Below are 114,261 nucleotides of genomic sequence, written 5' to 3' on the forward strand. Positions count from 1 at the left end.
ATCAACCAGCTGCTGGACCTGGGCGCGGTGGACCGCCCCCTGAACGTGGTGATCAACTGCCGCCCCGACCGCGTCGAGCGCAACGGCCAGATGGGCGCGATCGTCCCCGAACTGCGCCCGGACAAGGTGTTCGTGATCGGGCACCCCGCGAAGAGCGCCATCGACGCGATCCCGGCCGAGTGGCGCGACCGCGCGGTCGACCTGGGCGGTGACCAGCGCGACGGCGAGGAGTTCATGCACGAGCTGCTGGGCCACCTCGGCGCCGACTCCTCGCTGGTGGCCATCGGCAACATCCACGGGCAGGGCGAGATCCTGCTGGAGCACCTCGCGGAGCTGCCGCCGGACGAGTCGGAGCCGGAGCCGGAGCCCGCCGGGAAGCCGCGGGAGGAGCCCGCCCCGGCCTTCGCGCGGCCGCTCGACCCGTACGCGGACGCCCCGTACGGCCACGACCCGTACGCGGGGCCGGGTCCCGGCCACCCGCAGCAGCCGCCGTACGGCCAGGTCCCGTACCAGCAGCCCCCGTACGCACCCCCGCACCAGCAGCCCCCGTACGGCGGGCCGCCGCCGCCCGGCCCCTGGTCCGGGGACCCGTACGCGCAGCCCCCGCGCCCCGTGGACCCGTACGGCATCGGCGCCGCGACCCCCGTCCCGGCCTGGCCGCAGCCGCAGACGGAGCCGCAGCCGCAGACCCCGCAGCAGTACCCCCCGTACGCCCCAGGAGAAGCCCGTTGATCCCCGCCGTCCTCACCCCTGAGATCGCCGCGATCGGCATCGCGCTGGGGCTCCTCTTCTCCCTGCTCTGCTACCTGACGACCAACCTCTCCCCGGGCGGCATGATCACCCCCGGCTGGCTGGCGCTGACCCTGATCGAGGACCTCCAGCGCGCGGCCCTGGTGGTGGGCATCACCGTCCTGACGTACGTCCTGACCCTGCTCACGCAGAAGTTCGTCATCCTCTACGGCAAGCGCCTGTTCGCCGCCGTCGTGCTCATCGGCGTCCTGCTCCAGGCCACCGTGGTGATCGTGCTCCAGATGGAGTTCCCGCTGCTCTACGCGAACCAGACCCTCGGCTTCATCGTCCCGGGCCTGGTCGCCTACCAGCTGGTCCGCCAGCCCAAGGGGGCCACCCTGCTGGCCACCGGCAGCGCGACGCTCATGACGTACGTGGTCCTGACGGCCGGGATCCTCCTCGGCGTCATGCCCAAGGGCTGACCCGCGCCCCCTTCCCCCCTCCCTCCGCCCCTCGACCGTCCGGAGCCCCCCATGACCGCCAAGCCGAAGAGCCGCCGCTCACGTCCCGTGCTGCACGCGGCCACCGTGCTCGCGCTGCTGGCCGGCAGCGCCTACTTCACCTACGCGCTGCGGACGCAGGAGCAGGCGCAGTCGCCCGCCGTCCACGTCGTGCTCGACAGCAAGGCGGCGAGCGGCATCGCGGCGGGCGAGACCGGCGCGCAGAAGTGGGAACGCGTCAAGAGCCCCGACCGGTCGGTGCTGCGCGACGGCGCCGGGCAGGTCCTGGCCACCTTCACGGACGGCGCCCGCACGGCCACCCTCACCGGCCCGAGCCGCACCTTCACGGAGCCCGCGAACACCACCTCGCGGGTGGTCACCGAGAACTGGGTGCGGCTGATGCCCGAGCCGTGGAAGCAGGGCGCGGAGACCCAGCCGTGGTTCAAGGAGTGGTTCAAGAAGTACTTCGGGAGCCAGGAGGACGACCTCTTCGCCTTCGCGTTCCAGTACGGGGACCAGGCCCCCGTGAAGAAGGACGCGCAGGGCACCGCGTACGCGGGCGACGCCTCCTTCGGGCCGCTCAACCCGGCGGGCTCGGCCGGCAACGACCTGCGCCTGGAGCAGTCGGACTTCTACGACTACCTCGGCAAGCCGTACGCCTTCCGCAACGGCGTCACCAAGCAGCCGCAGGCCCCCCGCTACCGGGCGATGGACTGTTCCGGCTTCGTCCGCACGGTCTTCGGCTACCGGGCCCGCTACCCCCTGCTGTCCGACGACGTCGCCGGGGCGGGCCTGCCGCGCACCGCGAACGGCATGGCCCGCTCGGCTCAGGGCAAGGACGTCATCCCGCTGGGGGGCGTCGGCCCGCAGGACCGGCCCGCGTCGATCGATGTGCTCCAGCCCGGCGACGTGCTGTTCTTCAAGCTCGACGCCCGCACCAAGGACCGCCTCGACCACACGGGCATCTACCTGGGCACCGACACCGACGGGCACCAGATCTTCATCTCCAGCCGCGAGGAGGCCGACGGCCCCACCATCGGCGACAAGGGCGGCGCCTCCCGCCTGGACGGCAACGGCTACTACGCGACCACCCTGCGCAGCGCGAAGCGGCTCTGAGGAACTACGGGGCCGTCGGAGCCGGGGGCCAGGGGGCCGCGCCGCCGACCGGCTGGACCAGCCAGCCGAAGTCGCCCAGGCCGCCCCGGGCGGTGAGTTCCGCCGCCTCGCCCGCCGCCGACAGGGCCCGGACGTAGCCCGCCGGGTCGGTGGAGGCCAGGGCCAGCGGGGGACGGCCGCCCGAGACGCCGAGGGCGGTCAGGGCCTCGCGCTGGGTGAGCAGGCGGGCGCCGGGCCCCGCGCAGGCGTCGAGGGCCACGTGCGCGGTGACGTCGCAGCCGCCGTCCGGGACGGGGGCGGTCTCGCGGCCCGCGCGGAAGCCGGTGAGGGTGCCGTACGGGGGGCGGGCCGCGCGGGTGTGGGCGTAGTCCACGGCCACCGCAAGGCCCCGTTCCAGGGTGGCGACGGCCGCCGCCCAGGCCGCATCGCGCGGCCGTCCGATCTCGGCCCGGCCGCCGGCACCCGCTTCGCCCGCCTCCCCTTCGCCCGCGCCCGCCGCACCGGGCCACCAGCGCTCCAGCCAGGCCCGGTCCGCCGCGTCGAGGGGGCCGCCGGGGCTCTCCGTACCGTCGGGCGCGACCAGGACGTAGCGGCCGTCCTCGGCGATGTCGAGCGGGACGTTGTCCAGCCACTCGTTCGCGAACAGCAGCCCCGTCGTCCCTTCGGGGGCCTCGGCGGCCCACCGGATCCGCGGGTCCAGCCCCTCGGGACGGGCCGCCCGCTCGACCGCGTACGGCCGCACCCGCGCCGCCGTCTCCGGGGGCAGGGCGGCGAGCACCCCGGTCAGCAGTTCGCCGCGCCCGGCCCCGACGTCGACCAGGTCGAGCCGCTCGGGCCGGCCCAGTTCCGCGTCGACGATCCGCAGCAGCCGGGCCACGGCGCCCGCGTAGAGCGGCGAGGCGTGCACGGAGGTCCGGAAGTGCCCGGCGGGCCCCGGGCCGCCGGGACGGACGTAGAAGCCGTCGGGTCCGTAGAGCGCCGCCTCCATCGCGGCGCGCCACCGGACCGGACCCCTGACTTCACCCTGAGCGCTCATCCCACGAAGGTTAAGCTCACCCTCCACCTTGGGGAGTACACCCCCGTCACAGGGATCGCACCTGTGGTTGACTCCAGCACCTATCCCCGTTCCCTACTCTGGGTTACGTGCAGCGCCTCTACGACTTCATCCGCAGACACCCGACGGGCGTCGACAGCTTCTGGGCTGTCCTCCTCTTCGGGGTCTCCATGCTGAACGTCCTGGAGGAGCCCGCCCTCGACACCCGGCTGAAGCTGGCCGCCGTCCCCGTGGTGGTCGCGCTGAGCACGGCCGTGGCCCTGCGGCGCAGGTGGACGCGGGCGATGCTCTGGCTCACCCTCGGGGCGGGCGTCTACCAGCTGGCCCTGGGCATCACCGCCGGCTCCTACGACCTGGCGATGTTCATCGTCCTCTTCACGGTCGCCGCGAGCGACGTCCCGCGCTGGGTCTCGCGCACCGCGCTGGGCTGGGGGCTGGCCGCCTCCCCGCTGTACTTCCTGCGCAACGGCGTGGACAAGGGCCTCAACCTCACCAACAGCCTCCTGTTCACCATCGGGGTGGCCGTCCCCTTCGCCCTCGCCTGGGTGCTGGGCGACTCGCTGCGCACCCGCCGCGCCTACTACGCGCAGCTCGTCGAACGGAACCAGCGGCTGGAGAAGGAGCGCGAGGCGCAGGCCAAGGTGGCGGTGGCCGCCGAGCGCGCCCGGATCGCCCGCGAGCTGCACGACGTCGTCGCGCACAACGTGTCGGTGATGGTGGTCCAGGCCGACGGCGCCGCGTACGTCATGGACGTGGCCCCGGATCAGGCCAAGGAGGCCCTCCAGACCATCTCCGGCACCGGCCGGCAGGCCCTGGCCGAGATGCGCCGGCTGCTGGGCGTGCTGCGCACCGGTGAGCCGCAGGAGTCCGAGGACTACGTGCCGCAGCCGGACGTGGAGCAGATCGAGGTCCTCGTCGAGCAGGTACGGGCGGCCGGGCTGACGGTGGACTTCGAGGTGGAGGGCGCCCCGCGCAAGCTGCCCAGCGGGGTGGAACTGACCGCGTACCGGATCGTGCAGGAGGCGCTGACGAACACGCGCAAGCACGGGGGTCCGGACGCGAAGGCCAGTGTGCGGCTGGTCTACTTCGACGACGGGCTCGGCCTGCTCGTCGAGGACGACGGGCGGGGCGCGGCGCACGAACTGTACGAGGACGGCGGCGCGGACGGCGCCGGGCACGGTCTGATCGGGATGCGGGAGCGCATCGGTATGGTCGGAGGAACCCTGGACGCGGGCCCGCGCCCCGGCGGGGGCTTCCGGATCAGCGCACTGCTCCCGCTCAAGAAGAGTTGAGGTATTCACCCATGTCCATCCGAGTGATGCTGGTCGACGACCAGGTGCTGCTGCGCACCGGCTTCAGGATGGTGCTCGCCGCCCAGCCGGACATGGAGGTCGTCGCGGAGGCCGGGGACGGCCTGGAGGCGCTGGAGGTGCTGCGGGCCACGAAGGTGGACGTGGTGCTGATGGACGTGCGCATGCCGCGGCTGGACGGGGTCGAGGCGACGCGGCGGATCTGTGAGCCGGAGGAGCACCCGAAGGTCATCATCCTGACCACCTTCGACCTGGACGAGTACGCGTTCTCCGGGCTGAAGGCGGGTGCGAGCGGCTTCATGCTGAAGGACGTGCCGCCGGCGGAGCTGCTGGCCGCGATCCGCTCCGTGCACAGCGGGGACGCGGTGGTGGCCCCGTCGACGACGCGCCGGCTGCTGGACCGGTTCGCGCCGATGCTGCCGAGTACGACGGCGGAGCCGGAGAACAAGGAGATCGAGCGGCTGACGGACCGCGAGCGGGAGGTCATGCTCCTGGTGGCGCAGGGCCTGTCGAACGGCGAGATCGCCGGCCGGCTGGTCCTCTCGGAGGCCACGGTGAAGACCCACGTGGGCCGCATCCTGACGAAGCTGAGCCTGCGCGACCGCGTCCAGGTCGTCGTTCTGGCCTACGAGACGGGCCTGGTCCGGGCCGGGGGCGGCTCGGCGGCGTAGCCGCGACCGCCGCCCCCGGCGGGGCGGGGCGGACTAGAAGCGCTGGACGAACTCACAGGTGTTCGGGACGACGGAGTCGAGGGTGGCCGCGTCGGCCATCAGGATGTCGAAGTCGGCCGGGTTCTCGCCGCAGTTGATCCGGTCGAATCCGCCGTTGCGGCTGAGGATCGTGTCGTTGCCGCCGCGCCCGTCGAAGGTGAGGGTGGTGGCGCCGGGCGCGGCGTTCCAGCCGTCGGAGTCGGTGAGCCGGTCGGGGCCGCTGCCGCCGACGAGGATGTCGTCGCCCTCGCCGCCGACGATGTCGCTGGCGATCGAGGTGTTGTTGGTGGCCACGTCGTCACGGTCGCCCAGCGAGGCCTGGATGCGGGTCACGCTGGCCGCAGCGCCGCAGCGGACGGTGTTGGGGTTGGCGAACTGCACACAGCCGGGCCCGGGGGTCAGCGGGTTCCCCGAGTCGTTGACCTCCAGGAACCCCCCGCTCATGCTGACCCGGAAGGTGACGTTGTTGGACTCTCCGGGCAGCGCGGCGAAGTTGATCTGGGAGCCGCTGCGGATCACGAACGCCGGGTCGGCGGCCGCAGGGCCGGCGAACGCCAGCGTCAGCGTGAGGGCGGCCACGGAGGGGAGCGCGACGCGTGCCGTGCGGAGGATGTTCATGGGTGCAGTCCTTCGGTTGCCGTAGGCGGACCGGATCGAGGGTCCGTCGATCCTGAGCGCTACCCAGAGCAACCGTCAGTTTCATATCATCTACCCGGAGTTACCCCGACTGCCGCAGCACAAGCCTCCGTCCGGCCGCTGCCCCGACCGGGCCGTCTCAGGTCATCCAGCGGTCCGGGCGGGCCGTCGCGCGGGAGGTGCGGGAGCGGGTGGCCTGGGCTTCGAGGAGGGCGGCGGCTTCGGCGGTGGCGCGCAGGTGGGCCGTGACGGTGCCGTTCGCGCCGGTGTCCACGTGGACGTCGGCCACGCCGCGGGCCCGCTGCCAGGGGCCCTGCGAGCGGCGCACGCTCTGCACCTTCGCGTGCGGGACGTAGTCGGTACGCCGGCACAGGCGCCCGCGCCGGGCCGCGAAGAGCTCTTCCGAGACGGCCAGCCCGTACCCCTTCCACCACACCGGCACCACCCACCGCGAGCCGGCGCGCGGGGACGGGGTGAACTCCAGGGCGCCCAGATCGGCGCCCGGCAGCACGCGGGCGATGACCGCGTGGGCGGCGGCCCGCGTGGCGACGGGGACCAGCACCTCGTTCTTGGAGCCCGCCACGGCCAGCTCCACCCGGACCCAGCCGAGCCGCCGCCACAGCAGCGGCTCCACGATCCGTACGCTCTGCACGCGCCCCGGCGGGACCGTCTCGTGGGCCCGGTCCAGCAGCCCGTGGTCCAGGCGCAGCCCGTCGGGGGACTCGGCGACGGTCCAGTCGTACTCGGTGAGGAAGCGGCCGAGGCTGCCCGACCAGACGGCGCCCAGCAGCGGGACCAGGGTGGCCACCGCCGCCCAGAGGTTGTCGCTGAGCCACCACACGGCGAGCGGGGCCGTGAGCCCGACGGCGAGGGCCGCCCACACGCCGAGGCTCAGCAGCAGGGACACCGCGAGGTGGCGCACCGGCACCCGCAGCAGTTCGCGTGCGGGGGCCTGGCCGACGGTGGCGGCGTGTGCGGGGGCGAAGCCGGCGGCGCGGGCCAGCAGCTCGGCGCGCAGGGCGGTGGCGTCGGCCTCGGCGAGGAAGGACAGCTCGTCCTTCGCCTCGGTGCCGATGACGTCGAGCCGCAGCTTCGCGACCCCGGCGATCCGGGCCAGCATCGGGCGGGTGACGTCCACGGCCTGGATCCGGTCGAGCCGGATGTGGGCGGTGCGGCGGAAGAGGAGGCCGGTGCGGATGCGCAGCTCGGTGTCGGTGACGGCGTAGTGGGTGAACCACCAGCTGAGGAAGCCGTACGTGCCGAAGACGAGGACCAGGGCGGTCAGCGCGAGCAGCCGCAGCTGCACGGAGAGGGCGCCGGCCCACTCCTCGACGCGTTCGCCCTGCTGGGCGGCGATGCCGACGGTGGCGGCGATCGGCACCCACGCGCGGCGCAGCGGGGTCAGGACGTGCAGCCTCCGCTCGACGGCTCCCGGAGCCCCGGCGGAGACGGGCTCCAGCCCGGACGGCGCGACCGGCCCGCCGGACGGCTCGGGGTACGGCTCCCCGTAGGCCCCGACCGCCTCCCCGTCCGGCTGCGGAATCGCCTGCGGTACCGGCTCCCGCGCCGGCTCCCCCACCCGCTCCCCCGGCCCGCTCACAGCCCCGCCGACCTTGCTTCGCCCAGCTCCGTCAGCCGGTCCCGCAGCCGCTCGGCCTCCGCCGGCACCAGCCCCGGGATCTTGGCGTCCGTCGCGGCGGCGGCCGTGTGCAGCTGTACGGAGGCCAGCCCGAAGCGCCGCTCCAGCGGCCCGGAGGTGACCTCGACCAGCTGCATCCGCCCGTACGGGACCACGGTCTCCTGCCGCCACAGGACGCCCCGGCTGATCAGCAGGTCGTCGGCCCGTTCGGCGTACCGCCAGGACCGCCAGTTCCGCCCGAGCATGACCCACCCCCAGGCCAGGACCCCGAGCCACGGCGCCCCGAGGGCCGCCCAGGCGGGGCCGCCGAGGACGCCGAGCAGTACCGCCGTCGCCGTGGCGAGCAGCAGCGTCCAGATCACCAGCAGCAGCCGCCGGAGCGTGAGCAGCCCGCCCGGCAGCCCCACCCATGCGGGCCGGCCCGTCTCACCCGTCGTCCCGATTTCCATACGCCCACCCTAGGACTGCGACAATGCCGCCATGACGGAGACCACGGTCGGCATCGGCGGCGCGGCGGAGAGCACCGACATGGTGCTCAACATCGGACCGCAGCACCCTTCCACGCACGGCGTGCTGCGCCTGCGGCTCGTCCTGGACGGCGAGCGGATCGTCAGCGCCGAGCCGGTGGTCGGCTACATGCACCGCGGCGCCGAGAAGCTCTTCGAGGCCCGCGACTACCGCCAGATCGTGATGCTCGCGAACCGCCACGACTGGCTGTCCGCGTTCTCCAACGAGCTGGGCGTGGTCATGGCCGTCGAGCGGATGCTCGGCATGGAGGTCCCCGAGCGCGCGGTGTGGATGCGGACCCTCCTCGCGGAGCTGAACCGGGTCCTGAACCACCTGATGTTCCTCGGCTCCTACCCCCTGGAGCTGGGCGGCATCACCCCGATCTTCCACGCGTTCCGCGAGCGCGAGGAGCTCCAGGCCGTCATGGAGGAGATCTCCGGCGGCCGCATGCACTACATGTTCAACCGGGTCGGCGGCCTCAAGGAGGACCTCCCGGCCGGCTGGCTGGGCCGGGCCCGCGAGGCCATCGCCGACGTCCGGACCCGGATGGACGTCTACGACAAGCTCGTCCGCGGCAACGAGATCTTCCGCGGCCGCACGCGCGGCGTCGGCGTCCTGTCCCGGGAGGCGGTGCACGCGTACGGGGTCTCCGGCCCCATCGCCCGCGCCTCCGGCGTCGACTTCGACCTGCGGCGCGACGAGCCGTACCTGGCGTACGGCGAGCTCCAGGACGTCCTGAAGGTGGTCACCCGCACCGAGGGCGACTGCCTGGCCCGCTTCGAGGTGCTCCTCGACCAGACGCACAACGCCCTCGACCTGGCGGTGGCCTGCCTGGACCGGATGGCGGAGCTGGCGCCGGGGCCGGTCAACCAGCGCCTGCCGAAGGTGCTGAAGGCCCCGGAGGGCAGCACGTACGCCTGGACGGAGAACCCGCTCGGCATCAACGGCTACTACCTGGTCTCGAAGGGCGAGAAGACCCCGTACCGGCTGAAGCTGCGCAGCGCCTCCTACAACAACATCCAGGCCCTCGCCGTCCTGCTGCCGGGGCAGCTGGTCGCGGACATGGTGTCGATCCTGGGCTCGCTGTTCTTCGTCGTCGGCGACATCGACAAGTGACCGGCGGCCGGTCCGGCCCGACCTGACAGTCGCCCGATATCCCGGTGAGGGCGGGCCCGGGCCGACCTAGGGTGCCCCCATGACCACGGGCACGCACACCGACACCATCGCCGCCTACCTGCGCCGGCTCGGCATCGCCGACCCCGGTGCACCCTCCGTCGAGGGGCTGTTCGCGCTCCAGAGGGCGCACCTGGAGCGGATCTCCTACGACAACGTCGACGTCCAGCTGGGCCGGCCGCCGGCCATCGACCCCGAGCTGTCGGCCCGCCGCTTCGCCGCCGGGCGCGGGGGCTACTGCTTCCACCTCAACGGCGGTTTCGCGCTGCTGCTGGAGACCCTGGGGTACGAGGTCACGCGCCACGTCGGCGGTGTGTGCGCCGAAGCCGACTCGCGCGAGGTCGGCGGCGGGCACCTCGTGCTGACCGTCCGCGTCGGGGGCACCGCCTACTGGGTGGAGGCCGGGCTCGGGGACGGCCCGTACGAGCCGCTGCCGCTGCGCGAGGGCGCGTACGAGCAGAGCGGCTTCGGGTACGCGATGGAGCGGCTGGAGCCGCTGGAGGGCGAGGGCCCGGGCTGGAGCTTCCTCACCCCCGCCGGCCACATGCCCCGGGTGAACTTCCGCGACGCCCCCGCGACCACGGCCGACTTCGAGGCGATGCACACCTGGCTGTCGACCTCCGAGGACTCTCCCTTCGTACGGACCTTCGCGCTGCTGCGGCGGGACGCGGAGGGCGCGGACATCCTGCGCGGCCGCGTCCTGAGCCGCGTCGAGCCCGCGAAGGGCACGACGGAACGGGTACTGGACGGGCCCGAGGAGCTGTTCGAGGTCATCGGGACCCTCTTCGGCCGGGCCCTCGACGACCTGACCCCGGCGGACCGGGCGGCGCTGTGGGCCCGGGTGAACCGGGCGCACACGGCGTGGCTCGCCACCCACCGCCGCTGACACCGCCGCTGACACCGCCGCCGATACCGCCGCCGACACCGCCGGGCCTGGGCCGGGCCCACGAGGGCGGCGGCGTCGATGTCGGTGCGGCAGGGCAGACTTGGGGCATGTCCCACTCCCCCCGACGGGCCTGCCCGACCTGCGGCCGCGACTGCGCCGTGACGGCCGGCCGGATCGCCCGCCACGACCCCCCGGCCGGGCGCGGGCGCGGCGACCTGGTGTCCTGCCCCGGCTCCCGGGCGCGGGTGATGCTCGGCGCCTCCGCCCCGACGCTGGACGGCTTCGCCCTCGCCCCGCATCCGGGCCAGCTGCCGCTGTTCTGAGCCCGGCGGACCGGCGCCGACGGGTTTCCTACCCGCCCGCCCCTGAGCGGCGCACGGGGGCTGGCCCCCGGTAACGCGCGGGGGCGTTCCCCGTGTTGGGGGCGGGGGTGGCGTCCGTAGCGTTCGGGGCATGACGACGACGAGCCCCTCCTTCCGCAGCCGCACCCGCACCCGCCGGCCGTGGCTGCGCCGCAGCGCGGCCGCCGTGGCCCTGGCCGCCGTACTCGGCGGGGCCGCCGCCCCCATGGCCCTGGCCGCGCCCTCCGCCGCGGCGGCCCCCGCCACCGCCCGGGGCACGCTGATCTCCGTCACCCCGCTCGACACCCTCGACCGCGCCCAGGTCGTCGCCGCCCTCGCCGGACTCGGCATCGACGGCGCCACCGTCCGGTACGGCGTCGGAGCGCACCGGCTCACCTACGCCACCATCGACCCCCAGGGCCGCCCCACCACCGCCACCGGGCTCCTGGTCCTGCCGCGCGGGGGCCCGCACCGCCTGGACCTGGTCTCCGACACCCACGGCACCGTCGCCACCCGCACGGACGCCCCGTCCGGCGACGCCGGCTCCAACCGGCTCACCCCGTACCTGCACGCCTCGGCCGGCCGCGCCGTCGCCGCCCCCGACTACCTGGGCCTGGGCGGCGGCCCCGGCCCGCACCCCTACATGGACACCGCCTCCGCGGTCACCGCCTCCGTCGACATGCTGAAGGCGGCCCGCAGCGCGGCCGAGCGGCTGGGCCGCCCCGTGACCCGGGACGTGTACGCCACCGGCTTCTCCCAGGGCGGGCAGGTGGCGATGGCCCTGGGCCGCGAGCTGTCCCGGGGCCGCGACGGCCTGCGGCTGCGCGCGCTGGCCCCGATGGCCGGCCCGTACGATCTGAGCGGCTCGCAGAACCCCGGCATCAGCGACGGCAGCGTCGCGCCGCGCTCCGCCGTCTACTACCTCACCTACTTCCTGACCGCGCAGAACCGCCTCCACCCCCTGTACGGGGACCCGGCCGAGGTGTTCCGGGCACCTTATGCACAGGCTGTGGAAGGCCTGTTCGACGGGAGCCACTCCTTCGAGGAGATCATCACCGCGCTGCCCGAGGACACCGGGCAGCTGCTGACCCCGCGGTGGGCGGAGCTGGTGCGCCACCCGCAGGGCGCCTACCTCGACGCCCTCAAGGCCAACGACGGGGTCTGCGACTGGAAGCCGCCCGTCCCGGTACGCCTCTACGCTGGCTCGGGGGACACCGACGTGCCGATCGCCAACTCCCGCGCCTGCGCGGCGGCCCTGGCCCGGCACGGGGTCCGCGCGAAGCTCGTCGACCAGGGCCCGGACGCCGACCACACCGCCAGCGCGGTCCGCTCGGCCCCCCAGGCCGTCCGCTGGTTCGACTCCCTGCGCTAGGCCTTCGCCGGCGTCCCGGCCTCCAGCAGCCCGAGCAGCCGGGTGGTGCCGTCCGCCCCGAAGCCCGCCTCCACGCCGCGCCGGTACAGGTCGGCGTGGGCGGCGAGGATCGAGGTGTCCACGCCGGAGTCGGCCGCCGTGTGCAGGACGTGTTCGAGGCTCGCCGCGCACATGGCGAGCCGGGCGGCCGAGCCGTCGTGGTCGCCGGCGTCGACGGCCGGGGTGGTGAACTCGTAGAACCCGCGCATGCTGTCGGCCGTGTACCCGGCGTACGGCAGGACGTCGGCCGCCGTCAGGCCGTTGGCCCGGGCCACGGCGAGGGCCTGGTACCAGCCGGTGTAGGCGGTCCAGAACATGATCATGTTGAGCTGGTAGTAGAGCTGCGCGTAGCCCGGGTCGGCGCCCCGGTAGTCGGTGGCGGCGAGCACGTCGAGCGCGGCGCGGTGCTCCTCGTACGTCTCGCCCGGGCCGCTGACGAAGATGCTGGCCCCCTCCTGGCCGATGCCGGCCGGCGGGACGTTGACCCCGCCGGTGAGGTAGCCGGCGGCCCCGCGCTCCTCGGCCCAGCGGGCGGCGGCGCGGGCCTTGTCCGGGACGTCCGAGGAGAGGTTGGCGAGGACCCGGCCGGCGAGCGGGACCCCGTCGAGCGCGGTGCGCATGGCGTCCGCGTCGATGAGGCTCAGCACGGTCAGCGGGCTCGCGGCGACGGCCTCGGCGGCGCTGGCGGCCCGCCGCGCGCCGCGCGCCACCAGCGCGTCGTCCTTGCCCGGGCTGCGGTTCCAGACGGTGACCCGGTAGCCGGCGTCGAGGTAGGCGGCGGCCATGGCCTGGCCCATGGGCCCGAGTCCGACGATCGAGATCTGGTTCATGACGGAGTTCTCCTCAGGAGCTGTGCACGGAAGCGCTCTAGAACGAACGCTCTATCCAGTGATCGGGACGACCGTAGCACGCTCTAGAACGAACGCTCTATCCAGAAGAGCGGGTAGACTCCCGCCATGGCAGCGACGACGAAGACGAAGACGGCGGCTCCGGCGACGGAACCGGGGACGCGCGACCGTCTGGTCCGCACCGCCTCCCACCTCATGCAGCACGGCGGCTACGAGAGCACCCCGGTCAAACAGCTGGTCCGCGAGGCGGAGGCCACCCTCGGCTCGCTCTACCACTTCTTCCCGGGCGGCAAGCAGGAGCTCGCGGTCGCCGCGATCCGCTTCGGCGACGGCGAGTTCGCCCAGCTGCTCCGCGACGGGCTCGCCGGCCACGAGGACCCGGCGCGGGCGGTCGAGGCCGTGGCCGAGCTGCTCGCCGACGCCCTCGCGGCGTCGGACTGGCGCGACGGCTGCCCCGTGACGGCCACCGCGCTGGAATCCGTGGGCCGCCTCCCGGAGCTCCAGGAGGCCTGCGCCCAGTCCTTCGGGCACTGGCAGGAGCTCGTCGCGCAGAGGCTGCTGGCCTCGGGCATCGCGGAACCGGAGGCCCGCGACCTGGCGGTGACGATCGTCGCCACCCTGGAGGGCGCCGAGATGACCTCCCAGGTCACCGCCAGCCGCACCCCGCTCCTGCTGGCCGGCCGCCACCTGGCCCGCCTGGTGGCCTCGTACCTGCCCTGAACGCCCGGAGGAGCAGTCCGACTAGTGATCTGGTTTTGAGGTCTGGGCTCGCCCCATGAGGCGTGTTCTGTTTCAGATCTTGGGTTCTGCCTGACGGGGCCCGGATCGGTCCGGTGTCCTGGTGGGATGGGCGATAACAGGCTCCCGCCAGTGGTGCTGTCGGAGGCTGAACGACTGACGCTGGAGAGCTGGGCCAAGCGGCGTTCAACGGCGCAGGGCCTGGCCCAGCGCGCGCGGATCGTGTTGGCGTGCGCGCGTGGGTGGAACAACACGATGGTCGCTGCGCGGCTGGACACAGAGCGCAAGACGGTGGCCAGATGGCGGACCCGGTTCCTGCGGGACCGGCTGGAGGGCCTGGCGGACGAACCGCGGCCCGGGGTGCCGAGGAGCATCACCGACGCCCAGGTGGAAGAGGTGGTGGTCCGCACTCTTGAGGAGACCCCTGCGGGTGGGACGCACTGGTCGAAGCGGGAGCTGGCCAAGGTCGTGGGGATCTCGCCTGCGAGTGTGCTGAGGATCTGGCATGCGTTCGGTCTGCAGCCATGGCGGACCGAGACGTTCAAGATCTCACCGGACCCGTTCCTGATCGACAAGGTCCGTGACGTGGTGGGCCTCTACCTGGCCCCGCCGGCGAACGCCGTCGTGTTCGCGGTGGATGAGAAACCGCAGATCCAGGCCCTGGAGCGGACCGCGCCGGTGCTGCCGATGCTGCCCGGGGTGCCCGAGCGGCGGAGTTTCGACTACGTCCGCCACGGCACCGTCGACCTGTTCGCCGCGTTGAACACCGCGACGGGCAAGGTGATCACAAAACTGTCCGCGCAGCACCGGGCCGTGGACTTCCGGGACTTCCTCGACGAGATCGACCGCCAGACCGGCAAGGGCCTGGCGGTCCACGTGATCTGCGACAACCTCTCCGCTCACAAAGCACCCGTGGTGCACAAGTGGCTCCTGGCACATCCCCGCTTCCAGCTCCACTTCACCCCCACGTACTCGTCATGGATCAATCAGGTCGAGCGGTGGTTCGCCGAGCTGGAACGACGCTGCCTCGAACGCGGAGTGTTCTGCTCCCTCGACGACCTCAAGGCCGCCCTCGAGAATTGGATCAAGGTCTGGAACGATGAGGCCCGGCCCTTCAAGTGGACCAAGACCGCCGACCAGATCCTCGACCGCATCTGCCGCTACTGCGACAGGATCTCCAAACCAGATCACTAGGAGATGGCGGTCCGCAGCCGGGCCACGTCGATGGGCTCGGTCTCGTCGTGGGCCGTCAGGTCGATGACCTGGCCGAGCGCCCGCTGCTCCGGGGTGACCGGCTTGAACTCCGGGTCCGTCTCCGTCCCGGCGGACTCCGCCTTGTGCACGGCGAGGGCCTCCGCACCGACCACGTCGGCGAGGTCCTCGTTCTGCACGGACTCGATCACGGCGCGGGCCTGCGCGGCCGTCTTCGTACCGAAGAAGTCGAAGCCGCCCTCGACCCGCGAGGCGGACCGGCGCTGGGCCGCGTACGGGGCCACCGCGGCGGCCATCCGGCGCGCGGGGACCTGCGCCGACGCCGGGGCGGCGGCCGGGCGGGCGTGCGCGTCGGCGGCGGGAGCGGCCTGCGAAGCGGCAGCCGGGGCAGCCGTCTTCGGGACGGCCGCAGCCTCGGCCTGGGCCTGCGCCTTGCGCACGAGGGCGGCCATCGCCGCGTTGGCCCGGGCGTAGCCGACCGCCGTGGGCGCGCCGCTGCCGGTGCGCTCCTCGGAGACCGCCGGAAGCTCCTTCGGCCCGGCCGGCGCCGGCGCCGCCGCGGCCTCGATGGCCAGCAGGCGCCGCTTCTCCAGGGCGCTAGCGCGCTCGGTCTCGGCGGTCGCGTACCGGCGCAGCAGCGCGGCGTGTTCGCCGCGCAGGCCCGCGATCTCGACGCGCTTGGCACGCAGCTTCGCGTCGAGCTTGGCGCGCAGGACGCGCGCCTCCTCCAGATCGGATTCGAGCTCGGCTATCCGCTCTTCCGTCTTCCACTCGTCCTTGACGCGCTCGCGCGCGAGCTCCGCGACCCGGCGGCCGGCGGCCCGGTCCCAGGCCCGCATGAGGACGGCGCCGCCCACGCCCGCGGCGGCCGAGAGGGCCACGAGCAGGCGCAGGGCGAGGGGTTCCGCGAGCAGCCAGGCCGCACCGGCACTGGCCACGCCGACCCCGGCGACGACCGTCGGGGTGAGAAGTCGGTGCAGGGGTTCGGGATTGCGGTGACGTCCACGGGGCATGGCCTGAAATTTACAGGGCGTGGGGGGCCGGTGGGGTACCCGCCCGGCAATCTCTTCCCCGGCAGTTACCCCACCATTCGCCATCAATCCGGTAACTGCTACTTCGTCAGCAGGCCCTTGGAGTCCAGATAGGCCTTCGCGACGTCCGCGGGCTTCGCGCGCTCCGCGTCCACCTTCCGGTTGAGCTCGACGAGGTCGGCGGTCGTGAGCACCTTGGTGAGGTCGCCGAGGACGAGCGCGACGTCCGCGGAGCCCGCGTCCTTGGCGTTGACGACCGGCAGGAGGTTGTCGGCGTTCTGGAGCTTCTTGTCGTCCTCCAGCAGGACGAGGCCGAAGCTGTCGAGGGTGGCGTCGGTGGTGGTGGTCAGCACCAGCTGGTCGACGCCGTCCTTGACGGCCTGCTTGGCCTGCGGGGTGCCGACGCCCTTCGGGTCGATCCCGGAAACCTGGATTCCGTACGTCTTCTCCAACCCGGGGGCGCAGAAGGGACGGACGGAGCATTCGTCACCGGCGGCGACCTTCACCTTCAGGCCGGACTTCCCGAGATCGGAAAGGGTCTTGAGATTGTTCTTCTGGGCGAATTCCCTGCTCACGGCGAAGGCGTTCTGGTCGACGGCCTCGCCCGCCGGCAGGGCCTTGATGCCGAGCGGGACGGCGAGCTTCTCCAGGGCCGCCACCGTGGCCGCCACGTCGCTGGAGGCGACCGGCTTGTCCTTGGGCGCGTCCTTGCCGTTGACCTTGGCGTTGAGGAACTCGGCGAGGGTGGCCGCGTACTCCGGGACCACGTCGATCTCGCCCTTCTCCAGGGACGGTTCGTACAGCTCGCGGTTGCTGACCGTGGTGATGGAGGTGCCGTAGCCCGCGTGCGCCAGCAGCTGCGCGTACAGCTCGGCCAGGACGTTGGACTCGGTGAAGCCGGCCGCGCCGATCACCAGCTTGCCCTTGCCTCCCCCGGCGGCGGAGGCCGCGGGGGCGGAGGAGCCGCCGTCCTTGGCCTTCTCCAGGCTGTCACCGCCGCACGCGGCCAGCGACACGGTCAGGGCCAGGGCGCCCACGGACGCGCCGAGGACGCGCGCGGTCTTGCTCATGGAAGTACTCCGTTTCGAGGCGGGGAAAGAGGCAGGTGAAGACAGGGGTCAGCGCGCCGCCGGGCGGCGCAGCAGCAGCCGGTCCGCCGCCACCAGCACGCCCTCCACCAGCAGCGCCAGCAGCGCCACCAGCACGGCCCCCGCGACGACCTGCGGGGTGTTGTACGTGTTGAAGCCGGCCGTGATGATCCGGCCCAGGCCGCCCTGGCCGACCATCGCCGCGATCGTGGCGGTGGCGATCACCTGCACGGCGCCCGAGCGCAGCCCGGTCATCACCAGGCCGCGGGCGAGCGGGAGTTCCACGCGCAGGAACAGCTGCCGGCCGGACATGCCCATGCCGCGGGCGGCCTCGACCACCGAGCGGTCGACCTCGCGCATGCCCACGTAGGCGTTGGTCAGCAGCGGCGGCAGGGCGAACAGCACGAGCGCGGCGATCGTCGGCAGGTAGCCGGCGCTGCGCAGCGGGGAGACCATGAACAGGGCCAGCACCGCGAAGACCGGGACGGCCCGTCCGGCGTTGGAGATGTTGACGGCGAGGGCGCCGCCCTTGCCGAGGTGGCCGAGCCACAGTCCGACGGGCAGGGCCACCGCGCAGGCGATGGCCAGGGCGACGCCGCTGACGTAGACGTGCTCGCCGAGGCGGTGCCAGACACCGCTCTCCCCCGACCAGTTGGCTCCGTCGGCCAGCCAGTCCCAGGCCTGTCCCATCACACCCACGCCCTCAGGCCTCCTTGACCTTGGCCGGCGCCTTGGCCTTGGCCTTGGCCCTGACCTTGGCCTGCCGGCCCCCGCCACCGGCTCCGGCGCGCGTCCACGGCGTCAGCAGCCGCTGCACACCGAGCAGCAGCAGGTCGGCGGCCAGCGCGAGCAGCACGCACAGCACGGAGGCGGTGAGCACCTGGGCCTTGAAGGAGCTGTTCACGGCGGGGGCGATCAGGTTGCCGAGGCCGCCCTTGCCGACGATGGAGCCGACGGTGGTCAGCGCCACGGTCGAGACGGTCGCGATCCGCACCCCGGCGAGCAGCGCGGGCAGCGCCAGCGGCAGTTCGACCTGCCACAGCAGCCGGGTGGGGCCGTAGCCCATCCCGCGCGCGGCCTCCCGTACGTCCTCGGGGACGGCCTCCAGGCCGGCCAGTACGTTGCGGACCAGGATGGTCAGCGAGTACAGCACCAGACCGGTCACCACCAGCGCCGCCGACAGCCCGAAGAAGGGCAGCAGCAGCGAGAACATGGCGAGCGAGGGGACCGTGTAGAGCAGGGTGGTCAGGCCGAGCACGGGGGCCGCCCAGCGGCGGCCGCGGCGGGCCAGCAGCGCGAGCGGGACGGCGACGGCCACGCCGATGAGCACCGAGACGGCGGTGATCCAGAGGTGTTCGACGGTGGCGTCGGTGAGCTCCTGGGAGCGGGAACTGACGTAGTCCCAGCAGATCCAGTCGTTCGCCACGAGGCAGTTCTGCCCCGCCATGCCCCTCACCCCCCCCCGTCACTCACGTCACCCACCGTTCGTAGGAACGACCATAACCCGCGCTTCCGACAATGGCCGGAATCGTTCGCGAAAGCGCAACACTCCTCTGACAAATCCTTCGCCCGTTCGACCACCCGGCTGGGAGAGGATGGACCGGTGATCCGATTCGAGCATGTGACCAAGCGCTACCCCGACGGGACGACGGCCGTCGAGGACCTGTCCTTCGAGGTGGCGGAGGGCGAGCTGGTCACGCTGGTGGGCCCGTCCGGCTGCGGCAAGACGACCACCATGAAGATGGTCAACCGGCTGATCGAGCCCACCTCCGGCCGGATCCTGCTCGGCGGCGAGGACATCTCGGCCGCCGACCCGGTCGAACTGCGCCGCCGGATCGGCTATGTCATCCAGCAGGTCGGGCTGTTCCCGCACAAGACGGTGCTGGAGAACACGGCGACCGTGCCGCAGCTGATCGGCACGCCCAAGGCCAAGGCCCGCGCCCGGGCGGCCGAGCTCCTCGAACTCGTCGGCCTGGACCCGGCCGTCTACGGCGGCCGGTACCCGGAGCAGCTGTCGGGGGGTCAGCGCCAGCGCGTCGGCGTGGCCCGCGCGCTCGCCGCGGACCCGCCGGTGCTGCTGATGGACGAGCCGTTCGGCGCGGTGGACCCGGTGGTGCGCGAGCGGCTCCAGAACGAGTTCCTCGCCCTCCAGCGCACCGTCCGCAAGACCATCCTGCTGGTCACGCACGACCTGGAGGAGGCCGTCCGGCTCGGCGACCGCATCGCCGTGTACGGAGCGGGCACCATCGAGCAGTTCGCCAGCCCGGCCGCGGTCCTCGGCGCCCCCGCCACCGCGTACGTGGCCTCCTTCGTCGGCGCCGACCGGGGCCTGAAGCGGCTCGCGGTCACCCCCGTCGGCGCGGCCGACCTGACGGCGGTGGACGGCGCCGCGGCCCCGGCGGCCTCGGTGGCCCTGGGGGCGACGCTGCGCGAGGCCCTGTCGGCGCTGCTCCAGGAGGACTCGGGGCGGATCGGGGTCACGGACCCGGACACCGGCGCGCTGGTCGGCGTCCTCACCCCGGAGGGCGTCCACCGGGCCCTGCGCCGGGCCGAGCTCCAGGAGGCGTAGCCCCCGGCGGGCCGCGGAGTCGGCCCTGGACCCGGATCGGGGCCCGGAAACCGGGCCCCGGGAACGGCGAAAGGGCCCGACCGGAGTCGGGCCCTTCCTCGTCTTTCCCCCCGCGCTTCCGCGGCACCCGCACCGGCCTCAGGCCTGGATGCGGCCGCTCATCCACACCAGCATCGGCGGGATCTCACGGCGCCAGGTGTTGAAGTTGTGGCCACCGCTGTCGAGGATGATCGAGGAGACCCGGTCCGGGCCCTTGACCAGCTTGATGAACTTCTTGGTGTCGCCGAGGTTCGGCTCGCCCTTCTCGCTGCTGGTCACGAGGAAGGAGGTCCCGGCCGGCTTCTTGCCCTGCATGCTCTGCAGGATGTCCGCGCGCTTCTTCAGCTTGTCGTCACCGTGGAACAGGTCACCGGTGGTCGCGTCGTTCGCCGCGTCGTAGTACGCGGACAGGCCGGCGGCCGCGCCGAACACCTGCGGGTAGTGCGCGGCGATCTTCAGGGCGCAGTAGCCGCCCGTGGAGTTCCCGATGAAGCCCATGTTCTGCGGCTTCTTGCCGACCCGGAAGGTCGTCTGGATGGCCTGCGGCAGGTCCTGGGCGAAGAAGGTCTCGGTCTGCGGGCCACCGGGTATGTCCACGCACTCGGTGTCGCGCGGCGGCGCGATCGTCGGGCGCAGCATGACCAGGATCATCGGCTTCATCTTGCCCTGCTTGGCCAGGCTGAAGGCCTTCATGGGGTAGTCGAGCCCTTTGATCAGGTTCTCGGCCGTACCCGGGTAGCCCGTCAGCACGATGGACGCGGGGAAGTTCTGGTCCTTGTGCTGGGGCTGGAAGTACTCCGGCGGGAGCCACACGTAGCCGGGGCTCGTTATCTTCGACTTCGGGCCGGTTATGGCAACCTTCAGGATCTGACCACCGACCTGGGGCCTGGCACCACCGGGCACGTCAAGCTTCTGCTTGTCGATGACCTTGATGTCCTTGCTGCTCATCGAGTGGTCGACGACCTTGCCGATGGACGTCTCCTGACCGAAGAGGTCGGCCCAGGAGCCGTAGAAGAGGAACGACTTGTTGGCCGCCAGACCGACCGCGGAGAACAGCGCCAGCTGGGTCGCGAGCAGGAGCCCGATCCGCCCGACGACCGCGCGCCAGCCGCCGCCCGAGAGCTTCGGCCAGAACCACACCGTCGCTCCGAACAGCAGGACACCGGCGACGATGGCCAGGACCAGGACCGTATTACTGGTGAGACCCATGAGTAGTCAGTCGACTTTCTGATGGCAGGACAGGATTTTTCGACGGAAGAGTGAACCCGCTCCTCCTTGATGTCGTCCTAATGGACGCACCACACCCCGGAGGCTGTCGCGGCCTTCGGCCACATGATCTCTCGCGGAGCAACGGGAAGCGATGTCTAGCAGGATAGATGGCGATAAGTCCGGACAGGTTCCGAAGCGGGTCAGCCGAATCGTCCGCGGCCCACGACCGGAGTCCGTACCCGGCCTGGTAGGTACGGCCGTCATGATCGTCGGCCTTCTGGATGTCGCGGCGGGTGTCTTCCCGCGCTTCCGTCACAGCAGGATCCACGCGGTGACCGAGGTGCTGCCCGGTTCCCTGGGGCCCTTCGCCGCCGCCATGTCCATCAGCGCCGGCGTGCTGCTCCTGCTGCTCGCGCACGGCCTCAAGCGCCGCAAGCGCCGGGCCTGGCGGTCCGCGGTGATCCTGCTGCCGGCGGGGGCCGTCGCGCAGTTCGCGTACCGGCACTCGGTCATCGGCGTGGTCATCGCCGCGGTGCTCCTCGGGCTGCTGGTGCGCCACCAGAGCGAGTTCAAGGCCCTTCCGGACCCGCGCAGCCGCTGGAAGGCGCTCGCGAACTTCGTCCTGATGAGCGCCGGCTCCATCGGCCTCGGCCTGATCATCGTCAACGTCCACCCGGGCAAGGTCGTCGGCCGCCCGAGCCTGTACGAGCAGATCACGCACGTCGTCTACGGGCTCTTCGGCTTCGAGGGCCCCGTCGACTACGTCGGCCGGGTGTCCTGGACCGTCGGCTACTCCCTCGGCGCCCTCGGCATGCTGACCGCCGTCACCACCATCTACCTGGCCTTCCGCCCCGAGCACCCGGCGGCCCAGCTCACCGCCGACGACGAGGCGAAGCTGCGCGAGCTGCTCGCCAAGCACGGCGGCCGCGACTCCCTCGGCCACTTCGCGCTCCGCCGCGACAAGGCCGTGGTCTTCTCCCCCAGCGGCAAGGCCGCCGTCACCTACCGCGTCGTCTCCGGCGTGATGCTCGCCTCCGGCGACCCCGTCGGTGACGTCGAGGCCTGGCCCGGCGCCATCGAGCGGTTCATGGAAGAGGCCAAGGCCCACTCCTGGACCCCCGCCGTCATGGGCTGCAGCGAGACCGGCGGCGAGGTCTGGACCCGCGAGACGGGCCTGGACGCCCTGGAACTCGGCGACGAGGCGATCGTCGACGTCAAAGACTTCTCCCTCGCGGGCCGGCCGATGCGCAACGTCCGGCAGATGGTGAAGCGCATCGAGCGCAACGGCTACACCACCAAGGTCCGCCGGGTCAGCGAACTCACCGAAGCCGAACTGGAGCAGGTGCGCGGCGCCGCCGACGCCTGGCGCGGCACCGACACCGAGCGCGGCTTCTCCATGGCGCTGGGCCGCGTCGGCGACCCGGGCGACGGCGACTGCTTCATCGCCACCGCGCACCGCGTGGAGGAGGGCGACACCAGCCCCTTCGGCGACCTGAAGGCCGTCCTGCACTTCGTTCCGTGGGGCAAGGACGGCATGTCGCTGGAGCTGATGCGCCGCGACCGCGCCGCCGACCCCGGCATGAACGAGCTGCTCATCGTCGCCTCCCTGGAGGCCGCGCCCGCGCTGAGGATCGAGAAGGTCTCCCTGAACTTCGCGATGTTCCGCTCGGCGCTCGCCCGCGGCGAGAAGATCGGCGCCGGCCCGGTCCTGCGCATGTGGCGCGGACTGCTCGTCTTCCTCTCCCGCTGGTTCCAGATCGAGTCCCTGTACAAGTTCAACGCGAAGTTCCGCCCCCGCTGGGAGCCCCGCTTCGTGGTGTTCCGGCAGACCCGCGACCTGCCCCGCATCGGCTTCGCCGCCATGCAGGCCGAGGGCTTCGTCACCCTCGCGCTGCCCCGGCTGTTCGCCAGCCGCCGCCGCCCCAAGCCGGTCCGTACCTGCGCCCACAACGAGGTCACCGCCACGGTGCCCGCCCAGACCGAACGCGAGTGCCAGGTCGCCTGACCCCGCCCGCAGCTCCGCCGCAGGCGCCGCCCCCGCCCCGGATCCCGGGCCGGGGGCGGCGTCGTAGGCCCCCCTGCGGCCGCGAACCGCCCGGCCGGGCCCGGACCTCTACCCTTGGACCCATGAACAACAACGGCGCGGCCCCCTCCAGAGGCCAGGTGACGGGTCTGCCCGACTGGGACCGCTGCGGGGTCATGGGCGTCGTCAACGTCACCCCGGACTCCTTCTCCGACGGCGGCCGCTGGTTCGACACCACCGCCGCCGTCAAACGCGGCCTCGACCTCGTCGTCCAGGGCGCCGACCTCGTCGACGTCGGCGGCGAGTCCACCCGCCCCGGCGCCTCCCGTGTCGACGAGGAGGAGGAGCTGCGCCGCGTCGTGCCCGTCGTGCGCGGCCTGGCCTCCGAAGGCGTCGTCGTCTCCGTCGACACCATGCGCGCCTCCGTCGCCGCGCAGGCGGTCGCCGCCGGCGCGGCCCTGGTCAACGACGTCAGCGGCGGCCTCGCCGACCCCGGCATGATCCCGGCCGTCGCCGCCGCCGAGGTGCCCTTCGTCGTCATGCACTGGCGCGGGTTCAGCGACGGCATGAACAGCCTCGCCGTCTACGAGGACGTCCTCGGCGAGGTCACCCGCGAACTGCGCGCCCGCATCGACGCCGTCGTCTCCGGCGGCATCGCCCCCGAGCGGATCGTCGTCGACCCGGGCCTGGGCTTCGCGAAGAACGCAGAACACGACCTGGCCCTCGTCGCGCACCTGCGCGACCTGCGCGCCCTCGGCTTCCCGCTGCTGGTCGCCGCCTCGCGGAAGCGTTTCCTCGGCCGGGTCCTCGCCGGCACCGCCGACACCGCACCGCCGCCGGCCCGCGAACGGGACGCCGCCACCGCCGCCGTCTCGGCCATCGCCGCCCACCAGGGCGCCTGGGCCGTACGGGTGCACGAAGTACGCGCGACCGCCGACGCGGTTCGGGTGGCCCGCGCCGTGGAAGGGGCACTGTGACCCACCGTTCGAACAGGGAAGGGGCACGGTGAGCCGTACCGACATCGAAGCCGTCGAAGAGGTCAACGCGGCCTTCTACGAGGCCATGGAGCAGGGGGACTTCGACGCACTGTCGGCGCTCTGGCTCGAGGACGAGATCTCCTGCGTGCACCCGGGCTGGCCGGTGCTCTCCGGGCGGGGCGAGGTGCTGCGCTCGTACGCGCTGATCATGTCCCACACCGAGTACATCCAGTTCTTCCTCACCGACACCAAGGTGGCCCTCATAGGCGACACCGCCCTGGTCACGTGCACCGAGAACATCCTCAGCGGAGGGCCCGCCGAGGACGGCGGCGAGCTCGGCCCGCTGGTGGGCCAGCTGGTCGTCGCCACGAATGTGTTCCGACGCACACCGGAGGGCTGGCGGCTCTGGTCCCACCACGGTTCTCCGGTCCTGACGGACTCCGAAGACGAGGAGGAACCGGACACCGACTGACCCCAAGGGCGGGGCCGAAGGTTTGGCGCAGGTAAATTCGAAGGTGGACGACGCCGACCGCACTCGGCGTAGGCCCATGGCCCCGGGGAGCCCCGGGACCGGAAGTACCTACGAAAGCAGGAGTGATTCGCGTGGATCGTGTCGCGCTGCGCGGCCTCAAGGCTCGCGGGCACCACGGCGTCTTCCCCCGGGAGCGCGAAGAGGGCCAGACCTTCATCGTCGACCTCGTACTGCACATCGACACCCGCCCCGCGGCGGCCGACGACGACCTGGCCAAGACCGTGCACTACGGGGTCGTCGCCGAGGAGGTCGTCGACGTCGTCCAGGGCGAGCCCGTCGACCTGATCGAGACCCTCGCCGAGCGGATCGCCCAGCAGTGCCTCAAGCACGAGGCGGTCGCCCAGGTGGAGGTCGTCGTCCACAAGCCGGACGCGCCGATCACCGTCCCCTTCGACGACGTGACCATCACGATCACCCGGAGCCGCGCATGAACAACGGACTGAACGCCCAGAGCGACCCCACCGTCCAGCCGGTGCCCGCCTCCGTCGTCGAGACGGTGGACGCGGCCGACGTCACCCTCTCCAACCCCAAATGGGCCGTGATCGCGCTCGGCGCGAACCTCGGCAACCGCCTGGACACCCTCCAGGGCGCCATCGACGCCCTCGGCGACACCCCGGGCCTGCGGGTCAAGGCCGTCTCCCCCGTCTACGAGACCGAGCCGTGGGGCGTCGAGCCCGGCTCGCAGCCCGCGTACTTCAACGCGGTCGTCGCGGTGAAGACCACCCTGCCGCCGTCCTCGCTCCTGGAGCGCGGTCAGGCCATCGAGGAGGCCTTCGACCGCGTCCGCGAGGAACGCTGGGGCCCGCGCACCATCGACGTGGACATCGTGTCCTACGCCGACGTGGTCTCCGACGACCCCGTCCTGACCCTCCCCCACCCGAGGGCCCACCTGCGGGCCTTCGTCCTGGCCCCGTGGCACGACATCGACCCGGAGGCCCAGCTCCCCGGCCACGGCCCGGTCGCCGCCCTCCTGGCCGGGATCGGCCGTACCGGCATCACGCCGCGCCCCGACCTGGAACTCCGCCTGCCGGAGTAGTCGTTAGTAACCTGTTCACTGCGCGTCACCGAGAGTGGGGAACAGGCAAGTGAAGCAACTGAGGCCGGCGGTTCTGGCGGGCATCTTCGCCGTCGCCGGGGTGCTGTCCTGGGCGGGCGCCCGGCTGTGGAACGCGTACGGCACGCTGCCGGGCGTACCGCTGGCCGCGCCCATCGTGCTGGCGGTCATCGCGGTGGTCCTCCTCGCGACCGCCCTGTCGATGCGCGCGCGCCTCAAGGCCCAGCGCGAGCGGCGGCCCGGGGCGAAGGGCGTGGAGCCGCTGATGGCGGCCCGCGCGGTGGTCTTCGGCCAGGCCAGCGCCCTGGTCGCGGCCCTGGTCGCGGGCATGTACGGCGGCGTCGGCATCTTCCTGCTGACCGACGCCCTCGACGTCCCCGCCCGCCGGGACCAGGCCTGGTACGCGGGCGCCTCGGTCCTCGCGGGCGCCGCGGTCGTCGCCGCCGCCCTCTTCCTGGAACACGTCCTGAAACTCCCGGAGGACGAAGACCCCACCAAGGCCCCGTCCCCGGCCTAGGCCTCCCACGGTGCGCGGACCAGATGCCCGTTCACCAGGAAGCCTGGGTGCGGGGTGAGCCCGAAGCCTTACAACGTGGACGGTTTGGCACCGGGCGCCCGTGCCGCGACGGCGCGTACCTCGACCCATGCCGACTCGTCGAGTTCGACGGGGTGCTCCTCCGCCTGGAACGTGCCGCGCCTCGGCCAGCTGTCGGCGACCACGAGCCGCGATGCCAAGCCGTTCGTGCGGGGTGTGAACCGGGCACCGATGATCTCGGCGAGCTCCGCCAGAAACGGGACGTTCGAGCTGGTGAGCAGCCTCGCCGGCCATCGCCTGATCCTGTACCCGTCGCCGTCCTCGTACCCGTCCAGGAATCCGCCGAAGGTCTCCTCGTCCCGGAGTACGACCCGGGGAAACCGCTGGCGCATGTGGTGGGCATCGCCGCCGACGTATTGCCGCATGAGGTCGGCGAGGTACGAGGAGACGACTCGGACCCGGAAACCGGGTACGTCCCGCCCCAGGTACCCGGACGGCCTTGTCACGGCTTCCAGCCGCGCGTGAAGGCCGGTGGCACCGGTCAAGGCCCCGGCGTACTTCGCGGCGAAGGACTCGTCGTTGACCACCAGGGACACATGGTTCTTGCCCACTGTCCCGTCCGAACACGTCGCCCCGACCAGGTAGCCGAGCTGGTATCCCGGCTGGACCGAAAGCCGTTCTCGGCACAGCTTGCGCGCGTGGGACCACGCCACCACGGTGCCGACGGCGTCACGGGCGTGGGTCCATCCGTCAGGCGTCCACAGAAGCTGATCCGGTGCCACGGCGAAGGTCGCGTGGTCCGTGGTCACGTCGACGAGGGCGCGCGTCTTGGCCACTCGTACTTCTGTGACCTCGGTCTGTTCGGTTCGTCCGCCCCGCAGTGTCCATAAGCGATGCCCTGGCCGGACATCGCACGCCCGGAGCCGCCCGCCTACTGCGTTGACCGTCTGCCTGCTCGGTAGACCCCAAAGCATCGGTCCCCCTCTGTGAAGTAACGGAGGGGGACCGTAGCGAACGGCACTGACAGTCCGGCTAGCGCGCCATGATCAGGCTCATCGCCTCGGCGCGAGTGGCCGTGGCGCGGAGCTGGCCGCGCACCGCGGACGTGGTGGTCTTGGCGCCCGGCTTGCGTATACCTCGGACCGACATGCACATGTGTTCGGCCTCGATCACCACGATGGCGCCTCGCGCATCCAGGATCTCCATCAGGGAGTCGGCTATCTGCGTAGTGAGACGTTCCTGCACCTGCGGTCGGCGTGCGTAGACGTCCACGAGGCGGGCCAGCTTCGACAGGCCGGTGATCTTGCCGCTCTCCGCAGGGATGTACCCGACGTGAGCGACGCCGTGGAACGGCAGGAGATGGTGTTCGCACAGGCTGACGATTTCGATGTCCTTCACGAGGACCAGCTCATCGTGTCCCAGGTCGAACACCGTCGTCAGGACGTCCTCCGGCTTCTGCCACAGGCCGGCCAGGATCTCCCTGTACGCCCGCGCCACCCGGCCCGGGGTCTCCAGGAGGCCTTCGCGGTCCGGGTCCTCGCCGACCGCGATCAGCAGTTCTCGGACGGCCGCCTCGGCGCGCTTCTCGTCGAACTCGCCGATCGTGCCCTCGCCACCGGTCAGGGTCACTGGGTCGGTCATTTCTTCCTCGTTCCTGTCCGCACACGCGCTGCATAAAAAGTGCCGCGCCCCCCAGGCTAGAACCTGGGGGGCGCGGCATCCATTCCGGGGCTGATCAGGCCTCCGGGCGCTCCTCCGGGGAGGGCTCCGGGGCTTTCTCCACCGACACGGCGGGCGCGGCGGCCGAGGCCGCCGAGGCGCCGTTGGCGGCGTTCGTCAGCTGGAGCTCCTTGGGAGAGAGCACCGGCGGACGGGTGGAAGGGGTGCGGCGGGAGGAGCCGGTCCACGCGGGACGGGCCGGACGCTTGACGATCGTGGAGAAGATCTCGGCGATCTGCTCCTTGTTCAGCGTCTCCTTCTCCAGCAGCGCGAGGACCAGGTTGTCCAGGACGTCCCGGTTCTCGACCAGGATCTCCCAGGCCTCGTTGTGCGCGGTCTCGATGAGCTTCTTGACCTCTTCGTCGACCAGCGCCGCGACCTCTTCCGAGTAGTCCCGCGGGTGCGACATCTCGCGCCCGAGGAACGGCTCGGTGTTGTCGCCGCCGAACTTGATCGCACCCAGGCGCTCGGTCATGCCGTACTGGGTGACCATCGCGCGGGCCGTCGCCGTGGCCTTCTCGATGTCGTTCGCAGCGCCTGTCGTCGGGTCGTGGAAGACCAGCTCCTCGGCCGCGCGCCCGCCCAGCATGTACGCCAGCTGGTCGAGCATCTCGTTGCGCGTGGTCGAGTACTTGTCCTCGTCGGGCAGGACCATGGTGTAACCCAGGGCCCGGCCGCGGGACAGGATCGTGATCTTGTGGACCGGGTCGGAGTTCGGGGAGGCCGCCGCGACCAGGGCGTGTCCGCCCTCGTGGTACGCGGTGATCTTCTTTTCCTTGTCCGACATGATCCGGGTCCGCTTCTGCGGGCCCGCCACGACGCGGTCGATCGCCTCGTCCAGTGCGTGGTTGTCGATCAGCTTCTTGTCCGAGCGGGCGGTCAGCAAGGCCGCCTCGTTCAGGACGTTGGAGAGATCGGCACCGGTGAAGCCGGGCGTGCGCCGGGCAACCGCGCCCAGGTCGACGTCCGGAGCGACCGGCTTGCCCTTCTGGTGGACCTTGAGGATCTCCAGACGGCCCTGCATGTCCGGCCGGTCGACCGCGATCTGCCGGTCGAAACGGCCCGGGCGCAGCAGTGCCGGGTCGAGGATGTCGGGCCGGTTCGTGGCGGCGATCAGGATGACTCCGCCCTTCACGTCGAAGCCGTCCATCTCGACCAGCAGCTGGTTGAGGGTCTGCTCGCGCTCGTCGTGTCCGCCGCCGAGGCCCGCGCCGCGGTGCCGGCCGACGGCGTCGATCTCGTCGACGAAGACGATCGCCGGGGCGTTGGCCTTGGCCTGCTCGAACAGGTCACGGACACGCGAGGCACCGACGCCGACGAACATCTCGACGAAGTCGGAACCGGAGATCGAGTAGAAGGGGACACCGGCCTCGCCCGCGACGGCACGCGCGAGCAGGGTCTTTCCGGTGCCGGGCGGGCCGTAGAGCAGCACGCCCTTGGGGATCTTGGCGCCGACGGCCTGGAACTTCGCCGGCTCCTGGAGGAACTCCTTGATCTCGTGGAGTTCCTCGACGGCCTCGTCCGAACCCGCGACGTCGGCGAACGTCGTCTTCGGGGTGTCCTTGGTGATGAGCTTCGCCTTGGACTTCCCGAAGTTCATGACCCGGGAGCCGCCGCCCTGCATCTGGTTCATCAGGAACAGGAAGACGACGACGATCAGGACGAAGGGCAGGAGCGAGAGCAGCACGCTCAGGAACGGGCTGGTCTTGTCCGGAGTGACGGAGTATCCGTCCGGGATCTGACCGGCTTCGTACTTGGTCTGGAGGTTCTGGGCGAGCTGAACGCCCTGATCCCCGATGTAGTTGGCCTGGAACTTGGTGCCGTCGTTGTTGCCGAGCTTCTGGTCCTTCTTGAGCTCGATCTTGATCATCTGGCTGTCACCGGTGGTCAGCTTGGCGCTGTCCACCTGGCCACTGTTGATCGCCTTGATGACCTCGCTGGTCTCCACCGACTTGTAGCCGCCGCCGGAGCCGACGACGTTCATCAACACGACCACGGCGAGGACGGCCAGCACGATCCACATGACCGGCCCACGGAAGTATCGCTTCACGTCCATCCATACGGGGCGCCAGGCACCCCGTCCCTCCTGCCCGTAGGTAAATGCTGCTCTGAGTAAAGACTGTTCTTCGGAATGTACCCCTGTATTGTCACCCGCGGCCTCGTGGGACGGCTGACAGACCCGCCTTCGCATGCTCCAACGGCGGGAATCGCCCCCAGGTTCCCCCAGGGGCGAGATCTACGGGGCGGACGACCCGGGTGGGTCCTCAGCCGCCGTAGACGTGCGGGGCGAGCGTGCCGACGAACGGCAGGTTGCGGTACTTCTCCGCGTAGTCGAGGCCGTAGCCGACGACGAACTCGTTCGGGATGTCGAAGCCGACCCACTCGACGTCGATCGCGACCTTTGCGGCCTCGGGCTTGCGCAGCAGCGTGACGACCTTGAGGGAGGCCGGCTGGCGGGAGCCCAGGTTCGACAGCAGCCACGACAGGGTCAGGCCCGAGTCGATGATGTCCTCGACGATCAGGACGTGCTTGTCCTTGATGTCGGTGTCGAGGTCCTTGAGGATCCGGACCACGCCCGAGGACTGGGTTCCGGCGCCGTAGGAGGACACCGCCATCCAGTCCATGGTGAGCGGGGTGGACAAGGCGCGCGCCAGGTCCGCCATCACCATCACGGCGCCCTTGAGCACACCGACGATGAGCAGGTCCTTGCCCGCGTACTCCGCGTCGATCTTCGCGGCCAGCTCGGCCAGCTTCGCGTCGATCTCTTCCTTGGTGATGAGCACCGACTGGAGGTCGCTGCCCATGTCCTTCTCGTCCACCCGCATCACTTTCGTTGTCGGCCGGGGCTCCGGGGGGTGACCCCGGAGGACTCAGCCGTGTTTCAGCACCAATCAGCCCTGCCGGATGACAAGTCTGCCACCCTGCCGCTGGGCCTCGACGCGGCCGGGCAGGTTGATGGCGCCCTGACCGCGCCATCCGGTGATGAGGCGGTCGACTTCTTCGATGTGCCGGGCGAAGAGCGAGCCGGCGGGGGAACCGGCCGCGACGACGGCCCTGCGCAGCACGCGGCGGCGGACGGCCGGGGGCAGGGCGTACAGCTTGGCGCACTCCAGGCGCCCGTCGGCGTCCCGTACGCCGGCCTCCGCGTCGGCGGCCCAGGCGTCCAGGGCGTCGGCGTCGTCCCGGGAGAGCTGGGCGGTGCGGGCGAGGGCCTCGACGACTCCCTTGCCGAGCGCCTTCTCCAGGGCGGGCAGTCCTTCGTGGCGCAGCCGGGAGCGGGTGTAGGCGGGGTCGATGTTGTGCGGGTCGTCCCAGACGGGGAGGGACTGGACCATGCAGGCCTTGCGGGCGGTCTGCCGGTCGATCTGGAGGAAGGGGCGGCGGTAGCGCTTGGTGCGGCCGGGACCGCCCGAGACCTCGGCCATGCCGGAGAGGGAGCGGATGCCGGAGCCGCGGGCGAGGCCGAGCAGGACGGTTTCCGCCTGGTCGTCCCGGGTGTGGCCGAGCAGGACGGCGGCGGCGCCGAGCCGGTCGGCGGCCTCGTCGAGGGCCGAGTAGCGGGCGTCGCGTGCGGCGGCCTCGGGTCCGCCGTCGCGGCCGACGCGCACGGCGACGGACTCCACCGGGTCGAGGCGGAGCGCGGTCATGCGGGAGACGACCTCCGCGGCGCGCAGGTCGGAGCCGGCCTGGAGGCCGTGGTCGACGGTGATGCCGCCGGCCCGGACGCCGAGCTTGGGGGCCTCGAAGGCGAGGGCGGAGGCGAGGGCCATGGAGTCGGCGCCGCCGGAGCAGGCGACGAGGACGAGTGGCGGGGTGCCGGCGGAGGTGCGACGGTCGGCGGGGAGGTCGGTGAGGTCGGTGAGGACGTCGTGGAGTACGCGGCGGACCGCCAGGCGTATCGCCGCGACCGCAGGATGGGGACCCATGTCCGGTGCCCTTCGTGGAGTTCGGATGCTCGGAGGCTGGGGGTGCTGCTGGGGTGCTGCTCGGGGGGTGCTGCTCGGCTCGGTGGTGTCCGGGGTGCTGTTCGGTGCTGTTCGACGGCGCCCCGGTGTCCGCTGCCCGGTGTCCGTGGGATCCCCGCGGAGGATCCCGGAAGATCCGGGTTGTCACTCAGAGTGCGTCGATGGTGACAGAACCGAGCCGTTCCCCGAGCATCGCACGCCCTTCCACGGCCCACGGTCCCTCGGACGGGTGATGCTGCTTCCCCCAGTGAGACATGTTTACGCCCCCTGCGTCACCTTTCTTCGCTCCCCGCGCTCCCCCTGCCGTGCACCCGTGCCACCCAGTCCGCGGGCCTGGCGATCTCCGTCTTGGTCGGCAGTGTGTTCGGCGAGGTCCAGACGCGGTTGAAGCCGTCCATGCCGACCTGGCCGACGACGGCGCGCACGAACCGCTCGCCGTCCCGGTACTGGCGCAGCTTCGCGTCGAGGCCCAGCACCTTGCGCAGCGCGGCGTCGAGCCGGCCGGCGCCGCTGGCCCTGCGCTGCTGGAACTTCTCGCGGATCTCGGCGACGGAGGGCACCACCTCGGGGCCGACCCCGTCCATGACGAAGTCGGCGTGGCCCTCCAGCAGGGACATGACGGCGGTGAGCCGGCCGAGCACCTCCCGCTGTTCTGGGGTCTGGACGAGTTCGACCAGGGAGCGGCCCTCGTCGCCGCGCTCGCCCTCGGGGCGGGCTCCGGCGAAGGACTGGAGGGCCTCTCGCAGGCGCTCCAGGACGGCTCCGGGCTCCATGTCGGTGGCGCCCAGGAACGTCTGGATTTCGCCCTCCAGGTGGGCGCGCAGCCACGGGACGGCCGTGAACTGGGTACGGTGCGTCTCCTCGTGGAGGCAGACCCACAGCCGGAAGTCGTGCGGGCTGACCTCCAGCTCGCGTTCCACGTGCACGATGTTGGGTGCGACGAGCAGCAGCCGGCCGCCGGTGGCGGCGTTGCCGGGCAGGTCGAGGGCGGCGGGGGCGAAGGTCTCGTACTGGCCGAGGACGCGGGAGGCCAGGAAGCTCAGCAGCATGCCCAGCTCGACGCCGGTGACCTTGCCGCCGACGGCGCCGAGCACGGCTCCGCCGGGGGCGCCGGCGCGGCGGTCCTGCATCTTGCCGAGCAACGGGCCCAGCAGTTCGCGGAAGCCCGCGACGTTGGCCTTGACCCAGCCGGCGCGGTCGACGACGAGGACGGGGGTCTCGGGGAGGGTGACGCCTTCGGGCATCATCCGGGTGAACGCGCGCACGTGCTCCTCGGAGGTCCTCGCGTGCCGGCGGAGCTCCGCCACCACGGCCCGGGCCTCGTCGCGGCTGACTTCCGGACCCGACCGCACCAGCCGGGTCGCGGTCGCCACCGCGAGGTTCCAGTCGACCATCTCGGCACCACCGATGCTCGTCATGCGTCAACCGTACGTGGACCCGCGCCGCGGCGGGATCCCCCCGTACGGGTCCTACGAGGTGGTGGCCACGGCGGCGGCCAGCTTGTCGAGGCCCTTCTCGGCGGCCGGGCCGTCCGGTGCGCCGGCGGTGAGGAAGGCGAAGGCGAGCAGCCGGCCGGCGGGGTCGACGACGGTCCCGGAGAGGGAGTTCACGCCGCTGAGGGTGCCGGTCTTGGCCCGCAGCAGGCCGGCGGCCGGGGAGGTGCCGGCGTTGCGGGCGCGCAGGGTGCCGGTGAATCCGGCGACGGGCAGGCCGGTGAGGACGGGCCGCAGCTCGGGCCGCGCGGGGTCGGCGGCCTTGGTGAGGAGCCCGGTGAGCAGGCGGGTGCTGACCTTGTCGGCTCGGTTGAGTCCGCTGCCGTCGGCGAAGCGGGAGCCGGTGACGTCGACGCCGAGGGAGGCCAGCTTCTCGGAGACGGCCTTCTCGGCGCCCTCGAATCCGGCGGGCTGCCCGGCGGCCAGGGCGGTCTGGCGGGCGAGGGCCTCGGCGATGTCGTTGTCGCTGTTGGTGAGCATCCGCTCGACGAGCCCGGCGAGGGGGGTGGAGAGGGTGGTGGCCAGGGGCTGGGCCCCGGCGGGGGCCTTGCCGCGGGCGGGTTCGCCGGTGACCTTGATGCCGCGGTCGCGCAGCAGGCCGGCGAAGGCGCGGGCGGTGTCCTTGGAGGGGTCGTCGGTGCGCTGGACGGGGCCGGAGACGGAGTCGTCGGGGCGGCCCTCGTCGGCGGTGAGGGCGGTGACGGGGGCGATGTTGTCGTTGCGGCCGATGGGGTGACGGACGGCTCCGGTGTAGAGGGAGTCGTCGTAGGCGAGGGTGACGGTGTCGGTGCCGGCGCCCTTGAGGGCCTGGGCGGTGTCGGCGGCGAGGGCGACGAGGCTGCCGCCGGATCCGGCGGGGCTCTTCTTCTTGGCGGTGAGGGAGGGGTCGCCGCCGCCGACGAGCACGATCTCGCCGGGGCCGGCCCCGGGGGCCACGGTGGTGCGGATGCGGTGTTCGGGGCCGAGGGCGGCGAGGGCCGCGGCGGCGGTGGCGATCTTGACGGTGGAGGCGGGGGTCATGGCTTCGCCCGGCCCGGACTCGTAGAGCACCTGGCCGGTCGCGGTGTCGACGACGGAGGCGCTGCGCACGGCCCCGAGGGCGGGGTCGGCGAGCAGCGGGCCGAGCACCCCGGCCAGTCCCGGTCCGGCGGCGGGCGGTTTCTGCCCCTGCGCGGAGCGGGGGGCGAGGGCGGCGAGGACCCCGGGGGCGCTGGGCGCGGCCTGTGGGAGGCCGCCGGCGGCGTGATCTCCGCCACCCGGACGGCCCCAGGAGGCGGCCTTGTCCCGCTCGGCCTTACGCTGGCCGGAGTCCCAAGGTCCCGCGGCGGCCACCGCCGCAGCCGAGAGGGCGAGGCCGGCCACGGCCGACCCCGCGATGAGCTGCCACGTCTTGACCAATGGCACCTCGGACCAGCCCCTTTCGCGATCACACATATGCGTGAGGGACACTTAACCACTGCGTCTTGCCGCGAGCATGGCACCCCACCCGGCAGGGCTGGGCCGGACGCGCACGCAGTTGAATCAATTGCCGTCTCGAAGCAGTCAAGCCCCGGCGCGAGGCCGGAGCTGATCATGGAGGAGCAGGACGTGGAGTTCGACGTCACCATCGAGATCCCCAAGGGTTCGCGGAACAAGTACGAGGTGGACCACGAGACCGGCCGGATCCGCCTGGACCGTCGTCTCTTCACCTCGACCAGCTACCCGGCCGACTACGGCTTCGTCGAGAACACCCTCGGCGAGGACGGCGACCCGCTGGACGCGCTGGTCATCCTGGACGAGCCGACCTTCCCGGGCTGCCTGATCAAGTGCCGCGCGATCGGCATGTTCAACATGACGGACGAGGCGGGCGGCGACGCCAAGCTGCTGTGCGTGCCGGCCTCGGACCCGCGCGTGGAGCACCTGCGCGACATCCACCACGTGTCGGAGTTCGACCGCCTGGAGATCCAGCACTTCTTCGAGGTCTACAAGGACCTGGAGCCGGGCAAGTCCGTCGAGGGCGCCAACTGGGTGGGCCGCACCGAGGCCGAGGCCGAGATCGAGGCCTCGTACAAGCGCCTCGAGGCCCAGGGCGGCCACCACTGAGCTCCGCTCGGTGAACAGGTGGGCGGCGTTTGCGCCGGCCGGCTGACATGACTGTGGGCGGTACCCCCTCGGGGGTACCGCCCACAGTCGTACGCGGACGCCCTCCGCCTTCGCCGGGGAGGAAACGATTCCGCATACTGGTACCGCAGGTGATCACGGACTGGAGGGCGCGTGGCCGAGGCCGACGGGGCAGAGGACAGGAAGCCCAAGTCCGACGAGGCGCACAGCGCCTTCGCTCCCGTGCCCGGGATGGAGCCGGAGGCCCTGGAGGACGACCAGCCGACCTCGGAGTTCGCCGTCCCCGACGGCATGGTCGCGCAGAACGCCGAGCCCTCCGAGGGCCCGGCCTCCGCCTTCGCCGCCCCCGCCACCTACAGCGCCCACCACTCCCCGCCCGCCTACACCCCCGGCGGCTCCTTCCCCGTCTCGCTGATGAAGGAGTCCCCCTGGCAGGACCGGATGCGCACGATGCTGCGCATGCCGGTGGACGTCCGCCCGGTCGCCGAGCCGGTGCAGCGGCCGAGCGAGGAGGCGGGCCCCGCCGTGGGCCGCGTCCTCGACCTCACCCTGCGCATCGGCGAGCTGCTGCTCGCGGGCGGCGAGGGCGCCGAGGACGTGGAGGCCGCGATGTTCGCGGTGGCCCGCTCGTACGGGCTGGACCGCTGCGAGCCCACGGTCACCTTCACGATGCTGTCCATCACCCACCAGCCCTCGCTGGTGGACCACCCGGTCTCGGCGAACCGCACCGTGCGCCGCCGCGGCACCGACTACACCCGGCTGGCGGCCGTCTTCCGGCTGGTGGACGACATCAGCGCCCACGAGGTCGAGGTCACCCTGGAGGAGGCCTACCGCCGCCTCGCCGAGATCCGCCGCAACCGCCACCCCTACCCGACCTGGGTGCTGACGGCGGCCGCCGGGCTGCTGGCGGGGGCCGCCTCCACGCTGGTCGGCGGCGGGGTCACCGTCTTCTTCTGCGCCGCCCTCGGCGCCGTCCTCGGCGACCGGCTGGCCTGGTACTGCGCCGGCCGCGGACTGCCGGAGTTCTACCAGTTCGTGGTCGCGGCGATGCCCCCGGCCGCGATCGGGGTGGCCCTGAAGATCGCCGAGATCGACGTCCGCGCCTCCGCCGTGATCACCGGCGGGCTCTTCGCCCTGCTGCCCGGGCGGGCCCTGGTGGCGGGCGTGCAGGACGGCCTGACCGGCTACTACGTCACCGCGTCCGCCCGCCTGCTGGAGGTGATGTACCTGTTCATCGGGATCATCATCGGCGTGCTCGTGGTGATCTACCTGGGCCTCCAGTTCGGCGCCCAGCCGAACCCGGACGAGGTGCTCCAGATCCCCAGCCGGCCGGTGATCCAGATCCTCGCCTCGATGGTCCTGGTGTTCACCTTCGCGATCCTGCTCCAGCAGGAACGCTCCACGGTGTGGATCGTGACGCTCAACGGCGCCGTCGCCTGGGTCACCTTCGGCGCGCTGCGGGCCGCCGAGCTGCCCCCGGTGCCCTCCACGGCCATCGCCGCCGGGCTGGTCGGCCTGTTCGGACAGCTCTTCTCCCGCTACCGGTTCGCCTCCGCCCTGCCGTACGTGACGGCGGCCATCGGGCCTCTGCTGCCGGGCTCGGCGACGTACTTCGGGCTGCTGTCGATCGCCGAGAACCGCCTCGACGCGGGGCTGGCCTCGCTCACCAACGCCGCCGCCATCGCCCTCGCCATCGCGATCGGGGTGAACCTGGGGTCCGAGGCCTCCCGGCTCTTCATGCGCATCCCCGGGGCGCAGAGCGCGGCCAAGCGCCGCGCGGCCAAGCGCACCCGCGGCTTCTGACCCCGCCGCAACCCGCCGCCGCCCGCCACCGCCCCGCCCGCCCCCGGGTACGCGAACGCCCCGGGGACGCGGGGTCTCCGGGGCGTACGAGGGTCCGTACGGGCCGTCTAGCGCTTGGCGTGCCGCCCGCGCGGTCCGGGAGCCTGCGGGTCCTCCGGAGCGCCGTACGGGGCCGTGGGGGCTTCCGCGGCGGCCTTCGCCTTGGTCTTGCGGGCCTTGAGCACCTCGAAGATCACCGGGATGACCGAGATCAGCACGATGCCGATGAAGATCGTCTCGACGTTGTCCTTGATGATGTCGAACTGGCCCAGCTGGTAGCCGAGGCAGGTGACGCCCGCGCCCCAGGCGATGCCGCCGATGACGTTGAAGGTCAGGAAGGTGCGGTACTTCATCGCGCCGGCGCCCGCGACCATCGGCGCGAAGGTGCGGATGATCGGCACGAACCGGGCGAGCACGATCGCCTTGGGGCCGTGCTTCTCCATGAAGTCGTGCGCGGCGTCCAGGTTCTCCTTCTTGAACACCTTGCTGTTCGGCCGGTTGAAGAGCTTCGGCCCGAAGTACTTGCCGATCAGGTATCCGACCTGGTCACCGATGATCGCGGCGGCCACGATCAGGGTGCAGACCAGCCACAGCGGCTGGCTGATGTTGCCGCTCGCGACGAACAGGCCCGCCGTGAAGAGCAGGGAGTCGCCGGGCAGGAACGCGAAGAGGCCCGACTCCGCGAAGACGATGACCAGGATGCCGATCAGGCCGAATTCGCCGATCAGATACTCCGGGGACAGCCACTCAGGGCCGAGCGCAAGCGTGTACACGAGTTCCGGGCTCTCCTGGATCGGGGGGGTGTCGGCTGTGGGGGGCGACAGGCAAGTGTTCTCAATTATCAACGCACACGACCCCCACCGGGTTCCAGGGCCCGGAGGGGGTCGCACGGTGAAGCCCGCGGATACGCGCGGCTATGGGACGGTCACACCTTGCGCACCGCGTTGGCCGTGATCGCGTCCCGCAGGTGCTCGGCGAGACCCGGCCGCATCCCGTCGTAGAAGGCCTTGAAGCGCTCGTCCGCGACGTACATGTCACCCAGGCAGGTGTGCATCTCGTACGGGCAGTCGTAGAACCAGGTGCTGATGTGCAGCCGGTGCTCCTCGGCCATGTCCATGGCGGCCTCGCCCTCGGCGGGCTCACCGGCCTCCATCAGCGCGGCGTACCGGGCGCCCCAGTCGGCGGCCTGGTCCTGCATCCGCTTCCAGTCGTCCTTGGTGTACGAGGCCGCCCGGCGCTGCGACTCGGCGTAGGAGTCGGTGTGCCCCCAGCGCTGCTCGGCCTCCTCGGCGTACTGCCCGGGGTCCTTGTCCCCGAAGACCTCGAACCTCTCCTCCGGCGTGAGGTTGATCCCCATCTTCTTCGCCTCCATGGCGTGCTCCACGGCCTTGGCCATCTGCTGGAGCCGGGCGATCCGTTCGGTCAGGAGGGCGTGCTGCCGGCGCAGGTGCTCCCTCGGGTCCGATTCCGGATCGTCCAGCAGGACCGAGACCTCGTCGAGCGGGAAGCCGAGCTCCCGGTAGAACAGGATGCGCTGCAGCCGGTCGAGGTCGGCGTCGTCGTACCGCCGGTGTCCCGCGTGGCTGCGCCCGCTCGGGGAGAGCAGGCCGATCTCGTCGTAGTGGTGCAGGGTGCGCACCGTCACTCCGGCGAAACCGGCGACCTGGCCCACGGAGTAGCCCATCGCTTCCGCTCCTCTGGTCGGTTACGACCCCCACTGTGGATCCTCACGCCACGTGAGGTGCAACCCCGCCGGGGAGGACCGATCAGCCCATGGCCTTCGTGCCGTCCAGGGTCTCGCGGATGATGTCCGCGTGGCCCGCGTGGCGGGCGAACTCGCGCACCAGGTGCAGGAGCATCCAGCGCACCGAGACCTGGGCGTCCTTCGGGAACCAGGGCGCCGGCGGCAGCGGGAAGGTGTCGTCCAGGCTGGGCAGGGTGGTGACGAAGGCCTCCGTCTGCGCCCTGACGTCGTCCCAGAAGGCGAGGGCGGACTTGAGGGTCTCGTCCCCGGACAGCCGGAAGCCCTCGTGCCAGTCCTGCGGGGCGCGGCCGTGCTCGTTCTCGCGCTGCTGGGCCAGCCGGAGCCAGTTGAGCTCCACCTCGGCCGTGTGCTTGACGAGCCCGGACAGGGACAGCGCGCTGACGGTGGGGCTGCTCGCGGCCTGTTCCTCGGTGACGCCTTCCGCGGCGGTGCGGATCGCAGCGCGCTGGTCCTCGACGAAGAGCAGGAGCGTCCCGCGCTCGTCGCCCTCGATCTCCTGGGTGGGGTGTGCCATGACCGACCGCCTTCTGCGTGGTGTGGTGTGCCGCTGTCCTGCTGACAAGAACCACGCTACGGAGCCTTGCGGTCAGCTTCTGTCCGCAACTCCGGCCCGTGTCCAGAAGCGGGGGTCAGAACGGGAACTGGGTGCGGCCGTGCTGGACCGAGATCCACTTCTGGGTGGTGAAGGCCTCGACCGTGGCCTCGCCGTTGAGGCGGCCCAGCCCGGAGTCCTTCTCCCCGCCGAAGGCCGCGAGCGGCTCGTCGCCGATGGTGGAGTCGTTGACGTGGATCATGCCGGTCTCGATGCGCTGGGCGAAGCGCACGCCGCGCTCCACGTCCCGGGTGTGCACGGCGCCGCTCAGCCCGTACGGGGTGGCGTTGGTCAGGCGCACGGCCTCGTCCTCGCCGTCGAAGACCACCAGCAGCGCCACGGGGCCGAAGATCTCCTGGCCCAGCAGCGGGGAGTCCTCGGGGAGTCCGGCCAGGACGGTCGGCTCGACCAGGTTGCCGCGCGTAGATCCCCGTACGAGGGCCCGGGCGCCGGATTCGACGGCGCGGTCCACGAGGGAGGTCAGGGCGTCGGCCTGGAAGGAGTTGATGAGCGGGCCGATGTGGGTGTCGGCCTCGTGGGGGTCGCCGGTCTTCAGGGCGCGCACCCGGGCGGTGAACTTCTCCGTGAACTCCTCGGCCAGGGAGGCGTCGACGAGGATCCGGTTGGCGGCCATGCAGACCTGGCCCTGGAAGACGAAGCGGCTGAAGACGGCCGCGTCCACCGCGTAGTCGACGTCGGCGTCGTCGAGGACGACGAGGGCGCTGTTGCCGCTCAGCTCCAGGACGGTCCGCTTGAAGTGGCGGGCGGCGACGGATCCGACGTGCCGGCCGGTGCGGTCGGAACCGGCGAAGGAGATCACCTTCGGGACGGGGTGGGTGAGGATCGCGTCGCCTATCTCGGCGATGTCCGTGATCAGCACGTTGAGCAGGCCGGCCGGGAGCCCGGCGTCCTCGAAGAGCTTGGCGATGATCCCGCCGCCCGCCACCGGGGCGTTCTGGTTCGGCTTGATCACGACGGCATTGCCCAGCGCCAGCGCCGGGGCGACCGACTTCAGGGTCACCAGGAAGGGGAAGTTGAAGGGGCTGATCACGGCGACGACCCCGACGGGCAGGCGCTGGACGCGGTTCTCCTTGCCCTCGACCGTCGAGGGCAGGATGCGGCCCTCGGGGCGGACGGCCAGCTGCATCGCCTCGCGCAGGAACTCCATCGCGAGGTGGACCTCGTACTCGGCCTTGGGACGGGTCCCGCCGAGCTCGTCGATCATCGCCTCGACGATCTCCTTCTGGCGCTCCTCCGTCAGCCGCAGGGCCCGCTCCAGGACGGCGCGTCTCGCGTACGGGCCGGTGGCGGCCCACTCCCGCTGTGCCCGCTCGGCGGCGCGGTAGGCCCGGTCCACCTGTTCCACGGTGGCGACGGTGATGGCCGCGAGCTTCTCGCCGTTGTACGGGTTGACGTCGATGATGTCCCACGAACCGGTGCCGGCCAGCCATTCGCCGTCGATGTACTGGTGAGCCAGGTCGGTGAATATGGACATGCCATCCCTTACTGCGAGCGCGCACCCTTGCGCTGCACCGGAGACCGATCGGTCGTCGTCATGCACTGATCAGACGTCATACTACGTGCGAATCAAGACAGTTGGAGCAGTCCACGCAGGAGATCGCGCGTCTTGTCGGGATCCGGGCAGTCGGCCTGGAGCCGCTGCATCGCCCTTCCGTACTGCGCCACTTCCTCGTCCTTGTCCAGGTAGAGGGCACTGGTGAGCTGTTCCAGATAGACGATGTCCTGGAGGTCGGACTCGGGGAAGCGCAGCAGGGTGAAGGCTCCGCTCTCGCCCGCGTGGCCGCCGAAGGAGAAGGGCATCACCTGGAGCTGCACGTTGGGCCGCTGGCTGATCTCGATCAGGTGTTCCAACTGCCCCCGCATCACGTCGCGGTCGCCGTACGGGCGGCGTAGGGCGGCTTCGTCGAGGACGGCGTGGAAGACCGGCGCGTTCTCGGAGACGAGGACCTTCTGGCGCTCCAGGCGCAGCGCGACGCGGCGGTCGATCTCGGCGGTGGAGGCGCCGGGCATGCCGCGGCTGACGACGGCGTGGGCGTAGGCCTCGGTCTGGAGCAGGCCGTGGACGAACTGCACCTCGTAGATGCGGATGAGGGAGGCGGCGCCCTCCAGGCCGACGTAGGTCTGGAACCAGCCGGGCAGCACGTCGCCGTAGCTGTGCCACCAGCCCGTCGCGTTGGCCTCGCGGACCAGCCCCAGGAGGGACTCGCGCTCGGCCGCGTCCATGACCCCGTAGAGCGTGAGGAGGTCCTCGACGTCTCTGGCCTTGAAGCTCACCCTTCCCAACTCCAAGCGGCTGATCTTCGATTCGGATGCGCGGATCGAGTAGCCGGCCGCCTCACGGGTGATGCCGCGGGATTCTCGGAGTCGCCTGAGCTGTGAGCCCAGGAGGATGCGGCGCACCACAGAACCGCTGGCTTCTGCGGTCACTTGTCCTGCCCTCCCCATCGCGATGGTGTGCGCGTGGTGTGCGCGTGCCTCGGTGGGGCCCCCGTACCCCGGTGCCGCAGTCTGCCACCAAAACGCATCGGCCCGTACTCGTTCTGTAACGGAATCCTGCGTCCCGGAAAAGAAGTCCGTAAGTATGCGTAGGAAGAAATGAGCAAGAACCGTCACGGGAGTGGACAGGTCCGGCGCGTGCACGTGCATCTGCCCTTGCATCCGGCTTCGCCATTCGGAACGATGGTGCCGCGCACCTGCGTGCTCTTCGCGCCGGCGCCGGACCCACCCCGCAGTTCTCTTTGGACGATGCCGCCGCTTCGTCCGCGAATCCCGGGAGTGCCTCGCATGGGGACGAATGGATCGACCATGCTCGAGCCGTTACGGCAGGGGCTGCCCCCGGTCGACCCCACGGCTGTCTCCGGGTCCGCCTCCTGCGCTCTGCCGGCCCGTTTCGAGGCCGTGCGGGGCGCGCGGTCGTTCACCAGGTCGACCCTCTCGCAGTGGGGCCTGGACGACCGTTTCGACGACGTCTCGCTGGTCGTCTCCGAACTCGTCACCAACGCGCTTCGCCATGCCCTGCCCGACGACGCCCGCTCTTCCGCGGGCGAGCCGGAGGCGGCCGTACGGCTGCACCTGATGCGGTGGAGCACGCGGCTGGTGTGCGCGGTGCGGGACCCGAGCGAGGACCGGCCGGGCGGATCGTTCGCACCGGAGCGGACCGACGAGAACTGCGACCTGGAGTCGGGGCGCGGGCTCTTCCTCGTGGACGCCTACAGCGACAACTGGGGCTGGCACCCGCTCGCGGGGCGGCTGACCGGCAAGGTCGTGTGGGCCCTGTTCATGCTCGCGGACTGACCTTCCGCCGGGCGCGCGGACAGACAGGTACGAACAAGACAACTGGCCGGGGTTGATCGTTTCGATCAGTCCCGGCCAGTGCACGTGCATGGCCTGTTTCGGTGCGCTGTTCCGTCAGCCGATCAGATGATCGAACTCGCCGTCCTTGACGCCCAGCAGCAGCGCCTCTATCTCGGCCGGCGTGTACACGAGCGCCGGTCCGTCAGGGAAGCGCGAGTTGCGCATCGCGACGTCGCCGCCCGGCAGTTTGGCGAACTCCACGCAGGATCCCTGCGAGTTGCTGTGTCTGCTCTTCTGCCAGGTCAGCCCATACAAGGAAGCGAGTTCTGCAGCTGCCATCCCGTTGTACGCGTGGTCCACAGGAAGCCCCCGATAGTGCAGATGTCAACTGCACCGGATCATAGCTGTGTTCATAAGCGCATGCATGGGCAGATGCACGTGCACGCGCGGTGCTCGGTTCATCACTGTTCATCACCGTCAGGGCCGAAGTGCCTCGGACACCTCGTCGAGCGAGTCCAGCAGCTGCTGCGACGCACCGCGCAGCACCCCCGGTTCCACGGTGTCCGGGCCGGTCACCAGGGCGCGCAGCCCCTCCCACCGCGGAACCCGGCGCTCGCGCACCTCCTCGGCCCCCGTCTCGGTCGCCGTCCGCAGGGCCCGCGCCAGTTCCGCCGCGCCCGGCACCGGGGCGTGCGTCCGGTCCGGGAGGTGGGCCTCCAGGAGCATGGCGCCCCGGCCGAACGCCGCGAGGGCCTCCGCCGCCCCGTCGGCCGCCGCCCGGGACAGGCCCCGGTGGCGCACCGGCTCCCCCTCCGCCCGGGCCAGGGCCTCCTGCCAGGCGGCCCGGGCGTCCCGGGTCGCGAGGAGGGCCTCCCGGACGTCCGCGCGGCGGGCCCCGGCCGGGTCGGCGTACTGCCCGAGCACGGCGGCCGCGTACCGCCCGACGGCCGCCGTCCAGTCGGCGAGGCGGGTGCGCAGCCGCGGGGTCTCCCAGGCCGGGTAGAGGGCGTACGCCACCATCGCCAGGAGCCCGCCGAGCAGGGTGAGGGCAATCCGGTCGGGCACGGTCTGGTCCCAGCGGACGCCGCCCATGCCGAGCAGGAAGACCACGTACGCGGAGACGAAGGCCTGCGCGACGGCGTACCCGGTGCGCATCAGTACGTACATCAGCCCGGCGCTGACCACGGCGAGCAGCCCCGACAGGTACATCCCGGGCTGCGCCAGCTGCACGATCGCGGTGGCGGCCCCGACGCCGGCCAGGGTGCCGGCGAAGCGGGCCACGGCGCGGGACCAGGTCTGGGTGAAGTCGGGCCGCATCACCATCACCGAGGCCATCGGCGCCCAGTAGGCGTGCCCGAGCGGCAGCGCGTGCCCGATGAGGTAGCCCGCGCAGGCCACCACCGTCACCCGCAGGGCGTGCCGCAGAATCGGCGAGCCGGGCCGCAGCTCGGCCCGTACGGCCTTCATCACGAGCGGCACCAGGGCCGGCACGGTGGGCCGCAGCATCGACTCGGCCGGGTCGGCGGTGCGCCCGGAGCCCGGCTCGGCGGTCTCCAGTACGTCGTCCAGCAGGGCGGCGAGCCGCCGCGCGGCCCGCAGCGGCGGGCCCTGGAGCACCTCCGGCAGGTCGGGGGCCTTCAGCACGGCCAGGGCCGGCGCGGGCAGGCGTACGGGGTCACCGTGGCGGATGGCGTGCGCGGCGGCGTCCAGCACCGTCCCGGCGGCGGCCAGCAGTCCCCGTACCCGCTCCCGCGCGGGCCCCTCGGCCGGGGCGCCGACGGCCGGGTCGGCGAGCGAGGCCAGCACGGGCCGGAGCCGCTCGGCGAGCCCGCGCGCCCCGTGCAGCTCGGCGGGCCGGCGCCGGGCCTGGCGGACGGTGACGGCGGCGGCGTCGCGGGCCTTCATCAGGGGCGCCGGGTCGAAGGAGGAGACGGGGTCGTGGCGCAGGCGGCGGGCGTAGTCGGCCTCGGCGGCGAGCGCGTCGGCGAGGGCGTCGCGCTGGGCGCCCCAGCGGCGGACCGGGAAGAGCACGATCAGCAGGGCCTGGACCACGCCGCCGGCGGCGATCATCGCGGCGTGCCCGGCGGCCTGCGCGACGGAGGTCGGCAGGGTGACGGTGACCAGCATGATCGCGACGTTGCCGGAGGCGATGATCCCGGCCGTGGGACCGGCGGCCCACAGCAGCCCCGCCACGAAGGTCCACACGGCGAGCAGCAGCAGGAAGAGCCAGGTGTCCGAGGAGCCGACCAGGTAGCCGACGAAGGTGGAGACGGCCAGGGTCAGGCCGGAGACGAGGGCGAGGACGGGGCGCGGACGCCAGCTCTTCTGGAGGGTGGCGACGGCAGCCATGAAGGCGCCGAAGGCGGAGCTGACGGCCGCCCCGGGCCCGAACAGGGCGAGCCCGGCGCCGATGACGATCGCGAGCCCCGCCGCCGCCCGCAGCGCGATGAGGGGCTCCAGCGGGGTCCGCTCGACCGTCACGCCCGAGCGTGCGGTGTGCTTCAGCGCCCGGAGCCAGCCCATGGCACCGAGGTTAACCGTTTGGTCCTGTTCTTCAGGGTTCTTCAGGGGTTCTTCAGATTTGTCAGGGACCGGGCAGGGGCGCTTCCATGGGCGGGACCGTCATCCGAAAGGTGGAACGCCCATGCTCCGCAACGCGCTGGGCCGTCTCTTTCGGATCTTGCCGGTTAAGCCCGCGTCGTCCGGTGCCATGGGGTCTCCCCAGGCCCGCAGGGCCGAGGGGAAGCCTCGGCGCGCTGCCGGGGCTCCCGTGTACTGGACGTACTTGGGTGCTCCGGCAGTGCGGCGAGGGGCGGTGCCGGGCGGCGCGGGTCAGGCAAGATCCGAAAGAGACGGCCTAACGGGGCAGCGGAGGCCGCTTCCCGGACCCTACGTGGGCGGCGTCGGCGGCCGCCGTGCCGTCCTCCCAGCCCGCGTGGTCGGTGGCGCCGCGCAGCCGGGTGGTCGTGGTCCGGGGGAACATCTCGTCGGCCCGGGACGTCACGGCGACGTCCCGCGCCACCAGGGCCGGCAGGTTGTCCGGGGCGTCGGCCACGGCGTGCTCGGCGGTCTCGGCGAGGCGGCGGCCGAGACGGCTGGCGTAGGCGAGCAGGAAGGACTGCCGGAAGGTCTTGGTCCGCTTGCGTCCGCCGGCCCGCTGCGCGGCCTCCGCCCGCGTCATCGCCGCCGTGCCCTGCACGAGCAGCGAGGTGTACAGCAGCTCCACCGCCTCCAGGTCGCTCTCGAAGCCGACCACCGTGGAGAACTCGAAGCCGCTGTTCCACACCGCCCGGCAGCGGTTGGCGGTGGCCACCGCGTCCAGCAGCACCGCCTTGGCCTCCTCGTACGGGGGCTCCACCCCGATCCGGCAGGCCCCGGGCACCTGCGCCGGGCCCCCGCCGCGCACCGCCAGCAGCGCCTCGTCCACCGTGTGCCGGGCCATCAGCTCCTGCGCCTTCGCGCTGAGCGCCTCCGCCTCCTCCGGGTACGTCGTCGCCTCCGCCTTCGCCAGCAGGGCGCGGATCCGGCCCAGCATGCGGGGCTCGATGTGTGCGTGCGCGTGCTCGAGCTCCGGGGCGCCGGGCAGCGGGCCGACGGGCTCGATGGAGGGCAGCCGGATCAGCAGGCGGCACACCTCCAGCACGGCGGTGGCCAGCGTGAACCGGTCCGCCTTGGCGCGCTGCGCGAGCTGCTCGGCGTACGCCTCGTCCCCGGTCCACCACACCTCGGCCTCGGTCCACCGCTCGGGGAGCCGTGCGTAGCGGCGGGCCTCGGCGGCGATCAGGTCGGCGGTGATCCCGAGGTGCAGCTCCTCCAGGTCCCGGCGGACCAGGCGCAGCACGTCGGCGGGCTGCCAGCCCCGCTCCCAGGCCTGGCGCACGTACGCCTCCCCGCGCGCCAGCAGCTCCCGCCCGACCCCGGCCCACCGGGCGGGCTCGGCGGCGAGCACCGAGGCGCCGGTGTCGAGCCCGGCGTCGTCCTGGGCGTAGAGGGCGGCCCCGAAGGCCCGGTCGACGATCTCGGCAAACTCACTCACCCCTTCAGCTTGACATGCCCCCGCCCCACCTTTTCGACGCGTGCCCCGCACCGCCCGGCCCTGGCGGGCCTCCCGGGCTTCGTCCCGCTGCGCCGGCCAAAATCCAGCCCCGCCGGCGTTTGAGGCGCGGGGGTCCGGGGGCTGGCCCCCGGCAACGCACCCGCACCTGACGGGGGCTCCCCGCAGTGGGACTTTCGGGGGCGGTCGGCCAGGGGTGCGGGTGCTGTCAGACCCCGGTGGGACACTCGCACCTGTGAGCGAGACAGCCGACGGCCCCCGCCCCTGGGCCCTCGCCGAGGACGGCGACGGGTGGTGGCACGCCGCGCCCGTACCCCCCTCCGGCGGCAGCCGGCTCCGGGTCCGCGACCCCGCCGAGGCGATCCGCGCCGCCCCGCCCGGCACCCGCTGGATCTGGCGGTCCACCGCCGCCGTGTACCCCCGCCTGCTCGCCGCCGGCGCCCGCGTCGAGCGCTGCTACGACGTCGAGGACGCCGAGCTGCTGCTCCTCGGTCACGAGGGCCGCTCCGGCGAGCCCCGCTCGGCGGCCGCCGCCTGGGCCCGCCTCACCGGCGCCCCGGTGCCCGCCGATCCCCCGGCGCGCGCGGCGGAGCCCGGTACCCAGGACTCCCTCTTCGACCCCCGCCCCGCCGTGCACGTCCCCCTCGACGCCCTGATCGCGGTCCACGCCGACCAGGCCCGCCGGCTCGCCGCGACCGCCCATCCCGACCGGATGCGGCTGCTCACCGCCTCCGAGTCGGCCGCGTTCCTGATCGCCGCCGAGATGCACCGCGCGGGCCTGCCCTGGCGGGCCGACGTGCACCGGGCCCTGCTGACGGAGCTGCTCGGCGAGCGGTACGCGGGCCGGGGGGAGCCCCGCCGCCTGGCCGAGCTGGCGCACGAGGTGTCCGTCGCGTTCGGCCGCCGGGTCCGCCCGGACCTCCCCGCCGACGTGGTCAAGGCCTTCGCCGAGACCGGCGTCAAGCTCCGCTCCACCCGCCGCTGGGAGATCCAGGAGCTCGACCACCCGGCCGTGGAGCCGCTGCTCGCGTACAAGAAGCTGTACCGGATCTGGACCGCCCACGGCTGGAGCTGGCTCGCGGACTGGGTGCACGACGGCCGTTTCCGCCCCGAGTTCATCCCCGGCGGCACCCTCACCGGCCGCTGGGTCACCAACGGCGGCGGGGCCCTGCAGATCCCGAAGGTGATCCGCAGGGCCGTCGTCGCCGATCCGGGCTGGCGCCTCGTGGTGGCCGACGCCGACCAGATGGAGCCGCGCGTCCTCGCCGCGATCTCCCGGGACCCGGCGTTCATGGAGGTGGCCGGCCGCCCCGAGGACCTGTACACGGGGATCTCCCGCCAGTCCTTCTCCGGCGACCGGGACAAGGCCAAGCTGGCCGTCCTCGGCGCCGTCTACGGCCAGACCTCCGGCGACGGCCTGAAGAACCTGGCGGCGCTGCGCCGCCGCTTCCCCCGCGCGGTGGCGTACGTGGACGACGCGGCCCGCGCGGGCGAGGAGGGCCGGCTCGTACGGACCTGGCTGGGCCGCACCTGCCCGCCGCCCGCCCGCTCCGCCGCCTCCGAGGACGACGACGGCGCGGGCGAGGCCGGGATCCCGCAGGACGCCCCGGACGACCGGACCGCCCCGGCGGACCGCGAGGACGGCTGGACCCCGAGCTACGCCTCCACCAACACCCGGGCGCGCGGCCGCTTCACGCGCAACTTCGTCGTCCAGGGCAGCGCCGCCGACTGGGCCCTGCTGATGCTGGCGGCGCTGCGCCAGTCCCTGTCCTCGGCCGGGATGCGGGCCGAGCTGGTGTTCTTCCAGCACGACGAGGTCATCGTGCACTGCCCCGAGGAGGAGGCCCCGGCCGTCGCGGAGGCGATCCGCGCCGCCGGCGACCGGGCGGGCCGGCTCTGCTTCGGCGACACCCCGGTCCGCTTCCCGTTCAGTACGGCCGTGGTGGAGTGCTACGCCGACGCGAAGTGAGCCCGCGTCAGCGGCCCAGCTCTTCCTGCCAGTGCCGGCTGAGCGCGACCTCCTTGAGCTGCTCCAGCGTGAGCACCGGGGCCGTACGGGAGGCCGGTCCGGCCTGCTTCGGGGAGTTGTACGCCGTCACCGTGACGCGGTACCCGTTCGAGCGCAGGGTGTCCACCGTCCACTTGACGGTGCCCGCGGCGGCGTTCTGGGCGGGACCCTGGGACACCTTCATCTTGACGCCGAGGGGCTGCGTGGTCGCGCCGGACGCGAAGTCCTTGGAGTCCGCCTCCTGCTGGATCCGGAGCTCGATCATCGAGCGGCCCTTGCCGTCGTCGAGGACCACGTACCCGTAGCCGCCGTCACCGCCCCGGTCGGCGACCGGGAACTCGTACGCGCGCAGCAGGTGTTCCAGGAAGTTCTCGGCGTCCAGCTCGCCCTTCTTGCCGGGGACGTGCTCGGCGGGCGCGGGGGGCAGGTCATTGAGGGCCGGGTGCCACTTGTCCGAGAGCACCACCGCCTTCAGCTCGGCCATGCTCAGCGGCGGGTCGGTCCGGGTGGGCTTGGCCTGCTTGCCCTGGGGCGCGTTGTTCTCGTTGGCGTCGATGAGGAAGCCCTGCGGGGTGACCAGGGTGGCCCGCCAGTTCTTCACGGACCTGCGCGAGTCGTCGTAGTCCCAGGCCTGGATGAGGAGCAGCCGGGAGCCGTCGGGCAGCGTCTCGTCGGTGCAGGAGTCGAACGTGACGTTCTTGCGGTCGGGGCAGGTGGTCATCTCGCGCGCCATCCCGCCGACGGGGTCGATGCGGGTGAGGCTGACGCCCATGCTCGCCCGGCCCTTGCCGTCGTCGAGGATCCCGGAGGCCAGCATCCCCGAGTCCTCGCTGCCCCGGCCCTGGGTGTCGGTCAGCTGCCGGCCCGGGGTCAGCGACTTCAGTACGTCGATCAGCTGGGCCCCGGTGACGGCGCCGGTGCCGGCCCGGCCGCCCGGATCCGGGGCGGGTGTCTTCTGGCGCGGCAGGGGCGGCGCCGCGGCGACGTCCGCGGGGCCGTCTCCCAGGCCGAACAGCCCGCCGCTCCAGGCGCCGACCGACCCGACGAAGGCCAGGGCCAGCACCGATCCGCCGGCGACGGCGGCCCGGCGGCGGGCCACCAGCCGCCGTCCGCGCCGTTCCCCGGCCTCCACCAGGGCGTTGGGGTCGGGGGTGAATCCGGCCCCCGCGTTCCGGAGGGCTTCGCCGAGCTCATCTTCAAAGGGCATAGGAAACGAAACCTTCCGCTTCTGGGTGAGGGGTGGGGCGACAAAGGGGGGCGGGCCGACGAAGTACCCGTCGGCCGCCGGCGGTGTCAGTGACCCGCGAACTCGGCCAGGTTGCCGCCCAGCTGCTCGCGCAGCCGGGTCAGCGCCCGCGAGGAGCGGGTCCGGACGGCCGCCGAACTGACCTTCATCGCGTCGGCGGTCTCCTCGACGCTGCGGTCCTCCCAGTACCGGAGCACCAGCACCGCCCGGTCCTTGGGCGCGAGCCGCCCCAGGGCCTCCAGCAGGGTCAGCCGCAGCGCCGGATCGGCCCCGGACACCGTCGGCGGGCCGCCCGGCTCGGGGAACTCCCCGACCGGACGCTCCCCCGCCGACCGGCGGCGCTGGTGGGTGAGGAAGACCCGCACCAGCACGGTCTGCGCGTACGCGGCCGGGTTGTCGACGCGTGAGATCCGCCCCCAGAGCAGGTACATCCGCCCCAGGGTCTCCTGCACCAGGTCCTCGGCGAGATGCGTGTCCCCGCTCGCCAGCAGACAGGCCGACCGGTACAAGTGCCCTGATCTACCCGCCGCGAACTCACGGAAACCGTCTCTGCGGCCCTGTCGCATGCACTCCCCCTCGCGTCCGTCTCACCCCATTGACGCGACGGCGCGGCGGAAATGTTTCACCCCTTCATCCGATTCATCCGAGGTCGTGGAAGTAGATGTGGAACGGGTCGCGGACGAAGCCCTCCGCCTCGTACAGCCCCTGCGCGACGTGGTTGTCGTAGGCGGTCTCCAGCTGCACCCCGGACACCCCCGCCTCCCGCGCCCGGCGCAGCACCTCGCGCAGCAGCGCCCGGCCCGCGCCGGTGCGGCGGCCGCGCGGGTCGACGTACAGGTCGCTCAGGATCCACATGGGGCGCAGGGCCAGCGAGGAGAAGGTGCGGTAGACCTGCGCGAGGCCGACCGTGCCCGCGCCGGGGACGTCGGCGAGCAGGACGAGGGACTCGTCCCTCGCGATCCGCTCGGCGAGGAACCGCCGGGGGAGGTCGGGGTCCTCGACCTTCACCTCGTAGAAGTCGAGGTAGCCGCGGAAGAGTTCCGCCGCCGCCTCGACGTCGGAGCCGCCGGCGACCCGCAGGGTCACCTGTGCGTCCCGTGCATCCAGTGCGTCCTGTGCGTCCATGTGTACGTCTTCTCCTTCGTCGATCCCGCGCGCCGCAGTCCATTGTGCGCGGGGCGGCGAAGGACCCGGCCCTGCCTGCCCGGTCAGCTGCCCGGGACGGGCTGGGCGGGCAGCTTGTAGACGTGGTCCGGGGTGACGATCTTCGTGATCGCCTCGCCGAAGAGCGTGCTGGGTTCCTCTCCTTCGGCGGAGATGTCCGTGTTGAGCATGACCACCATGGTGGCCTGCGCCTCGGGCAGGTACACCGCCAGCGACTGGTAGCCGGGGAGCGAGCCGTTGTGGCCGATCCAGCCGTCCAGGTTGAAGATGCCCAGGCCGTACCCGGTGTCGGGCAGGCCTCCCGCCGGGACCACCTTCAGGCGCTGGGCCTGGGTGGCGGGGGTGAGCAGGGTGCCGGTGGCCAGGGTCTTCGCCCAGCTGCGCAGGTCACCCAGGTCGGAGATCATCGCGCCGGCCGCCCAGCCCCAGGAGGGGTTCCAGCCGGTGGCGTCCTCGGTCTTCCCGGAGGCCGTCTGGTTGGTGTAGCCGTGGGCGTGCGGGGTCGGGAACTCGGCGCCCTTGGGGAAGAGCGTGTGCTTCAAGCCGGCGGGTTTGACGACCCGTTCGTTGACGTACTGCGCGAGCGGCTGCCCGCTGAGCTTCTCCACCACCAGCCCCACCAGGATCAGATTGGTGTTGCAGTACTCGAACTTGGCGCCGGGCGCGAAGTTCACCGGGTGCTCGAAGGAGTACGCGAGCAGCTCCTGCGGGGTGAACGGCCGCCGGGGGTCGCTCGTCAGGGCCTTGAAGAAGCCCTCGTCCTCGGAGTAGTTGAACAGCCCGCTGCGCATCTCGGCGAGCTGGCGCAGGGTGATCCTGTCGCCGTTCGGCACCCCGGCGACGTACTTCCCGACGGGGTCGTCCAGGCGCGCCTTGCCCGCGTCCACGAGCTGGAGCAGGGCCGTCACCGTGAAGGTCTTCGTCTCGCTGCCGATCCGCATGTACATGTCCGTGGCGATGGGCGCGCCGGTCGCCTTGTCGGCGATCCCGAAGGTACGGACGTACTCGCCCTTGCCCGGAGCCGACAGCGCCACCATCACCCCGGGCACCTTGGCCTGCGCCTGCACCTTCCGTACGGCCGCGTCGAGCTGGGCCGCCACGGCGGGCGTGAGCTGCGGGAACTCGTCGTCGACCGGCGCCGCCGCGGACACCCCGGGGGGCGCGGCAGCCTCCCACGCGGACCCGGCTCCCACACCGAGTGGCACCACCACCAGCCCCACCGCGGCCGCCCCGACCGCCGCACCACGCCACCGCGCGCTCACGCTCCTCATGCCCGGCCTCCTGCCCATGACGCCCGGCCCCGCCTCGCTATCCCTCCCAACGTAGCCCCGCCCCCACCCCCCGGCGACCGGGGACCGACCGCCGTGACCGGCTGCGAAGGACGCCGAAGCCATGGCCTATGTTGCGAAGGCAGAACCCGGGACCCCGTCGAGTCCGAGCCCTTCCCCACGTAAGGACCCATGACCTTGAACGTGTCCCGCCAGGACTACCCGACGGACTCCATGGCGGCCGTGGTCCCGGTGATGGAGCAGTCGCTGTCCGACTCGCTGGAGACGATCGAGACCTCGCACGACGCCAGGGCGGACGCGATCTGGGACTCGCTGAACGTCGTCCGCGTCCGCTGCGTCGGGGACCCCCACGCGCTCATGCCGGAGACCCGGGAGTCCTGGCTGCTGGCCATGCAGGTGCACTCGGCGGTCTTCGCGGCCGCGGCCACCGGCCAGGAGACGGTCACCTGCGAGATCCGCCAGGAAGAACGCCGGCTGGCCACCACGGGCCCACAGGTCCACCTGCACGCCGGCAACTGGGTCAACGCCTTCTACCTCGCGCTGATCTGCCGCGAAACGGCCCGCCTCGACATGCTGGCGCGGATCCCGGTGTCACTGCTGCGCGACTTCGGCGGCGCGTTCGACGAGTACCTCTACGCCTGGGTGGAGACCCTCCAGAGCTTCTGGCTCCACCGGGACGACCTTCGCGAACACCTGGTCCGCGCAGTGGACCTGAGCACCCCGGGGAAGGCCCGCGTCCTCGACCGGGCGGAGGTGAGCATGCTCCGCCGCCCGCCGATCATGATGCTGTACCGCTACCTGCGCAACGACCCCGCCGGCTTCGACGAGGCCCTGGCCGACGCCGTGCACCGGCACAAGCAGTACTGGACCGCGACCGAGGACCGCACCGTGAACATCACGGGCGTCGTGGCCATCGCCCCCCTGGCCCTCGCCTGCCTCGCCAAGGCCAACGGCTTCCCCATGGAAACCCGCTCCGCCTACCTCCCCGAAGCCCTCCTCGACTTCGCCCGGCACAACAAGCCCGACGCCTGACCCCTCACCCCGCCCGGACAGCCGCGCTGCTCCTCTTACCCCCCGCCGAGGCGCACGCCGGCGCCATCGGCTCGACGCCCGTCGCCGGCTTCGACTACCAGGTCGGCGGTGTCACCATGACGATCCCGACAGGCTGCATGTTCACCCACATCATCCGCGGCGAGGGCAAGAGGATCACCTACCAGAACGCCGGGGTCGACTGCGGCTTCGTCGGAGCCCTCAACTCGGGCTTCTGCAACTGGCGCATCGACTTCACCTACGCGGACACCGACAGCAAGACCTACCGCACCTCGCGCGGCAAGATGCACACCGAGTGCGAGATCCACCCGATGCGCGACAACGCACCCCAGACGCTGCCCCGCTACGGGAAGGCGTGCGCGCATCTGAACATCAACGGCGTGCGCCGGGTCAGCCAGTGCCACCACATCACGAAGTGAGCCGCACATGACCACCCCGCCGACTCCGCACGGCCCCGCCCCGGAAACCGAACGCCGCCGCGCCGGCATCGCCGCGTTCCTCGTCGCCGCCACCGCGTCCTTCGCCTTCTTCGCCTTCTTCCCCGGCCTCCCCCACGTGATCGACTGGGGGGCGATCCTCGTCTCCCTCACCGTCGGAGGGCTGGCCCGCTGGGCCCGACTGGTCCGCATCGACAAGAAGCGTCGCGACCTGGGCTGAACAAGAGCAGAGGCCCCAGCTCACGGCGCGTGAGCTGGGGCCTCTACAGAGCCGCCTGCCGGTCCGACACCCCGCACAGGAACTGCGGCAGGGCGGTGAGCGCCTCGGTCAGACCCGCTTCTTGCAGTCGCGGCCGGGGGCGGGGCGGCAGTTGCCCCAGGAGGTGTTGTCGATGTCGTTGTCGCCGGACACGATGTCGAAGTCGGGCTGCTCGACGAGGTCCGTCCGCGTCACCGGCGCCTCAACGCTGCTCACCGACGCCCGCACGGCTCCTCCGGGCAGCTCGCCGGCGGCAGCGGGGGTCGCGAGGACGCACAGGGCGGCCATGGCGGCGACGGCGGTGCCGATGGTGGTGCGTGCGAGGCGGTTCTTCACAACGAGTTCCTTCGTGCCATGGGGGGTGACGCGTCGATGTCGACCTGTTGATTCTTTCCGGCGCACCCTTCCCGTGACCAGGGGTTATCTCTGTCAGTAAAGTGTCATGTCCACCAGGGGACAGGGGGACGAAATGCCTGAAGCGGACATGCCGGGCAAGTGGTGCGGGTCGGGACGGGAGGGTGCCGCGCCCTCCGCGGTGACCTTCCCGGGCAACGCGTTCCCGTACGACTCCACCCACCCGGGCGACCCGGCGGAGGAGGCCACCGAACGCAGCGTCTACGGCCATATCCGCGCGCACGGCTGTCTCGACCCCGCCGTCCTGGCACAGGACCTCGGGATCGGCCTGCGGCCAGCCGACGCCGCCCTGTCCCGACTGATCCGGCGGCACCTGGTCCGCCCGGACGCCGATGACGCCTCGCGCGGCCGCGTGCTGTCCCCGCAAGCGGCCCTGGACCACATCGACACGGAGTTCGCGGCCCGTGTCGCGGCCGAGGCCCTCGCCCACCAGCAGCGCCTGGCGGCCCTGCGCGCGGACGTCCACCGCGTCACCCGTTCGACCGAGGACGAAACCCCGGGCTCCGCTTCGGACGCGGTGACCGTGCTGCCCGACCTCGTGGCGGTCAACGAGATGCTGGAGAAGGAGGCCGCCCGCTGCCGGTACGAGGTCCTCGCCTGCCAGCCCGGCACCGTCTCCCGCGACCCCGCCAACCTGGAGCCGGCCCTGGTCCGTGACCGCGCCCTGCTGGAGCGCGGCGTACGCATGCGCACCCTCCAGCAGCACGTCGTCCGCTTCCACGGCCCCACCCAGGCCTACGTACTCGCCGCCACCGCCCTGGGCGGCGAATACCGCACCGCCCACGAGCTGTTCGGCCGGCTCATCGTCTTCGACGACACCGTCGCCTTCCTGCCCACCGACACCGTCACCTCCGGCGCCGTCGTCGTGCGGGAGCCCCACCTCATCGCCTACCTCCGCTCCCTCTTCGAGCAGGCCTGGACGCACGCCACCGAATTCGTCGACCCCGCCGCACTCGGCGCCGAGGGCCTCGAACGGGTCGCCCGCGACATCGACACCACCCTGCTGAAACTCCTCGCCGCCGGCCTCAAGGACGAGACCATCGCCCGCCGCCTGGGCATGTCCCTGCGTACCGTGCGCCGTCACGTCGCCGACATCCTCGAGACCCTCGGCGCGCAGAACCGCTTCCAGGCCGCCGTCATCGCCACCCGCAACGGCCTCCTCGACCACCCGGACTCCCCGGACACCGGATCCGCCCCCGCCTGAGGCCCCCGGAGGCCGTACGCGGGGCTTCGGGCCGGATCACGGTCACGATCACCTCAATGATTCCCCGTCGCAAAGAACTTGGCGCTCCATCGCAGCTCCACTCCCCCTCAAGGTCCCTTTTGCGCCCTTCGTCCCCCTGTCCCCCAGCGGGTCTGACACTTTGATGACAGGCATTGTCCCTATTCACGTGGGGTGTGCACGGGCAAGAATCACGACATCGGCAGCGACGGCCCCGCCGCGCAAAGGATCCCCTTCGTGAACTGCCGCCCCTCGCTCCGCATTCTCAGCACCAGCGACTGCGGCTGCGACTGCGACTAGCCCCCCCCCCACCGGAGACTGACCATGTCCGTTCAGCGCATCGCCGTCCGCGTCCAAGCCGGAGACCCCATCTCGCGGTTGGGGGTCGCCGCCCAGCTGCGGACCCGGCCCGAGCTGCGCCTGGTCGAGGCCGCCGAGACCGACGACGCGGACGCCGTGCTGGTGGTCGCGGACAGCCTGGACCAGGAGGTCGTCGCCCAGTTGCGCGATCTGCAGCGGACCCTCTCCTCGGCGCTGGTCCTGGTGGTGTCGGTGCTGGACGACGCGGCGATGACCACCGCCGTGGAGTGCGGGGTGGTCGGCCTGGTACGCCGCTCCGAGGCGACCGCCGACCAGCTCGTGCACACGCTGGGCGCGGCCGTCCGCGGCGAGGGTGCGATCCCGCCGGACCTGCTGGGCCGGCTGCTCCAGCAGATGAGCCAGCTGCCGCGCCAGATCATGGACCGGCGCAGCCTGTCGTTCTCCGGCCTGCACCCGCGCGAGGTCGAGGTGCTGAAGCTGGTCGCCGACGGCCACGGCACCCGCGAGATCGCGGCCCAACTCGCCTACTCGGAGCGCACGGTGAAGAACGTCCTGCAGGACGTCACCAGCCGCCTCCATCTGCGCAACCGCACCCACGCGGTCGTGTACGCGATGCGACAGGGCCTGATCTGAGCCGCCCGGCCGGCGGCTGAAGCCACTGCCCTTAAGGGCAGCATTTCGGAAGGTTTATCTGCTCTTTCGGACGCTTGACCACACTCGAAAAATCGTGAGAGTGTCGAAAAATCGAAAGCGACTGAATAGCGCGAATACCTCAAGTGATATTCGCGCCGCTGCTTCCAGAGGCGCACGAGCCTCATCGGGATACGGGAAAGCTGTACGAAGAAAATGTGCACGCAGTCAACCTTGACGACCAATTGTCTGCACGACCCGTGCGACCCCACGCTCTACAGCGGAGGCGAGGTATCCATGCCAGTGAAGGACCGTAGGCTCGTTGTCCTCGATTTCGGCGGTGTTATCCGGGACTCCTCCGCCGGACTGCACGAGGGTTACCGGGCGGGATTCGCGAAGGTGGGGTTGCCGTTCGACTTCCGAATCGTGGACACATGGCATCTGCGGGGTATCGGCAAGTACGACATCGGCCTTGAGTGCATCAAGGTGCTCCTGTCTCTTCAGCTGGCGGGCGAGAACCACCGCCTCCCCGAAATCCTGGCGACAGAGGACGCGGAATCCGCCCTCGATCGGCTCACGGCATCCCTCGACGAGGAAACGGCCGAGCTCGCCGAGGAGATCCGGCTGGGCTACAAGGAGTTCTTCAACTCCGCTGCGGCAGGGCTCCTCGTCGGCATGTACCCGGGTGCGGAGGAAGCCGTCCACGGCCTGAAGGAGAAGGGCTACCTGGTGGCGCTCCTCACCAACGGGAACCGGGTCACCGTCGATCGCGATCTGCCTTTCGCCGACGCGTTCGACCTGATCGCCTCCGAGGACGATGTCGCGGCGAAGAAACCGTCCGGAAAGGGGCTCGTCCACATCATGAACGAACTCTCCGTCACAGCGGACGAGACGGTGTTCGTCTGTGATGCTCCGAACGACATCCATGCCGGACAGGATGCCGACGTCGCCTGTGTGGCGGTGCTGAGCGGGATGGGGCTGCTGCCTCATCTGGAATCCGCACGGCCCGACCACATCACCGAAAGCCTCGTGGAGTTCGTCTCCGCACTGCCCGTACGCGCAACGCCCGGCGAAACACGGCGCGCAGACGCCATCGGAGGAGCCTAATCATGGGATTTCACGGAGAAGTCGCCATAGTCACCGGCTCCTCTCGGGGAATCGGCCGAGCCGTGGCCGAACTGTTCGCCGCCGAGGGTGCCCGCGTCGTGGTGAACTACAGGAGCGACGAGGAGAACGCCAAGGAGGTGGTGAACACCATCACCTCGAACGGCGGTGAGGCGATGGCGGTCCAGGCCGACGTCGCGGAACCTGCTGACGTGGAGCGCCTGTTCAAGGAGGCGCTGGCGGCCTACGGAACCGTGGACGTCGTCGTGAACAACGCGGGGATCCTGGAGCCGAAGCCGTTCCTCGAACTCACCAAGCAGGACATCCTCTCCACGCTCGAGACCAACTTCGTGGGCGTGGCGCTGTGTGCCCAACAGGCCGCGAAGATCATGTTGGAGCGCGGGTCCGGCAGGATCGTCAACATCGCCTCGGTCAGCGGACTGGACAACTTCGGAACCGCGGGCAACATGCCCTACGCGGCCTCCAAGGCGGCGGTCCTCAACCTCACCGGCGTGCTGGCCAAGGCCCTCGCCCCGCACGTCCTGGTCAATACGGTGGCACCCGGCTTCGTCGAGACGGGGATGGGCCACTCTCCGGAATACGAGCAGCTGGTGACGGCGGTTCCCCTGGCGCGGCTGGTCCAGCCGCGAGAGGTCGCCGAGGCCTGTCTCTTCCTCGCGTCCGGCGGATCCAGTGCCATGACCGGAGAGACCCTTGTCGTGGACGCCGGATTCCGGCTTCGATGAGCGGCTCGCAGCGCGGCTCGCAAGACGGCTCACAGCGCGGCGGAATGTACGACTGCGTCATCATGTGCGGCGGGCTCGGTAACCGCTTGAAGCCGCTGACCCACGACACGGTGCCGAAGCCCTTGGTGAGGGTCGGCGGCCGGGAACTCATCACCTACGCCATCGATCTCCTCGGTCCGGCTTTCATACGCCAGGTGATCTTCGCGGTCGACCACCATGCCGATCAGCTCCAGGCCTGGCTGGAGTCCGCGGCCCTGTCGTACGAGACCCGGCTCTCCTTCCAGGAGCAGCCCGGATATCTCAACGCGGTCGAATGCGCCATGCGCGAATCCGGCGCGGAAACAGTGCTCTTCTGTCACGCGGATGAGATCAAACCCGGCCTCAGGCTCGATCGCGCCCTGGCACACCACTCGGCGTCGGGGCTGCCGGCCACCGTGGTCACCACGTACGCCGACCGCCTGTACCGCCACTGGGTCGTTTCCGGCGACGAATCCTCCCAGCGGGTGACGGACATCGCCATCTGCCCGGACGACTACCGCCGCACCCCGGACCAGAACGGACTGGTGCTCGCCGGCGCACTGATCCTGGACAAGGCGGCCTTCCCCCGGTTCGACCCGGAGCTGAGCCTCGACTATCTGGGCATCGTCCGCCCACTCATCGACGCCGGAGAGCTGGGCTACTTCGTGAGCCCGACGGAAGCGCTCTTCAACATCAGCACCCAGGAAGAGTACGAGGATGCGATCGCCTACGTCTCCGGCGAACCTGCCGGCGGCAGAACTCGACTGATGGAGGGCTAATATGCAAGATTTCGAAGATTCGTCACCGATCGCTTCCGACCGCGCGGCTCTGCGGGAAAGGCTCCGCGCGGAGGGCTATCTGTTCTTCCGCGGTCTCATGGACCGCGATGTCATTCACGAGCTGGCCGCGCAGACGAAGGCAACGCTCGGTGAGAACGGCTGGTTCGAACCCGGTACGCAGGAACTGGCCCTGCCGCCGCGCATCGGGGAGGCCGGCAGGTCACCGCACGGCGACCCGGGATACGAAGGCGCGGTAGCGCTGGACGCCTTCCAGGGGCTGAGCTACAACGCGCAGCTGAGGCAGCTCATGAGGACGCTCATCGGCGATGACGCGTTCCCCCTGCCGTCCTGGGCGCAGCGCAGCGCCGAGAATCCGTATCCGGCCCGGGCCAGCGTGCTGCGCACGGTGTATCCGCAGTCGCTGGTGTCCGTGCACAACGGTATGTACGAGCACCAGGACTACCGGGTCTTCGGCGTCGTGGACATGTTCACCGCGTGGATCCCGCTCATACCGATCGACCGCACCATGGGCGGGCTGGCCGTGCGTCCCGGAGGACATGCCAACGGGCAGTTGACCGATCGCCTCCTGGTGGACGCCGGCAGCGGCTGGGCCACGACCGACTACGAAGTCGGCGACGTCCTGGTGTTCCACGCGCTGACGCCGCACGCGGCATTGCCCAACAACAGCGATCGTCTCCGTCTCTCGGCGGACACCCGTTTCCAGTCGACGCGGGCACCGCTGGTCAGCGCCTTCGCCTACGGCATGCGTGACAGCCCTGAATTCATCGACGCCCCCTTCATGCGCAATGAGTGGTGGGAGCCCGTTCCCGAAACGGTGAAGGTCGTCGATCGTGAGCTCTTCGAAGCCGAACCGCCGCTGAGCGCGTCCGAGTTCGTACCGATCCCGGGGCATCCGGAGATCTGAGGTTTCGCAAGGCGTCACCTCTGCCCGAAAGGGCAGGACGGAAGATCATGTTCTGCCCTTTCGGACGTTGATCACCGATAGAAAATCGTGGGAATATCAAGGCAGAAAGTTCGAGCGGCCGGAACGGGGGGGATGATGAAGCGCAACGCGAATGTGAAGCCGATATCGGTCAGGCTGGCCGAATTGGCGGCCGAATCCCCGGACCACCCGGCGATCGTCGAGGTCACCGCGGGCGGGACGTACAAGGAGATTTCGTACCGCCGGTTCGTCGACGAGGTGTCGGAGCTCGCGGAACTCTTCCGCACCTGGGCCGCTGGTGGGGACACGGTGATCTGCCACCCCGCGACCGTATCCGCCGCATCGGCGAAAATCGTCCTGGCCGCCTTGTGCGCCGGGGTCACGATCCTCCCGCATTCGCCGCAGCTCGAAGGCGAAACCTTGTCCGAGGCGTTGGACAACGCGGGAATCGATCCTCGGACGCGCAGTGTGCAGGTCCCCGGAACATCGATATCCGGCGGGGATTCCGCCGCCGTTGTCCACCTTTCGCGCTGGTCGCGCGAAACCGGGGAACAGCGTCCGCGGTACCTCCTGGCCACCAGCGGATCCACGGGAATTCCGAAGATAGTTCCGTTCTGGGATTTCGGATCCTACGATCCGCGGACCGTACCCGACCTCGTATTCCGCGCTTGTGGCTGGCAGAGCGGGCAGAAGCAGCTCCTCACGCTTCCGATCTACCACATAGGCACAGTGGCCGCACTGGTACAGGGTGTGCTCGACGGGAACCAGCTTTTCCTGGCGAACCGTCTGGACCCCGAGGATCTGCTCACCGCGATCTCGGAGTGCCGGATCGAGTGGCTCATGCTGACCCCGAACTACCTGCGGAGCCTGCTGCCGGCCGCCGAGCGGCACCCCGAGCGGCTGAGCAGTCTGCGAGGGCTGCTGCACACCGCGCTCCCGTGTCCCGCGCCGCTGAAACACGCATGGCTGGGCCTCCTCGGAGGCGAACGCCTCTTCGAGATGTACGGAGGCACCGAAGGCGTCGGGGTCACGGTGATCAGTGGTTCCGAGTGGCTCGCGAAGCCCGGATCGGTCGGGCGCGGACTGCTGACGGAGATCCGGATCGGCGACCCGCAGGGACAGGAGCGGGTGGAGGACGGCATAGGCCGGATCTACCTCCGCCGCCTGGGCGGCTCCGCCCGCGACCGCTCGGCGACTCCCTGGCTCCAGAGCACCTCTGACGGCTTCGTGAGCCTGGGCGACATGGGGTGGGTCGACGAGGACGGGTACCTCTACGTCTTCGACCGCGCCGCGAACCGGGCCGCCACGGCCACCGGGGTCGCATGGCTCGGACGTCTGTCGCTGGTCCTGCGGACCCACCCGGACATCCTCGACGCCGAATGCATCGCACTCCCGGGTGCCGGCGACGGCGAGACAGGGGTCCTGCTCGTACCGCGCGACCCCGTGGCCGGCTTCGACCTTTCCGAGGTCCAGAGGTTCTGTGCCGCGCAGCTCGACGGCCAGGAGCTTCCCCGGACCTGCCTCCGGGTGGACGGGATTCCCCGGTCGGAGATCGGCAAGCCTGACGCCGTGGCCATCAAGGCGATCTTCAATTCAGCCCGAACAGGAGGTTCCTCATGAATCGACAGCTCGACGCTTCACTCCTTCGCAAGTGCCCTGACGTTCTGGGCGCCTCCTTGCGGGAGGACCCCGAGCTCACCGTCTACATCTCCACGAGGGGCGACCGGTCCGGTGTGGACGTCCGTGCGGCTTTTCGCAGCTGCTACGGAGTCGACGTCCGACGGGTGCGATTCGTCCGAGGCCTCCTGTGGCCGGCAGAGGGCTGGTGCGACTACCGTCCGGATTCGGACGGCGTGTCCCCCGCATCTCAGGCCGAATACGTCTACGTTCCGCCCTCGGACCCGCTGGAGAAGGCGCTCGTGGAGTTCTGGGAGGAGCTCCTCGAAATACGGGGCCTGGGTGTCTCCGACAGTTTTTGGGAGTGCGGCGGTGACTCCCTCGGCGTCGTCGAGACGATCGTCTTCCTGGATCGCGAATACGGCGTCCCACTCAACTTTTTCGAAATCGGCGACAGTTTCACCGTCGCCCGGCTGGTGACGCTCATCCGCGAGCGGTCACCCCGATAAAGACTCATCCTCGCCCGGGCTGTCATGCGTACTCAGGCAGCCTGGGCAGTGGATGAAAACACAAGCACCGAGACCCATCAAGGGGGTGAACAGCATGGAGTACTTCAACACTGAGTCGGTGGACATCGAGTTCCTGTCCGACGACGCGCTCGACGACATCGTCGGCGGCGCTGCGGGCCGTTGCGTGATGTAAGCAATAACTGACTCTTGGCTGGCGCCCGGATTTCCGGGCGCCAGCCAAGATCATCAGTGACGTGGAGACGATGACGATGCACCACCAGGGCCAGGAAACAGCGCCGCTCACATTTCCGCAGCTTTCGATGTTCCAGGCCCTGCGCGATGACATGGGCGCCATGTCGACCATCGAGGTCTCGTACCGCATCGACGGTCCCCTCGACGTAGCGGCGTTCATCGAGAGCGTCGGCGAGGTGATCCGGAGCCACGACGCCCTGCGGTTGGCGGTGTGCGAATGCGGGGGTTCGGAGCCGCACCAGTGGGTGAGGGCCACACCCCCGCTGGGCGAGCTGGTCACCTGCCAGAAGGTCAAGGCCTCCTCCGAGGAGCGCTTCTCCCGCTACGTCGTCGCCCTGGCCACGAAGGACGCCGCTGAAGCCTGGGATCCGCGGACAGAGCTCCCGTTCCGGTTGCGGCTGCTGCAGTACTCGCCGGGGGTCCACGCCTTCATCGCGACGTTCTCGCAGCTCGCGGTGGACGGCAGTGTGCGCGCGGTCTTCGGCCGTGAGCTGTGGCGGGCCTACCGTCGGCGCCGCGGCGATCACGACGCCGCCGCCGAACCGACCCTGCAATTCATGACGTTGGCAGCGGGCCGCGATCACGCGCCCATCGAAGCCGGCGCCACGGCCGACTTCTGGCGGCGCCAGTTCGCCCGCCTGCCCCAGGACCGGGATTTCCTCACCTCCACCACTCCCGAGACGGCTGAAGCCGGCATCACGGAGAAGGACTTCGTCCTCGAGGGCGAGCGACTCCACTCGATGCGGACCACGGCGAGGTCGAACAACGCCACTGAGCTCATCTGGATCCAACACGCTTTGGCGAGCACCGTGTTCGACCACACCGACGCGGACTCCCTGGCCCTCTGGATACCGGTGGACACCCGGAGCATCCGGGAACGGCGCCTCCTCGGCATGCTGACCTTGAGCCTGCCGCTGGTCGTCGACCGGGGTGCCACGTCCCCCGAGCTCGTCCGAGCGCTCACCGACGACTGGCTCGCCGTACTGAAACACCGTCGGGTCACCCGTGAGATCGCCGGGGCCAGCGGGGCGGCCGGCCTCGGCAAGCTGGTGGGCGGGCCGGAACGCGCGGTGCGGATCGCCTACGTGGGCCACCCCCAGCAGACGGTGCGGACCCCGCTGAACGATCTCGTGCTGAGCTACGGCGCCTACGCGCCCTCGCGTGAGCGCGCCGTCGCCGGAGTGCACCTCAAGGTCGGCAGCTGGACCGATCGCGTCGAATTCCATCTCACTTTCAACCGGGCCCGGATCACCGATGCCGCCGCCCAGGAGATGACGGCTGACATCGAGCGACTCCTGGTGGGCTGAGCCGACCTCCGCCGCCCACCACCGCACGTCCGATGATTCCGCCACCTCCGAAGGGAGCCGCCGTTCATGACCGAAACCGATGACGTGACCGAAGCCGGGCAGTCCAAGCCCTCGGCATCGGCCCCCGAAGGCCGGGCCCGGTTCAGTCGTCAAGCCGCCGAGAAGCGTGCCTCCGTACGCCGTTGGGGAGATGCCCTCTCGCTGCCCGGCTTGCGTGAGCAGCGGCAGCGCAGGAGCCTGCGCGGACTCGCCACAGCGGCCTCGAACCTGCTCACCGCCCGGCGCGGCCCGAAGGTGCCCGTCTTCTACCAGACGGAAAGCGCCGACTGCGGTCCCACCTGCCTCGCGATGGTGCTGGCCTTCCTCGGCATCGACGTGGACATCGCGGCCGTGCGGCGCCAACTGGTCGCCGGCCACGGAGGAGTCTCGGCACGGGCCCTGCTCCAGACGGCCAGGCACTTCGGGGCGCTCGGGCGTGGCGTACGGGTCGGCGTCGCGGGGCTCAGCCGCCTGCGGAGCGGCAGCATCCTGTTCTGGAACTTCGACCACTTCGTGGTCCTCGAACAGGTGACCTCCACGCACGTCTACATCGTCGACCCCGCCATGGGACGACGACGCCTCAAGCTGGAGGAGGTCGCGGACGCCTTCACCGGCGTGGCCCTCGAGTTCGAAGCACCGCTCGTCGACCGCGCGCCGGTGCGCCGCCGTGGATTCGGTGTGGCGCAGAGCTCCTGGCGCTACCTCAACCTGTTCATCACCCGGGACCGCCGCTGGATCAGCCTGATCGTCGCGTCGTTCCTGCTGATCGTCTTCAACTTCGCCACTCCCTTCGCGACCTCGTACGTGGTCGCGCACACGGGTGGCGGAAGCCGGCCGGGGCAGGCGATCGTCATCCTCTGCTGCGCGCTCGTGGGATGCGTCTCGTTCGCGCTCCTTCAGATACTCCGCGGCCTGGCGCTCGTCTCACTTCAATCGCTGGCGGACCGCCGCGTCACGCTCGGTGTGTTCGGGCATCTGCTGTCGCTGCCCTACGAGTACTTCACCAGGAGGAACCCCGGCGATCTGGGAATGCGGGTCCGCACCAGTACGGCGGTCCGGCAAGTACTCACCAACGCGGCGCTCTCCGGCATGTTCGACGGCGCGCTGGTGCTGTTCTACCTGATCATGCTCCTGGTGGTGGACCTGCAGTTCGCCCTGCTCAGCATGGGGCTGGCCCTCGCGATGGTGCTCGTCCTCTTCTTCTTCTGGAAGAAGCAGCGCTACCTGTCCGCCGAGGAGCTGGAGCACCAGTCGATCGCGGAGGGCTCGCTCCTCGAGCTGCTGGACGGACTCCAGACGATCAAGGCGTGCGGCCTGGAGGACACCGCGCACGACCGCTGGAGCCACAGCGTGGTCGACGAGATCAACCACCGCGGGCGAAGCCGGCGCAACCAGGTCATCGGCTCGGCGATGAGCGCGACGATCCAGTTCTTCGCCCCCCTCGCGGTGCTCGCCCTGGGGTACTACCGGATCGCGAGCGGTACCGAGTCGCTGAGTTCGGTGGTCGGGTTCACCGCGCTCGCCGTCGGGATGTTCGTGCCCCTGGCGAACCTGGTGCACAGCGCGCTGCAGGTCGCCGGTCTCGGCGCGACGCTCTCCAGGCTGACGGACATCCTGGGCACCGAACCGGAAGAACGCCCCGCGGACGCCACACCGCTGGACGACGTCAGCGGTCCCGTCGAGGTACGCGACGTGTCGTTCAGCTACGCCGGCAGCAAGGACCCGATCCTCCGAGAGGTCGACGTCCGCTTCGAGGGCGGGACGTTCACCGCCATCCTCGGCAGGTCGGGCTCCGGCAAGTCGACGCTGGCATCCGTCATCGCCGGCCTCCAGATCCCGAGCAGCGGATCGGTCCACCTCGCCGGCGTGCCGATGACCGAACTCGACCGGGTGTCGCTCCGGCGCTCGATCTCCTACATCGCCCAGGACGCCAGGCTCTTCGCCGGCTCGATCCGGGACAACATCACCTACGCACTGCCCGGGGCGCCGCTGGACGAAGTGATCCAGGCGGCGAAGCTGGCCTGCGTCCACGACGACATCATGGCGCTGCCGATGCGCTACCAGACACAGCTCGGCCCGGGCGGCCTCGGCATGTCGGGCGGTCAGCGCCAGCGCATCGCCCTCGCCCGCGGGTTGATCCGCAAGCCGCAGCTCCTGGTCCTCGACGAAGCGACGAGCGCGCTGGACAGCGCGACCGAGAAGGCGATCTTCGACGGGCTGGCCGCGTTCGACCACACCCTGATCGTCATCGCGCACCGCCTGTCGGTGCTCGAGGCCGCGGACCAGGTCGTCGTCGTCGATTCCGGCCGGGTCGTCGCTCAGGGCGAGTACGAGGACCTCATGGCCAACTCTCCGATCATGCGCACCCTCGCGACCGGTCACGGGGAACTCCAGGCCTGAAACGGTCATCCGTTCCGCAACTGAAGGGAAGTGGCGATTTGCTCTCCGAAGCAAAAAATCAAATGTTGACCCGGGTCGGCCCGGGGACTCCCATGGGCGAACTGATGCGACGGTACTGGCACCCGATCGCCGCTGTCTCGGAGCTCGCCGAGAAGAGGGTGAAGCCGGTCCGGCTGATGGGTGAGGACCTGGTCCTCTACCGGACCGCCGGCGACGAGTACGGCCTCATCCAGCGCCAGTGCCCGCACCGCCGCGCCGATCTCGGCCAGGGCTGGGTGGAGGGCAACAGCCTGCGCTGCTCGTACCACGGCTGGAAGTTCGACCAGGCCGGCTCCTGCGTGGAGCAGCCCTACGAGGACATGGCCGAATCGGCCACGCCGTTCCGGTCCAAGGTGAAGGTCACGTCCTACCAGGCGGTCGGGTTCGCCGGCATGATCTGGGCCTACATGGGACCGTCTCCGGCGCCCCTCATCCCGATGTTCGAGCCGTTCACCTGGAACCGCGGGTTCGTCCAGATCATCCTGACAGAGCTTCCGTGCAACTGGTTGCAGGGCCACGAGAACTCCGTTGACCCCGTGCATTTCGAATGGCGGCACACCAACTACGTGGCACGCGAGGCGAATCCCGCGAGCCCGGAATACGGGCCCCGCCACACCGGCATCGAGTTCCAGGAATTCGAGTTCGGGATCGCTGTCGCACGTCAGGCCGAGATGGTCAAGATCCCGGCCGCCCCGGTCGCGCCGACGAGCCGGCTGGAGGAGAGCGGGGTCGCATGCCTGTGGCCCAACGCCCTGTACGTCGGCAGCAGCATCGAATGGCGCATCCCGGTCGACGACACGCACACGCTCAATGTCGTCTGGCACTACTCGGCGATCCCGACGGACATGCCCGAGGCCGAGCAGGCAGAGATCCCGTACTGGTACGGCCCCGTCTACGACGACGACGGCGAGATCCTGACCAGCCACATCCAGAACCAGGACTTCGCGGCCTGGATCGGCCAGGGAGAGATCGCGGACCGCAGCAAGGAGCACCTGGGCCGCAGCGACGAAGGGCTCATCATGCTGCGCAAGAGGCTCTTCGCGGACATGGAACGCGTCCGCAACGGCGAGGACCCCCAAGGCATCGTGCGCGACCCCGCGTTGAACGAATGCATCGCCCTCCCGCTGGACGTCCACCAGGTCTACAACCGCGAAGGCTCCGACCGCGCCTTCTTCGAAGAGCGACTCCGGCGCGTGTACAACTGGCGCCTGAGCGACGACCCGTCCTACATCGCCCAGGCGGGCCAGCCGGAGTCCGTACGCCGCGCGTTCGAGAAGGCCATGGGCCTCAGCGAGAACTTCTTGGACGACTGACACCGACCGCGGTGCGAGCCCCAAACCCGGAGCCCTTCCTACGAGGGGCTCCATCGGTGTTTTCACGGCCCACCACCGACGGCCGTAGTGGACTGCCGCTCGGGGCAGCACACCACATCCCGGATCATCGCCGCACTCGCCACCACGGCTACGCCGGCCGCCTTACCTCCCGCCGAGGCCCACGCCGGCGCCCGCCGCCGCGGCGGAATCACCGCGTTCCTCGCCGTCGGAGGACTCGCCCGCTGGGCCCGGCAGTCCTACATGACGCGAAAGCACACCATCCCCAGGTGAGACCTTCTGGTCCTCGGGGCTGAGCGGATCCACTTCCGGATCGACGTTCGCCGGAAAAACCGCCGAATTACTGAGGGAATTGGCGGACCGCAGATGGCAGACGGCGTTTCCCGGCAGATGCACGGCGTATCTCATGGTGAGCATCTCAGGACTGCCGGGAGAAACCAGAATGGCCACCCCCTCGCCTCTCCGCGCATACCCCCAGCGAATTCTGATCCGCTGACCCGGGCTAATTCCGGTGAGGGCCGAGGGCGCGGGCCCGCTGGCCCGGGGGCGGCGCCGCCGCCCACGCCCGGCCCGCTTCCGGCGCCGGGCGCCCCATACGCGCGCGGGCCGGACAGCGGGATCGGGAATTGACAGAGCACTTGGCAGTATGCCCTCGACACGTGGCCGAATCGGCAGTCGGTGCACGCCCTCAAGAATTGACATAGAGCTTGGCGACATGCCCTCGGCAGCGCACGGAAATCGGCAACTGTTCGCCGACTCTCCGGTATTGACACCCGTCTGATGGTTACCTACGGTCCGCTGGTCAGGTTTTCCCGATCGCGTCCGAAGGTATTGATGACTCCCTCTGCTATGCCGAAGTCCAGGCAGCAGCTGATTCTTTCCGTTCTCATGGTGTGTTCCCTGCTGATCTGGCTGGACAACACCGTCCTGAGTACCACCCTGGAGACCCTCTCGGACCCGGTCCGGGGACTGAATGCCAGCCCGTCCGAGCTGCAATGGGCCACCGGCTCGTACACGCTCGCCTTCGCCACCCTGATGTTCACCGCGGGCGCCCTGGGCGACCGCTTCGGCCACCGGACCGTGCTCGTGGCGGGCCTGGTGGTCTTCGCAGCGTCCTCGGTGTGGGCGGCGTACGCGGGCGACGCGGGCCAGCTGATCGCCGCCCGGGCCGCGATGGGCGTCGGCAGCGCGCTGATCATGCCTGCGAACCTGGCCGTCCTCATGTGGACCTTCACCGGCCCCGCGCGGTCGACCGCGATCGCCATCTCCTCGACTGCCGCCGGCGTCGGGATGGCCGTGGGCCCGGTGCTGGCCGGGGTGCTCCTCGACCGCTTCTGGTGGGGCTCGGTCTTCCTGGTCAACGTCCCGGTCGTGGTGCTCGCGCTGATCGGTATCGCCCTGCTGGTCCCGAACTTCCGCAGCCCCGTGGCGCGGCCGCTGGACCCGGCCGGGATGCTGCTGTCGATCAGCGGCCTCGCGACGCTCGCCTACGGCCTGATCCGCGCGGGGCAGGTGGCGTCCTGGGGCCGTACGGACGTCTGGGGGCCGATCGTCGGCGGACTGGTCCTGCTGGCCGTGTTCGTGCTCGTCGAACTGCGCGTCAAGGTGCCCAGCTTCGATCCCCGGCTGCTCGCGCAACGCGCCTTCGGCGGCGGCAACGTGGCGCTCGGACTGCTCCTCTTCGCCGTGTCCGCCGTCACCTTCTACAACGCGTTCTACCTGCAGGGCGCACGCGGCTACTCGCCGATGGAGGCGGGCCTGGCCGGCATCCCGACCGCGGTCGGCGCGACCCTGGGGGCGCCCGTCGGCGCGCGCCTGGTGCGCCAGTGGTCGCTGCGGACCGTCACCGTCCCGGCCCTCACCGTCGCGGCACTGACCATGGGCGCGTACGGGCTCTTCGGCCTGGAGACCCCCCTCGTCCGGATCGAGCTCCTGCTGCTGGTCCAGGGCCTCGCCGTCGGCATGGTGCTCGGCCCGGTGACCGCGGCACTGATCAGCACGCTGCCGCTCGAACGGGCCGGCGCCGGGTCGGCCGTCACCAATACCGTGCGGCAGACCGGCAGCGTGATCGGGATCGCCGTCGGCGGCACGATCATGTCGATCGTGTACCGGCGCTCGATCGAGCCCTCGCTGGACGGTGTGCCCGGACCGGTGCGGGAACAGGCGCTGGTCTCCGCCGAACAGGCCCGGCACGTCGCCGACGCGGCCCGGCGGCCCGAACTCGTCCGGGCCGCCGACGAGGCGTTCGTCCACGCCATGCACGTCGGCGCGGTCTGGATCATGCTCATCGGGCTGTTCGGAGCAGCCGTGCTGCTGATCGCCCTGCGCTCGGCCCGAAAGCCCGCGGCAGCCGTACGCGAGGCGGACCACGAGCAGGAAGCCGGCCCGTCCACGACCGAAACGGTTCCTCACGCCGGGGCCGATGCCCGCCCCCGGCGTGAGGGCGAAGGCGTGGGCAGCCACTGATCATGGGCCCCATGCGGAAACTTCCCGATCCGTCGCCGGACAGCCAGGCGACGTACCTGCCGGACCGTCATATGTTCGCCCTGTGGACCTGGTCCGGACGCACCGTGGGGGCGGCCCCGCCGGTCGGTGACATCGAGACCATTCCCCTGGCCGTCCCGACGCCGGACCTCGGCGGGCTGAAGGTGTCCGACGTCGACTGCGCGCTGATCGAGCCGGACCGGCTCGTCGGAGCGCCCCTCGATTCGCCCGGCCGGTCGGTGGACGTCTGGCGGTCGTGGATCGCGGGCGGCGAATCGATCCTGCCGCTCGCGGCGCACGCCGTTCCCGATGCCACGGGTGTCGCCGTGACGACGGCGGAGCACGCCGGCGCCGTCTTCCGGCACACCACCGCCGTGGCGGCCGAACTGCGCACCACGCTCACCGCGAAGCCACGGCCGTACCAGGTACGCGGTGTGAGCTGGCTGCGCGAGACCATCGCCTCGCACGGCGGCGCGGTGCTCGCCGACGAGATGGGACTGGGAAAGACGCTTCAGACCATCGGCTGCGTCGCCGGGCGCGCCGAGGAGGGGCCGCAACTGGTGGTGTGCCCCACCTCGCTGGTCGGGAACTGGGCGCACGAGATCGCGCGGTTCGCCCCCGGCCTGCGGACCGCGATCTGGCGCGGCGGCCCGCTGAAGGCGGTGGAGAGCGGGACGGTCGTGCTCACCGGCTACCCGACGCTCCGCACGCACGGCCCGGCCATGGCCGAGCACCGGTGGAGCACCGCCGTGTTCGACGAAGCACAGGTGCTGAAGAATCCCCGTACGCAGGTGTCGAAGGCCGCGCGCACCATCGCGGCCGACGCGCGGATCGCCCTGACCGGGACGCCCGTCGAGAATCACCTCGAGGAGCTGTGGGCCCTGCTCAACCTGGTCGCACCCCATCTGTTCGGGAACCGGACGCAGTTCCGCCGGCGCTTCGTCCGGCCCATCGCGGACGGCTCCCTCGCCGCCTCCGCCCGACTGCGCGGGGCCATCGAGCCGGTCGTGCTGATGCGGAAGAAGTCCCAGGTCGCGACCTCGCTCCCGCCCAAGATCCATGCCGACCTGATCTGCGACCTCACCGAGGAACAGGAGCGGCTGTACGACGGGTTGCTGGAGCAGGTCATCGACGACGGCTTCGGCAGCGGCGCCCAGCGTCAGACCAGGGTGCTGGCGGTCCTGACCGCGCTCAAGCAGGTCTGCAACCACCCGGGCCTGATCAACGACGACCTCGGTGAGCTGGCAGGAAGGTCGGGAAAGCTCGACCTGTGCACCGACATCGTGGCCAACAACCTGGAGAACGGCTCTCCGACCCTCGTCTTCACCCAGTACCGGCAGACGGGTGAGCTGCTGATCCGGCACTTCGGCGAACAGTTCGGCGTGAGCGCACCGTTCTTCCACGGCGGCCTGAACCAGGAACAACGGGCCGACATCGTGCGCCGGTTCCAGGCCGACGACGGCCCGAAGGTGCTCGTACTCAGCCTGAAGGCCGGCGGCACCGGGCTCACCCTCACCCGCGCGGCCGACGTCATCCACTTCGACCGATGGTGGAATCCGGCCGTGGAGGCGCAGGCGTCCGACCGGGTCCACCGGATCGGCCAGACCCGTACCGTCACCGTCACCACCCTGACCACGGGGACCACCGTCGAGGAGCACATCGCGGCCATGCACTCCCGCAAATCCGCACTGTCGGACATCGCCGACACGTCCAGCGTCGCCGAGTTGACCCGCCTGGACGACGACCGCCTCATCGAGGTCCTGCGCCGGAAGCGAGACAGCTGACCCATGGCCACCCACGACTTCGGTTACACCAAGTGGGGCAAGGACTGGGTCCGGTTCGCCGAGACCTTGCGCCAGACCCGTCCCGATCCCCAACTGCCGAGCGCGCGCCGCATGGCGCGCGACGGGAAGGTGCAGATCACGATCGACGGCCGGACCGTGCGCGCCGTCGTGCACCGCGGCCGCGGCGCCACGGTGACGACGGTCGAGGTGGCGCCGATGTCGCCGGGGGCGACGGCCGAGATCTCCCGTCAGCTGAGCGGTGTCCAGCCCGTCCTCACCGACGATCTCTACGTCACGATCGCCGACGCGGGCCACCCGCCCGCACCGAAACTCCTCGCCGTCACCTGCTCCTGCCCAGCAGGCACCCCGCGGTGCATCCATGAGCTGGCCGTCTACTACGACATGGCACGGCGCATCGACGACGACCCGCGCATCGCTCTCGACGTACAGGGCTTCTTCCGCGGTCCGGCGGACAGCAAGGGAGTGTCCACCGCAGGGACACAGCAGCGGTGGATCGCGCTCAACGCACTGGACCCCGCCGCCTACTTCACGGCGTCCGAGTGACCCGGCCCCTGCCCGGTCTGCTGCGTGTGACAGAAATGGCCCGGACCGTCACGCAACGCCACGCCGCCGTCGCGGCGGAGGACAAGCAAAAGCCCCAGGTCACGGCGAGTGAGTCCTGGGGCTTCTACAGAGCCGCCTTCGGGATTCGAACCCGAGACCTACGCATTACGAGTGCGTTGCTCTGGCCAGCTGAGCTAAGGCGGCACCGCTGGGAAGATGGGAATCTCCCTGGTGGGAGCCTCTCATCAGCAGCGGCGCCAAGTCTACAGGGTTGAACGGGGTGCCCCGAACCACGGTCCCCGGAGGTCAGCAGCGGGCGCCTTCGGCCGGGGGGCGACCCTGCAAGAGGTAGCGGTTGATGGCGGTGTCGACGCAGTCGCTGCCGCGTCCGTACGCCGTGTGGCCGTCGCCGTCATAGGTGAGCAGGGTGCCCGAGTCCAGCTGGCCGGCCAGGGCCTGGGCCCACTTGTACGGGGTCGCCGGGTCCCGGGTCGTGCCGACCACCACGATCGGGGCCGCGCCCTTGGCCGCCAGCGGCTTCGCCTCGCCCGTGGCCTTCACCGGCCAGTACGCGCAGTTCAGGGAGGCCCAGGCCAGGCCCTTCCCGAACACCGGAGAGGCCTTCTCGAAGGAGGGCAGCGCGGCGTCCACCGCTTCCGGGCCGCTGAAGGCGGGCGGCTGGTCGAGGCAGTTCACGGCGGCGTTCGCGTACATGAGGTTCGCGTACGTGCCGTCGCCCTCCCGCTCGTAGTAGCTGTCCGCGAGGGCCAGCAGCGGGGCGCCGTCGCCGTTCATGGCCTCGGTGAGCGCCGTGCGCAGCTGCGGCCACGCGCTCTCGTCGTACAGGGCCGCGATCACACCCGTCGTCGCGAGGGACTCGCCGAGCGGGCGGGCCGGGTCGCCCGAGGGGACCGGCTGGGCGTCGATCTTGCGGAAGAACTCCTTCAGGCGCGCCGCGACCGCGTCCGGATCGCCCTTGCCCAGCGGGCAGTCGGGCTGCTTGGCGCAGTCCTTGGAGAAGGAGCGGAAGGCCGTCTCGAAGCCTTCCGTCTGGTCGCGGTTGAGGTCGAGCGCCGAGCGCGAGGGGTCCATCGCACCGTCCAGGACCAGCCGGCCGACCCGCCCCGGGAAGAGGTTCGCGTACGTCGCCCCGAGGAAGGTCCCGTACGAGGCGCCGACGTAGTTCAGCTTCTCGTCGCCCAGCACCGCCCGGAGCATGTCCATGTCGCGGGCGGCCTCGACGGTGGAGACGTGCGGCAGGATCCGCTTCGAGCGCTCCTCGCAGCCCGCCGCGAACTCCTTGAACGCCGCCACCAGCCGGGCCCGCTCCGCCTCGTCGTCGGGCGTCTGGTCCACCTGGGTGAACTTGTCCATCGCCGGCCCGGTCAGGCATTCGACCGGGCTGCTGCGCGCCACCCCGCGCGGGTCGAAGGAGACCATGTCGTACTGGGCCCGTACGGCGGCCGGGTAGCCGATCCCCGCGTACGCCTGGAGGTAGCCGATCCCGGAGCCGCCGGGCCCGCCCGGATTGACCACGAGGGAGCCGAGCCGCTTGCCCGGCCCCGTCGCCGCCCGGCGGGCCACCGCGAGCTCGACGTCCTGGCCGGAGCCCGGGTCCGCGTAGTCCAGCGGTGCCTTCAACGTGGAGCACTGGAAGCCCGGGACACCGCAGTCGCGCCAGCTCAGCTTCTGCTCGTAGTACGGGCGCAGCGCGGCGGGCACGGCGCTCGGCTCGGCCGAGGCCACGTCCGGACCGCCCGAGGTGCAGCCGGAGAGCAGCAGCCCGGCGGCTGCGATCACGGTCCCAGTGGTACGCAGCAGGCTCCTGGTGTCCATGCCGGGAGCCTACGTGCTGCCCGCCGCCCGCGTCCGGTGACGATCATCGGGGCGACGGCCCGGGCGGCCGACCGCCGACCGGGCCCGCACCGCGCCCGGCCCCGCGCGGGCCCGCTCCCGCGGGCCGTCCCGGATCGCTCGGACGGGTGAACGGTCAGCCCGCGCGCAGTGCCATCGTCATGGCCTCCACCGCGAGCAGCGGCGCCACGTTGCGGTCGAGGGCCTGGCGGCAGGCGATGATCGCCTCGATACGCCGCAAGGTGCGCTCGGGGCCCGAGGCCCGGGCGATCCGGTCGAGGTCCTGGCGTATCTCCTCGTTGGCGATGGCCAGGCCCGAGCCGAGCTGCAGGGCGAGCACGTCCCGGTAGAAGCCCGTCAGGTCGGTCAGCGCCAGGTCGAGGGTGTCGCGCTGGGTACGGGTGCGGCGGCGCTTCTGCCGGTCCTCCAGCTCCTTCATCACCCCGGCCGTGCCCCGGGGCATACGGCTGCCCGCGCCCGCTCCGGCGCCGAGCGCGGCCCTGAGCTCCTCGGTCTCCTTGCCGTCGACCTCTTCCGCGACCTGCTTGGCGTCCTCAGCGGCGGCGTCGACCAGCTCCTGCGCGGCCTTGAGGCAGGCGCCCACGTCGTCGACGCGCAGCGGGAGCCGCAGCACGGCGGCCCGGCGGGTACGGGCCGACTCGTCGGTGGCGAGGCGGCGGGCCCGGTCGATGTGTCCCTGGGTCGCGCGGGCGGCGGCGGCCGCCGCCGCGGGGTCGACGCCGTCCCGGCGGACGAGGACCTCGGCCACCGCGTCCACGGACGGGGTGCGCAGGGTCAGGTGCCGGCAGCGGGAGCGGATGGTGGGCAGCACGTCCTCCAGGGAGGGCGCGCACAGCAGCCACACCGTGCGCGGAGCGGGCTCCTCCACGGCCTTGAGGAGTACGTTGCCCGCGCCCTCGGTGAGCCGGTCGGCATCCTCGAGGACGATGACCTGCCAGCGGCCGACGGCCGGCGAGAGCTGGGCCCGGCGGACCAGGTCGCGGGTCTCCTTCACGCCGATGGACAGCAGGTCGGTACGGACGATCTCCACATCGGCGTGCGTACCGATCATGGTGGTGTGGCAGCCGTCGCAGAATCCGCAGCCCGGTTCACCCCCGAGGGCGCGGTCCGGGCTGACGCACTGGAGGGCGGCCGCGAAGGCACGGGCGGCGGTGGCCCGCCCGGAGCCGGGCGGGCCGGTGAACAGCCAGGCGTGGGTCATCTTGGAGGCGGGCGGCGGCGGGGTGCCCTGCGAGGTGGCCGTGACCAGGGCGTCGGCGTCGCGGGCGGCGGCGGCCAGCTGCGTCTGCACCCGCTCCTGTCCCACCAGGTCGTCCCATACGGGCATCCCGCCCACCGCCTCTCACTGTCCGTGTCGTGTCCTGCTCCCATTGTGGCGCCCGCCACCGACAATCCCGGCCGTCACCGGCCCGCCCGGGTCAGCGGCGGCGGCGCGGTCCCGCGTCCCCGTCGGGCCCGTCCTCGTGGCGCGGGCCGAGCAGTTCGTCGGCCAGGGTCGGCAGGTCGTCCATCGGGGTCGCCTCGGCCCAGTCGGACGGGGTCCGGCGCGGGCGGCCGTCGTCGCCGACGAGGGGCAGCTCGCGGGTCACGTCGTTCCCGGAGTCCCGGAAGATCTCCGGCGGGACCCGGTCGGCCGGGCTCTCCTCGGTCCGCCGGGCCGTCGGCCGCGAGGCCGAACCACTGCGCCCGGACGAGCCCGACGCACCGGACGCACCGGACGCGCCGGCCGAGCGGCTCCGCGCGGCCGGTGCCGCCGGGCCGTCAGGGCGGACGGGCGGCAGTACGGCCGTCTCGTCGGCCGCGCGCGCGGCCGACGGGTCGACGACGGGCACCGGGACGGTCTGGGTCACGTCGTCCGGCTGGACGACCCGCTTGACCACCGGGGTCTCGACGGTGACGGCATCGTCCGGGTGCGGCTGCTGCCGGGGCTGAGCCTGGGGCTGCGGATTGGCCTGCGGCTGCCGCGGGTCCTTGTGCATCGCCACCTTGGGCGCGGGCGCGGCGGGCGCGGGCGCCGCCGGAACGGTCGCCGCAGCGGCGGCCGCGGCCGCCGCGGAGGCCTCCGCCAGCCGGCGTGCCTCCTCCGCCCTCAGCAGGGCCTCCTCGGCCCGCCGCTGCTTCTCCAGCCGGCGTGCCTCGGCCTCGGCCCGCAGCCGGGCCTCCTCCGCGTCCTGGAGCCGGATCCGCTCGGCCTCCGCCGCCCGGGCCCGCTCCTCGGCCTCCACGCGCAGCCGCTCGGCCTCGGCCAGCGCCCGGGCCTCCTCCTCGGCGCGCAGCCGGGCTTCCTCCGCCTCGCGCGCGGCCTCGGCCTCCGCGATCCGGCGGGCTTCCGCGGCCTCCGCCTCGGCCTTGATCCGGGCCTCCTCGGCCTCCCGGGCCAGCCGGGCCTGCTCCTCGGCCTGCAGCCGGGCCTCCTCCGCCTTGCGGGCGGCCTCCGCCTCGGCCTTGCGCCGGGCCTCCTCCTCGGCGAGCCGCCGCGCTTCGAGCTGCGCGGCCACCTCGGCCTCCGAGAGCGGCAGCATCCGGTCCAGGCGGTGCCGTACTACGGTGGTGACCGAGCCGGGGTCCTGGCCGGCGTCGACCACCAGGTAGCGCCCGGGGTCGGAGGCCGCGAGCGTCAGGAAACCGGCCCGCACCCGCTGGTGGAACTCGGTGGGCTCCGACTCCAGCCGGTCCGGCGCCTCGGTGAACCGCTCCCGCGCCGCCTCCGGCGACACGTCGAGCAGCACGGTCAGGTTCGGGACCAGGCCGTCCGTGGCCCAGCGCGAGATCCGGGCGATCTCCGTCGGGGACAGGTCGCGGCCGGCGCCCTGGTAGGCCACCGAGGAGTCGATGTAACGGTCGGAGATGACCACCGCACCCCGCTCCAGGGCGGGCCGGACCACGCTGTCCACGTGCTCCGCGCGGTCGGCGGCGTACAGCAGCGCCTCGGCGCGGTTCGACAGCCCGGCGGAGGAGATGTCCAGCAGGATCGAGCGGAGCCGCTTGCCGACCGGGGTGGCGCCCGGCTCGCGCGTCACGACGACCTCGTGGCCCTTGCCCCGTATCCAGTCGGCGAGCGCCTCGACCTGGGTGGACTTGCCGGCCCCGTCGCCGCCCTCCAGGGCGATGAAGAACCCGGTCGTGGAGGGGGCCTGCACCGGTTCCCCGCCGCGCAGGGCCTCGCGCAGGTCCCGGCGCAGCGGTACGCCGCTCCGGTCGTCGGCCTTGGCGAGCACCACCGCGGCGACGGGCAGCAGCAGCGCGCCGACCAGCATCAGGGTGAAGGCGGCGCCGCCGTGCGGGAGGATTCCCTCTCCGCCGGCCAGCCGGTGCGGGCCGATGCCCGCCGCCAGCAGCGGGGCCGCGACGGCGCCCACGGCCACGGCCACCCGGACCACGGCCTGGAGGTGTTCGGTGACCCGGGACCGGCGGAACTCCTCGGTCTCCTGGTCGAGCAGGACGTGCGCGGCGTTGGCCGCCACACCGGCGGCGGTGCCGGCGAGCAGCGCCAGGAACAGCACGGTCGCCGTGTCCAGCACCAGCCCGGTCAGCAGCAGCGCGAGCCCGGCGACCGCCGTGGCCAGGGCCAGCAGTCGGCGCCGGGACAGCCCGGGCAGCACCTTGCCGGCCTGGTTGGCACGGATGCCCAGCCCGGTGCCGCCGACGAGGGCCAGCACCAGCAGGGCGTACGAGGACGGGCCGCCGCCCAGGTCGAAGGCGTGCAGGACGGACACCGAGGCGGCGGAGGCGATGGCTCCGGCGACGGCGGCGCAGGTCAGGACGAGCAGCGGGATCGCGCCCGTACGCCCCTTCTCGGGCCGGTCGCCCGCCCGGGGGGTCCGCAGCCCCTCCAGCGGGGAGCGCGGCCTCGGGGTCTTGGTGGCGGGCAGTGCCAGCGGCAGCAGCAGCGAGACGGAGGCGGCGAACAGCCCGGCGGCCACGTACGAGCCCAGCGCCGACTGGTTCTCGGCGAACCAGTCCACGCCGAGGCCCAGCGCCCGCCCGACCAGGGTCGCGACGAGCAGCGCGGCGGCCGCGACGGGCATCGCGGCGAAGGCGGTGCGCAGGGTCAGGCGCCGCAGCGCGTCCAGGTGGTCCGGGAGCGGCCGTACGGTGGCCCCCTCCGGCGGCGGCACGGGCAGCAGGGCCGGGGCGGCGCTCTCCTTGGCCAGGGTCCACAGCCGCTCGGCGGCGCCGGAGACGAACACGGTGGCGAGCAGCGCGATCGTGGCGTGTGCCGGGATCCAGTCCAGCCAGAGCGGGGCGACGACGAAGAGCGCTATCCGCAGCCCGTCGGCGCCGACCATCGTCCAGCGCCGGTCCAGGGCCCCGCCGGGAGCGGTGAGCTTGGCCAGCGGGCCGAGCAGGACGGCGCCGAACAGCACGGTGGCGAGGATCCGCACCCCGAACACGGCGGCGACGGCGAAGGCCGCGCCCCGGTAGCCGTCGCCGAAGAGCCCCCCGGGGGCCGCGGTGACCGTGGCCTGGAGGGTCAGCAGCACCAGGACCAGCAGGGCGAGGGCATCGCCGATGCCGCTCACCAGCTGGGCGCTCCACAGCCGGCGCAGCCCGGGGGTGCGCAGCAGCGCGCGCACCGCTCGCTCGCGGGAATCCGCGGCCAGGGCTTCGTCGTAGGTGGGGTTCTCGGAGGCGGTCACGACCGTTGGCTGCTCGGCTCGCGTCATCCGCCCAGCCTATCCGCTGCGCCTGGCAGGTGCGGGGGCCTGTGGACAAGGTCGGATGTGACCCCGCACCCACCTTCGGCGCCCGGGGCGCACCCCGGACCCCGCGCGGCGCGGAACGTCCGAGGGCCCCGCGCGGATCGCGCGGGGCCCTCGGACGTACATGCCGTGCGTGCCGTGCGTACGGCCTGCCGGCCGGCCGGAGACTATTCGTCCGACGCCGCCGGAGCGGCCGCGGCCTTCTTCGCGGCAGCCGTGGTCTTCTTCGCGGCGGTGGTCTTCTTCGCCGCGGCCGTCGTCTTCTTCGCGGCGGCGGTCTTCGCCGTCGCCGTCGCCTTCTTCGCCGGGGCCTTCTTGGCGGGCGCCTTCTTCACGGCCTTCTTCGCCGTCTTCTTCGCCGGCGCCTTGGCGCGCTTCTCCGCGAGCAGCTCGTAGCCCCGCTCCGGCGTGATCGTCTCGACGTCGTCGTCCCGCCGCAGCGTCGCGTTCGTCTCGCCGTCCGTCACGTACGGCCCGAAGCGGCCGTCCTTGACCACCACCGGCTTCTCGCTCACCGGGTCGGTGCCCAGCTCCTTGAGCGGCGGCTTGGCCGCGGCCCGGCCGCGCTGCTTGGGCTGCGCGTAGATCGCGAGCGCCTGCTCCAGCGTGATCGAGAAGAGCTGGTCCTCGGTCTCCAGCGACCGCGAGTCCGTGCCCTTCTTCAGGTACGGGCCGTAGCGGCCGTTCTGGGCCGTGATCTCCACGCCCTCCGCGTCCGCGCCGACGACCCGCGGCAGGGACATCAGCTTGAGCGCGTCGGCCAGGGTCACCGTGTCCAGGCTCATCGACTGGAACAGCGAGGCCGTCCGCGGCTTGACGGCGTTCTTGCCCGTCTTCGGGGTGCCCTCGGGCAGGATCTCGGTCACGTACGGCCCGTAGCGGCCGTCCTTCGCGACGATCTGGTTCCCGCTGACCGGGTCGGCGCCCAGCTCGAACTCGCCGCTCGGCTTCGCGAAGAGCTCCTCCGCGTACTCCACGGTCAGCTCGTCCGGCGCCAGTTCCTCCGGCACGTCCGCCCGCTGGTGGCCCTCGGCGTCCTTCTCGCCGCGCTCCACGTACGGCCCGTAACGGCCGACGCGCAGCACGATGCCCTCGCCGACGGGGAAGGAGGAGATCTCCCGGGCGTCGATCGCGCCCAGGTCGGTCACCAGCTCCTTCAGGCCGCCGAGGTGGTCGCCGTCGGCCGGTACGACCTCGGTCGCGTCCTCCGAGCCGAAGTAGAACCGCTTCAGCCACGGCACGGACTGGGCCTCGCCCCGCGCGATGCGGTCGAGGTCGTCCTCCATCTTGGCGGTGAAGTCGTAGTCGACGAGGCGCCCGAAGTGCGTCTCCAGGAGGTTCACCACGGCGAACGACAGGAAGGACGGGACGAGCGCCGTGCCCTTCTTGAAGACGTAGCCGCGGTCGAGGATCGTGCCGATGATCGACGCGTACGTCGACGGGCGGCCGATCTCCCGCTCCTCCAGCTCCTTGACCAGCGAGGCCTCGGTGTAGCGGGCCGGCGGCTTGGTCGAGTGGCCGTCGGCCGTGATCTCCTCGGCCGTCAGCGCGTCGCCCTCGGCGACCTGCGGGAGGCGCTTCTCGCGGTCGTCGAGCTCGGCGTTCGGGTCGTCCGCGCCCTCGACGTAGGCCTTCATGAAGCCGTGGAAGGTGATCGTCTTGCCGGACGCCGAGAATTCCGCGTCCCGCCCGTCGCTCGCCCGGCCGCCGATCTTCACGGTGACCGAGTTGCCGACCGCGTCCTTCATCTGGGAGGCGACGGTCCGCTTCCAGATCAGTTCGTACAGACGGAACTGGTCGCCGGTCAGGCCGGTCTCGGCCGGGGTGCGGAAACGATCACCCGAGGGACGGATCGCCTCGTGCGCCTCCTGCGCGTTCTTGACCTTGCCCGCGTAGACGCGCGGCTTCTCCGGCAGGTAGTCGGCCCCGTAGAGCTGCGTGACCTGCGCCCGCGCCGCCGACACCGCGGTGTCGGACAGCGTGGTGGAGTCCGTACGCATGTAGGTGATGAAGCCGTTCTCGTACAGCTTCTGCGCCACCTGCATCGTCGCCTTCGCACCGAAGCCCAGCTTGCGCGAGGCCTCCTGCTGGAGCGTCGTCGTGCGGAACGGGGCGTACGGGGAGCGGCGGTACGGCTTGGACTCGACCGAGCGGACCGCGAACGAGGTCTGCGCCAGGGCGGCGGCCAGGGCCCGCGCGTTCGCCTCGTCGAGGTGCAGCACCTCGCTCTTGAGCTGCCCGTTCGAGCCGAAGTCGCGGCCCTGGGCGACGCGCTTGCCGTCCACCGTGTTCAGGCGGGCGACCAGGGTCGAGGGGTCGGAGGCGTCACCGGCGCGGCCGGTGCCGAAGGTGCCGGTCAGGTCCCAGTACTCGGCGCTGCGGAACGCGATCCGCTCGCGCTCCCGCTCGACGACGAGGCGGGTGGCCACCGACTGGACGCGCCCGGCGGACAGCCGCGGCATGACCTTCTTCCACAGGACCGGCGAGACCTCGTAGCCGTAGAGGCGGTCGAGGATGCGGCGGGTTTCCTGGGCGTCGACCATGCGCTGGTTCAGCTCGCGCGGGTTGGCGACGGCGTCGCGGATCGCGTCCTTGGTGATCTCGTGGAAGACCATCCGGTGGACGGGGACCTTGGGCTTGAGCACTTCCTGCAGGTGCCACGCGATGGCTTCGCCCTCGCGGTCCTCATCGGTGGCGAGGAAGAGTTCGTCGGACTCGGCCAGCAGCTCCTTGAGCTTGCGGACCTGCGCCTTCTTGTCCGCGTTGACGACGTAGATCGGCGCGAAGTCGTGCTCGACGTCCACGCCGAGACGGCGGACCTCGCCGGTGTACTTGTCGGGAACCTCGGCCGCGCCGTTCGGGAGGTCGCGGATGTGCCCGACGCTCGCCTCGACGACGTATCCCGGGCCGAGGTAGCCCTTGATCGTCTTCGCCTTGGCAGGGGACTCGACGATGACGAGTCGGCGGCCGCCCTTTGCGGTCTCGCTAGTCGGGGACAACTTGGCTCTTCTCTCCGGTCGGCACTCGGTCGCGGTACGGCGACGCTGCGGAGTGTGACGGTACAACCCGCCCCCGTGTCAAACGGCACAAGCCCGCAACGGCCACTCGAACGGTAACCCGACAAGTGCCATTTCTGCCGCCCGGATGCCGCGCCGGACCCCTCCCGGTCACCGGGCAGAGTGGCCAAAGGGCCGTCTGGCCCCGCCCCCGCACCCGCCGCGACGTCGGATTTCACACCCCAACGGAGATCATTGCGGGTCCGCGCCTCAGAACCGCTGGAGACACCAGACTCCGAGGGCCAGCGACCCCGCGCCGGCCAGCAGTGCCAACGGTACGGCCACGACGGGGCGCACGCCCTCAGCCACCGGCGCGCGGTGCAGGACGCGCGCCCCCGTCCAGGCCAGCAGAGCGGCTCCGAACAGCAGGAAGACGGCTGCCGCGAAGATCGCCGGACCGCTCTCCATGCCGTTCCCCTTTTCCCCCGGGCCGCTCGGGGATCCCCCCGGATCCCGCTGTGTCCAGGAGACTGCCAGCCATGGGGGTACGGCGGGCGAACCCGGGGTTACATCCTGGGTACGCCGCCCCGCGCGTCCGGTCGTACGCCGCCCCGCGCGGCCGGGCCCTAGCCCGCCGCCGGTCCCTGCACGGGCTCCAGGAACCCCTGCTCCACCAGCATCCGGATCGCCTCCGGGGTCCGGTCCCGCAGGACGACCGGGTCCTCCTCGACCAGCTGTGCGATGGCGTCCAGGATCCGGCCCGCGCTGAGTGACCCGTCACACACCCCGGCGAAGCCGGCGCCGACCGTGTCGACCTTGGTGGCCCGGCGCATCCCGCGGTTCTGCCGCAGCACCACGTGTTCCGGATCCTCCGCCCCGGGCGCGCCGACCTGCTCCTGGACGACCTCCTCGGTGAGCTGGAAGTACGCCGCCAGCAGGGCGGCGTCGTCGTGCTCGCGCAGGTAGTCCTGGCGGGCGAAGTGCGCGAGGACGGTCTCGCCGAGCGGCTGTTCGACGGAGTGCGGCCACTCCTCGACCACGATCGAGGGCTCGGCCGCGTCCGTACGGCGCAGGGTGATCCAGCCGAAGCCGATGGCCTTGGTCTTGCGGGCCTCGAACTCCTCCAGCCAGTCCTCGTAGCGCTGCGCGTACTCGGCCGGGTCGGCGCGGTGGTCGCCCGCGTCGCGCAGCCACAGCTCCGCGTACTGGGTGACGTCCTGGACGTCGCGCTGGACGATCCAGGCGTCGCAGCCGCGCGGCACCCAGGAGCGCACCCGGTCGTGCCAGTCCTCGCCCTCGACGTGCTGCCAGTTGCCGAGGAACTGCGCGTACCCGCCCGGGGCGAGGTGGGCCCCGGCCTGCTGGACGAGGGTCCGGCAGAGGTCGTCGCCGCCCATCCCGCCGTCCCGGTAGGTGAGCCGGGCGCCGGGCGAGATCACGAAGGGCGGGTTGGACACGATCAGGTCGTACGTGGCCTCGCCGACGGGCTCGAACAGGGAACCGGCGAGCAGTTCGGCCTCCGGCGCGCCGGACAGCGCCAGCGTCAGACGGGTGAATTCCAGCGCGCGCGGGTTGACGTCGGTGGCGGTGACCCGGGTGGCGTGCTGGGCGGCGTGCAGGGCCTGGATGCCGGATCCGGTGCCCAGGTCGAGGGCCGAGCCGACGGGGACGCGGACGGTGATCCCGGCCAGGGTGGTGGAGGCGCCGCCGACTCCGAGGACGACGCCCTCCTCGCGGCTGCCGATCCCGCTGGCCCCGCCGACGGCGCAGCCGAGGTCCGAGACGATGAACCAGTCCTCGCCGTCCGGGCCGCCGAACGGGCGTACGTCCACGGTGGCGTGCACCTCGTCGCCCTCCCGGCGCAGCCAGCCGTCGGCGAGCGCGTCCTCGACGGGCAGCGCGGCCGCGGCGTGCACCCGGGGCACGGGGCTCTGGAGGAGGAACAGCCGGACCAGGCTCGCGAGCGGGCTGTCACCGTGGCTGCGGGCGGCGCGCAGGGCGGGCACCGTCTCGCTGCGGGCGAGCGCGGCGTAGGCGGGGGCGCCGAGCAGGTCGAGCAGCCCGTCGGCGGTGAAACCGGCGGCGAGCAGGGCGGCGCGGAGTCCGGCGGCGCGGTCGGGCTTGGGGAGGCTGGTGGTACTCACGTGTCCATTGTGGCCGCTGGCACCGGCATTGCGTACGACCACGACACGCGACCGGGCGGGCCGGGCGGACCCACGGCCCGCCCGGACACGCGCCGGGGGCGGCCGGGCCCCCTGCGGAGCGCGGCTGCCCCCGGCGGCGGTGGCGCTCAGCCCGAGCTGGGCTGGACGTCCGTGCTGACCTTGCAACCCTGCTGGTTGTAGATCACCTTCAGGCCCGTCGAGTTGAGCTTCTGCTTGCTCGCCGTCTCGTTGGCCGCGACCTCGGTGAGACCGCCGGCGACCTGCTGGAGGCCCTCGGCGAACTTCGCCTGGTCCTTGGCGTCGAGCGCGTCGATCTTCGTCTTGAGGTCGACGTAGCCCTTGGAGATCTCGTCGTAGCTCTTCACGACGGCCGCCGCGGCGGTCTTGCCGTCCGCGACCGGCGGTTCGCCGGCGGCGGTGAGGGCTCCGCCCATGCTCTTGTAGGCCTCGGACAGCGTCTGGAACGCGGCCGAGTCGGTCTTCTGGACCTCCTCGGGCTTGCTGCTCTGCGTGGCCACCCGCTTCAGCTCGTCGTTGGTGTCCTTGATCTTGGTGAGCTCTGGCTCCCACTTGTCGCAGACCTTCTTGGCCCAGGCGTCGGCCTTCTTGGCGCCGTCGTCCCCGTCACCGCCGCAGCCGGACAGGACGAGCATCAGTACCGCACCGCCGGACACCGCGGCCGCAAGCTTCTTGTTCACCGGATTGGTCCCTTCGAAGGCTCTCGGCCCGGAAGATACACGCCCTCCATCCGGGTACGCACAAAGGCGGACAGACGGCGCGTCAGTCCGCGCCGCCCGTCCGCCGTTCGGGCGTACCTTCGAGCCCGCCCGGGCTCAAGCGGTCAGGAGACCACCGCCGGGTCGGCCTGCTTGGCCACCCGCTCGGCCGCTGTGCCCTCGTCGTCGCCGACGGCGATGCCGCGGCGCTTGGAGACGTACACGGCGCCGATGATGACCGCGATCGCGAGGACCGCGACGACGGCCCGTACGGTCGGGCTGGTGTCCTCGCCGTAGCTGAACTGGATGACGGCCGGGGCGATCAGCAGCGCCACCAGGTTCATGACCTTGAGCAGCGGGTTGATGGCCGGGCCGGCGGTGTCCTTGAACGGGTCGCCGACGGTGTCGCCGATGACGACCGCGGCGTGGGCCTCGCTGCCCTTGCCGCCGTGGTGGCCGTCCTCGACGAGCTTCTTCGCGTTGTCCCACGCACCACCGGAGTTGGCGAGGAAGACCGCCATCAGGGTGCCGGTGCCGATGGCACCCGCGAGGAAGGAGCCGAGCGCGCCGACGCCGAGGGAGAAGCCCACCGCGATCGGGGTGAGGACGGCGAGCAGCCCGGGCGTGGCGAGTTCGCGCAGCGCGTCCTTGGTGCAGATGTCCACGACGCGCCCGTACTCGGGCTTCTCGGTGTAGTCCATGATCCCGGGGTGCTCGCGGAACTGGCGGCGCACCTCGTAGACGACGGCGCCCGCGGAGCGGGAGACGGCGTTGATGGCCAGGCCCGAGAAGAGGAACACGACGGCCGCGCCCAGGATCAGGCCGACCAGGTTGTTGGGCTGGGCGATGTCGAGGCTGAGGTTCATCTCCCCGGCCTTGGCCCCGACCTCCTTCACGGCGGTCGCGATGGCGTCGTTGTACGAGCCGAAGAGCGCGGCGGCGGCGAGCACGGCCGTCGCGATGGCGATGCCCTTGGTGATGGCCTTGGTGGTGTTGCCGACGGCGTCGAGGTCGGTGAGCACCTGGGCGCCGGCTCCCTGGACGTCGCCGGACATCTCGGCGATGCCCTGGGCGTTGTCGGAGACCGGGCCGAAGGTGTCCATGGCGACGATGACGCCGACGGTGGTGAGCAGGCCGGTGCCGGCCAGGGCCACCGCGAACAGCGCCAGCATGATCGAGGTGCCGCCGAGCAGGAAGGCCCCGTAGACGCCGAGGCCGATGAGCAGGGCGGTGTAGACGGCGGATTCCAGGCCGACGGAGATGCCGGCGAGGATGACGGTGGCCGCGCCGGTCAGCGAGGACTTGCCGATGTCCCGGACGGGACGGCGGTTGGTCTCGGTGAAGTAGCCGGTCAGCTGCTGGATGAGGGCCGCGAGCACGATGCCGATGGCGACGGCGACGACGGCCAGGACGCGCGGGTCCCCGGAGTGGTTGGAGATCGCCGCGTCCTCGACGCCGACCAGCTCCTTGTAGGTGGCCGGGAGGTAGGCGTAGACGGCGATCCCGACGAGGACCAGGGAGATCACCGCGGAGATGAAGAAGCCGCGGTTGATCGCGGTCATCCCGCTGCGGTCGGAGCGCTTCGGCGCGACCGCGAAGATGCCGATCATGGCGGTGATGACGCCGATGGCGGGCACGATCAGCGGGAAGGCGAGGCCCAGGTCGCCGAAGGCGGCCTTGCCGAGGATCAGGGCGGCCACGAGGGTGACGGCGTAGGACTCGAAGAGGTCGGCCGCCATCCCCGCGCAGTCGCCGACGTTGTCGCCCACGTTGTCGGCGATGGTCGCGGCATTGCGCGGATCGTCCTCCGGAATGCCCTGCTCGACCTTGCCGACCAGGTCGGCGCCGACGTCGGCGGCCTTCGTGAAGATGCCGCCGCCCACGCGCATGAACATCGCGATGAGCGCGGCGCCGAGCCCGAAGCCCTCCAGGACCTTGGGGGCGTCGGCGGCGTAGACCAGGACGACGCAGGAGGCGCCGAGCAGGCCGAGGCCGACGGTGAACATGCCGACGACGCCGCCCGTGCGGAAGGCGATCTTCATGGCCTTGTGGGCCACGTCGGTGAGGTCCTTGGCGGGTTCGCCCTCGGCGGGGGTGGCCTCGCGGGCGGCCGCGGCGACGCGGACGTTGGCGCGGACCGCGAGGCGCATGCCGATGTATCCGGTGGCGGCCGAGAAGATCGCGCCGACGAGGAAGAAGGCGGACCGCCCTCCGCGCTGCGTCCAGTCGTCGGCGGGGAGCAGGAAGAGCAGGAAGAAGACCACGACGGCGAAGATGCCGAGGGTGCGCAACTGGCGCCCGAGGTAGGCGTTGGCGCCTTCCTGAACGGCCGCGGCGATCTTCTTCATGCTGTCGGTGCCCTCGTCGGCCGCGAGGACCTGGCGGACCAGGATCTGCGCGACGACGAGGGCGGCGAGCGCGACGCCCGCGATGACGAACACGATGAGCCGATTGTCATCGGTGAGTACTGCGGCTGCCAGATCATTGACGCGATCGGGCGCGATAGGGGTGAAGAGCCCCGTCATTCGTCCTCCTTGACGTGATGAGCTCAAGATGTGGACGGATTGTAGGGAGCGCGCCCTGATCAAAACAGTGGGCGTGAAACGCAATTGGCCTGCTCTTGCTCCTCAGCAATAGATCACGTCACTCCATTACCCCCGAAAGAAGTAATGGGGCAAAGGCATTGACGGTCGATCAGTGATCTAGGAATTTGCCGGGAAAATGAAAAAGGCCCTGCTCAGCAGGGCCTTGATAAAGATCGGAAGATACGACGGGGAACGGCACCGTCAAGGGCGTTCGCCCCGGCAGCCGGCGGCCCGGTCGCTACGGAAGGTCGGAGTCCCCGGAGACGGGCCAGCTCATCCGGATCGTTCCGCCCGATTCACCGGTGGTCACGGAGACGTCGTCCACGAGCCCGCTGATCACCGCGAGTCCCATCTCGTCCTCGCCGTCGATGTCCGGGTCCAGGACGGCCGCGATCCCCGGCACGGCCTCGGCGGAACTGCCGGCCGGTCCGGGCACCTCGTCGCCGACCTCGATGGAGAACACCTTCTCCTCCTCGGTCAGCACCACCCGGACGGGCGCGGTCAGCCCATTGCTGCGGTGCAGTCCGACGGCACGCGAACAGGCCTCGCCCACGGCGAGGCGGACCTCGTCGAGGACGGCTTCCTCCACACCCGCCCTGCGCGCCACGGCGGCCGCGACCAGGCGGGCCGTCCGGACGTGTTCGGGCTGGGCGCTGAAGCGCAGTTCAACGGTGGCCATGTGCGTCCCCCTCGGACTACGGGCGTGCCTTGACCGGGGCCCGGACCACCCATGGCCCGGTACCCCCGCTCCTCATCGGCTCCTACGCCGCCTCGGCGGCGGTCTCGGGAGTCGTCAGTCGGTGGCGTTGACGGCGTCTTCCACACTCGTGTGGATCGGGAACACCTTGGTCAGACCGGTGATTCGGAAGATCTTCAGGATGCGCTCCTGGTTGCAGACCAGACGCAGCGAGCCCTCGTGCGCGCGGACGCGCTTGAGGCCTCCCACGAGCACACCGAGGCCGGTGGAGTCGAGGAAGTCCACTCGCTCCATGTCGACAACCAGGTGGTAGCTGCCGTCGTTCACCAACTCCACCAACTGCTCGCGCAGCTTGGGCGCGGTATACACATCAATCTCGCCACCGACCTCTACGACCGTGCGGTCGCCGACAGTGCGAGTCGACAGGGACAGGTCCACGGATCCTCCAGCACCTTGCTATCGAGCGGCGCCCCCCAGGGGCCTCCCCACCCGAAGGTAAGGGGAGGGATCGGCTGCCGCGATGGCATTCAATCACTTACCGGCAGGCGCGCACGACGCCTTGGGTCCATTGTCCCGCACGCCGGTGACACACTCGGTTCCAATGGCCAACACTCACCGACCCGGTCAGCCCACGGCACCGGCGGACCCTCGACCCACCCCCGGCACGGTCCTGGACCGGCTGTCACGGGGGCCTTCCCGAGCTGCGCGCATCACCCATACGGAGCACTTGCCCCCTCGGGAGGGTCGTCATGCGGTGTGGCCCGATCGCATCCGAACGGATGTCGTAGCGGCGATCCGGGCCGCGGGCATCGAACATCCGTGGGAACACCAGGCCACGGCCGCCGAGCACGCCCTCGACGGCGAAAGTGTGGTGATCGCCACCGGAACCGCCTCGGGCAAGTCCCTGGCCTACCTCGCCCCCGTGCTCTCCGCCCTCGCCGACGGCGCCGAGGCCCCGAACGGCCGCGGGGCGACCGCCCTCTACCTGTCCCCCACCAAAGCTCTGGCCGCCGACCAGCGGCGCGCCGTGCGAGAGCTCGCCGCGCCCCTCGGGAACGCCGTACGCCCCGCCGTGTACGACGGGGACACCCCCTTCGAGGAGCGCGAGTGGGTGCGCCAGTACGCCAACTACGTGCTGACCAACCCCGACATGCTGCACCGGGGGATCCTGCCCTCCCACCCCCGCTGGTCCTCCTTCCTGAAATCCCTGCGGTACGTGGTCGTCGACGAGTGCCACACCTACCGCGGGGTCTTCGGGTCCCATGTCGCCCAGGTCCTGCGGCGGCTGCGCCGGCTGTGCGCCCGCTACGGCTCCGAACCGGTGTTCCTGCTGGCCTCCGCCACCGCGAGCGACCCGGCGGCCGCCGCGTCCCGGCTGACCGGGGTGCCGGTCCGGGAGGTCGCCGACGACGCCTCGCCGCGCGGCGAGGTCGTCTTCGCCCTGTGGGAGCCGCCGCTGACCGACCTCAAGGGCGAGAAGGGCGCTCCCGTACGCCGTACGGCCACCGCCGAGACCGCCGACCTGCTGACCGACCTGGTCGTACAGGGCGTCCGCACCGTGGCCTTCGTCCGGTCCCGGCGCGGGGCCGAGCTGATCGCGGTGATCGCCCAGGAACGGCTCGCGGAGATCGACCGCTCCCTGCCCCGGCGGGTCGCCGCCTACCGGGGCGGCTACCTCCCCGAGGAGCGGCGCGCCCTGGAGCGGGCCCTGCACTCCGGGGACCTGCTGGGGCTGGCCGCGACCACCGCCCTGGAGCTGGGCGTGGACGTCTCCGGGCTGGACGCCGTACTGATCACCGGATACCCGGGCACCCGCGCCTCCCTGTGGCAGCAGGCGGGCCGCGCCGGCCGCTCGGGGCAGGGCGCCCTGGCCATCCTGATCGCCCGCGACGACCCCCTGGACACCTATCTGGTCCACCACCCCGAGGCCCTCTTCCGGCAGCCGGTGGAGGCCACGGTCCTGGACCCCGACAACCCGTACGTCCTGGCCCCGCACCTGTGCGCGGCCGCCGCCGAGCTGCCCCTGACCGAGCCCGACCTGGACCTCTTCGGCCCCGCCGCACGCGGCCTCCTCCCCCAGCTGGAGGCCGCGAAGCTGCTGCGCCGCCGGGCCACGGCCTGGCACTGGACCCGCCGGGAGCGGGCCTCCGACCTGACCGACATCCGCGGCGGCGGGGGCCGCCCGGTGCAGATCGTCGAGGCCGCGACCGGGCGGCTGCTGGGCACGGTCGACGAGTCCGCCTCCCACTCCGCCGTCCACGACGGGGCCGTCCACCTCCACCAGGGCCGCAGCTACCTGGTGAAGCACCTGGACCTGGAGGACTCCGTCGCCCTGGTCGAGGAGGCCTCCCCGCCGTTCTCCACCACGGCCCGCGACACCACCTCCATCTCGATCCTGGAGACCGAGACCGAGATCCCCTGGGGCGCGGCCCGGCTCTGCTACGGCTCCGTCGAGGTCACCAACCAGGTCGTCTCCTACCTGCGGCGCAAGCTGATCACCGGCGAGGTACTCGGCGAGGCCAAGCTGGACCTGCCGCCGCGCACCCTGCGCACGCGGGCCGTGTGGTGGACGGTCACCGAGGACCAGCTCGACGAGGCCCGGATCAACCCGGAGATCCTCGGCGGCGCCCTGCACGCCGCCGAGCACGCCTCCATCGGCCTGCTCCCGCTGTTCGCCACCTGCGACCGCTGGGACATCGGCGGCGTCTCCGTCCCGCTGCATCCCGACACGCTCCTTCCGACGGTCTTCGTCTACGACGGCCACCCGGGCGGCGCCGGCTTCGCCGAGCGGGCCTTCCACACGGCCCGGGCCTGGCTCACGGCGACCCGCGACGCCATCGCCGCCTGCGAGTGCGAGGCCGGCTGCCCCTCCTGCATCCAGTCCCCCAAGTGCGGCAACGGCAACGACCCCCTCCACAAACGCGGCGCCATCCGCCTCCTCACCCACCTCCTCGCCCCCGCCCCCGATCCCCACCAGGGCCCGTAAACCCGGCGCCCCCACCGGCAACCCCCGGACGGCCCCACCCCACCCAGGCCACGCGGCACCGGAGGCCCCGGACACCTCCGCCCTGCCCCGGGCCACGCAGGTCGTATCGCGGCACCCCCACCGGCGTCACCCGCACGCCTCCGCCGCGCCCTGGCCACGCCCAGGACTCACCACCAGGGTCGTGACACCGGAGCCCGCGCAGGCTCGCCCGTCGGGGTCGTGGCGCCCCGACCCCGTCCAGACCCGCTCAGGCCTCGCCTCAGGGCCTCGTGGCGGGGTGCCGGTACCGTGCGGTCCCGGGGCGGCCCCGGGCTGTCTGGGGCCCGCCCAGGGCTCGCCACCAGGCCCGGTGGAGCGTTGCCCGCGTGGGCAACGCGGCGGCCGGTGGCCCCGGTGTCCCGCTCAGGGCGCCACCCGGGCGGGCAGTGGTGCCCGGTTCGGGGTGGCCGGCAGGGGTGGGCCCGCCCGGGACCGGGTCGTCGGGGTGAAGGGGCCCGCGCGGACACGGGCCGCGACCTCGGCCACCTCGCCCCCGACGCGGCACTCGGCCACCACCGCCCCCTGCGCCCCGGCGACCCGCGAGGCCGTCGCGCAGGCGGCCTCGGGGCCGTGGGCCCAGGTCGCCGCCGCCGCGAGGGCCGCCAGGTCCGCCGCCGCGCCCGCCCGATGGCGGGCGACCACCGCCTGGCCGAGCAGCAGGACGCCCCCGAACACCGCTCCCAGCACCGTGACCACCACGGTGGCCCACACGGTCGCCGAGCCCCGCTCGCGGTCCCGGCTCACGGCGGCGGCCCCACGCTGTCCTCCGCCAGCGCCACCGCCCGCGCCCCGAGCCGTACCCGTAGCCCGCCGGGCCCCGGTGCCGGCGCGGACACCGTGACCCGCCACAGGTCGCCCGACCGCTCCACCTCCACCTCCGCCCCCGGCGGGGCGGCCGACCTGGCCGCCCCCGCCGCCGCCTCCGCCGGTTCCGACCGGGCCGCCGCCCTCGCACCGGCCCGCGCCGCGTCCACGCACCGGATCTGCGCGGCGGCCGCCATCAGCGCCCAGACCAGCAGCGCCGCGAACAGCACGAGCGCCGGAATGACCACAGCCGCCTCAGCGGTCACATATCCGCGGTCGCCGATTCCCGGCCGATTTCGCTCAGAAGGGCGCATCGAGCGCCTTCCCGATGGTCGACTGAAGCGCCGTCGAGACCACGTCGCTCGTCACCACCTTGTACAGAACCGCGGCGAACGCACAGGCCGCGATCGTGCCCATGGCGTATTCCGAAGTGGACATTCCGGCGTCGGACCGCCGGCCGCTCAGCGCCGTCCGCACGCGAAACCAGATGATCCTCATGGCAACCTCCTGTGGGATTACGTTCTTGATGTGATTTCAGGTTTTGATTCAGTGGATCTTTCCGGGGTGTTCCCGGGGATCTTTCAGCTGCCCGACAGGAGTCCGGAGGCCATTCCGATCACCACCGGGGCCACTCCCACCGCGAGGAACGCGGGGAGGAAACAGAGCCCGACCGGAGCGGTGACGAGCACCGCCGCCCGCTGCGCCCGGGCCGATGCCTGCCGGGAGCGCTCCGCCCGCAGGGCCGCCGCCAGGCGGGAGACCGGCTCCGCCGCCGGGGCCCCGCTCCGCGCGGCCCGCTCCAGGCACTCCGCCAGCCCCCGGGCGCCCGGTATCCGCGCCAACCTCCCCCACGCGGCGCCCGGTTCCCCGCCGAGCCGCAGCTCGGCCCCGGCGAGCGCCAGCCGCTCGCCCACCGGGCCGCCCAGCGACTCCCCCACCACCTCGGCGGCCTCCACCGGTCCGGCGCCGGCCGCCAGGCACGCGGCGAGCAGATCCGCGGCGAACGGCAACTGCCGCTCCGCTTCCCGGTGGCCGACCAGCTCGGCCGGCCTCACCCGGGCCAGCGCCCACCGCACCGCGAACGCCGCCCCGCACCCGGCCAGGGCCCCCGGCACACCACCGACCAGCACCCAGACCGCCACCAGCGCCCCCACCGGCCCCGCCCACCCCGCGAGCGCCGCCCGGAGCCGTCTCCCCCGCAGCGGCCCGCGCCGGGCCGGCTCCGTCCACAGCAGGCCCGCGATCCTGCGCCGCACCGCCCGCCGCCGCAGCCGGGCCGCCACCGCCGATGCCAGGCACCACACCGCCGCCGCCAGGCACACCGCCGTCCCCAGCCTGTGGACCACCGCCCCGCCCATCACCGTTCCCCCGTCCGTACGATCCGCCGGCACCACAGCAGCCCCAGCGCCTCCAGCACCCCGCCCGCCAGCAGGCAGCCCCACCCCACCGGGGAGTGCAGCAGCACGTGCAGCGGATCCGCCCCGAGCCCGGTACCGATCAGCAGCCCCACCAGGGGCAGCAGCGCGAGCACCACCGCGGTCGACCGGGCTCCCGCCAACTGGGCCCGCAGCGACTCCTGCTGGTCCCGCTCCGCCCGCAACGCCCCTTCCAGCCGGTCGAGTCCGGCGGCCAGCCCCGCGCCGCCGTCCACCGAGACCCGCCAACAGGCAGCCATCGCGGCCAATCCCTCCGCACCCGGCTCCCGGGCGGCCTGCCGCAGCGCTTCGGCCACATCCCCACCGAACGCGGCGGCGGCCAGTACGCCGGCCTCCGCCGGGCCGGGGCCGCCGGGGCCCTCCGCCGTCCGGCGGACCGCCACCGTCAGGGCCTGCCCGGGCTGGGCTCCGGCCCGCAACTCCCCGACCACGGCCCCGCACAGCGCCACCACCCCGGCGGCCCGGGCACCGCGCGCCCGCTCCCGCTCCCGGGCCCGCAGCCATCTGCGCAGCAACGGCACGGCGGCGGCCCCCAGCAGCAGCGGAATCACCGATCCGCCCAGTACGGCGACCAGCAGCCCGGCCACCGGAGCGGCGTACTCCGGCCACCGGGCGGCGCGGGCCCGCAGCGCGGCCAGCAGCCATACCCGGCGCGCCGGCCCGCCCGGCACCGGCGTGCCCACCCCGACGAGCACCAGCCGGACCCGCCGGGGCGCCCGGTCCGCCCCGGTCAGCACCCAGGCGGCCGCCCCGGCGCACAGCACCCCCGCGAACACCGGGACCGAGCCCAGCGGCCCGGCGCTCACCGGGCACCTCCCAGCAGCGGCCCGAGCCGCTCCCAGCCCCGCTCGCGTACGAAGCCCCGCGCGCCCCAGCGCAGCGCGGGCACGGTCACCACGAGACCGGACGGATCCCGCTCCAGCACGTGCACCTCGGCCACCCGGCGCCGCCCGGACCGGTCCCGGACCAGGTGGACCACGAGGGTCAGCGCGGCCGCCAGCTGGCTGTGCAGGGCGGCCCGGTCCAGCCCGGCGGCCGTCCCGAGCGCCTCCAGCCGGGCGGGTACGTGGGCCGCGGCATTGGCGTGCACCGTGCCGCAGCCGCCCTCGTGCCCGGTGTTCAGCGCGGCGAGCAGGTCGGCCACCTCGGCGCCCCGCACCTCGCCGACCACCAGCCGGTCGGGCCGCATCCGCAGGGCTTGGCGCACCAGGTCCGCCAGGGTGACCAGACCGGCTCCCTCCTGGTTCGCGGGCCGGGTCTCCAGCCGCACCACGTGCGGATGGTCGGGGCGCAGCTCGGCGGAGTCCTCGGCCAGCACGATCCGCTCCCGGGGCCCGACCAGCCCGAGCAGGGCGCTGAGCAGGGTGGTCTTGCCCGTCCCGGTCCCGCCGGAGACGAGGAACGACAGCCGGGCCTCGACCATCGCCCGGAGCAGCCGCTGCCCGCCGGGCGGCAGGGTCCCGGCGGCCACCAGCTCGTCCAGGGTGAAGGCCTTGGGCCGCACCACCCGCAGGGAGAGGCACGCCGATCCGACCGCCACCGGTGGGAGCACGGCGTGCAGCCGGGTGCCGTCCGGCAGCCGGGCGTCGACCCAGGGCCGGGCGTCGTCGAGGCGCCGCCCGGCGACGGCGGCCAGCCGCTGGGCCAGCCTGCGCACGGCCTCGGCATCGGCGAAGGTGACCCCCGTCGGCTCCAGCCCGCCGCCCCGGTCCACCCAGACCCGGTCGGGGGCGGCCACCAGCACGTCGGTGACCTCGGGGTCGGCGAGCAACGGCTCCAGCGGCCCGGCACCGACCAGCTCGGACCGTAATTCCGCCGCCACACCCAGCACTTCGGCGTCCCCGAGGAGCCGCCCCTGGGCCCGCAGGGCCGCCGCGACCCGGGCCGGGGTCGGCTCCGCACCGCTCTCCGCGAGCCGCTGGCGCACCGCGTCCAGCAGCACCGCGCTCATGCCGGCACCCCCTGGGCGGGGCCGAGCACCCGCTGCCAGAAGCCGTCGCAGAAGCGGGCCAGCGTGCCCCGCGTACCGGGCGGCTCCCCCTCGGCGACCCGCCCGGGGAGCCCCACCTCGACCGGTACCTCCCCGGCCAGCGGTGCCCCCAGCAGCCGCGCCACCGCTTCGGCGTCGAGCCCGTCGGGGCAGCGGCCCCGTACGACCACGCGGACGTCCCGGGCGACCATCCGCACCCCGGCTGCCACCCGCCCGGCCGCGGCCACCGACCGCAGCTCGCCCGGCACCACCATCAGCACCAGGTCCAGCTGGGCCAGTACCTCCGCGACGGCCTCGTCCACCCGCCGGGGCAGGTCGACCACCACCACCCCGCCGCGCCGCCGGGCGGCGGCCACGACCGACCGCATCGCGGCGGGCGGCACCACCACCCGGTCCCCGCGGTCCCAGCTCAGCACCCGCAGCGCGTGCAGTTCGGGCAGGGATTCCTCCAGTGCCCCGGCCCCGACCCGGCCGCGCGAGGCGGCGAAGTCGGGCCAGCGCAGTCCCTCGGCGCTCTCACCGCCCAGCAGGACGTCCATGCCGCCGCCGAGCGGGTCGCCGTCGATGAGGATGGTGCGCTGCCCGGCGCGGGCCGCCCGCAGGGCCAGGGCGCAGGCGAGGGTGGACGCGCCCGCGCCACCGCTGCCGCCGATCACCCCGACCGCGAGGGCGGGCCGTCCGGCGCCTTCCACCACGTCGGCGATGCGGTCGACGAGGCGGCTCTCGGCGTCGGGCAGGCGCAGCACCTCCTCGGCGCCGATCTCCACCGCCCGCTGCCACACCCGGGGGTCGTCGAGGTCCCGGCCGACGAGCAGTACCCCGTCCCGCCGGGGCGCTCCGCCGACCCGCCGGGCGGCGTCGTCCCCGACGAGCACGAGCGGGGCGGATTCCCAGCCGACGCCCCCGACACCGACCCCACCGACCCCGCCGACCCCACTGCTGCAATCGGCGCCCGAGCCCCTCCCGAACCCCCCGCCCCCGCGGTCACCACCGGCTCCGCTTTGCTCCGGCACCGCGTGGTGCACATGCGGCTCGGCGCCCGCCGCGGCGCACAGCCGCAGCAGATCGTCGAGCAGCAGCGGGTCCTCGGTGATGATCAGGGGCCGCCCGCCTCCGGGCACGGCCCCGCCTGCACGGGCGGACACCCCGTCCCCACCCGCCACCACGGGCCCCCGCGCTTCACACGACTTCGATCCAGCCACGATCTCCGCCCCCTTCTCACCGCAAATCCACGAGCCGCGGACTTCGCGGCTGGAATCACCGTGCAGCGATCAGGAAAAAGAAGTGGATCTTGGTCGATAACTGTGGACAAGAAGGCGGTTGTGAATAACTCCGCCACCCCATCAGGTGAGTTCCAGAGCGCGGCGGAACCACTACACAGCGTCACGAGTTCGAGGAGATGAGGGCCTGCGCCACGCGGGCCCGCCGAACAGGGAAGGCCGGGAGGATGGTCACTGAAGGCCGAAGGCATGGGACGCAAACCGCGTCCGGACATGCGACGACCCCCGCCGGGGGGGAGAGCGGGGGTCGTCCCCACGGTCCGACTCGGGGGGGGAGGAGCCAGACCGGGTTAGCACGGTCGCGAACGATCCGTGACTTCCATGGTGTACCCGAGAGCCTTCTCAGGCAAACCCACGCGCCACACCTTACGCCGAATGGTGGGCGCATATGCTCGGGTCGTGGAAAATCAGCCCTTGCCGCACTCCTTGCCTCGGACCGCCGCCTTCTTCGACCTGGACAAGACGGTCATTGCGAAGTCCAGCACTCTGACGTTCAGCAAGTCCTTCTACCAGGGCGGCCTGATCAACCGGCGAGCCGTACTGCGCACCGCGTACACACAGTTCATCTTCCTGGCCGGCGGCGCCGACCACGACCAGATGGAGCGGATGCGGGAGTACCTGTCCGCCCTGTGCAAGGGGTGGAACGTGCAGCAGGTCCGGGAGATCGTCGCCGAGGCCCTCCACGACCTGATCGACCCGATCATCTACGACGAGGCCGCGTCCCTCATCGAGGCCCACCACATCGCCGGCCGTGACGTGGTCATCGTGTCGACCTCCGGCGCCGAAGTCGTCGAGCCCATCGGCGAGATGCTCGGCGCGGACCGGGTCGTCGCCACGCGCATGGTGGTCGGCGAGGACGGCTGCTTCACCGGGGAGATCGAGTACTACGCCTACGGGCCCACGAAGGCGGAAGCCGTACGGGAACTGGCGGAGTCGGAGGGGTACGACCTCGCGCGCTGCTACGCGTACAGCGACTCGATCACCGACGTGCCGATGCTGGAGGCGGTGGGCCATCCGCACGCCGTGAATCCCGACCGGGCGCTGCGCCGCGAGGCGGTCGCGCGGGAGTGGCCGGTACTGGTCTTCGACAAGCCGGTGCGGCTGAAGCAGCGCCTGCCGGGGCTGTCGATGCCCGCACGGCCGGCGCTGGTCGCCGCGGTGGCGGTCGGCGCGGCAGCGGCCACGGCCGGACTGGTCTGGTACGCCAGCCGCCGCCGGGCCGGCCTGGCGGCGGTCGCATCGGCCGCGTCGGCCTGAGCCTCCCCAGCCCCCAGCCCCCCCCCCCCGTTCCAGGCCCCGGCCCTGAGCTCCCCGACCCCCGGCAAGCCCCCGGCCGGACGCCCATCCGGGTGTCCTGACCTGGGCCGATCCGGGGTGTCCGAATCACCCCGGATCGCCCTGGAAAGTAAAGAACTCCGGCCAGGGGTTTCGCTCTACCCCGAAGCGGAGTACAAAGGAGTCAACGGCCCGCGAGACCAAAGAACATCCGAGAGGATCATCTTTAAAACGCAGTAAGGCCCACGGACCGAAGCATGAACGCCGAGCACCCACGCGACGTCGACCCGTCGATTACGGGCCAGCCGCACCAGGTAACCGGGCAAAGCTCCCGACCTGATGGGCATACATCGAGGACGCTTGGTAACTGGGCGTAAATGCCAGCGGCGACACCAGAGCAGTACGGTGTCGCCGCAACCCATGTCCGGCCGAAAAAACCAGGCCGCGCCGCCTACGCCGCGCCGCGCTGGAGCGCCTCGCAGACCGCGGTCGACTCCCGCACGCCGAGTTCGATCGCCCGGCCGCAGTGCGCGATCCAGGCCGCCATCCCCTCGGCCGTGCCGGAGACGTACCCGTCGAAGGCCTCCAGGTAGGCCTTCGCACCCTGCTCCGCGTGACCGACCTCCGCCGGGCAGATCGCCTTCGGGTCGAGGCCGCTGTTGATCAGCACGATCCGCTCCGCCGCCCGCGCGACCAGGCCGTTGTACGAGCCGAAGGGCCGCAGCGCCAGCAGCTCGCCGTGCACCACCGCCCCCGTGATCAGGGCCGGAGCGGAGCCGCCCGCGATGATCAGCCGGGACAGGCCGTCCAGCCGGCCCGCGACCTCGTCCGCGCTCGGCAGCGGCAGTTCGACCAGCGGCTCGTCCACCGGCTCGCCGGCCAGCCGCGGACGGCCCACGACCTCCCCCGCCTCGGTCGACCCGCACGCCACCAGGTGCAGACGCGCGAGGACCCGCAGTGGGGACTGGCGCCAGATGCTCAGCAGCTGACCGGCCTCCGACGTCAGGCGCAGGGCCGCGCCCACCGCCCGGGCCTGCGGCTCCGCGCCGAAGTCGGTCCGGCGGCGCACCTCCTCCAGCGCCCAGTCCGCCCCGGACAGCGCCGCGCTCCCCCGGGCCCCGCGCAGGGCGGCCTCCGAGGCGATCTCCCCGCTGCGCCGGCGCATCACCCGGTGCCCGTAGACCCGGTCCACGGCCTTGCGTACGGAATCCACGGACTCTGCGACACCCGGGAGGGCGCCCAGGGCCGCCAGCGGGTCAGAAGCACTACTCATAAGTAGGGAGCCTACGCACTGCGCACCCATAGCACCGACCCCTCCTTGGAGTGGTCTTCTTCACTCACCTCGACCACTGCGCGTCGCCATGCCACTACTCTTGGTGAACATGAAGATCGCTTTCGTGGGAAAGGGCGGCAGCGGGAAGACCACGCTGTCCTCCCTCTTCATCCGCCACCTCGCAGCCAATGAAGCCCCCGTCGTCGCGGTGGACGCCGACATCAACCAGCACCTCGGCGCGGCCCTCGGCCTCGCCGAGGACGAGGCCGGAGCCCTGCCCGCCCTGGGCGCGCACCTACCGCTGATCAAGGAGTACCTGCGCGGGTCCAACCCGCGCATCGCCTCCACCGACAGCATGATCAAGACGACCCCGCCCGGCGCCGGCTCCCGCCTGCTGCGCGTCACCGAGGACAACCCGGTCTACGAGGCGTGCGCGCGCACCCTCCTGCTCGACGGGGACCCCGTACGGCTGATGGCGACCGGGCCGTTCACCGAGGCCGACCTCGGGGTGGCCTGCTACCACTCGAAGGTCGGCGCGGTGGAGCTCTGCCTCAACCACCTGGTCGACGGTCCGCAGGAGTACGTGGTCGTCGACATGACGGCCGGGTCCGACTCCTTCGCCTCGGGCATGTTCACCCGCTTCGACATGACCTTCCTGGTGGCCGAGCCGACCCGCAAGGGCGTCTCCGTCTACCGCCAGTACAAGGAGTACGCCCGGGACTTCGGGGTCGCGCTCAAGGTGGTCGGCAACAAGGTGCAGGGCCCGGAGGACATCGAGTTCCTCCAGGACGAGGTGGGCGAGGACCTGCTGGTCACCTTCGGCCACTCGGACTGGGTGCGGGCGATGGAGAAGGGCCGCCCGGCCAGGTTCGAGCTGCTGGAGGCGACCAACCGGCTCGCGCTCCAGGCCCTCCAGGACGCGGCCGAGGACTCCTACGCCGACCGCGACTGGGCCAAGTACACCGAGCAGATGGTGCACTTCCACCTCCGCAACGCGGAGAGCTGGGGGAACGCCAAGACCGGGGTCGACCTGGCCGAACAGGTCGACCCCGGCTTCGTGCTCGACGAGGCGCTCGTCAGCCCTCGTCGCTCTGAGCACCCGACTCCTCAGCCGGCTTGACCCCGGCCGTTCCCGGCGGGGCGGCCGGCGCCGCCGGCGGCCCCGCCGTGAGGAACTTCGTCCAGCCCTCCTTCGGCGCCTCGCCGACGTCGAGGGTGCGCATCCACTCCAGCGCCTTCGGGTCCTGGGCGTCGAGCCAGTCGGCCAGCTCGCGGAAGGGCACGCAGCGGACCTCCGGCTTCGTGCACATCGTCTTGATGGACTCCTCGACGGCACGCATGTAGGTGCCGCCGTTCCAGGACTCGAAGTGGTTACCGATGATCAGCGGCGCCCGGTTGCCCTGGTAGACCCGGTCGAAGGCCTGGCGCAGGCCGTCGCGCATCTGGTCGCCCCAGTACTCGTGCTGCGAGGGGTCGCCCTGCGAGGTCGTGCCGGACTGGTTGACCATGTAGTTGTAGTCCATGCTCAGCGTGTCGAAGGCGCGGCCCGGCATGGGGACCAGCTGCAGCGGGATGTCCCAGAGGCCGTCCGTCTTCTTCGGCCAGATCTGCTTGCTGATGCCGCTGGAGTCGTAGCGGAAGCCCATGTCCTTCGCCGCCAGCATGAAGTTCTTCTGGCCTTCGAGGCAGGGGGTGCGGGCGCCGATCAGCTCCTTGTCGTAGTCGAAGGGGAGCGCGGCCTCGCCCTTGAGGCCCGGCGTGTTCGTCTTCCAGCTCTTGACGAACGACTTGGCCTGGTTGATCTCGCTCTTCCACTCCTCCACCGACCAGGTGCCGACGCCGCCGTCGGGGCCGCAGAAGTGGCCGTTGAAGTGGGTGCCGATCTCGTTGCCCTCCAGCCAGGCCCCGCGGACCTGGGTGGCGGTGTCCTTGATGCCCTGGAGGTCGCCGAAGCCGATGTCGGAGCGGCCCGACGAGTGCTGCGGGGCGGTGTAGAGGGAACGCTTCTCCTCCGGCAGCATGTAGACGCCGCTGAGGAAATAGGTCATCCGGGCGTTGTACTGCTTCCCGACCTCGCGGAAATGCGAGAAGAGTTTCTGGCTGTCCTCGCCGGCCCCGTCCCAGGAGAACACCACGAACTGCGGCGGCTTCTCGCCGGGCTTCAGCTTCTGCGGCTTCCGGACGTTCGGCTGCGGGCCGGTGTAGGCGGTCGAGCCGTCGCCGATGAGCCGGTTCGAGCTACCGGGGGCCTCCGGGGCCGCGGCGCCCTTCCTGGGGTTCTGGCCGCCGGGGGCGGCGGGCTCCGAGGTGCTGCACCCGGCGGCACCCAGGGCCAGGGCCGTGGCGACCAGGCCGCCGGCGATCTTCTTCGTGGCGGCGATCATCCGCACACCTCTCCCTCGCAGTTCCATCGCTGGACTTCCGCGACGCAACGTCCCACGCGGTCTGCTTTAAGGAAGGTGTGACAAGCCAGACAAAATACTTAATCACCCCTGAGTGCTAATTCGTAGGCCATTTGCCCGTATTACCTACCACTGCTCTTTACTCTCCATTACCATCCATTTACCGAGTGTTGAGACTCCCGCCGCTTCATCCCTCCCCCGAGGAGACGGGAACCCATGACGACAGCCACATCTCCCTCCATGAACGAAGGCCCCGCCGGCACCTCAGGGCGCCGCAAGGGACTCCACGCGGACCTGTCCGCCTCCGTCGCCGTCTTCCTGATCGCCCTGCCGCTCTCGCTCGGCATCGCGCTGGCCACCGGCGCCCCCCTCCAGGCCGGGCTGGTGGCCGCCGCCGTCGGCGGGATCGTCGCCGGACGGCTCGGCGGGGCCCCGCTCCAGGTGAGCGGGCCCGCCGCCGGACTGACCGTGGTCACCGCCGAGTTGATCCAGCACTACGGCTGGCGCACCACCTGCGCCGTCACCGTGCTCGCCGGCCTGTGCCAGCTCGGGCTCGCCTTCCTGCGCACGGCCCGGTCGGCGCTCATGGTGAGCCCGGCGATCGTGCACGGCATGCTCGCGGGCATCGGCGTGACCATCGCGCTGGCCCAGCTGCACATCGTCCTCGGCGGCACCCCGCAGAGCTCGGCCATGGCCAACGTCCTCGGCCTGCCCGCACAGTTGGCCGATCCGCATCCGGCCGCGCTCGCCGTGAGCGCGCTGACGCTGTGCGTGCTTCTGGGCTGGTCCCGGGTGCCCGGACGGGTGGGGCGGGCCCTGCGCAAGACGCCGGCCGCGCTGGCCGCCGTCGCCGCCGCCACCACGTTCGCCGCCCTGGCGGGACTCAGCCTGCCCCGGGTGGACCTGCCGTCCTGGCGCAGTCACGCACTGCCCGAACTGCCCCAGGGCCCGGTCCTCGGGCTGATCGCCGCCGTACTGACCATCACCCTGGTCGGCAGCGTGGAGTCCCTGCTGTCCTCGGTCGCCACCGACAAGCTCATCGCGGCCGAGCGGCCCACCGGGGACCGCCCGCCCCGCGCCGACCTCGACCGCGAACTGCGCGGGCAGGGCGCGGCGAACGTCGTCTCCGGACTGCTGGGCGGGCTGCCCGTCACGGGTGTGGCCGTCCGCAGCGTGGCCAACGTCAAGTCCGGGGCCACCAGCCGCCGGTCGGCCATGTTCCACGGGGCCTGGGTGGTGGTCGCGGCCGGGCTGCTCGTCCCCGTGCTCGACCTGATCCCCCTCGCGGCGCTGGCCGCGCTGGTGATGGCCGTCGGCGTCCAGATGGTCAGCATCACCCACCTGCGGACCGTCACCCGGCACCGCGAGTTCCTGGTCTACGCGACGACCATCGTGGCCGTGGTGCTCGGCGGCGTGCTGGAAGGGGTGGCCGTCGGGATCGCCGTGGCCGTCGCCGTCTCCCTGCACCGGCTGGCCCGGACCCGGATCACGCTGGAGGAGCTCGACGGGGTCCACCAGGTGCGGGCGCGCGGACAGTTGACCTTCCTCGCCGTCCCCCGGCTGAGCCGGGTACTGAACCAGATCCCGCACAAGGGACACGCGGTGATCGAGCTGGACGGCTCCTTCATCGACCACGCCGCCTACGAGACCCTCCAGGACTGGCAGGACTCGCATCTGGCGCACGGGGGTTCGCTGGAACTCACCGGCCGCTCCGGCGCCGCGATCGCCGGATCCGCGAGTTCCGGACACGGCCCCGGTCCGGTCGCGGGCGATGACCCCGACGTCCCCGGGCGCTTGGGAGGTACGGGCACCGGCGAGGGGGCGGGCGGGCACCGCGGCGAGACCGGGCGCGGGGCGCACCAGTGCTGCCGTCCCTGGACCCCCTGGCAGAACCACTGCGACCACCGGGCCACGGGCATCCCGGGGCTCCCGGGCAGCCGGGGCGGTGACGACGGCTCCGCGGGCTCCGGGAGCGCGGGCCCTCCTACGATCCCCAGCGCGGCGGGTGAGATCGGCGCCGCGGCGCCCACTCCCCGGCGGCGCGGGGCGGGGCAACTGGCCAGCGGGATCAGCGCCTTCCAGCGGGACACCGCACCGCACGTCCGCGACGAGCTGGCCCGGCTGGCGCGGGAAGGGCAGCGGCCCTCCCAGCTCTTCCTGACCTGCGCCGACTCCCGCCTGGTGACCAGCATGATCACGGCCAGCGGCCCGGGCGACCTCTTCACCGTCCGCAACGTCGGCAACCTCGTCCCGCTGCCCGGCGCCGAGGCCACGGACGACTCGGTCGCGGCGGCCATCGAGTACGCCGTGGACGTACTGATGGTGGACAGCATCACGGTGTGCGGGCACTCGGGCTGCGGGGCCATGCAGGCCCTGCTGAACTCCCACCCGGGAGCCCCGATGACCCCGCTGCGGCGCTGGCTGCGGCACGGCCTGCCCAGCCTGGAGCGGATGGCCAGCCGGCACCACGCCTGGGCGCGGATCTCGGGACGGCTCCCGGCCGACGCCGTGGAGCAGCTGTGCCTGACCAACGTGGTGCAGCAGCTGGAGCACCTGCGGGCACACGAGTCGGTGGCCCGCAGGCTCGCCGAGGGCACCCTCGAGCTGCACGGAATGTACTTCCACGTGGGCGAGGCCCAGGCGTACCTGCTGTCCGAGGGTGAGGACTTCTTCGACTGTCGGGTTTTCGACAGTGTCGGCCAGAGTGCCTGACCCTCGACCCGCTTGAACCGATACCCTCCCGTATCCGTGCAAGCTGTTGGCCCCTTCTCGCACCCTGCAGCGGGAAGGGGCCGTTCGCGCGTCGTGCGCACGGCGCCGACGGTCGAGCACCGGCCCAGTCGTGCTATAGGTCTAAACCAATTTTCGGCTACCCCTTGTCACCTGGGCGTCTGAACTGATGAGCTGTACCCGGGACGCAGCTATGCCCGGGGACACAACGGACACCCCGGGAAAGGGAGATGTCGTGAGCAATGACAGCCTGGCCAATCTGCTCAAAGAGGAGCGGCGGTTCGCACCGCCCGCCGATCTGGCCGCCGCCGCCAATGTGACCGAGGCTGCGTACGCACAGGCCGACGCGGACCGGCTGGGCTTCTGGGCCGAGCAGGCCCGTCGGCTGGCGTGGGACACGGAGCCGACGGAAACCCTCGACTGGAGCAACCCGCCCTTCGCGAAGTGGTTCGCGGACGGCAAGCTCAACGTCGCGTACAACTGCGTGGACCGGCACGTCGAGGCCGGCAACGGCGACCGTGTCGCCATCCACTTCGAGGGCGAGCCCGGCGACAGCCGCTCGATCACGTACGCCCAGCTCAAGGACGAGGTCTCGCAGGCCGCGAACGCCCTCACCGAGCTCGGTGTCCGGGCCGGCGACCGGGTCGCCGTCTACCTGCCGATGATCCCCGAGGCGGTCGTCGCGATGCTCGCGTGCGCCCGTGTCGGCGCCGCGCACTCGGTGGTCTTCGGCGGCTTCTCCGCCGACGCCGTCGCCTCCCGCATCCAGGACGCCGACGCCAAGCTGGTGATCACCGCCGACGGCGGCTACCGCCGCGGCAAGCCCAGCGCCCTGAAGCCCGCCATCGACGAGGCCGTCGGCAAGTGCCCGCAGGTCGAGCACGTGCTCGTGGTCCGCCGCACCGGCCAGGACACCGCCTTCAGCGAGGGCCGGGACGTCTGGTGGCACGACGTGGTCGGCCGCCAGTCCAAGGAGCACACCCCGCAGGCCTTCGACGCCGAGCACCCCCTGTTCATCCTGTACACCTCGGGGACCACGGGGAAGCCGAAGGGCATCCTGCACACCTCGGGCGGCTACCTCACGCAGGCCGCGTACACCCACCACGCCGTCTTCGACCTCAAGCCGGAGTCGGACGTCTACTGGTGCACCGCCGACATCGGCTGGGTGACCGGGCACTCGTACATCGTCTACGGGCCGCTCGCCAACGGCGCCACCCAGGTGATGTACGAGGGCACGCCGGACACCCCGCACCAGGGCCGCTTCTGGGAGGTCGTGCAGAAGTACGGCGTCACCATCCTCTACACCGCGCCCACGGCGATCCGTACGTTCATGAAGTGGGGCGACGACATCCCCGCGAAGTTCGACCTGTCGAGCCTGCGCGTGCTGGGCTCGGTCGGCGAGCCGATCAACCCCGAGGCCTGGATCTGGTACCGCAAGCACATCGGCGGCGACCGCTGCCCGATCGTGGACACCTGGTGGCAGACCGAGACCGGCGCGATGATGATCTCCCCGCTGCCGGGCGTCACCCACACCAAGCCCGGCTCGGCGCAGCGCGCCCTGCCCGGCATCTCGGCGACCGTGGTCGACGACGAGGCCAACGAGGTCCCGAACGGCGGGGGCGGCTACCTGGTCCTCACCGAGCCGTGGCCGTCGATGCTGCGCACCATCTGGGGTGACGACCAGCGGTTCATCGACACCTACTGGTCTCGCTTCGAGGGCAAGTACTTCGCGGGCGACGGCGCCAAGAAGGACGACGACGGCGACATCTGGCTGCTGGGCCGGGTCGACGACGTGATGCTGGTGTCGGGCCACAACATCTCCACGACCGAGGTCGAGTCGGCCCTCGTCTCGCACCCGGCCGTGGCCGAGGCGGCCGTGGTCGGCGCGGCGGACGAGACGACCGGTCAGGCGATCGTGGCCTTCGTCATCCTGCGCGGCAGCGCCTCGGAGACGGACACCCTGGTCGGCGAGCTGCGCAACCACGTGGGTGCCACGCTCGGCCCGATCGCGAAGCCGAAGCGGATCCTGCCGGTGCAGGAGCTGCCGAAGACCCGTTCGGGCAAGATCATGCGCCGTCTGCTGCGTGATGTGGCGGAGAACCGGGCGGTCGGTGACGTCACCACGCTGGCCGATTCCTCGGTGATGGACCTGATCCAGAACAAGCTGCCGAGCGCGTCCGACGAGGACTGACGGGCAGCGGCCCCCAAGGGCTGCGAGGGCTACGGGGGCGTCCGGTGCGCAACGCGCCGGACGCCCCTGTCCCATTTAAGGTGAAGATCACCCGATACGACTGCGCGGACCCTGTAAAATAAAAGAAGCGTCAATATTTGACGCCCTAAAGTCTCAAGAGAGCTCTCAGGGTGCGCCGGGAAGTCTGGTCGGCAACTGCATTTGCCGTGCCGTCGACCATCCGGAGGTTCCCACCGTGGACACGCCCCCGTCCCGCTCCAGCCGCAAGCTGCTCGGCCGCCTCTCGCTGCCCGAGCGCCGCTTCGTCGCGGACGCCCTGCGCACCGAGACCGTGGGCGGCGTCCTGCTCCTGGTGGCCGCCATCGCCGCCCTCCTGTGGGCGAACATCCCGGCCCTCTCGGCCAGCTTCGAGAGCGTGCGCAGCTTCCACATAGGCCCCGCCTCCCTGGGCCTGGACCTCTCGCTCCAGCACTGGGCGGCCGACGGCCTGCTCGCCGTCTTCTTCTTCGTCGCCGGCATCGAGCTCAAGCGCGAGCTCGTCGCGGGCGACCTGCGCGACGCCAAGGCGGCCGCCCTCCCCGTCATCGCCGCCATCTGCGGCATGGCCGTGCCCGCGCTGGTCTACGTCCTGGTCAACACCCTCGGCGACGGCGCCATGGACGGCTGGGCGGTCCCCACCGCCACCGACATCGCCTTCGCGCTCGCCGTCCTGGCGGTCATCGGCACCTCTCTGCCCTCCGCGCTGCGCGCCTTCCTCCTGACGCTCGCCGTCGTCGACGACCTCTTCGCCATCCTGATCATCGCGGTGTTCTTCACCAGCGAGATCAACTTCCTGGCGCTCGGCGGGGCCGTCGTGGGCCTGGTCCTCTTCTGGTTCCTGCTGCGGGCCGAGGTCCGCGGCTGGTACGTCTACGTCCCGCTCGCCCTGGTGATCTGGGGCCTGATGTACAACAGCGGCGTCCACGCCACCATCGCCGGTGTCGCCATGGGCCTGATGCTCCGCTGCACCCGCAGGGAGGGCGAGCGGCACTCCCCCGGCGAGCACATCGAGCACCTGGTCCGGCCGGTGTCCGCGGGCCTGGCCGTGCCGCTCTTCGCCTTGTTCTCCGCCGGAGTCTCGCTCTCCGACGAGTCGATCGCGCAGGTCTTCACCCGTCCGGAGACCCTGGGCGTGGTCCTCGGCCTGGTCGTCGGCAAGACGGTGGGCATCTTCGGCGGCACCTGGCTGGCCGCCCGCTTCACCAAGGCCGAACTGAACGAGGACCTCGCCTGGCCGGACGTACTCGCCGTGGCCTCGCTCGCCGGCATCGGCTTCACCGTCTCCCTCCTCATCGGCGAACTCGCCTTCGCGGGCGACGCCGTACTCACCGACGAGATCAAGGCCGCCGTCCTGCTCGGCTCCCTCATCGCGGCGATCGTCGCCTGCGTCCTGCTGAAGATGCGCGACCGCAAGTACAAGGCGCTCATCGAGGCCGAGGAGCGCGACGACGACCTCGACGGGATCCCGGACATCTACGAGCAGGACAACCCGGACTACCACCTGCGGATGGCGAAGATCTACGAGGAGAAGGCCGCGGAGCACCGCCGGCAGGCCGAGACCACGGCCCTCGCACAGGACGCGACGGCGGGCGGGTCCAGCGCCGCGGCCGACCGTCCGGCATGATCTGACTGACGACGGAGGACAGCCGCCGGCAGCAGACGACAGAGGGAGTCAGAGATGAGCGCAGTGGACCAAGGGGCTCCGGGAGCCGAGCGCACCCTCGGACAGCTGGTCGCGTCGGCCACCGCCGAGATGTCCGCCCTGGTGCACGACGAGATCGCGCTCGCCAAGGTGGAGATCAAGCAGGACGTCAAGCGCGCGGGCATCGGCAGCGGCGCCGCGATCGTCGCGGGCGTGCTCGTGCTCTTCTCCCTCCCCGTACTGAGTTTCGCCGCGGCCTACGGCATCCACAATCTCGGGCTGGGGCTCGCCTGGTCCTTCCTGATCGTCGGCGGCGCGTTCTGGCTGCTGGCGGGCCTGATCGGGCTGCTCGCGGTGGCGAAGTTCAAGAAGGTCAAGCCGCCGGTGAAGACCATCGAGTCGGTCAAGCAGACCGCGGCCCTCGTCGGGACCGTCAAGCCGCATCCGCGGCCGGTGAGTGACCAGGCCGTGGGTGTGGCACGCTCGTCCTCATGACAGCCCCCTCGCCGGACTCCGCCCCCGTTCCCACCGCCGCCACGGCGGTACGGATCGACCTGCCCGGTGGCAGGGCGGTCACGCACCGGGACGTCGCGGCCAACGGGGCGCGCTTCCACGTCGCGGAGCTCGGCGACGGGCCGTTGGTGCTGCTGCTGCACGGTTTCCCGCAGTTCTGGTGGACCTGGCGGCACCAGCTGGTGGCGCTCGCCGACGCCGGCTACCGCGCGGTCGCGATGGACCTGCGCGGGGTCGGCGGCAGCGACCGCACCCCGCGCGGTTACGACCCCGCGAACCTCGCGCTCGACATCACCGGCGTCGTACGGTCCCTCGGCGAGCCGGACGCCGCCCTCGTCGGGCACGACCTGGGCGGCTACCTCGCCTGGACGGCGGCCGTGATGCGGCCCAAGCTGGTGCGCCGGCTGGTCGTCTCCTCCATGCCGCACCCGCGCCGCTGGCGCGCGGCGATGCTGGCCGACGTCGGGCAGACCCGGGCGAGCTCCCACATCTGGGGGTTCCAGCGGCCGTTCATCCCCGAGCGGCAGCTCGTCGCCCACGAGGGGGCCCTCGTCGGGGAGCTGATCCGGGAGTGGTCCGGGCCGCGGCTCCAGGCGGACGGACCGGACGGCGCGGACGAGGAGGCCCTCGCCGTGTACCGGCGGGCCATGTGCATCCCGTCCACCGCGCACTGCTCCATCGAGCCGTACCGCTGGATGATGCGGTCGATGGCCCGGCCCGACGGGCTGCAGTTCTACCGGCGCATGAAGCGGCCCGTACGGGTCCCGACGCTGCACCTGCACGGCTCGCTCGACCCGGTGATGCGTACGCGCAGCGCGGCCGGTTCCGGGCAGTACGTCGAAGCCCCGTACCGGTGGCGGCTCTTCGACGGCCTGGGGCACTTCCCGCACGAGGAGGACCCGGTGGCCTTCTCGACGGAGCTGGTGAACTGGCTGAAGGACCCCGAGCCCGACCGCTGACGGTCCGTCGAAGGAGGGGTGACGGCCTGCCACATCCCTCGTTTCGCCAGTATGACAAGCATTCAATTGCCTGACGCATAGGCCAATTGGCCGCCCCTGACGGGGTTACGGACCTTGGGGCCCGGGCACAGCTCGTTGTATGGGCTGGACGCACGACCACGGTGACACCACACGCGAACGCCGCTCGGCCACAGCGCCGGGCGACCACGACCGGGCAGGCCGCGACGGCCACGACCCCCGGCTCGGAATCCCCCGCATCCTGCGCCGCAGGGCCCGCTGGGTCTCGGCGCGGCTGCGCCATCCCCGTATGTAGCCCCCTCGCGGCCGCTTCGGCCGGGAGCGGTCAGGAACGGGCGGGCCGGGCGTCAGGGAGAGTCACAGGGCCACAGGGTCACAGGGCGCAGCCCTGGCTGTCGACCCGGCCCTGCGCCGTCTTCCCGATGCGGATGTCCTCGCGGATCTCGTCCGCCGTCAGGGCGTAACCGGTGTTCGGGTCGTCGAGCGACTTCGCGAAGACGACCCCGTACACCTTGCCCTCGGGCGTCAGCAGCGGGCCGCCCGAGTTCCCCTGACGGACGGTCGCGTAGAGCGAGTACACGTCACGGCGGACGGTGCCCCGGTGGTAGATGTCCGGGCCGTTGGCGTTGATCCGGCCGCGGACGCGGGCCGCGCGGACGTCGTAGGCGCCGTTCTCGGGGAAGCCCGCGACGATCGCGTCGCTGCCGCTCGCCGCGTCCTTGTCGCTGAACTCCAGCGCCGGGGCCTTCAGCTTGGGCACGTCCAGGACGGCGATGTCGCGCTCCCAGTCGTAGAGGACGACCTTGCCGTCGTAGAGCTTGCCCTCGCCGCCGACCTGCACGGTCGGCTCGACGACCCCGCCGACGACATGGGCGTTGGTCATCACCTTGCCCGGCGCGAAGACGAAGCCGGTGCCCTCCAGGACCTTGCTGCAACTGGGCGCGGTGCCGACGACCTTCACGATCGACTGCTTGGCCTGCTCGCTGACGCCGCTGCGGGCGAGCCCCGGGTCGGGGGCCTTCACCTCGGTGATGGGCTCGTTCGAGAACGGGCTGAAGACCTGCGGGAAACCGTTGCGGGCGAGGGTGGAGCTGAAGTCCGAGAACCAGGTGTTGGCCTGGCCCGGCAGCACCCGCGACACACCGAGGAGCACCTTGGAGTTGCGGACCTCCTTGCCCAGCGTGGGCAGGGAGGTGCCGGCCAGGGCCGAGCCGATCAGCCAGGCCACCAGCAGCATCGCGACGACGTTGACCAGCGCTCCGCCGGTCGCGTCGAGCGCGCGGGCCGGGGACCAGGTGATGTGGCGCCGCAGCTTGTTGCCCAGATGGGTGGTCAGGGCCTGCCCGATCGAGGCACAGATGATGATCACCACGACGGCGATCACGACCACCGTGGTGGACACCTGGGTGCCGTTGTCGGTCACCCGGTCCCAGATCAGGGGCAGCAGGGACACGGCGACGAGACCACCGCCGAGGAAGCCGATCACCGACAGGATGCCGACGACGAACCCCTGGCGGTAGCCGACGATCGCGAACCACACGGCGGCGAGCAGCAACAGGATGTCCAGCACGTTCACGTGGGCCACCGTCTCATGCGCGCCAGTCGAGCGGGACGAGACGTGAGCGGTCCCACGGGCGTTCCCAGCCCGCGAAGTGCAGGATCCGGTCGATCACCCCGGCCGTGAACCCCCACACCAGGGCCGATTCCACGGTGAACCCGGGGCCTTCGTGCCCGCCCGGGTGCACCACGGTGACGCGGTGCCCGGGGTCCGTGAGATCCGCCACGGGCACCGTGAAGACCCGGGCCGTCTCCGCCGGGTCCACGACGCCGACCGGGGACGGCTCCCGCCACCAGCCGAGCACCGGGGTCACGACGAACTCGCTGACCGGGATGTAGAGCCGGGGCAGCACCCCGAAGAGCTGCACGCCCGCCGGATCCAGGCCGGTCTCCTCCTCGGCCTCGCGCAGGGCGGCGCGCAGCGGGCCGGTGGTGTGCGGGTCGCCGTCCTGCGGGTCCAGGGCGCCGCCGGGGAAGGAGGGCTGGCCCGCGTGCGAGCGCAGGGTGCCGGCGCGCTCCTGGAGCAGCAGCTCGGGGCCGCGCGGGCCCTCGCCGAAGAGGATCAGCACGGCCGACTGGCGGCCCCGGCCGTCCTCGGGGGGCAGGAAGCGGCTGAGCTGGCGCGGCCGGACGGTGCGGGCGGCGTCCGCGACGGGGTCGAGCCACGCGGGCAGGCCGGTGGTGGTGAGGGGCAGGCCGTCGCTCTCGCGGGCGGCGGCCGTGGCCTCGTCCTGTGTACCGCGCGTCATGGGCACCCCTGTCCGCGTTCTTCCGTCAACACCGGTCAACATCCGCCAAGCCCTGCCGACATCGTCTTCCCCACCGCTGAACGCGGTCCGGGCACTGATTCGTTCCGCGCCCGGGGCGGCGTACGCGGCCCGTGCGCGGTCCGTACCCGCCGGACGCTCGCCCGGACGCCCGCCCGGCCCCCGCTCAGGGCTGTGTACGGGCCCCCAGGGGCGCGGCGGGGAGCCCCGGGTAGTCCGGGGGCGGGGCGAGCCGCTGGCCCGGCTGGCCGCCCTTCTCGTACTTCAACAGCTTCAGCGCCTTCTCCGGGTCCGTCTCGCCCTCCCCGTACGCCGGGCACAGCGGGGCGATGGGGCAGGCCCCGCAGGCGGGTTTGCGGGCGTGGCAGATCCGGCGGCCGTGGAAGACCACGCGGTGCGAGAGCATCGTCCACTCGCTCTTGGGGAAGATCGCGCAGATCTCCGCCTCGACCTTCTCCGGGTCCTCCTGCTCGGTCCACTTGAACCGGCGCACCAGCCGTCCGAAGTGCGTGTCGACGGTGATCCCGGGGACGCCGAAGGCGTTGCCGAGGACCACGTTCGCCGTCTTGCGGCCGACTCCGGGCAGCGTGACCAGGTCCTCGATCCGGCCGGGCACCTCGCCGCCGAAGTTGTCCCGCAGGGCCTGGGAGAGGCCGAGGAGGGACTTCGACTTGGCCCGGAAGAACCCGGTCGGCCGGATGATCTCCTCCAGGTCCTCCGGCGCGGCCGCCGCCATGTCCTCGGGGGTCGGGTAGGCGGCGAAGAGGGCCGGGGTCGTCTGGTTCACGCGCAGGTCGGTGGTCTGGGCGGAGAGGACGGTGGCGACCAGGAGCTCGAAGGGATTGCGGAAGTCCAGCTCCGGATGGGCGTACGGGTACACCTCGGCGAGCTCGCGGTTGATGCGGCGGGCGCGGCGGACCATGGCCAGGTGGGATTCCGGTTTCGGCGCGGCCGGGGCCGCGGCCTTCGCCGGTTTCGCCGGTTTCCCCGGATTCGCCGGTTTCTTGGCCGAAACTTTGCCCTGGGGGGCGGGAGGGGTCTTCGTCGAGGCCCTCGTGGGGGCCTGTTCGCCCACAGCTGAATTTAGGGCCCCGGTCACTCCCGTGGACCCCTTGGCCTGTGCTCTCACCGGCTTATTGGACACCCGGCCAGCCTAAGGCCGGGCGCCGACACCCGTCCGGACCTCAGGTAACACCACCCCGATTGGCCTCTCGCCGCACAGCACGCCCGTCCGTCCGGCATCCTTGTGATTGATCGCACTGTTTCAGCCGTCCGGCAAAATGGGGAGCGGTCCCCACTAACTGGTCGACATAGGAGAGAGACTCGTGGACGACGTTCTGCGGCGTGCCCCGCTTTTCGCGGCGCTCGATGACGAGCAGGCCGCGGAGCTCCGCGCCTCCATGGGCGAGGTGACCCTCGCACGCGGCGACGCCCTGTTCCACGAGGGCGACCCCGGCGACCGGCTCTACGTGGTGACCGAGGGCAAGGTGAAGCTCCACCGCACCTCCCCCGACGGCCGCGAGAACATGCTGGCCGTCCTCGGCCCCGGCGAGCTGATCGGCGAGCTGTCGCTCTTCGACCCGGGCCCGCGCACCGCCACCGCCACCGCCCTGACCGAGGTCAAGCTCCTCGGCCTCGGCCACGGCGACCTCCAGCCCTGGCTGAACGCCCGGCCCGAGGTCGCGACCGCGCTGCTGCGCGCCGTCGCCCGGCGCCTGCGCAAGACCAACGACCAGATGTCCGACCTGGTCTTCTCCGACGTCCCCGGCCGTGTCGCCCGGGCCCTCCTCGACCTGTCGCGCCGCTTCGGCGTGCAGTCGGAAGAGGGCATCCACGTGGTGCACGACCTGACGCAGGAGGAGCTGGCCCAGCTCGTCGGCGCCTCGCGCGAGACCGTGAACAAGGCCCTGGCCGACTTCGCGGGCCGCGGCTGGCTCCGCCTGGAGGCCCGCGCC

Annotated in this window: 100 protein-coding genes, 1 tRNA gene and 1 pseudogene (2 of these 102 only partly in view); 49 read left to right on the top strand and 53 right to left on the bottom strand. The window is 71.8% G+C overall.

The window, feature by feature from the left end:
• The 3 genes in view from pgsB to OOK31_RS18515 are tightly spaced (at most 51 nt apart) and all read left to right on the top strand, a layout consistent with a single transcriptional unit that may run on beyond the window.
• Positions 1-732 carry the final stretch of a poly-gamma-glutamate synthase PgsB gene (gene pgsB, locus OOK31_RS18505; RefSeq protein WP_267088371.1) on the top strand. The gene continues 834 nt to the left of window position 1, outside the view, so 732 of the gene's 1,566 nt are visible here — the last part of the coding sequence; its start codon lies off the left edge, out of view; it ends in the stop codon at positions 730-732.
• Entirely contained in the window at positions 729-1,211 is a 483-nt protein-coding gene (locus OOK31_RS18510) for a poly-gamma-glutamate biosynthesis protein PgsC/CapC (protein WP_267088372.1), read from the top strand. Before pgsB ends, OOK31_RS18510 begins: the two co-directional genes overlap by 4 nt.
• A 51-nt stretch (positions 1,212-1,262) precedes the next feature.
• Positions 1,263-2,345 (top strand): C40 family peptidase, encoded by a 1,083-nt coding sequence (locus OOK31_RS18515; protein WP_267088373.1) that lies wholly within the window; start codon positions 1,263-1,265, stop codon positions 2,343-2,345.
• 4 nt (positions 2,346-2,349) lie between these two features.
• On the opposite strand, the gene OOK31_RS18520 is transcribed toward OOK31_RS18515, so the two are convergent.
• Entirely contained in the window at positions 2,350-3,381 is a 1,032-nt protein-coding gene (locus OOK31_RS18520) for an SAM-dependent methyltransferase (protein WP_267088374.1), read from the bottom strand.
• A 107-nt stretch (positions 3,382-3,488) separates the two neighbouring features.
• Between OOK31_RS18520 and OOK31_RS18525 the strand changes: the two genes are divergently transcribed.
• Positions 3,489-4,691, top strand: a complete 1,203-nt coding sequence (locus OOK31_RS18525) for a sensor histidine kinase (RefSeq protein WP_267088375.1) — start codon at positions 3,489-3,491, stop codon at positions 4,689-4,691.
• A gap of 11 nt (positions 4,692-4,702) precedes the next feature.
• Complete coding sequence (locus tag OOK31_RS18530) at positions 4,703-5,380, top strand: response regulator transcription factor (RefSeq protein WP_267088376.1); 678 nt, start codon at positions 4,703-4,705, stop codon at positions 5,378-5,380.
• A gap of 33 nt (positions 5,381-5,413) precedes the next feature.
• Here the strand turns inward: OOK31_RS18530 and OOK31_RS18535 are convergent, their stop codons facing one another.
• From OOK31_RS18535 to OOK31_RS18545, 3 genes are all read right to left on the bottom strand, one after another.
• Positions 5,414-6,037, bottom strand: a complete 624-nt coding sequence (locus OOK31_RS18535) for a hypothetical protein (RefSeq protein WP_267088377.1) — start codon at positions 6,035-6,037, stop codon at positions 5,414-5,416.
• A 157-nt stretch (positions 6,038-6,194) separates the two neighbouring features.
• Positions 6,195-7,514, bottom strand: a complete 1,320-nt coding sequence (locus tag OOK31_RS18540) for a PH domain-containing protein (protein ID WP_267088930.1) — start codon at positions 7,512-7,514, stop codon at positions 6,195-6,197.
• A 137-nt stretch (positions 7,515-7,651) separates the two neighbouring features.
• Positions 7,652-8,143: a PH domain-containing protein gene (locus OOK31_RS18545; RefSeq protein WP_267088378.1), complete on the bottom strand. Its 492-nt coding sequence runs from the start codon at positions 8,141-8,143 to the stop codon at positions 7,652-7,654.
• A 31-nt stretch (positions 8,144-8,174) separates the two neighbouring features.
• On the opposite strand from OOK31_RS18545, the gene OOK31_RS18550 reads away from it, so the two are divergent.
• The 4 genes from OOK31_RS18550 to OOK31_RS18565 all read left to right on the top strand — a co-directional run bounded on the left by OOK31_RS18550 (position 8,175) and on the right by OOK31_RS18565 (position 11,973).
• Positions 8,175-9,317, top strand: a complete 1,143-nt coding sequence (locus tag OOK31_RS18550) for an NADH-quinone oxidoreductase subunit D (protein WP_267088379.1) — start codon at positions 8,175-8,177, stop codon at positions 9,315-9,317.
• Positions 9,318-9,396: 79 nt separating this feature from the next.
• Positions 9,397-10,260 carry an arylamine N-acetyltransferase gene (locus OOK31_RS18555; protein WP_267088380.1) on the top strand — a complete coding sequence of 288 codons (864 nt, stop codon included), beginning with the start codon at positions 9,397-9,399 and terminating at the stop codon, positions 10,258-10,260.
• A gap of 107 nt (positions 10,261-10,367) precedes the next feature.
• Positions 10,368-10,583 (top strand): hypothetical protein, encoded by a 216-nt coding sequence (locus OOK31_RS18560; protein ID WP_267088381.1) that lies wholly within the window; start codon positions 10,368-10,370, stop codon positions 10,581-10,583.
• Positions 10,584-10,713: 130 nt separating this feature from the next.
• Positions 10,714-11,973, top strand: coding sequence for a S9 family peptidase (locus OOK31_RS18565; RefSeq protein WP_267088382.1), 1,260 nt, complete (start codon positions 10,714-10,716; stop codon positions 11,971-11,973).
• Here the strand turns inward: OOK31_RS18565 and OOK31_RS18570 are convergent.
• Positions 11,970-12,842: an NAD(P)-dependent oxidoreductase gene (locus OOK31_RS18570; RefSeq protein WP_267088383.1), complete on the bottom strand. Its 873-nt coding sequence runs from the start codon at positions 12,840-12,842 to the stop codon at positions 11,970-11,972. The two genes, OOK31_RS18565 and OOK31_RS18570, sit on opposite strands and share 4 nt — an antisense overlap.
• Positions 12,843-12,968: 126 nt before the next feature.
• Here OOK31_RS18570 and OOK31_RS18575 point away from each other — a divergent pair, with 126 nt between their 5' ends.
• Together OOK31_RS18575 and OOK31_RS18580 are read left to right on the top strand one after the other, a co-directional pair.
• The gene (locus OOK31_RS18575) at positions 12,969-13,580 is read left to right on the top strand and encodes a TetR/AcrR family transcriptional regulator (protein ID WP_267088384.1); all 612 of its coding nucleotides are present in this window, start codon (positions 12,969-12,971) and stop codon (positions 13,578-13,580) included.
• 126 nt (positions 13,581-13,706) lie between these two features.
• Positions 13,707-14,792 carry an IS630 family transposase gene (locus tag OOK31_RS18580; protein WP_267088385.1) on the top strand — a complete coding sequence of 362 codons (1,086 nt, stop codon included), beginning with the start codon at positions 13,707-13,709 and terminating at the stop codon, positions 14,790-14,792.
• Here the strand turns inward: OOK31_RS18580 and OOK31_RS18585 are convergent.
• The 4 genes from OOK31_RS18585 to OOK31_RS18600 form a co-directional block, all read right to left on the bottom strand.
• Positions 14,789-15,823, bottom strand: coding sequence for a hypothetical protein (locus OOK31_RS18585; protein ID WP_267088386.1), 1,035 nt, complete (start codon positions 15,821-15,823; stop codon positions 14,789-14,791). The two genes, OOK31_RS18580 and OOK31_RS18585, sit on opposite strands and share 4 nt — an antisense overlap.
• 98 nt (positions 15,824-15,921) lie before the next feature.
• Positions 15,922-16,911, bottom strand: coding sequence for an ABC transporter substrate-binding protein (locus tag OOK31_RS18590; protein ID WP_267088387.1), 990 nt, complete (start codon positions 16,909-16,911; stop codon positions 15,922-15,924).
• Between the two features lie 48 nt (positions 16,912-16,959).
• Positions 16,960-17,628, bottom strand: coding sequence for an ABC transporter permease (locus tag OOK31_RS18595; protein ID WP_267088388.1), 669 nt, complete (start codon positions 17,626-17,628; stop codon positions 16,960-16,962).
• Between the two features lie 4 nt (positions 17,629-17,632).
• Positions 17,633-18,376, bottom strand: coding sequence for an ABC transporter permease (locus tag OOK31_RS18600; protein WP_267088389.1), 744 nt, complete (start codon positions 18,374-18,376; stop codon positions 17,633-17,635).
• A 156-nt stretch (positions 18,377-18,532) separates the two neighbouring features.
• On the opposite strand from OOK31_RS18600, the gene OOK31_RS18605 reads away from it, so the two are divergent.
• Positions 18,533-19,498: an ABC transporter ATP-binding protein gene (locus OOK31_RS18605; protein ID WP_267088390.1), complete on the top strand. Its 966-nt coding sequence runs from the start codon at positions 18,533-18,535 to the stop codon at positions 19,496-19,498.
• Positions 19,499-19,636: 138 nt separating this feature from the next.
• Here OOK31_RS18605 and OOK31_RS18610 read toward each other — a convergent pair whose 3' ends face one another.
• Entirely contained in the window at positions 19,637-20,746 is a 1,110-nt protein-coding gene (locus OOK31_RS18610) for an esterase family protein (protein WP_267088391.1), read from the bottom strand.
• 151 nt (positions 20,747-20,897) lie between these two features.
• Here OOK31_RS18610 and OOK31_RS18615 point away from each other — a divergent pair, with 151 nt between their 5' ends.
• The 6 genes from OOK31_RS18615 (at position 20,898) to OOK31_RS18640 (ending at position 25,849) form a co-directional block, all read left to right on the top strand.
• A complete protein-coding gene (locus OOK31_RS18615; protein WP_267088392.1) occupies positions 20,898-22,751 on the top strand; it encodes a phosphatidylglycerol lysyltransferase domain-containing protein in 1,854 nt (617 codons plus the stop codon).
• Positions 22,752-22,873: 122 nt separating this feature from the next.
• The gene (gene folP / locus OOK31_RS18620; RefSeq protein ID WP_267088393.1) at positions 22,874-23,746 is read left to right on the top strand and encodes a dihydropteroate synthase; all 873 of its coding nucleotides are present in this window, start codon (positions 22,874-22,876) and stop codon (positions 23,744-23,746) included.
• Between the two features lie 28 nt (positions 23,747-23,774).
• Entirely contained in the window at positions 23,775-24,218 is a 444-nt protein-coding gene (locus OOK31_RS18625; RefSeq protein WP_267088394.1) for a nuclear transport factor 2 family protein, read from the top strand.
• A gap of 131 nt (positions 24,219-24,349) precedes the next feature.
• Positions 24,350-24,709: a dihydroneopterin aldolase gene (gene folB / locus OOK31_RS18630; RefSeq protein WP_150209025.1), complete on the top strand. Its 360-nt coding sequence runs from the start codon at positions 24,350-24,352 to the stop codon at positions 24,707-24,709.
• Entirely contained in the window at positions 24,706-25,314 is a 609-nt protein-coding gene (folK, locus tag OOK31_RS18635; RefSeq protein WP_267088395.1) for a 2-amino-4-hydroxy-6-hydroxymethyldihydropteridine diphosphokinase, read from the top strand. Before folB ends, folK begins: the two co-directional genes overlap by 4 nt.
• 49 nt (positions 25,315-25,363) lie before the next feature.
• Positions 25,364-25,849, top strand: coding sequence for a DUF3180 domain-containing protein (locus OOK31_RS18640; RefSeq protein ID WP_267088396.1), 486 nt, complete (start codon positions 25,364-25,366; stop codon positions 25,847-25,849).
• Between the two features lie 68 nt (positions 25,850-25,917).
• On the opposite strand, the gene OOK31_RS18645 is transcribed toward OOK31_RS18640, so the two are convergent.
• From OOK31_RS18645 to dacB, 7 genes are all read right to left on the bottom strand, one after another.
• Positions 25,918-26,703 (bottom strand): hypothetical protein, encoded by a 786-nt coding sequence (locus tag OOK31_RS18645; RefSeq protein WP_267088397.1) that lies wholly within the window; start codon positions 26,701-26,703, stop codon positions 25,918-25,920.
• A gap of 196 nt (positions 26,704-26,899) precedes the next feature.
• Positions 26,900-27,508 carry a GTP cyclohydrolase I FolE gene (gene folE / locus OOK31_RS18650; protein ID WP_267088398.1) on the bottom strand — a complete coding sequence of 203 codons (609 nt, stop codon included), beginning with the start codon at positions 27,506-27,508 and terminating at the stop codon, positions 26,900-26,902.
• Between the two features lie 94 nt (positions 27,509-27,602).
• Positions 27,603-29,642 (bottom strand): ATP-dependent zinc metalloprotease FtsH, encoded by a 2,040-nt coding sequence (ftsH, locus tag OOK31_RS18655; RefSeq protein WP_267088399.1) that lies wholly within the window; start codon positions 29,640-29,642, stop codon positions 27,603-27,605.
• A 208-nt stretch (positions 29,643-29,850) separates the two neighbouring features.
• Positions 29,851-30,411 carry a hypoxanthine phosphoribosyltransferase gene (hpt, locus tag OOK31_RS18660; protein WP_267034220.1) on the bottom strand — a complete coding sequence of 187 codons (561 nt, stop codon included), beginning with the start codon at positions 30,409-30,411 and terminating at the stop codon, positions 29,851-29,853.
• Between the two features lie 66 nt (positions 30,412-30,477).
• On the bottom strand, positions 30,478-31,512 hold the full coding sequence (gene tilS / locus OOK31_RS18665) for a tRNA lysidine(34) synthetase TilS (protein WP_267088400.1): 1,035 nt from the start codon (positions 31,510-31,512) through the stop codon (positions 30,478-30,480).
• A 311-nt stretch (positions 31,513-31,823) separates the two neighbouring features.
• Positions 31,824-32,969 (bottom strand): zinc-dependent metalloprotease, encoded by a 1,146-nt coding sequence (locus tag OOK31_RS18670; protein ID WP_267088401.1) that lies wholly within the window; start codon positions 32,967-32,969, stop codon positions 31,824-31,826.
• Between the two features lie 51 nt (positions 32,970-33,020).
• Positions 33,021-34,448: a D-alanyl-D-alanine carboxypeptidase/D-alanyl-D-alanine-endopeptidase gene (dacB, locus tag OOK31_RS18675; protein ID WP_267088402.1), complete on the bottom strand. Its 1,428-nt coding sequence runs from the start codon at positions 34,446-34,448 to the stop codon at positions 33,021-33,023.
• 183 nt (positions 34,449-34,631) lie between these two features.
• On the opposite strand from dacB, the gene OOK31_RS18680 reads away from it, so the two are divergent.
• Positions 34,632-35,126, top strand: a complete 495-nt coding sequence (locus OOK31_RS18680) for an inorganic diphosphatase (protein ID WP_214947725.1) — start codon at positions 34,632-34,634, stop codon at positions 35,124-35,126.
• A 171-nt stretch (positions 35,127-35,297) separates the two neighbouring features.
• On the top strand, positions 35,298-36,947 hold the full coding sequence (locus OOK31_RS18685) for a threonine/serine exporter ThrE family protein (protein ID WP_267088403.1): 1,650 nt from the start codon (positions 35,298-35,300) through the stop codon (positions 36,945-36,947).
• A 167-nt stretch (positions 36,948-37,114) separates the two neighbouring features.
• Here the strand turns inward: OOK31_RS18685 and OOK31_RS18690 are convergent.
• The 5 genes and pseudogenes from OOK31_RS18690 to OOK31_RS18710 all read right to left on the bottom strand — a co-directional run.
• Positions 37,115-37,759: pseudogene (locus OOK31_RS18690) on the bottom strand (VTT domain-containing protein); the annotation flags it as partial.
• A 152-nt stretch (positions 37,760-37,911) separates the two neighbouring features.
• A complete protein-coding gene (locus tag OOK31_RS18695; RefSeq protein ID WP_267088405.1) occupies positions 37,912-38,670 on the bottom strand; it encodes a MerR family transcriptional regulator in 759 nt (252 codons plus the stop codon).
• A gap of 82 nt (positions 38,671-38,752) precedes the next feature.
• On the bottom strand, positions 38,753-39,265 hold the full coding sequence (locus OOK31_RS18700) for a DinB family protein (RefSeq protein ID WP_267088406.1): 513 nt from the start codon (positions 39,263-39,265) through the stop codon (positions 38,753-38,755).
• Between the two features lie 115 nt (positions 39,266-39,380).
• Positions 39,381-40,838: an aldehyde dehydrogenase family protein gene (locus OOK31_RS18705; RefSeq protein ID WP_267088407.1), complete on the bottom strand. Its 1,458-nt coding sequence runs from the start codon at positions 40,836-40,838 to the stop codon at positions 39,381-39,383.
• A gap of 92 nt (positions 40,839-40,930) precedes the next feature.
• On the bottom strand, positions 40,931-41,809 hold the full coding sequence (locus OOK31_RS18710; RefSeq protein ID WP_267088408.1) for a helix-turn-helix transcriptional regulator: 879 nt from the start codon (positions 41,807-41,809) through the stop codon (positions 40,931-40,933).
• Between the two features lie 360 nt (positions 41,810-42,169).
• Between OOK31_RS18710 and OOK31_RS18715 the strand changes: the two genes are divergently transcribed.
• Positions 42,170-42,658, top strand: a complete 489-nt coding sequence (locus OOK31_RS18715; RefSeq protein ID WP_267088409.1) for an ATP-binding protein — start codon at positions 42,170-42,172, stop codon at positions 42,656-42,658.
• 114 nt (positions 42,659-42,772) lie between these two features.
• Here the strand turns inward: OOK31_RS18715 and OOK31_RS18720 are convergent, their stop codons facing one another.
• From OOK31_RS18720 to OOK31_RS18730, 3 genes are all read right to left on the bottom strand, one after another.
• Positions 42,773-43,018, bottom strand: coding sequence for a DUF397 domain-containing protein (locus OOK31_RS18720; protein ID WP_267088410.1), 246 nt, complete (start codon positions 43,016-43,018; stop codon positions 42,773-42,775).
• Between the two features lie 117 nt (positions 43,019-43,135).
• The gene (locus OOK31_RS18725; RefSeq protein WP_267088411.1) at positions 43,136-45,181 is read right to left on the bottom strand and encodes an FUSC family protein; all 2,046 of its coding nucleotides are present in this window, start codon (positions 45,179-45,181) and stop codon (positions 43,136-43,138) included.
• A gap of 334 nt (positions 45,182-45,515) precedes the next feature.
• The gene (locus tag OOK31_RS18730) at positions 45,516-46,694 is read right to left on the bottom strand and encodes a DUF2786 domain-containing protein (protein ID WP_267088412.1); all 1,179 of its coding nucleotides are present in this window, start codon (positions 46,692-46,694) and stop codon (positions 45,516-45,518) included.
• A gap of 253 nt (positions 46,695-46,947) precedes the next feature.
• Here OOK31_RS18730 and OOK31_RS18735 point away from each other — a divergent pair, with 253 nt between their 5' ends.
• Positions 46,948-48,681, top strand: a complete 1,734-nt coding sequence (locus OOK31_RS18735) for a bifunctional 3'-5' exonuclease/DNA polymerase (RefSeq protein WP_267088413.1) — start codon at positions 46,948-46,950, stop codon at positions 48,679-48,681.
• Between the two features lie 7 nt (positions 48,682-48,688).
• On the opposite strand, the gene OOK31_RS18740 is transcribed toward OOK31_RS18735, so the two are convergent.
• The 4 genes from OOK31_RS18740 to OOK31_RS18755 form a co-directional block, all read right to left on the bottom strand.
• A complete protein-coding gene (locus tag OOK31_RS18740) occupies positions 48,689-49,927 on the bottom strand; it encodes a hypothetical protein (RefSeq protein ID WP_267088414.1) in 1,239 nt (412 codons plus the stop codon).
• An 86-nt stretch (positions 49,928-50,013) separates the two neighbouring features.
• On the bottom strand, positions 50,014-50,532 hold the full coding sequence (locus tag OOK31_RS18745; protein ID WP_267088415.1) for a SigE family RNA polymerase sigma factor: 519 nt from the start codon (positions 50,530-50,532) through the stop codon (positions 50,014-50,016).
• Positions 50,533-50,605: 73 nt separating this feature from the next.
• Positions 50,606-51,091 (bottom strand): GNAT family N-acetyltransferase, encoded by a 486-nt coding sequence (locus OOK31_RS18750; RefSeq protein ID WP_267088416.1) that lies wholly within the window; start codon positions 51,089-51,091, stop codon positions 50,606-50,608.
• A gap of 83 nt (positions 51,092-51,174) precedes the next feature.
• Positions 51,175-52,392 (bottom strand): serine hydrolase, encoded by a 1,218-nt coding sequence (locus tag OOK31_RS18755; RefSeq protein WP_267088931.1) that lies wholly within the window; start codon positions 52,390-52,392, stop codon positions 51,175-51,177.
• A 198-nt stretch (positions 52,393-52,590) separates the two neighbouring features.
• On the opposite strand from OOK31_RS18755, the gene OOK31_RS18760 reads away from it, so the two are divergent.
• From OOK31_RS18760 to OOK31_RS18770, 3 genes are all read left to right on the top strand, one after another.
• On the top strand, positions 52,591-53,451 hold the full coding sequence (locus OOK31_RS18760) for an immunity 49 family protein (RefSeq protein WP_267088417.1): 861 nt from the start codon (positions 52,591-52,593) through the stop codon (positions 53,449-53,451).
• A gap of 116 nt (positions 53,452-53,567) precedes the next feature.
• A complete protein-coding gene (locus OOK31_RS18765) occupies positions 53,568-53,888 on the top strand; it encodes a hypothetical protein (RefSeq protein WP_267088418.1) in 321 nt (106 codons plus the stop codon).
• 7 nt (positions 53,889-53,895) lie between these two features.
• Complete coding sequence (locus OOK31_RS18770; RefSeq protein WP_267088419.1) at positions 53,896-54,126, top strand: hypothetical protein; 231 nt, start codon at positions 53,896-53,898, stop codon at positions 54,124-54,126.
• Positions 54,127-54,234: 108 nt separating this feature from the next.
• Here OOK31_RS18770 and OOK31_RS18775 read toward each other — a convergent pair whose 3' ends face one another.
• Positions 54,235-54,501 (bottom strand): hypothetical protein, encoded by a 267-nt coding sequence (locus tag OOK31_RS18775; protein WP_267088420.1) that lies wholly within the window; start codon positions 54,499-54,501, stop codon positions 54,235-54,237.
• Positions 54,502-54,634: 133 nt separating this feature from the next.
• Between OOK31_RS18775 and OOK31_RS18780 the strand changes: the two genes are divergently transcribed.
• The 14 genes from OOK31_RS18780 (at position 54,635) to OOK31_RS18845 (ending at position 72,668) form a co-directional block, all read left to right on the top strand.
• The gene (locus OOK31_RS18780) at positions 54,635-55,783 is read left to right on the top strand and encodes a response regulator transcription factor (protein WP_267088421.1); all 1,149 of its coding nucleotides are present in this window, start codon (positions 54,635-54,637) and stop codon (positions 55,781-55,783) included.
• Positions 55,784-56,125: 342 nt separating this feature from the next.
• Positions 56,126-56,755 (top strand): response regulator transcription factor, encoded by a 630-nt coding sequence (locus OOK31_RS18785; RefSeq protein ID WP_267088422.1) that lies wholly within the window; start codon positions 56,126-56,128, stop codon positions 56,753-56,755.
• A 294-nt stretch (positions 56,756-57,049) separates the two neighbouring features.
• Complete coding sequence (locus tag OOK31_RS18790) at positions 57,050-57,859, top strand: HAD family hydrolase (protein WP_267088423.1); 810 nt, start codon at positions 57,050-57,052, stop codon at positions 57,857-57,859.
• A gap of 2 nt (positions 57,860-57,861) precedes the next feature.
• Positions 57,862-58,602: an SDR family NAD(P)-dependent oxidoreductase gene (locus OOK31_RS18795; RefSeq protein ID WP_267088424.1), complete on the top strand. Its 741-nt coding sequence runs from the start codon at positions 57,862-57,864 to the stop codon at positions 58,600-58,602.
• Positions 58,599-59,399 carry an NTP transferase domain-containing protein gene (locus tag OOK31_RS18800; RefSeq protein WP_267088425.1) on the top strand — a complete coding sequence of 267 codons (801 nt, stop codon included), beginning with the start codon at positions 58,599-58,601 and terminating at the stop codon, positions 59,397-59,399. Before OOK31_RS18795 ends, OOK31_RS18800 begins: the two co-directional genes overlap by 4 nt.
• Before the next feature lies 1 nt (position 59,400).
• Complete coding sequence (locus OOK31_RS18805) at positions 59,401-60,324, top strand: phytanoyl-CoA dioxygenase family protein (RefSeq protein ID WP_267088426.1); 924 nt, start codon at positions 59,401-59,403, stop codon at positions 60,322-60,324.
• Between the two features lie 132 nt (positions 60,325-60,456).
• Positions 60,457-61,962: a class I adenylate-forming enzyme family protein gene (locus tag OOK31_RS18810; RefSeq protein ID WP_267088427.1), complete on the top strand. Its 1,506-nt coding sequence runs from the start codon at positions 60,457-60,459 to the stop codon at positions 61,960-61,962.
• On the top strand, positions 61,959-62,468 hold the full coding sequence (locus OOK31_RS18815; protein ID WP_267088428.1) for an acyl carrier protein: 510 nt from the start codon (positions 61,959-61,961) through the stop codon (positions 62,466-62,468). The genes OOK31_RS18810 and OOK31_RS18815 overlap by 4 nt, the downstream gene beginning before the upstream one ends.
• A gap of 263 nt (positions 62,469-62,731) precedes the next feature.
• A complete protein-coding gene (locus tag OOK31_RS18820; protein ID WP_267088932.1) occupies positions 62,732-64,027 on the top strand; it encodes a condensation domain-containing protein in 1,296 nt (431 codons plus the stop codon).
• A 66-nt stretch (positions 64,028-64,093) separates the two neighbouring features.
• On the top strand, positions 64,094-66,466 hold the full coding sequence (locus OOK31_RS18825; RefSeq protein WP_267088429.1) for a peptidase domain-containing ABC transporter: 2,373 nt from the start codon (positions 64,094-64,096) through the stop codon (positions 66,464-66,466).
• Positions 66,467-66,558: 92 nt separating this feature from the next.
• Complete coding sequence (locus OOK31_RS18830; protein ID WP_267088430.1) at positions 66,559-67,818, top strand: aromatic ring-hydroxylating dioxygenase subunit alpha; 1,260 nt, start codon at positions 66,559-66,561, stop codon at positions 67,816-67,818.
• A gap of 867 nt (positions 67,819-68,685) precedes the next feature.
• Positions 68,686-70,302, top strand: coding sequence for an MFS transporter (locus OOK31_RS18835; protein WP_267088431.1), 1,617 nt, complete (start codon positions 68,686-68,688; stop codon positions 70,300-70,302).
• A gap of 11 nt (positions 70,303-70,313) precedes the next feature.
• The gene (locus OOK31_RS18840; protein WP_267088432.1) at positions 70,314-72,104 is read left to right on the top strand and encodes a DEAD/DEAH box helicase; all 1,791 of its coding nucleotides are present in this window, start codon (positions 70,314-70,316) and stop codon (positions 72,102-72,104) included.
• Positions 72,105-72,107: 3 nt separating this feature from the next.
• Positions 72,108-72,668, top strand: coding sequence for a hypothetical protein (locus OOK31_RS18845; RefSeq protein ID WP_267088433.1), 561 nt, complete (start codon positions 72,108-72,110; stop codon positions 72,666-72,668).
• Positions 72,669-72,798: 130 nt separating this feature from the next.
• Here the strand turns inward: OOK31_RS18845 and OOK31_RS18850 are convergent.
• From OOK31_RS18850 to bldG, 11 genes are all read right to left on the bottom strand, one after another.
• Positions 72,799-72,872 (bottom strand) — tRNA-Thr (locus OOK31_RS18850).
• A gap of 102 nt (positions 72,873-72,974) precedes the next feature.
• A complete protein-coding gene (locus OOK31_RS18855) occupies positions 72,975-74,504 on the bottom strand; it encodes an alpha/beta hydrolase (protein WP_267088434.1) in 1,530 nt (509 codons plus the stop codon).
• 154 nt (positions 74,505-74,658) lie between these two features.
• Complete coding sequence (locus tag OOK31_RS18860; protein WP_267088435.1) at positions 74,659-75,870, bottom strand: DNA polymerase III subunit delta'; 1,212 nt, start codon at positions 75,868-75,870, stop codon at positions 74,659-74,661.
• 91 nt (positions 75,871-75,961) lie between these two features.
• Positions 75,962-79,210 (bottom strand): dTMP kinase, encoded by a 3,249-nt coding sequence (gene tmk / locus OOK31_RS18865; protein ID WP_267088436.1) that lies wholly within the window; start codon positions 79,208-79,210, stop codon positions 75,962-75,964.
• Between the two features lie 203 nt (positions 79,211-79,413).
• Positions 79,414-82,245, bottom strand: coding sequence for a type I DNA topoisomerase (gene topA, locus OOK31_RS18870; RefSeq protein ID WP_267088437.1), 2,832 nt, complete (start codon positions 82,243-82,245; stop codon positions 79,414-79,416).
• 267 nt (positions 82,246-82,512) lie between these two features.
• The gene (locus OOK31_RS18875; protein WP_267088438.1) at positions 82,513-82,710 is read right to left on the bottom strand and encodes a hypothetical protein; all 198 of its coding nucleotides are present in this window, start codon (positions 82,708-82,710) and stop codon (positions 82,513-82,515) included.
• A 158-nt stretch (positions 82,711-82,868) separates the two neighbouring features.
• On the bottom strand, positions 82,869-84,386 hold the full coding sequence (locus OOK31_RS18880; RefSeq protein ID WP_267088439.1) for a methyltransferase: 1,518 nt from the start codon (positions 84,384-84,386) through the stop codon (positions 82,869-82,871).
• Positions 84,387-84,532: 146 nt separating this feature from the next.
• The gene (locus OOK31_RS18885; RefSeq protein ID WP_267088440.1) at positions 84,533-85,105 is read right to left on the bottom strand and encodes a small secreted protein; all 573 of its coding nucleotides are present in this window, start codon (positions 85,103-85,105) and stop codon (positions 84,533-84,535) included.
• A 143-nt stretch (positions 85,106-85,248) separates the two neighbouring features.
• On the bottom strand, positions 85,249-87,648 hold the full coding sequence (locus tag OOK31_RS18890; protein ID WP_267088441.1) for a sodium-translocating pyrophosphatase: 2,400 nt from the start codon (positions 87,646-87,648) through the stop codon (positions 85,249-85,251).
• 298 nt (positions 87,649-87,946) lie between these two features.
• The gene (locus tag OOK31_RS18895; protein ID WP_267088442.1) at positions 87,947-88,387 is read right to left on the bottom strand and encodes an ATP-binding protein; all 441 of its coding nucleotides are present in this window, start codon (positions 88,385-88,387) and stop codon (positions 87,947-87,949) included.
• 114 nt (positions 88,388-88,501) lie between these two features.
• Positions 88,502-88,843, bottom strand: a complete 342-nt coding sequence (gene bldG, locus OOK31_RS18900) for an anti-sigma factor antagonist BldG (protein WP_069920854.1) — start codon at positions 88,841-88,843, stop codon at positions 88,502-88,504.
• 82 nt (positions 88,844-88,925) lie between these two features.
• Between bldG and OOK31_RS18905 the strand changes: the two genes are divergently transcribed.
• Entirely contained in the window at positions 88,926-91,391 is a 2,466-nt protein-coding gene (locus OOK31_RS18905; protein WP_267088443.1) for a DEAD/DEAH box helicase, read from the top strand.
• A 402-nt stretch (positions 91,392-91,793) separates the two neighbouring features.
• On the opposite strand, the gene OOK31_RS18910 is transcribed toward OOK31_RS18905, so the two are convergent.
• From OOK31_RS18910 to ssd, 7 genes are all read right to left on the bottom strand, one after another.
• The gene (locus tag OOK31_RS18910; protein ID WP_267088444.1) at positions 91,794-92,174 is read right to left on the bottom strand and encodes an Rv3654c family TadE-like protein; all 381 of its coding nucleotides are present in this window, start codon (positions 92,172-92,174) and stop codon (positions 91,794-91,796) included.
• The gene (locus OOK31_RS18915; protein WP_267088445.1) at positions 92,171-92,548 is read right to left on the bottom strand and encodes a TadE family type IV pilus minor pilin; all 378 of its coding nucleotides are present in this window, start codon (positions 92,546-92,548) and stop codon (positions 92,171-92,173) included. The genes OOK31_RS18910 and OOK31_RS18915 overlap by 4 nt, the downstream gene beginning before the upstream one ends.
• On the bottom strand, positions 92,535-92,732 hold the full coding sequence (locus OOK31_RS18920) for a DUF4244 domain-containing protein (RefSeq protein WP_267088446.1): 198 nt from the start codon (positions 92,730-92,732) through the stop codon (positions 92,535-92,537). The genes OOK31_RS18915 and OOK31_RS18920 overlap by 14 nt, the downstream gene beginning before the upstream one ends.
• An 83-nt stretch (positions 92,733-92,815) precedes the next feature.
• A complete protein-coding gene (locus tag OOK31_RS18925; protein ID WP_267088447.1) occupies positions 92,816-93,592 on the bottom strand; it encodes a type II secretion system F family protein in 777 nt (258 codons plus the stop codon).
• Positions 93,592-94,476 carry a type II secretion system F family protein gene (locus tag OOK31_RS18930; RefSeq protein WP_267088448.1) on the bottom strand — a complete coding sequence of 295 codons (885 nt, stop codon included), beginning with the start codon at positions 94,474-94,476 and terminating at the stop codon, positions 93,592-93,594. Before OOK31_RS18930 ends, OOK31_RS18925 begins: the two co-directional genes overlap by 1 nt.
• Entirely contained in the window at positions 94,473-95,621 is a 1,149-nt protein-coding gene (locus OOK31_RS18935; protein ID WP_267088449.1) for a TadA family conjugal transfer-associated ATPase, read from the bottom strand. The genes OOK31_RS18930 and OOK31_RS18935 overlap by 4 nt, the downstream gene beginning before the upstream one ends.
• Positions 95,618-96,805 carry a septum site-determining protein Ssd gene (gene ssd, locus OOK31_RS18940; protein WP_267088450.1) on the bottom strand — a complete coding sequence of 396 codons (1,188 nt, stop codon included), beginning with the start codon at positions 96,803-96,805 and terminating at the stop codon, positions 95,618-95,620. Before ssd ends, OOK31_RS18935 begins: the two co-directional genes overlap by 4 nt.
• A 510-nt stretch (positions 96,806-97,315) precedes the next feature.
• On the opposite strand from ssd, the gene OOK31_RS18945 reads away from it, so the two are divergent.
• Positions 97,316-98,197: an HAD family phosphatase gene (locus tag OOK31_RS18945; protein ID WP_267088451.1), complete on the top strand. Its 882-nt coding sequence runs from the start codon at positions 97,316-97,318 to the stop codon at positions 98,195-98,197.
• 469 nt (positions 98,198-98,666) lie between these two features.
• Here the strand turns inward: OOK31_RS18945 and OOK31_RS18950 are convergent, their stop codons facing one another.
• Complete coding sequence (locus OOK31_RS18950) at positions 98,667-99,488, bottom strand: oxidoreductase (protein WP_267088452.1); 822 nt, start codon at positions 99,486-99,488, stop codon at positions 98,667-98,669.
• Positions 99,489-99,597: 109 nt separating this feature from the next.
• Here OOK31_RS18950 and OOK31_RS18955 point away from each other — a divergent pair, with 109 nt between their 5' ends.
• Positions 99,598-100,608 (top strand): ATP-binding protein, encoded by a 1,011-nt coding sequence (locus OOK31_RS18955; RefSeq protein ID WP_267088453.1) that lies wholly within the window; start codon positions 99,598-99,600, stop codon positions 100,606-100,608.
• Here the strand turns inward: OOK31_RS18955 and OOK31_RS18960 are convergent.
• Positions 100,565-101,872, bottom strand: coding sequence for a hypothetical protein (locus OOK31_RS18960; RefSeq protein ID WP_267088454.1), 1,308 nt, complete (start codon positions 101,870-101,872; stop codon positions 100,565-100,567). The genes OOK31_RS18955 and OOK31_RS18960 overlap by 44 nt on opposite strands.
• Positions 101,873-102,130: 258 nt before the next feature.
• Between OOK31_RS18960 and OOK31_RS18965 the strand changes: the two genes are divergently transcribed.
• From OOK31_RS18965 to OOK31_RS18990, 6 genes are all read left to right on the top strand, one after another.
• Positions 102,131-104,602 carry a SulP family inorganic anion transporter gene (locus tag OOK31_RS18965; protein WP_267088933.1) on the top strand — a complete coding sequence of 824 codons (2,472 nt, stop codon included), beginning with the start codon at positions 102,131-102,133 and terminating at the stop codon, positions 104,600-104,602.
• Positions 104,603-104,813: 211 nt separating this feature from the next.
• The gene (gene acs, locus OOK31_RS18970) at positions 104,814-106,811 is read left to right on the top strand and encodes an acetate--CoA ligase (RefSeq protein WP_267088455.1); all 1,998 of its coding nucleotides are present in this window, start codon (positions 104,814-104,816) and stop codon (positions 106,809-106,811) included.
• Between the two features lie 235 nt (positions 106,812-107,046).
• Positions 107,047-108,474, top strand: coding sequence for a Na+/H+ antiporter NhaA (nhaA, locus tag OOK31_RS18975; protein ID WP_267088456.1), 1,428 nt, complete (start codon positions 107,047-107,049; stop codon positions 108,472-108,474).
• A 54-nt stretch (positions 108,475-108,528) separates the two neighbouring features.
• A complete protein-coding gene (locus OOK31_RS18980; RefSeq protein WP_267088457.1) occupies positions 108,529-108,987 on the top strand; it encodes a phage holin family protein in 459 nt (152 codons plus the stop codon).
• Positions 108,984-109,964 (top strand): alpha/beta fold hydrolase, encoded by a 981-nt coding sequence (locus OOK31_RS18985; protein WP_267088458.1) that lies wholly within the window; start codon positions 108,984-108,986, stop codon positions 109,962-109,964. Before OOK31_RS18980 ends, OOK31_RS18985 begins: the two co-directional genes overlap by 4 nt.
• Before the next feature lie 139 nt (positions 109,965-110,103).
• Positions 110,104-110,277 (top strand): hypothetical protein, encoded by a 174-nt coding sequence (locus OOK31_RS18990; RefSeq protein WP_267088459.1) that lies wholly within the window; start codon positions 110,104-110,106, stop codon positions 110,275-110,277.
• A 78-nt stretch (positions 110,278-110,355) separates the two neighbouring features.
• Here OOK31_RS18990 and OOK31_RS18995 read toward each other — a convergent pair whose 3' ends face one another.
• The 3 genes from OOK31_RS18995 to nth form a co-directional block, all read right to left on the bottom strand.
• Complete coding sequence (locus OOK31_RS18995) at positions 110,356-111,558, bottom strand: MarP family serine protease (protein ID WP_267088460.1); 1,203 nt, start codon at positions 111,556-111,558, stop codon at positions 110,356-110,358.
• A 13-nt stretch (positions 111,559-111,571) separates the two neighbouring features.
• Positions 111,572-112,288: a CoA pyrophosphatase gene (locus OOK31_RS19000; protein ID WP_267088461.1), complete on the bottom strand. Its 717-nt coding sequence runs from the start codon at positions 112,286-112,288 to the stop codon at positions 111,572-111,574.
• A 184-nt stretch (positions 112,289-112,472) separates the two neighbouring features.
• On the bottom strand, positions 112,473-113,450 hold the full coding sequence (nth, locus tag OOK31_RS19005; protein ID WP_267088462.1) for an endonuclease III: 978 nt from the start codon (positions 113,448-113,450) through the stop codon (positions 112,473-112,475).
• A 181-nt stretch (positions 113,451-113,631) separates the two neighbouring features.
• Here nth and OOK31_RS19010 point away from each other — a divergent pair, with 181 nt between their 5' ends.
• Positions 113,632-114,261, top strand: partial view of a Crp/Fnr family transcriptional regulator gene (locus OOK31_RS19010; RefSeq protein WP_003981529.1) — the 5' portion only. The gene runs 45 nt beyond the window's last position; 630 of the gene's 675 nt are visible here — the first part of the coding sequence; its start codon is at positions 113,632-113,634; its stop codon lies beyond the right edge, outside the window.

This window comes from Streptomyces sp. NBC_00249 (assembly GCF_026342355.1).
GTDB lineage: Bacteria > Actinomycetota > Actinomycetes > Streptomycetales > Streptomycetaceae > Streptomyces.

What these genes read in the sequence shown, in the direction of transcription:
- OOK31_RS18515 (WP_267088373.1), top strand. Translation starts at nt 1,263, where the DNA reads ATGACCGCCAAGCCGAAGAGCCGCCGCTCACGTCCCGTGCTGCACGCG.
- OOK31_RS18520 (WP_267088374.1), bottom strand. Translation starts at nt 3,381, where the DNA reads ATGAGCGCTCAGGGTGAAGTCAGGGGTCCGGTCCGGTGGCGCGCCGCG.
- OOK31_RS18530 (WP_267088376.1), top strand. Translation starts at nt 4,703, where the DNA reads ATGTCCATCCGAGTGATGCTGGTCGACGACCAGGTGCTGCTGCGCACC.
- OOK31_RS18535 (WP_267088377.1), bottom strand. Translation starts at nt 6,037, where the DNA reads ATGAACATCCTCCGCACGGCACGCGTCGCGCTCCCCTCCGTGGCCGCC.
- OOK31_RS18545 (WP_267088378.1), bottom strand. Translation starts at nt 8,143, where the DNA reads ATGGAAATCGGGACGACGGGTGAGACGGGCCGGCCCGCATGGGTGGGG.
- OOK31_RS18550 (WP_267088379.1), top strand. Translation starts at nt 8,175, where the DNA reads ATGACGGAGACCACGGTCGGCATCGGCGGCGCGGCGGAGAGCACCGAC.
- OOK31_RS18555 (WP_267088380.1), top strand. Translation starts at nt 9,397, where the DNA reads ATGACCACGGGCACGCACACCGACACCATCGCCGCCTACCTGCGCCGG.
- OOK31_RS18560 (WP_267088381.1), top strand. Translation starts at nt 10,368, where the DNA reads ATGTCCCACTCCCCCCGACGGGCCTGCCCGACCTGCGGCCGCGACTGC.
- OOK31_RS18565 (WP_267088382.1), top strand. Translation starts at nt 10,714, where the DNA reads ATGACGACGACGAGCCCCTCCTTCCGCAGCCGCACCCGCACCCGCCGG.
- OOK31_RS18570 (WP_267088383.1), bottom strand. Translation starts at nt 12,842, where the DNA reads ATGAACCAGATCTCGATCGTCGGACTCGGGCCCATGGGCCAGGCCATG.
- OOK31_RS18575 (WP_267088384.1), top strand. Translation starts at nt 12,969, where the DNA reads ATGGCAGCGACGACGAAGACGAAGACGGCGGCTCCGGCGACGGAACCG.
- OOK31_RS18580 (WP_267088385.1), top strand. Translation starts at nt 13,707, where the DNA reads ATGGGCGATAACAGGCTCCCGCCAGTGGTGCTGTCGGAGGCTGAACGA.
- OOK31_RS18585 (WP_267088386.1), bottom strand. Translation starts at nt 15,823, where the DNA reads ATGCCCCGTGGACGTCACCGCAATCCCGAACCCCTGCACCGACTTCTC.
- OOK31_RS18590 (WP_267088387.1), bottom strand. Translation starts at nt 16,911, where the DNA reads ATGAGCAAGACCGCGCGCGTCCTCGGCGCGTCCGTGGGCGCCCTGGCC.
- OOK31_RS18600 (WP_267088389.1), bottom strand. Translation starts at nt 18,376, where the DNA reads ATGGCGGGGCAGAACTGCCTCGTGGCGAACGACTGGATCTGCTGGGAC.
- OOK31_RS18610 (WP_267088391.1), bottom strand. Translation starts at nt 20,746, where the DNA reads ATGGGTCTCACCAGTAATACGGTCCTGGTCCTGGCCATCGTCGCCGGT.
- OOK31_RS18615 (WP_267088392.1), top strand. Translation starts at nt 20,898, where the DNA reads ATGTCTAGCAGGATAGATGGCGATAAGTCCGGACAGGTTCCGAAGCGG.
- folP (WP_267088393.1), top strand. Translation starts at nt 22,874, where the DNA reads ATGAACAACAACGGCGCGGCCCCCTCCAGAGGCCAGGTGACGGGTCTG.
- folK (WP_267088395.1), top strand. Translation starts at nt 24,706, where the DNA reads ATGAACAACGGACTGAACGCCCAGAGCGACCCCACCGTCCAGCCGGTG.
- folE (WP_267088398.1), bottom strand. Translation starts at nt 27,508, where the DNA reads ATGACCGACCCAGTGACCCTGACCGGTGGCGAGGGCACGATCGGCGAG.
- ftsH (WP_267088399.1), bottom strand. Translation starts at nt 29,642, where the DNA reads ATGGACGTGAAGCGATACTTCCGTGGGCCGGTCATGTGGATCGTGCTG.
- hpt (WP_267034220.1), bottom strand. Translation starts at nt 30,411, where the DNA reads ATGCGGGTGGACGAGAAGGACATGGGCAGCGACCTCCAGTCGGTGCTC.
- tilS (WP_267088400.1), bottom strand. Translation starts at nt 31,512, where the DNA reads ATGGGTCCCCATCCTGCGGTCGCGGCGATACGCCTGGCGGTCCGCCGC.
- OOK31_RS18670 (WP_267088401.1), bottom strand. Translation starts at nt 32,969, where the DNA reads ATGACGAGCATCGGTGGTGCCGAGATGGTCGACTGGAACCTCGCGGTG.
- OOK31_RS18695 (WP_267088405.1), bottom strand. Translation starts at nt 38,670, where the DNA reads ATGGGCTACTCCGTGGGCCAGGTCGCCGGTTTCGCCGGAGTGACGGTG.
- OOK31_RS18700 (WP_267088406.1), bottom strand. Translation starts at nt 39,265, where the DNA reads ATGGCACACCCCACCCAGGAGATCGAGGGCGACGAGCGCGGGACGCTC.
- OOK31_RS18705 (WP_267088407.1), bottom strand. Translation starts at nt 40,838, where the DNA reads ATGTCCATATTCACCGACCTGGCTCACCAGTACATCGACGGCGAATGG.
- OOK31_RS18710 (WP_267088408.1), bottom strand. Translation starts at nt 41,809, where the DNA reads ATGGGGAGGGCAGGACAAGTGACCGCAGAAGCCAGCGGTTCTGTGGTG.
- OOK31_RS18715 (WP_267088409.1), top strand. Translation starts at nt 42,170, where the DNA reads ATGCTCGAGCCGTTACGGCAGGGGCTGCCCCCGGTCGACCCCACGGCT.
- OOK31_RS18725 (WP_267088411.1), bottom strand. Translation starts at nt 45,181, where the DNA reads ATGGGCTGGCTCCGGGCGCTGAAGCACACCGCACGCTCGGGCGTGACG.
- OOK31_RS18740 (WP_267088414.1), bottom strand. Translation starts at nt 49,927, where the DNA reads ATGCCCTTTGAAGATGAGCTCGGCGAAGCCCTCCGGAACGCGGGGGCC.
- OOK31_RS18745 (WP_267088415.1), bottom strand. Translation starts at nt 50,532, where the DNA reads ATGCGACAGGGCCGCAGAGACGGTTTCCGTGAGTTCGCGGCGGGTAGA.
- OOK31_RS18750 (WP_267088416.1), bottom strand. Translation starts at nt 51,091, where the DNA reads ATGGACGCACAGGACGCACTGGATGCACGGGACGCACAGGTGACCCTG.
- OOK31_RS18760 (WP_267088417.1), top strand. Translation starts at nt 52,591, where the DNA reads ATGACCTTGAACGTGTCCCGCCAGGACTACCCGACGGACTCCATGGCG.
- OOK31_RS18765 (WP_267088418.1), top strand. Translation starts at nt 53,568, where the DNA reads ATGACGATCCCGACAGGCTGCATGTTCACCCACATCATCCGCGGCGAG.
- OOK31_RS18770 (WP_267088419.1), top strand. Translation starts at nt 53,896, where the DNA reads ATGACCACCCCGCCGACTCCGCACGGCCCCGCCCCGGAAACCGAACGC.
- OOK31_RS18780 (WP_267088421.1), top strand. Translation starts at nt 54,635, where the DNA reads ATGCCTGAAGCGGACATGCCGGGCAAGTGGTGCGGGTCGGGACGGGAG.
- OOK31_RS18785 (WP_267088422.1), top strand. Translation starts at nt 56,126, where the DNA reads ATGTCCGTTCAGCGCATCGCCGTCCGCGTCCAAGCCGGAGACCCCATC.
- OOK31_RS18790 (WP_267088423.1), top strand. Translation starts at nt 57,050, where the DNA reads ATGCCAGTGAAGGACCGTAGGCTCGTTGTCCTCGATTTCGGCGGTGTT.
- OOK31_RS18795 (WP_267088424.1), top strand. Translation starts at nt 57,862, where the DNA reads ATGGGATTTCACGGAGAAGTCGCCATAGTCACCGGCTCCTCTCGGGGA.
- OOK31_RS18800 (WP_267088425.1), top strand. Translation starts at nt 58,599, where the DNA reads ATGAGCGGCTCGCAGCGCGGCTCGCAAGACGGCTCACAGCGCGGCGGA.
- OOK31_RS18805 (WP_267088426.1), top strand. Translation starts at nt 59,401, where the DNA reads ATGCAAGATTTCGAAGATTCGTCACCGATCGCTTCCGACCGCGCGGCT.
- OOK31_RS18810 (WP_267088427.1), top strand. Translation starts at nt 60,457, where the DNA reads ATGATGAAGCGCAACGCGAATGTGAAGCCGATATCGGTCAGGCTGGCC.
- OOK31_RS18815 (WP_267088428.1), top strand. Translation starts at nt 61,959, where the DNA reads ATGAATCGACAGCTCGACGCTTCACTCCTTCGCAAGTGCCCTGACGTT.
- OOK31_RS18820 (WP_267088932.1), top strand. Translation starts at nt 62,732, where the DNA reads ATGACGATGCACCACCAGGGCCAGGAAACAGCGCCGCTCACATTTCCG.
- OOK31_RS18825 (WP_267088429.1), top strand. Translation starts at nt 64,094, where the DNA reads ATGACCGAAACCGATGACGTGACCGAAGCCGGGCAGTCCAAGCCCTCG.
- OOK31_RS18830 (WP_267088430.1), top strand. Translation starts at nt 66,559, where the DNA reads ATGGGCGAACTGATGCGACGGTACTGGCACCCGATCGCCGCTGTCTCG.
- OOK31_RS18835 (WP_267088431.1), top strand. Translation starts at nt 68,686, where the DNA reads ATGCCGAAGTCCAGGCAGCAGCTGATTCTTTCCGTTCTCATGGTGTGT.
- OOK31_RS18840 (WP_267088432.1), top strand. Translation starts at nt 70,314, where the DNA reads ATGCGGAAACTTCCCGATCCGTCGCCGGACAGCCAGGCGACGTACCTG.
- OOK31_RS18845 (WP_267088433.1), top strand. Translation starts at nt 72,108, where the DNA reads ATGGCCACCCACGACTTCGGTTACACCAAGTGGGGCAAGGACTGGGTC.
- OOK31_RS18855 (WP_267088434.1), bottom strand. Translation starts at nt 74,504, where the DNA reads ATGGACACCAGGAGCCTGCTGCGTACCACTGGGACCGTGATCGCAGCC.
- OOK31_RS18860 (WP_267088435.1), bottom strand. Translation starts at nt 75,870, where the DNA reads ATGCCCGTATGGGACGACCTGGTGGGACAGGAGCGGGTGCAGACGCAG.
- tmk (WP_267088436.1), bottom strand. Translation starts at nt 79,210, where the DNA reads ATGACGCGAGCCGAGCAGCCAACGGTCGTGACCGCCTCCGAGAACCCC.
- OOK31_RS18875 (WP_267088438.1), bottom strand. Translation starts at nt 82,710, where the DNA reads ATGGAGAGCGGTCCGGCGATCTTCGCGGCAGCCGTCTTCCTGCTGTTC.
- OOK31_RS18890 (WP_267088441.1), bottom strand. Translation starts at nt 87,648, where the DNA reads ATGACGGGGCTCTTCACCCCTATCGCGCCCGATCGCGTCAATGATCTG.
- OOK31_RS18895 (WP_267088442.1), bottom strand. Translation starts at nt 88,387, where the DNA reads ATGGCCACCGTTGAACTGCGCTTCAGCGCCCAGCCCGAACACGTCCGG.
- OOK31_RS18905 (WP_267088443.1), top strand. Translation starts at nt 88,926, where the DNA reads ATGGCATTCAATCACTTACCGGCAGGCGCGCACGACGCCTTGGGTCCA.
- OOK31_RS18915 (WP_267088445.1), bottom strand. Translation starts at nt 92,548, where the DNA reads ATGCGCCCTTCTGAGCGAAATCGGCCGGGAATCGGCGACCGCGGATAT.
- OOK31_RS18920 (WP_267088446.1), bottom strand. Translation starts at nt 92,732, where the DNA reads ATGAGGATCATCTGGTTTCGCGTGCGGACGGCGCTGAGCGGCCGGCGG.
- OOK31_RS18925 (WP_267088447.1), bottom strand. Translation starts at nt 93,592, where the DNA reads ATGGGCGGGGCGGTGGTCCACAGGCTGGGGACGGCGGTGTGCCTGGCG.
- OOK31_RS18935 (WP_267088449.1), bottom strand. Translation starts at nt 95,621, where the DNA reads ATGAGCGCGGTGCTGCTGGACGCGGTGCGCCAGCGGCTCGCGGAGAGC.
- OOK31_RS18945 (WP_267088451.1), top strand. Translation starts at nt 97,316, where the DNA reads ATGGTGGGCGCATATGCTCGGGTCGTGGAAAATCAGCCCTTGCCGCAC.
- OOK31_RS18950 (WP_267088452.1), bottom strand. Translation starts at nt 99,488, where the DNA reads ATGAGTAGTGCTTCTGACCCGCTGGCGGCCCTGGGCGCCCTCCCGGGT.
- OOK31_RS18955 (WP_267088453.1), top strand. Translation starts at nt 99,598, where the DNA reads ATGAAGATCGCTTTCGTGGGAAAGGGCGGCAGCGGGAAGACCACGCTG.
- OOK31_RS18960 (WP_267088454.1), bottom strand. Translation starts at nt 101,872, where the DNA reads ATGATCGCCGCCACGAAGAAGATCGCCGGCGGCCTGGTCGCCACGGCC.
- OOK31_RS18965 (WP_267088933.1), top strand. Translation starts at nt 102,131, where the DNA reads ATGAACGAAGGCCCCGCCGGCACCTCAGGGCGCCGCAAGGGACTCCAC.
- acs (WP_267088455.1), top strand. Translation starts at nt 104,814, where the DNA reads ATGCCCGGGGACACAACGGACACCCCGGGAAAGGGAGATGTCGTGAGC.
- OOK31_RS18980 (WP_267088457.1), top strand. Translation starts at nt 108,529, where the DNA reads ATGAGCGCAGTGGACCAAGGGGCTCCGGGAGCCGAGCGCACCCTCGGA.
- OOK31_RS18985 (WP_267088458.1), top strand. Translation starts at nt 108,984, where the DNA reads ATGACAGCCCCCTCGCCGGACTCCGCCCCCGTTCCCACCGCCGCCACG.
- OOK31_RS18990 (WP_267088459.1), top strand. Translation starts at nt 110,104, where the DNA reads ATGGGCTGGACGCACGACCACGGTGACACCACACGCGAACGCCGCTCG.
- OOK31_RS19000 (WP_267088461.1), bottom strand. Translation starts at nt 112,288, where the DNA reads ATGACGCGCGGTACACAGGACGAGGCCACGGCCGCCGCCCGCGAGAGC.